The following is a 113,261-nucleotide window of genomic DNA, read 5'->3' as shown; positions in this document are numbered from 1 at the left end:
CCTTCATCCCGCTCCCCCGTTGTTCTGGCGCGCACCGGGCCCGTGACCCCACGAGCCGTCCACCGCCGCGTGCCCTCGCGGAAAGATCCGCCGAGGAGGCGGCGCGCGGTTCCCGGTTCCGGTACCCGCTGAAGTGCGGATTACCCACCGGGCGCCGCCCCCCCCGGGTGACTCCAGCTATACCCCCTGGGGTATAGTGCGGGCATAGAGAAGGGCCTGAGCCCTTCATGAAGGCTTACGCGAGAGCCAGGAACAACTTCTCCAGCTCGGCGACGCTCATCGGCGGCTGCTCACCACGCTCCTGCGCGGCCTGGCAGTGCCGCAGGCCGCTCGCGACGAGCTTGAAGCCGGCCCGGTCCAGCGCCTTGGAGACTGCGGCGAGCTGGGTGAGCACCTTCGTGCAGTCCTCGCCCGCCTCGATCATCGCGATCACTCCGGCGAGCTGGCCGTGTGCCCGCCGCAGGCGCGTCACCGCGTCGCCGACCATCGCTTCGTTCATCTCCATGCGGCCACCATACCCACGGGGGTATGAGCGGGCAAATTCATCGAAGGCCCCGAACAGTCCGCCCTCATCTGAGACGGGTCCTTCTCGGTCTCCGCGCCGTACGTGTCGTTGCCAAGGGGGCTCCTTGTCGTCGCTCCAGGAGGCCAACCGACCCAGCACTGTGCCGAAGACCTCGGCCTCGTGTGCCATGATCTCGCCCACCCGCGAGAGCCCCTCAGCCTCACGCTCCGTTCGCCCTCTTCTCGGCCTCCTCGGCGTGGCGCCGGATCAGCGCCCTCATGAACGGGCCGTCCATCCGGCTCTGCTCGTCGGCGAAGGCGCGCATCGCCGCGACGATCTCCGGGGGCAGCGTTCCCTCGGGCACGGGCTCGTCCACCATCTCCCACACGGGATGGGCGAGCGCCGAGTCCACCAAGACAATCGTGGCGAGAGAGGGGTCGGCGGGGATCCGGCCGCCTGGAGGGACGATGACTCCGGTGGAGCCGATGGCGACGAGAGCCGTCCCGTCGGCCTGTCTCGCGATTATCCTGGCCATGATCTCAGTAACTCCTGAGTGGAAAACGGTAGTCCCACGGAATCCCCGCGGCGTCGAGAACCTGTTGGACGTCTGGGGACGGCGTCTCCACAAACGTGACGTGCTCGATGTCCGCGACGGTCACGCCACCGTGGATCTGCGCCTCGACGTACGTCGACTCCACGAATCGGGAATCTGCGTAATCGCGCTCGATCCCTCGCAGCCACGGCCGCCTCATTTTATCGCCCGTATAACCGTTCGGAAACGCGCCGAACGACACAGGGCGAGGATTGAGCATTGGGCTGGGCATCGTTATCCCGCGCTCCTCAATGGAGTCACCCACGCAGATGGTCGTCCGTCTCCGCACCTCGGGCCGCAACGTGACCTGCGCGTCTCCGTACCGACTGACGCCAGCGGGAAGGGGTGAGTACCGACCGGCCCTGGAGCCGACCAAGGTAGCCAAGGTGTTGACGTATCCATAGATAGGCCGCAACCTGGCCGGAAGGTTCGGTGGATAGCCGAACAATGCCTCCTCGAGAGCCGACCGCTTTACGGGATCATAAGTGCCCCGCGATCGAGCGGTCTCGAACTGCGACTTGAATCGGCCATCTTCAAGTACTTTCAGCAGATTTTCTGTCCGTATGCACACGACCACTGGCTTGTCGCCCAGCAGTTCCACCAGCTCGGCCCGCATGATCTCGGTGACCGCGTCCACCGACAGCCCCTCTTCCTCCGCGAGGAGCTCGATGTTCTTCCGCACCTGCGCGTACTGCTCATAGAAAGCACGTTCTCCCGGATCGGGGACAAGCCTTTCCATCCGGTCGAGAAGGCCGTTGATCTGCGATGAAAGCGCGTCGGCCTCCTGCCGTCTGCCCGACCGGGCAAGCCGATCACGCTCGGCGCCCAGCTCAAGGATGGTCGCGAACCCGTCGGTGATCGCCTCATCCGGCCTCTCGCGCCGAAGCGGTCCCGCACGGCCCTCTCCAGGGTCGGCCCGCGGAAGGCCCACGTCAGAAGGCGGATGACCACTCCTCCCAGGAGGCTCATCCCCCGGAGGCCTCAGATCAGCGACCTCATCGCCATCACGGCGCCGCCCGGGAGGCCTCAAATCGGCAACCCAATCCTCAGCGTGCGTACGCCCCGGAGGCCTCAGATCGGCGACCTCATCACCACCCCCCGGACGTCGAGGGTCACCGCCTCGGCCACCAGCGCCGGCCCCCTCACCGTCAGAGGTCCGGCGAGCACCCTCCCCAGTACTGCGGACATCTGCGGTTTCCGAGCCGTCGGAGGTCCGTACGGACCGGTCCGGAGGCTCGGTCGGTGGTTTGTTCGCCGTGCCGCTCTCCGGAGCCCGTTCCCGCGTCGGGTCCGAGTGATTGATCAACTGGTCGATGTCCGGGCGCGTGCCGGTCGTCGGGGCCTCGTCCACCGGACCGGAAGACCGTGCGCCATCACCCTTCGACGGCCCGCCCTTCGCAGGCCCGCCCTCCGCGTCCGGCCGTACCGGATCGGGCGTGGCACGCGATGCCCTTCCCTCAGCGGCGCGTGGTTCACCGGCGGTACGCGAGCCTCCATCCGGCCTGGCCGCCGCCGCCCCCTCAGCGCGGCCCCCGTCCACCGGTCTGGGAGCCCCCCCGTCGGACCTCGCGGCCCTGCCCTCCGGCCTGGTCACCCCACCGTCCGGGCGGGCCGCCACCCCATCAGGTCGGGCGACCGCGCCCTCCGGCCGGGCCGCGTCGTGCCCGGGCCGGGCGTCGCCTCCGTCCGCGCGAGTCACGCCCTCCGGCCGCGCCGTACCGTCCGGCCGCGCCGTGCCGTCGTCCGGTACATAATGCGCCAGAGATGTGGTGTCAGTACCCTCGGTCGGCCGGCGCGTGGACGGATCGGACGTCCCCCCGGACGGCTCACCGGATCGCGGCCCTGCCGACGCATCGGACGATCCCGACAACCGGGACGGATCCGCCACCGGATCGCCCGCCATGTCCGACAGATCCCCAAAGGAACGAGACCCGGAAGAAGACGACGTCCGCCCGGAAGGATCCCAACTCGCCCAATGCGCGTCAGCGCCGCCCAGAAAACCCGACGTACCGCCCTTGAGAACCATCTCCCAGTCGAACTGACCCGACAAACCCAACGACACCGCCGTAGCCCCCGCATTCGCCACAGCGGACTGCCCCATCATCCCCCACATCGACGTACCAGACGCCGCCACAAACTTCTCAAACATCGACATCTCTGCAGGAGACATCCCCAACCGCAAAGCAGGAGTGGACAACCGCGAAAGTCCACCCGACAACGTCGTGAGGAACGCGCCCGTCAACGCGCCCGTCCCCGCCGACGCCAGCACCTGCTTCCAATCCACCTCGTCACGACGGGACTGGGTCACCTGCACCACCAGGTCCATCCCACCCACCAGCGCCCCGAACAAACTGACGTTGATCAGCAGCCGCCTCGCAAGATGGACGACCGTCATCCGCGTCATCACCACACGCGGGCCGATCAGCGCAAGCGAGATCCCACCCCATGGCCCCGTCGCAGCGGCGAGCAGCCACCCGATCTGAAAGATCAGGAACGCGACCGAAAACTTGATCATCCGCTTGGTGTACTGGATCTCCACACCGATCCGGTTGAACTCCAGCGCGACGCCCACCAGGCGCTTGACCAGCTCTGCCTCACGCCCCCCGTACACCCGCGCCACATGCTCGGCGAACGCCTTGAGCGCCTCACCGTCCCACTCCCGGCCCAGCCCCTCCGTGGCACCCCTCCTGACCCCACCCGCCGGACCACCCCTCACCACCAGCCGCGCCGCCGCCGCACACGCGTCCGCCAACCGGAAACACGCCGACTCATCCCCCTTGGGCCAGTCCATCCCCACGACCCAGCCCACCCAGGGTTTCGCCCAGTCCGGGACGAGGAGCCCATCAAGATCCATGTCAGGTTCGCTGCTCCGGGGCGTTCGCCTGCTCGGCCCGCTCGTAGTTCGCGGCGTTCTCCCTCAGACGCTGGCTCACACTCCCGACCTCGCCGACGTACGCGTCGAACGCATCGAAGATCCCAGTCTTCATCTCAGTCAGGTTCTTCTGGAACTGGGCGCCGTACTGGTCGTCTCCCAGCGGGTTGCCCTCGCGCTGGAACGCCTCGTTCAGCGCGGCGCGGACCTCGCCCAGGAAGTCGCGTTCCTCGTCGACGACCTGAGCCTGCCGCTGGAGTTCCACCCAGCGCACGTAGTAGCCGCCACCCCCAGGCGTCGTCACGCCTCACCTTTGATCGAATGCGACAGCTCGGACGGGGACAACTTTCGGTAGACCCGGGGATCGAGCTCGATGTTCCAGACCTGGCCACGCGGACCGACGGTCACGGTGACCACCCCGTCCTCCGAGTGGGAGGTCACGGTCAGCTCGCTCAGCCTGCCGTACATCTCACGGACCGGCCCGGCCCGCTTGTCGTACTCCTCGGTGAGGCTTTCGATCATCGCCCCGTACGCGTCACTCATCGGCGATCACCCTGGCACACCGTGAGGCGTGTATCGCGCCAGATTCATCGATCACGCAACAAACGGTGGCACCACTCCCGAACCCCCGTCAACGACGACAGGACCACTGAACACCCCCACCCTCGGGCGAAGACGCAAGCACACGATGTCCGGCAAGTCGATCGTCGGGTTCTCGGTCGCCACCCTGGGGCAGGCCGGAACGCTCGCTTCCATGACTCCCGAGGCCACCGTCGAACTCAGAAGGCGGGTCGCCCACCTCGTCGGCGAGCGCACCCCCGTGACCGACGAGCTGATCCTGCCGCGCTGATCGCGTTGCCGGTTTCTGTCGCTACGGTCGAATCGAGCCGTATGAGAGGAGACCATCGCTGTGACCGACAGCGCGACGACAGACACCGGAACGGACGACCCGGCCTTCGGGAGCAGGGTGCGCGGTTGCCTCATCGGCGGGGCGATCGGCGACGCTCTGGGCGCTCCCGTGGAGTTCGACTCGATCGCCGCCATCCGCCGCGTCCACGGCCGGGACGGGCTGACCGACCTCGTCCACGACCGGCGCGGCGCCGTCGGTCTGATCACCGACGACACCCAGATGACCTTGTTCACCGTGGAGGGGCTGATCCGCGCCCATCTGCGCGCCCGGAGCAGGGGCTTCGGGGGCGCAGAGGTGGCGGTCGTCCGCAACGCCTACCTGCGCTGGCTGGACACCCAGGACCATCGTGTGCCGCCGCCCGCCGACGGCCTCGTACGCACCGGCCGGCTTCGCGAGCAGGCGTGGCTGTACTCCCGCCGCGCGCCCGGGAACGCCTGCCTGTCCGGCCTGCGCACCGAACTCGGCCCGCTCGCCTCCCCCGGAGCGCCGGGGCCGGTCAACCCCGGCTCCAAGGGATGCGGCACCGTCATGCGCTCGGCCCCCTTCGGCCTGGCCGCCTCCGACGCGCGCCGCGCCTTCCGGCTCGCGGCCGACTGCGCCCAGATCACGCACGGGCACCCCACCGGCTACCTCGCCGCCGGAGCCTGCGCCGCGATCGTCTTCTTCCTCGTACGAGGCGCGCCGCTGGAACACGCCGTACAGGAGACCCTGGACCTGCTCGGCGGGCAGCCCGCGCACGAGGAGACCACCGCCGCGGTCCGCGCCGCGGTCGCGCTGGCGGCCGCCGGGAGGAGCCCGTCACCCGAGGCGGTGGAGTCACTCGGCGGCGCGTGGGTCGCCGAGGAGGCGCTCGCGATCGCCGTCTACTGCGCGCTGGTCGGCGGGGACGACGTGGAGCGGGCGCTGCTGCTCGCCGTCAACCACTCCGGTGACAGCGACTCCACCGGCGCGGTCTGCGGCAACATCCTCGGCGCGCGGTACGGCGAAGCCGCGCTCCCCCGGCGATGGTCGTCCAGGGTCGAAGGCGGAGACGCCATCATCCGGCTCGCCGACGACTTCACCACCGCGTTCACCGGCGGCCGCCTCCCCTCGGACGCCTATCCCGGCTGCTGATCCACCTCGCGGCGTGCCGGCAGCACGGCGAACACGCGATACGGCGGCCCTCGGGACGTTGTTCCGAGGGCCGCCGTTCTCGTCCCCGCCGGTACGGCTCCGCGCCGGCGGCGGGTCCTACTTGAAGCCGCGCAGCCGGAGGCTGTTGCTGACCACGAAGACCGAGGAGAACGCCATGGCGGCGCCCGCGATCATCGGGTTGAGCAGCCCGGCGGCGGCCAGCGGCAGGGCGGCCACGTTGTAGGCGAAGGCCCAGAACAGGTTGCCCTTGATGGTGCGCAGGGTCCGCCGCGACAACCGGATCGCGTCGCCCGCCACCCGCAGGTCACCGCGGACCAGGGTGAGATCGGACGCCTCGATCGCCGCGTCGGTGCCGGTGCCCATCGCCAGGCCGAGGTCGGCCTGCGCGAGCGCCGCCGCGTCGTTGACGCCGTCGCCCACCATGGCGACCGTACGGCCCTCGGACTGCAGGCGCTTGACCACATCCACCTTGTCGGCGGGCAGCACCTCGGCGATGACCTCGTCGATGCCGACCTCGGCGGCGACCGTACGCGCGACGGCCTCGTTGTCGCCGGTGAGCAGCACCGGGGTCAGCCCGAGCGCGCGCAGGTCGCGGATGGCGTCGGCCGAGGTGGCCTTGACCGTGTCGGCGACGACGAGCACGGCACGGGCCGCGCCGTCCCAGCCCACCGCGACGGCCGTACGGCCCGCGGCCTGGGCCGCGGCGAACGCCCGCTCCAGCTCGACCGGGAGGTGCTGCGACCACTCGGCCAGCAGCTTCGGCCGGCCGACCAGCACCGCGTGGCCGTCGACGATGCCCTGGACGCCGAGTCCCTCGACGTTGGCGAAGTCCTCGGGTGCGGGCAGCGTGCCCACCCGCTCGGCCGCGCCCCTAGCGACGGCCTGCGCGATCGGGTGCTCGGACGCGTGCTCCAGCGCTCCGGCGAGCCGCAGCACCTCGGCCTCGTCCTGGCCTTCGGCGGTGTGCACCTCGACCAGGGTCATCTTGCCCTCGGTGACCGTGCCGGTCTTGTCCAGCACGACCGTGTCGATCTTCCGGGTGGACTCCAGCACCTCGGGTCCCTTGATCAGGATGCCGAGCTGGGCTCCCCTGCCGGTCCCGACGAGCAGCGCGGTCGGGGTGGCCAGGCCGAGGGCGCAGGGGCAGGCGATGATCAGCACGGCGACCGCCGCGGTGAACGCCGCTCCCACACCGTCACCGGTGCCGAGCCAGAAGCCGAGCGTGCCCAGTGCCAGCGCGATCACGACCGGGACGAAGATCCCGGAGATCCGGTCGGCGAGCCGCTGGACCTGCGCCTTGCCGGTCTGGGCCTCCTCGACCAGCTTGGCCATCTGGGCGAGCTGGGTGTCGGACCCGACCCGGGTGGCCCGGACCACCAGGCGGCCGCCCGCGTTGACGGTCGCTCCGGTCACCGCCTCGCCTGGCCGCACCTCGACGGGAACGGACTCGCCGGTCAGCATCGAGGCGTCGACGGCGGAGGTGCCCTCCTCGATCACGCCGTCGGTGGCGATCTTTTCTCCCGGCCGGACCACGAACCGGTCCCCGACCGCGAGCTCATCGCTCGGGATGCGGACCTCGGCGCCGTTCCGCAGCACCGCCACGTCCTTGGCGCCGAGTTCGAGCAGGGCCCGCAGCGCGGCGCCGGCACGGCGCTTGGACCGCGCCTCGAAGTAGCGTCCGGCCAGGATGAACGCCGTCACACCCGCGGCGGCCTCCAAATAGATGTTGCCAGAGCCGTCGCTGCGCTGGATCGTGAAGTCGAACGGGTGCGTCATGCCGGGGGTGCCCGCGGTGCCGAAGAACAGCGCCCACAACGACCAGCCGAGCGCGGCGATCGTGCCGAGCGACACCAGCGTGTCCATGGTCGCCGCCCCGTGGCGCAGGTTGGTCCAGGCCGCCTTGTGGAACGGCCAGCCCGCGTACACCACGACCGGCGCGGCCAGCGTCAGCGACAACCACTGCCAGTTGGTGAACTGCAGCGGGGGGATCATCGCCATCGCGATCACGGGCACGGCGAGCACCAGTGCGGTGATCAACCGGTTGCGCAGCGGCCGCAGCTCGTCCTCCGGCTCCTCCGGCGCGCCGTCGCCCTCGGCCTCCCTACGGGGCGGGGCGGGCAGCGCCGCGGTGTAGCCGGCCTTCTCCACTTCGGCGATCAGGTCCTGCGGGACGATCCCGTCGGCGAAGGTGACCTTCGCCTTCTCGGTGGCGTAGTTGACCGTCGCGGTCACGCCGTCCATCTTGTTGAGTTTGCGCTCGATCCGGTTGGCGCAGGACGCGCAGGTCATGCCGCCGATCGAGAGCTCGACCGAGCCCTGGGGCCGGTCCTGGGTGATGGACGACTCGGTGATGGAGGTCATCGTCTCTCCTTTCTCGCGTCACGCCCGCGTCAGTGCGCGTGCTCGCCGTGCTCGCCGTGCCCACCGGACGGGGACGGGGTCGGGGACTCGTCGTGGCCACCGGACGCCGGGGCCTCGCCCGCGCGGACGGTGAAGTCGGCGGTACGCACCTCGCCCTTGTGCTGGAAGTCCAGGAAGAGCCGGTAGTCGCCGCGGCTGGGAACCTCCGCGTAGAAGACGATCTCCGGCCCCGGCCGGGTCCTGCCGTCGCCCGGCTCCCCGTCGGGGTGCACGTGCAGGTAGGCCAGGTCGCCGCCGCGCAGCGCCACCAGGTGACCGTACGCCCCGAGGTAGGGCTGGAGGTCGGTGACCGGCTCGCCGTCCTTGCTGATCTTCAGGGTGATCCGGCTCGCCCTGCCTGGGACGAGGTCCCCGTCGAGGGTGACCGTGTATCCGTCCACCGTCGCCGTACGGGCGGCGCTCGGAAGGGCCTTCGGCGCGTAGTCGCCGGCGGCGTACAGGTCCGCGCCGAGGGTCATGCCGCTGCCGCCGTCCGGGGCGAAGTCGGCGAACATCCGGTACGCGCCGGCCGAGGGAAGGGTCAGCGGCACCGACCACACGCCGCCTCCGGCCTCGACCGGGTGCAGGTGCCGGAACTGCGCGAGGTCCCTGGAGACCAGGATGAAGTGCAGCTTCTTGTCGTGCCGCACCTGGTATCCGGTGACCGGCCTGCCGTCGGGCCCGGTGACCGTGAACCTGAAGTCCGTGGTCTCCCCCGGCTCGACCGTCGTGGTCAGCGGGGTGAGGGTGTAGCCGTTCTGGGACACTTGGAGCCCTCCTGGGACGGACGCGGAACCGGCCGGGTTCGCCTGGGTGGAGCCCGTGGGCGCCTTGCCGGCATCACCGGCATCACCTGCGTCGCTGTGGTCGCCGTCGTTCGCCCCGTGGACGGCGTGCTCGTTCGCGACCGGCGGGGTGCCGACGCCGCCCACGGCGGCGCCCACTCCGAAGGTCGCGCCGAAGACCACAGCGAGTCCGAGGGCGTAGGCACCAAGCTTGGCGGGGGTGTTCATCACCGATTCACCACTTCGTATCCGGCCTCTTCGACCGCCGCGACGATCGCGGCCGCGTCGACGGGACCGTCACTGCCGACCGTCACCAGGCCGGTGGCCAGGTCCACCTCGACGTTCGTGACGCCGGCGACCTCTCCGACCTCCTCCTTGACCGAGCTGACGCAGTGGCCGCAGGTCATTCCGGTGACGGTGTACGTGGTGGTGGTCATAACGATCACTCCTGTGGTTCGAGATCTATCGGGGATCCATGGGGTCCATGGGGAAGGAGAAGCCGCGCGTCGCGGGGTTCAGGATCGGACGAGCCGGGCGATGGCCTGAGAGGCTTCCTTGATCTTGGCGTCCGCCTCCGCGCCGCCCTTCGCCGTGGCGTCGGCGACGCAGTGGGCCATGTGCTCGTCAAGCAGGGCCAGGGCGAAGGACTGCAGTGCCCGGCTGGCCGCCGACACCTGGGTGAGGATGTCGATGCAGTACTGGTCCTCTTCGACCATCCGCTGCAGGCCCCGGACCTGCCCCTCGATCCGGCGCAGCCGCCGGAGGTGCTCCTGCTTGGTGTCACTGTAACCGGCCATCTCTCCACCCCTCTCATTCACGCTCTGCCGACTATAACACCATACCCCCCTATGGTATTCCGGGAGGGAGCGACCCGCACTTCGCCGGCCGTACGCGCCGCGCCCCGGCGCGTACGGTCACGCCCCGATCGACGACGGCTCGGTACGGCCGCTCTCCTGGGTGGCGGCCTTCCTGCCGCGCATGAGCGGCAGGCTGAGCAGGGCGCCGAGCACGGCCACCGCGCCCGCCCCGACGAAGGCGGCCTGGAAGCCGTCGGTGAGCCTGGGCAGGTTCCCCAGCTCGGCCGCGCCCCGCGAGGTGGCGATCGCGGTCATGACGGCCAGACCGAGGGCCGAGCCCACCTGGTAGGTGGTGTTGACGATGCCCGAGGCGAGACCGCTCTCCTCCGGGCGCGCGCCGGACATGGCCGACATCATGGCCGGGATGTAGGCCAGCGACATGCCGACCGCCGCGACCAGCGACGCGGGCAGCACGTCGGACACGAAGGCGCCGTCGGACCGGACCAGCGACAGCCCCCCGACGCCCGCCGCCAGGACCAGGAGGCCGATCACGATGAGCGGCTTGGCCCCGAAGCGACCCAGCAGCCGCGCGGTGATGCCGATCATGAAGATCATGATCGCGACGGTCATCGGGACCAGGGCGGCGCCGCTGGGGAACGCGCCGTACCCCAGGACCTGCTGCAGGTAGAGGTTGAGGAAGTACCACATCGGGATCCACGCGGCGCCGAGCAGCGCCATCGCGAGGTTCGCGGTGGCCAGCCCGGGGGTGCGCCAGATCCGCAGCGGCATGAGCGGCTCACGGACCGCCCGCTGGACGGCCAGGAACAGCACCAGCAGTGCCGCGGCACCGGCGGCCTGGGCCACGGTGGCGCCGACGCCCTGCTCGGGAGCCCGGACGATCGCGAACACGGCGAGGGCGATGCCCGCGGTGACCGCGGCCGCGCCCAGGAGATCGACCGATCCGCGCCTGCCCCGGGTGGCGGGAAGCAGCCCGGGAACGGCGGCCAGGGTGGCCAGGCCGATCGGGATGTAGACGATGAACACCCACGGCCAGCTCAGGTACTCGGTGATGACGCCGCCGAGGAACACGCCCGCCGTGCCGCCCGCCGGGGCGGCCGCGCCGTACAGGGCCATGGCCTTGCCCAGCTCGCGCTGGTCGTGCCCGAAGAGCATCATCAGCAGCGTCATCGCGGCGGGCGCGATCAGCGCCCCACCGACGCCCTGCACCGCCCGGCCGGTGATCTCGATCGCGGGGCCGCTCGCCACCGCCGCGACGACCGACCCGGCGATCAGTACGGCCCAGCCCGCGGTGAACACCTTGCGTGCGCCGAGCAGGTCGGACAACCGCCCGCCGAGCAGCAGCAACCCGCCGAAGGCGATGACGTACGCGTTGAAGACCCACTGCAGGTCGCCCTGCGAGAAGCCGAGGTCGCGCTGCATGTCGGGCAGCGCGACTCCGATGATCGATGTGTCCATGATGACCATGAACTGCGCGGCGGCGAGCACGATCAGTGCCTGCCACCTGCGCGGATTGACGGCATTCATGCCTGTCTCCTGGTTCTTCGCACCATAGGATGCGAGACGGGGATTGGGTGTGATGACGAGTCGGACCGGCCCCAGGTGGGCGTGCACGGCAATGCACGCCCACCCCTTTCTCCCGGGAGGTCTCCCGGTGATCGTCCGGGTCGTCTCCGGACGCTCCGTGTGGTTCTTCTACGCCGACGTCTCGGCCAGCTCGTAGCCGGCCTCCTCCACCGCCGCGCGGATATCCTCGTCGGAGAATCCCGCCCCGCTGACGGTGACGGCTCCGGTCGGCAGATCGACGGCCACGCCGGTGACCCCGGCGACTTTGCCGATCTCGCCGGAGACCGACGAGACGCAGTGGCCGCAGGTCATGCCGCTGACCGCGTAGACGCGCGTGGCATCGTCGGCGATCGCCACGGTCGTGGCGGCGCCTTCTCCGCTACCGCATGAGCATGCCGTGCACATATGGTCCTCCTATTCCGGATACCCGCCGGGGGTATCTTTCCGGCGGTGAACGTAACATACCCCCTAGGGGTTTCTCAAGCCGTGTGGATCAGGGAGATGACCGCGCGGAGGACGCTCCCCGCGGGGATTCCGGGAACGTGTGATGTGGATCACGCCACGCTGGCGGTGGGTATCGTTGCGTGGCGCTTCCCGCGTCACTATCTTTCCCCTGGATCGTTACCCACCCGGGGTATGTGACGAAGGAGCGACATGAGCGTCAGCACGTACACCGTCACCGGCATGACCTGCGGCCACTGCGTGGGCACGGTGACGTCCGAGATCGGCAGGGTCGCCGGCGTCACCGCGGTCGACGTCCAGCTCGCGACCGGCACGGTGACCGTGACGAGCGACGGCCCCCTTGACGACGCCCTGGTACGGGACGCCGTCGAGGAAGCGGGCTACGAGCTCGCCGCGAGCTGAACGAACGGCGCGCTCGCGAAGGGCGCGTCCCACGGGCGGTTCCCCGGGCGGTTCACGGACGGTTCCACGGGCGGTTCCACGGGCGGTTCCATAGGGCGGCAAACTTTTACCAACGGAGCGCCCGTTTTCGTCAAAGGCACTGTCAAACACATGGCAACCTGGGGAAATGCTCAACGGGAAAGTTCGACTCTCCGTCTGCGCAACGCTCCTCACCTTCGCCGCCGGGCTCACCACGCCCGCGGTCGCGCAGGCCACTCCGACACGGATTCCGGTCACCGAGACCGCGCACAACGCTCCCGCGACCTATGGGCGCGCGACATATCTGATCGACGCCACGACCGGCAAGGTCGCGCTCAGCAAGCAGGGCACCGAGCGCATGCCCGTGGCCAGCCTGACCAAGGCGATGACGGCACTCGTCGTCCTCAAGGAGGCCAAGCTGACGGACACCGTCACGATCACCTCGGCCGACGTCCGGCACGCCGACGACAACGGCGGCACCAGCGCCGACCTGCGGCCCGGCGAGCGGGTCGCGGTCAAGGACCTGCTGTACGGCCTGATGCTTCCCTCCGGCGCCGACGCGGCGTACGCGCTGGCCCGCACGTACGGCCCCGGGCTCGACGGGTTCGTCGGCAAGATGAACGCCACCGCGCGCCAGCTCGGCATGAAGGACACCAAGTACGTCAACGCCGACGGGCTGCCCATGTCCGGCGGCGACGGCTACTCCACCGCGCGGGACCAGGCGCGGCTCGCTGAGGTGGCGCTGCGTGACGCGACCTTCAGGACCGTCACCTCCTCCCAGAGCCACTACGTCCCGCGCACCGCGGCGCACCGGTCCCACACCTGGACCAACACCAACAAGATGCTCGGCACGCCGGGCGCGCTCGGTGTCAAGACCGGTTTCACCCGGGCCGCGGGTTACTGCCTGACCTTCGCCGCCGACCGCGACGGGCACCGGCTGATCGGTGTCATCCTCGGCGAGTCCGCCTCCAACCGGCGGTTCGACACCGCCCAGAGCCTGATCGAATGGGCCAGAACGGCGTGACCTCGCCGCCCTACCGGGCCGCGTGATCCAAGAACGTCTTCGGGAGAGCGCCACCGAAGAGAGGGCGTCGTCCTCCGCCTTCCGCCCGCTGCCGACCGCGAGCGTTCAGGGGAGCGTTCAGGGGAGCCGGGCGACGCCCCCGAGCACGGTGGGCCTGCTCAGATCGACCACGGCGTCCCGCCCCCGGCCCGGACGCCAGGCGTCCACCGGCACGAGGCCGGGTTCGAGCAGCTCCATGCCGTCGAAGTACGCGGCGATCTCGGCGTGGTCCCTGGGCTTGACCGACCCCGTGGCGGTCGTGGTGTAGAGGTCGCGGACCTCCCGGTCGGTCCGGCCGCCGATCTCACCGGTGTATCCGTGGGAGAGGACCAGATAGCTCCCGGGCGCCATCGCGTCGCGGAACCGCGCGACGATCGCCGCCGCGCTCTCGTCGTCCGGGACGAAGTGCAGGATCGCCAGCATCAGCACGGCGACCGGCCGGGAGAAGTCGATCTTCTCCCTGACCGCGGGGTCGTCGAGGATCGCCTTGGGCTCGTTGACGTCGCCCTGCACGACGACGGTGTCCCGGTTGTTCGCGAGCAGCGCCCGCGCGTGGATCAGCACGATCGGGTCGTTGTCGACATAGACGACCCGGGCACCCGGCGCCGCCTCCCTTGCCACCTGGTGGACGTTCTGCTGCGTGGGCAGTCCGGTGCCGATGTCGAGGAACTGCCTGATACCCGATTCGGCCAGGAGCCGTACGGCATGGCCGAGGAACTCGCGGTTCGCCCGCGCGACCTCGCGGATGTTCGGGACCAAGGAGATCACCTTCTCGGCGGCCGCGCGGTCGGACGCGTAGTTGTCCTTGCCGCCGAGATAGTAGTCGTACATGCGTGCCACGCTGGGAACCGCCGGGTTGATCCCCGCCGGCGCCGTCTCGTCATGATCAGCCATGCCCTCGCCCTCCGTCTGAGCGGATCTTACGGGGACATATCGGCCTTGAGGATCTATGTACGGATTTTGTGATGATCCCTAGTCAAGACGGGCGAGGGCCGGGGAGAATGCCGTTCCCGGACACACACAGGGCTTCCCTCCCCGGCTCTCACTGCATGCTCACCTGGTGAGGATGGTCGTACGACCGGGGACAGATGAAGATCCAGAGGCTGTACCCCCGCCCGATCACGATCATCGTCGGCTCGTCCGCCCTCGGATAGCGCGGCTCCGTGCCCGTGGGCTCGTCCTCGACGGGCCGCCACGCGGCGTCGCCGTCCCATTCGGAGCTGGCCACCCTCAGCAGCAGCCGCATGTCCTCGCCGCAGTCACAGACCATCGGATAGGGATCGGTGAGGTGCCACCCACGGGGCGAGGGCGTGTCGTCCGGCCCATGCCGGCCCTCCTGATCATCGGTGATCATCGTTGCCAGATCCGCCGACCCTAGTGGCCGGTGCCGACAATCCGGCCGCTTCGGTCCTCGTCCGCCGGGAAGCCGACCGTTCCTCAACGGGCGTACCATACCGTATGGTATTTCCCGGGCAGGGCGACATGACGGGACGAGCGCATGGCGAGTAGGCAGGACTGGCTTGAGGCGGGGCTCAGGGTGCTGAGCGAGGAGGGGGCGCCCGCGCTGACCATCGAGCGCCTGTGTGGGCGGCTCGGTCTCACGAAGGGCTCCTTCTACCACCACTTCAAGGGCATGGCGGGGTTCAGGACCGGTCTCCTCGAACACTTCGCGGCGGAGTACACCACCCGCTACATCGACGAGGTGGAGCGCTCGGGCGGCTCTACCCTCGCCAGGCTGGACCGACTCCTCTCCCTCGTACTGGCCGAGGATGACGACCGCTCCCGCGTGGAGATCTCCGTACGGGCCTGGGCGGCGCAGGATGGCGAGGTCCGCGCGACGCAGGAGCGCGTCGACGCCCTGCGCCTCGACTACCTGCGATCGTTGTGGCGGGAGACCGGCGGCGCCGAGGCCGACGCCGTGCCGATGGCACGCCTGCTCTACCTCGTTCTGATCGGAGCGGGTCAGATGGCCCCGCCGATGACCGCGGGCGATCTGCGCGAGGTGTACCACCTGGCCATGCGCCTGACACCGGGGGCGCGCTCATGAGCGGGCTGCCCCGTGGCCAGTCACCGGCCCCGCTGCGGAGGTTCGGCCTGCCCAGATTCGCCGGGGTCCGCCCGGAGGTGCCCGCACGGCCGGTGTTGTCGGTGTCGGGCGTGGTGCGGCGGCCGGTCCAGATCGAACTCGCCGAGCTGCTCGCGCTGCCGGGCCGCCGGGAGCAGGTCGGCGACCTGCACTGCGTGACGACGTGGAGTGCGACCGATCTGCTCTGGGGCGGCGTCCCGTTCCGGGCGGCGCACGAGGTGCTCGCGGCACGGGTACGGCCGCATCCGGAGTGCGCCTGGGTGACCTTCACGGGACTGGACGGCTATCGGAGCTGCCTGCCGCTGGCCGACGCTCTCGCCGAGGACGTCCTGCTCGCCGACCGGCTCGACGGCGTGCCGCTGACCGGGGAACAGGGGGCTCCCGTGCGCCTGGTCGCCCCGGCGCACTACGGCTACAAGAACGTCCGGCACGTGTGCGCGGTGGAGTACCGGCTGAGCTACGACCCCGGCTCGGCCGGCCCACTGGCACACCGCAGGGGCCGGGTCGAGCGTGAGGAGCGCAGCCCGGTGCTCCCCGGATGGGTGTGGCGGCGGCTGTGGCGGAGCCTCCTCCCCCGGGTGCGCCGACGCTACGACCACGACGCGCGCGGAGAGACGCGCCTCACATGAGCCGGCGGCGTACGCGCTTGTCGACGGCGACGACGAGCGAGGCCAGCGCGCTGATGCCGATGATCCGCGACCAGACCGGGAGGCCGATCGGGGCGGTGTGGAAGAGGCGGTTCATGACCGGCAGGTAGGTGAGGGCGAGCTGGCCGGCCATCTGGACGGTCACCCCGCCGATGATCCAGTGGTTGCTGAACAGGCCGACGTGCCACATGGAGCGGGTGAGCGAGCGGCAGCTGAACAGGTAGAACAGCTCGACCATGACGAACAGGTTCACCGCCGCGGTACGCGCCACGGCCTCGTCGGCGCCGTTCGCGAGCTCCCATTGGAACAACCACCAGGATCCGCCGACGAGCAGCGTGGAGACCAGCAGGACGCGGGCGACGAGGGAGCCGGTGAGCAGCGGCCGCGCGGGGTCCCGCGGCGGGCGGCCCATGATCCCCTCCTCCTTCGGTTCGAAGGCGAGCATCAGGCCCAGCGCCACCGCGGTCGTCATGTTGATCCACAGGATCTGCGTGGGCAGGATCGGCAGCGCCGCGCCGAACAGGATGGCCACCAGGATCACCAGACCCTCGGCCATGTTCGTCGGCAACGTCCAGACGATGAACTTGGTGAGGTTGTCGAAGACGCCGCGTCCTTCCTCGACGGCCGCCTCGATGGTGGCGAAGTCGTCGTCGGTGAGCACCATGTCGGCGGCCTCCTTGGCGACCTCGGTGCCGTTCCTGCCCATGGCGACGCCGATGTTCGCCTGCCGCAGCGCGGGGGCGTCGTTGACGCCGTCGCCGGTCATCGCGACCACCTGGCCGCGGGACTGCAGCGCGTCGACCAGCCGGAGCTTCTGCTCGGGTGAGACCCGGGCGAAGACCCGGGCCCGCTCGACCGCGCCCGGGTACTCCTCCTCGGGCAGCCCGGCGAGCTGGGCCCCGGTCAGCACCTCATGGTCGCTGTGGTCGCCGAGCAGGCCGATCCCCCTCGCGACCGCCGTGGCCGTGGCCGCGTGATCCCCCGTGATCATTTTGACCTCGATGCCGGCGGCATGGCAGGCCCGCACGGCCCGGGCCGCGGCGGCGCGCGGCGGATCGAGCATGGCCTGCAGGCCGGTCAGCACCATCGTTCCCCGCAGGCCCCGCTCGTCGAGTTCCTCGGGTTCCCCGCGCCGAGCGGGCTCGGCGTCGAAGCGCACGGCGGTGGCGAGCACCCGGAGGCCACCGGCGGCCAGCTCGTCCGCGGCCCGGAGCACGGCGTCGCCGTCCAGCGGCCGGACGCCGCCGTCGGCGTCCATCCACGTGTCGCACAGGTCGAGCGCCCGTTCCACCGCCCCCTTGAGCAGGACGACGTGGTCGCCGCCGCGCGCCCGGTGAAGGGTCGCCATGTACTGCCGTTCCGAACTGAACGGGATGGCCGCCACACGCGGGTAGGCGTCCGTGAGCGCGTCACGGTCCAGGCCGGCCTTGGCGGCGGCCACCAGCATCGCGCCCTCCGTGGGATCGCCGGTGAGCGTCCACCGCCCGTCCTGCCGGGCGAGCGTCGCGTCGTTGCACGCCGCGCCAGCCAGCAGGCACCACCGCAACGCCCCGCTCGTGGGCGATGTGACCACGGCGCCGCCGGGCTCGCGTATCTCGCCCTCGGGGGCGTAGCCGGAACCGCTGACGTCGTAGCGATCGCCCTCGGGCGTCCACAGCGTGCGGACCGTCATCTGGTTCTCGGTCAGCGTGCCGGTCTTGTCGGAGCAGATGACCGTGGTGCCGCCCAGCGTCTCCACCGCGGGCAGCCGCCGGATGACCGCCCGCCTGCGCGCCATCCGGGCCACCCCGATGGCCAGCGTGATGGTGACGGCGGCGGGCAGCCCCTCGGGGATCGCGCCCACCGCGAGGGCGACCGCCGCGGTGAACATCGGGACCACGCCCTCGCCCCTGATCAGGCCGATGACGAAGGTCACCGCCGCCAGCGCCAGGATGGCCACGGTGAGCACCTTGCTGAACCGGGCGAGCTTCTCGGTCAGCGGCGTGGCCAGCAGCTCCGCCGAGCCGACCAGCCGATGGATCTCGCCGAGCTCGGTCCGCGCGCCGGTCGCCACCGCGACGCCCGCCCCGGTGCCGGCTGTGACCAGCGTCCCGGAGTAGACCATGTTCCGCCGGTCGGCCACGGGCGTCGCCGCGGACAGGACGACCTCGTCCTTGGCCACCGGGGCGGACTCTCCGGTGAGCGCGGACTCGTCGACCCGTAACTCCGACGACCGGACCAGCCGAAGGTCGGCGGGCGCCTTGTCCCCCGCCTCGACGAGGACGAGATCTCCGGGGACGAGTTCCTCCGAGGGCAGCGGCCGCACGTGCCCGCCGCGTACCGCCCTGGCCTCGGTACGGACCATCGACCGCAGGGCGTCGAGCGCGGCCTCCGCTCTGGATTCCTGGACGAAGCCCACGACGGCGTTGATCAGCACGACGCCGAAGATCACCGCGGAGTCGACGAACTCGCCCAGCACGGCCGTGATCACACCCGAGGCGAGCAGGATGTAGATCAGCGGGTGGTGGAACTGGCGCAGCATCCGCATCAGCGTGTTGTCGCGCGCCGAGGCGGGCAGCACGTTGGGGCCGAACCGCGCCAGCCGGCGTCGCGCCTCGTCGTCGTCCAGCCCGTGCACCGGGTCGGTGTCCATCATCAGGACGACCTCGTGGGCCGCGAGGCCGTGGGGCGCGGCGGCGGACGACGGCGAAGCGGCCCGCGACGGCGGCGGCGGCGTCCGCGATACGGATGACCTCATGGTCCAACCCCACTTCGTCCGGCTGCTGCCGACCAGGGCCATGCGGCCCTACCTTCGACCACTACCCGCGCCCGCGGCCTTCCGCTACGCGCCCGCTCCGGCGCGGAGGCCGCGGCGCAGGCAGACGGCCCGGTCCAGGTAGTCCCTGGCCAGGCCGGTACGCCCCGCGGATCGGTGCAACTCGCCGAGCATCTGGGTGCTGGCGGCGGCGCCGCTCAGGTCGCCGAGTTGCTGGAAGATCGTCAACGAGCGTTCGAGCTGGACGAAGGCGGGCCGGAGGTCGCCGCGCGCCGCCTGGAGGCCGCCGATCCCCTGCATCGCGTAGGCCCCGCAGTGCCGGTCGCCGAGGCTCTCGAAGATGTCCAGCGCCCGCCCCTGGAAACGCATCGCCGCCTCGGTGTCCGCGGCCAGGTCGTGCAGGCGTCCGACCTGCATGGAGACGCATCCCTCGCGGTGGGCGTCGCCCATGTCCCTGGCCAGCCGCAGCGCGCCGTCCAGCCATTCCGCCGCCTGCGCGAGGTCGCCCGACTTCAGCCAGACGCGGCCGATCGCCTGCCGGGCGTACGCCTCGCCCTGCCGGTCCTCCAGCCCGAGAAACATCGCGAGGGCCTGCCGGAAATAGCGGAACGCGGTGGCGTGATCGTCGCGGAACTGGGTCACCGCGCCCAGCCCGCAGATGGAGATCGCCTCGCCTCTGGTGTCACCCACCTGCCGGAACATGGCGCGGGAGCGCCGGAACATCTCCCCCGACTCGCGGTAGCGGTCCTGGTAGAGGCACACCTGCGCGAGGCCGCGGAGCATGGCCGCCTCGCCGTGCCGGTCTCCGGCCGCGCGGGCGGCGTCGAGGGCCGCGTGGTGTGTGCGCTGCCACATGCCGAGGTGGCAGCGCAGGTCGAAGAACGGCACAAGGGCCGCCGCGAGTCCCCAGGCCGAGCCGGCCAGCCCGGCTCCGGCCGCCGACTCCACCGCCCGCGCGAGGGTGTCCCGTTCCTGGTCGAACCAGGAGAGCGGGTTCTCCGCGAGCCGCCCGAGCGTGTCGACGGCCGGCGTCCAGCGCGTCGCCGCCGTGGACGTGACGCTGAAGACGGTGGTGGGCAGCCCCGCGGTGGCCTGTTCCGCCGCCACCAGCCAGGCGCCGACGACGCGGGCAAGGGCGTGGGGATCGGGATCACGTGCCGCGCGTTCCCTGGCGTCGCAGCGGACGAGGTCGTGCAGCCGGTATCGGGGCTGTCCGAGCGTGTCGGTGCCGACCTGTCGCAGCAGGTTCTCGTCGATGAGGACGTCCATCACATCGTCCGCGCGGTGCCGGTCGAGCACCGCGTCCACCACCCACGCGGGGAGCGGGTGCGAGCCGAGCGTCCCGAGCGCCCGGAGCACCCGTGCGGCGTCGGCGGGCAGCAGGCGGTAGCTCCGTCCGAGGCTCTCCCGTACCTCCAGGTCGCCCGCCCGCAGCTCGCCAAGGCGGGTGGACTCGTCCGCCAGCCGCTCTTCGAGGACGCGCAGCGTCCATCCCGGCCGCCCCACCAGCCGTGCTCCGGCGATTCTGATGGCCAGGGGCAGGTACCCGCAGGCCCGTGCGATGGCGGCGGCCGATTCCGGTTCGGCGCCGACCCGGTCGGCGCCGGCGATCCTGCCGAGCAGCTCCACCGCTTCGGGTCGCGGCAGCGGGTCCAGCTCCACCAGAGCCGCGCCGGGAATCTCGGTGATCCGCCGCCTGCTCGTCACGAGTACGGCCGAGCCGCTGCCGGGCAGCAGGTGCCGGAGCTGGGCACCACCGGCGGCGTCGTCGAGCAGCACGAGCATGGGACGCTCGGCCAGCAACGACCGGTAGAGCGCCGCCCGCTCGTGCACGCCGTACGGCAGGGCGGCTCCGGCGATCCCGAGCGCCCGCAGCGCCTCGGCGAGCAGGTCGGCGGGTTCGGCGGGGGCGCCGGACACCCCGCCGAGGCACAGGTAGAGCTGCCCGTGCGGGAACCGATCCCGTACGGCCTGCGCGCAGTGGACCGCGAGCGCCGACTTGCCCACGCCTGGAGGCCCGACGATCACGGCGATCACCGGAGGCCCGCTCGGGAGCCTCGACGGTGGCCCAGTCAGGGACCCGGGTGCGGGCACGGCCGACGGCGGGGTTGGGCGCGCGGACGGAGTCGGGGCCGCGAGCGCCAGCACGTCCAGGAGCGCGGCGACGGCTTCCGCGCGACCGGTGAAGTCCGGAACGTCCGGGGGAAGCTGGCGCGGCGCGGGAACGGCATGCCGAACGGCTACGGGCGTCTTCCTCGTCTCGGTACCCGCCTCCCCTGGCGAGGCGACCACGCTCCCGGGCAGTGCGGTGGCGCTCCCGGGCAGTGCGGTGGCGTCTCCGGACAGGATGGCGAGGTGGATCCGCCGCAGTTCCGGGCCCGGTTCGACGCCGAGCTCGGCGACGAGTCGCCGCCGGATCTCTCCGTAGCAACGCAGCGCCTCGGCCTGCCTGCCGCTCCAGTGCAGCGCGAGCATGAGCCGCTGCCAGAGGTCCTCCCGGAACGGGTGCTCCGCGAGCAGGCCGCGTAACTCGGCGATCGCGGCCGGGTACTCCCGCGCGGCCAGGCGCACCGCGACCAGTTCCTCCGCGGCGCCGAGCCGTACCCCGGAGATCCGCTCGATGCGGCGGTCCCACAGCGGGCTGCCGGGCAGGTCGGAAAGGGGGGCGCCGCGCCACAGCGCGAGCGCGCGGCGCAGGTGGGAACCCGCGCCCGCCGGGTCCCGCCCGGCTCGCTCGACCAGCTCTTCGAAGATCAGGACGTCGAGGTCGTCCGGTGCCACCTCGATGGCGTAGCCACCGGGCCTGGTCTGGATGCCCGTGCCGGCCGGGCCGAGTGCGGTGCGGAGCGCGCTCGCGTAGGTGCGCAGGTTCGCGACGGCAGAACGGGGGCGGGTCCTCGGCCACAACACCTCGACGAGCAGCTCCGTGCTGACCGTCCGGTTGGCGTCGAGCAGCAACGTGGCGAGCAGCATCCGCGGTTTCGGACCACCGATCCGGAGGGGCCGCCCCGATATTCGGACGTCCAGCGAGCCGAGGACTCTGTGCGTGGGCTGATCAACCGTCATGACCGCCTGCTCCTCTTACAGAGGCACTGCCACCATTTATCGCCTTATGTCATGCCTTCGCCAGCCCTTTGTATGGATTTTGGATGTTCCATGTGCGGTCAATCCGGACCCTTGGCTCCCATCAGCACCTTTCGACGGGCTGTCACAGTCAGTTCGCGGCTTTCGTCAGGAGAATCCGGCGGTCGGCCGCGAGGAAGGATCGGCATGAGACTCACGTCCATCGTCAAGGCGGGGCTGGCATTGCTGCTCGGCGTCACCGCGGGCGCCTCCACCGGCGCCGCCGCCTCCGCCGCCACCGCCACCAGCCTCACCACCAGCGCCACCGCTGTCGCCGCCGCCTCGGCGGCCATGGCGGAGCCTGCCTTCCAGCTCCCCTTCCCCTGCGGCCAGTCCTGGACCGGCAACTCCAACGCGAGCAGCGCCCACCAGTCGTGGGAGATCGACTTCAACCGGGGCAGCACGGCCGACGCCGATCTGGGTGACACCGTGGTCGCCGCCGCCTCCGGCACGGTCGTGATCTCCGCGCACCAGGGTTCGACGAACGGCTTCGGCAACCTGGTCAAGATCGACCACGGCGGCGGCTGGTACACGTACTACGCCCACCTGCTGGTCCGCTCCGTGAGCGCGGGCGCCACGGTCAGCCAGGGCCAGAAGATCGGCGAGGTCGGCAACACCAGCAAGCCGGGCAACAACATCTCGCCGCACCTGCACTACGAGGTACGCACCGACGCCACCTCCTACCCGGCGAACATCCAGAAGGCCAAGTTCAACGGCGTCACATTCGGCTATCCGGTCCAGACCGTGACGTCCAACAACTGCGGCGGAAGCAGCAGCAACCCGTACACGCCGGAGCAGGTGTGCGGCAGCGGCTACAGCGTGATCGACTCGGCCGCCCTCGGCTCCGCCGGAACCGTCTACCTCCTCTACAACACCTCCAACGGCTACAACTGCGTCGCCACCTTCAAACGCACCTCCCTCGGCAGCAAGACCGCCACCAGTGCCTACCTCGAGGTCCAGGGCAAGACCCGCGCCACCGACTCGGGCGACTACGGCTACTACGCCGGCCCCGTACGCGCCTCGGCCGCCGGCACCTGCGTCAAGTGGGGCGGCGCCACGGGCGGAAGCAGCTACAACAGCCCCTTCGAACACTGCGGGTGACAGGTGTCCCACCGGAGCCACGGGCCGGAACGGGTCGGGTAGGCATCCCGTACTATCGACGGCGCAGGACCGGAGCCGTCGCGCCCGGTACCCAGTTCCGAGACTCTGCGGGGGACCATGTTCCGCACGATGATGAAGTCCAAGATCCACCGCGCCACCGTCACTCAGGCGGACCTGCACTACGTGGGATCCGTGACGATCAGCGGCGAGCTGATGGCCGCGGCGAACCTGGTGGAGGGTGAGAAGGTCGACATCGTCGACATCGACAACGGCAACCGCCTCTCCACGTACGTCATCGAGGGTCCGGCGGACTCCGGGGTGATCGGGATCAACGGCGCGGCCGCCCGGCTGATCGACGTCGGCGATCTCGTGATCATCATCGCGTACGCGCTGGTGGCGGAGGAGAGGATCGGCGAGCTGCGGCCGAGCGTCGTCTTCGTCGACCAGGACAACAAGGTGGTCCAGACCGGCGACGACCCGGCCGGGGTCCCCGACGGCGTCGGCCTCGTCCGCGGGGATCTCGCCGCCTCCGCCGGCTGAACCCTCAGCTGAACGCGGGCGGAACGCGGGTGCCGGACCGTACGCGCGCGAGGGGCCCGCTCCCAGCGGGGAGCGGGCCCCTTGGCGTCCGCCGCGCCGTACGGAGCGGCTATTTGATGGACCCGGCGGTGAGACCGGAGACGACCTTCCGCTCGATCAGCGCGAACAGGATGATGACCGGGATGGTGGCGATCACCGAGCCGGCGAACAGGTTCTGCCAGTCGACCTGGTACTGCCCGATGAAGGAGTTGAGCCGCACGGTCAGCGGCTGCTGCTCGGGCGAGGTGGTCAGGGTCAGGGCGACCACGAACTCGTTCCAGGCCGCGATGAACGTGAAGATCAGCGCGGTGACCACGCCGGGCGCGGCCAGCGGCAGCGTGATCCGGAACAGCGCCCCGAACCGGCCCGTCCCGTCGATGAACGCCGCCTCCTCCAGCTCGCGCGGGATCGAGGAGAAGTACGCGTTGAGGATCCACACCGCGAAGGCCAGGTTGAAACCGCCGTTGACCAGGATCAGCGACCAGATCGAGTCGACCAGGCCGAGCTGGGAGAACTCCCGGTAGATCCCGACCAGCATCGCGGTCGGCTGGAACATCTGGGTGACCAGCACCAGGATCAGGAACGCCATGCGGCCCCGGAAGCGGTGCCTGGCGGTGTAGTACGCCGCGGGCAGGGCGACCAGCAGCACGAGGATCGTCGATCCGGTCGCGACCTGCAACGTGATCAGCAGGTTCCCGGACAGCCCGCCCGACCAGAAGTTGGCGAAGTTCTCCCACGCGAAGACCGTCGGCAGGTAGGCGCGCTCGCGCAGCTCCGCCTGCGGCCGCAGCGCGGTCAGGATCATCACCAGGTACGGGAAGAGGAAGACGAACGCGATCAGGTACGCGCTCGCGGCGACGACCACCGTCCTGATCCGCGGCATCCGCCGCCCGGGAACGGCGGCCGAGGCGGCGCCCGTGGCCGCGGCGACCGGAGGGGTCTCGGTGGCGGTCATCACGACACCTCGTTCTTCCACTTGCTGACCTTGAGGAAGATCGCCACCAGGACGATCACCATGCCGAAGTTCACGACCGACATCGCGGCGGACTCGCCGATGTCGGAGCCCTTGAGGATGAACATGAAGATCGTGGATGTGGCGGTCGAGTAGCCGGGCTGGCCGTGCGTCATCACCCAGATGATCGGGAAGTTGTTGAAGACGTTCATCACGTTGATGAGCGTCGCCACGGTCAGCGCGGGCCGCAGCAGCGGCAGCGTGATCGACCAGTACGTGCGCAGCCGGGAGGCCCCGTCCGTCTTGGCCGCCTCGTAGACCTCCGCGGGGATCGTCGACAACCCGGCGAGCAGCGCGTACGTCGTGAAGGGCAGCGAGACGAACACCGCGACGGCGATCAGCCACGGCATGGCCGTGGACGCCTGGCCGAGCGGGTCGGCGTCCGCGGTGCCGAGCGCGTCGAGCAGGCCGAGGTCGTGCCGCAGCATGTTGAGGAGGCCGACCTCGGGGTCGAGCATCCACTTGAAGATGATCGCCGTCATCAGCACCGACGCGGCCCACGGCGCGATCATCGCCCAGCGGGCGAGGCGGCGGCCGGGGAAACGCTGGTTGAAGAGCTGGGCGAGGCCGAGCGAGAGCAGGACCGTGATGGCGACCACGGCCACGACCCAGATCACGCTGCGTGCCATCACCCCGCCGAAGTCGGGCTCTTCGAACAGCTTGGCGTAGTTGTCCGTGCCGTTGGAGCCCTGGACCACGCCGAACCGGCTGATCTTCAGGAAGGACGACTGGATCATCGCGACGACGGGCCACACGACCACGACGCCGATCAGCACCACGGCGGGGCCGATCCACGCGAGGGGCGCCAGCGTGTGCGCCGCCCGCTTCAGGGGGGAGGTCTGCTGCATAACTCCTGCTTCCTGCGAAGAGGTACGGCCCGCGCCGCCGGGGCGCGGGCCGTACCACCGGATCAGCCGGCCGCGGCGACCTTCTGGATCGCCCCGAGGACCTTCGCGGGATCACCGGTGACGGCGCCGCCGATGGTCTGCTTGATCTGGGAGTTCACCTCAGACCACTTCGGGTCGGTGAAGGGGTAGAAGGTGGCGTTGGGCAGGGCGTCGAGGAACGGCTTGAGCTTCTCGTCGGTGGAGAGCTTCTCGATGCCCGACTTGGTCACCGGCAGCAGCTTGTAGGTGTCGCTGATCTTCTGGACGGCGGACGAGGAGTAGAAGAAGTCGAAGAACTTCTTGATCTCCTCCTGGTGGCCGTTCTTGTTGAAGGCCATGATCCAGTCCTCGACGCCGAGCGTGGTGTCGAGCGGGCCAGACTTGCCGGGGATCGGCGCGACGCCGTAGTTGGTCAGGCCGCCCTTCTCGAAGATCGGCATCGACATGGGGCCACCGTTGGCCATGCCGACCTTGCCGGCCGCGAAGTCCTCCCAGACCGTCTTGCGGTCCTTGGTGCCGGGGTTCGGCGTGGTGAGGCCGGCCGCGTGCAGGTCCTTGAGGAACGTGAACGTCTCGACGTTCTGCGCCGAGTCGATCGCCCACGCGCCGGAGGCGTCCTTGTAGCCGCCGCCGTTGCCCATGAACCACAGGAACGACTCGCCCTGGGCCTCCTCCTGCCCGAGCGGCAGGCCGAACGGCTGGGACACCCCGGCCTTCTTCAGCTTCTCCGCGTCGGCCTTCAGCTCGTCCCAGGTCTTCGGCGGCTCGCTGATCCCGGCCTTGGCGAACAGGTCCTTGTTGTAGAACAGCGCGCGGGCGGAGGAGACGAACGGGATGCCGTACGCCGTGCCGTCCACCTTGCCGAACTCGGCGAACTTCTCCAGCAGGTCGGACTGGGTGTTCGGCGAGAGCACCTCGTCGACCTTGTGCAGCAGCCCGTCCTTGACGAACCCGGAGTAGTCGCCGGTCTGCAGGATGTCGGGCATCTGCCCGTTCTGCACCATGGTGGCGACCTGGGTGTCGATGTCGTTCCAGTTGATGACCTGGACGTCGACCTTGATGGTCGGGTTGGCGGCCTGGAACTCGTCGACGACGCCCTTCCAGAACTTGTCGCCGCTGTTGTCCGCGGTCGGGCCGTCGCCGTAGTCGGCGGCGACGAGCTTCAGCGTCACCGAGCCGCCGGCGGCCTTGTCGGCGCCACCGCCGTCACCGCCGCTCGACTCGCCGCAGGCGGACAGGGCCAGCGCGGCGGCCACGCCGAGGGTGACCACCCCGGCAATCCTCTTGCTCATCTCGACTACCACCTTGATTTAGGGATGACTGGTCTGTACCGGTTGAGAGCCGAACAGGGGGTAGGCCGCTTTTGTGCGGCTTGGGAGCCAAGGTTAAACAGGTCGCAAAGCGCCGGTCCATACCGCGAAATATCGGATTTGCAACGAAGGTGCATCACCGGAGCGATGCCGGTCTATACCAGGCGGCCATCAGGAGGAGGCGCGGCACCCGGCGGACACCCGGCGGCATGACCGGAGGCCCTGACCGGCCGGGCACTCGCGCTGCGCAATGTTGCGCATATTAGCGCCTTTCCGCTCGCATGCGAGCTACCGGTACCAGCCCAAAGAACACGAATCGCCAAATATCACGAAGTGAGATGGAGCATGGACGGTACGTAGCCGAGGAGGGGCGCCCTCAGGAGGCGCGGCAGCCCGACGATCAGGGCCCGGGCGCAAGGATGAGCAGGGGGCGGCCCGGCCCGGCCGCCGCTCAGATGAGCATCAGGCCTGGACCACGTCGACGCCGGCGTCCCGGAACCTCTGGACCGTCTCGGCGGGGGCGTCGCGATCGGTGACCAGAGTGTCGATGGCGGAGCAGGGACAGATCCGCGCGAACGCGCGGCCGCCGAGCTTCGAGGAGTCGGCCACGACGATCACCCGGCCGGCCCGGGAGGCCATGAGCCGGTTGATGCCCGCCTCGCCCTCGTGATGGGCGAAGGCGCCGCCCTCCGGGTTGAGCGCGTCCACGCCGAGGACCGCGAAGTCGAGCGAGATCTCCCGCAGCACGCCGTCCGCCAGCGGGCCGATCAGCTCGTACGACTCGGGCAGCGCGACGCCTCCGATCACCACGATCTTGACGTGCCTGCGGACGACGAGTTCGTTGGCGATGTTCAGCGCGTTCGTCACCACCGTGACGCTCGGCTCGCCGCCCTGCCGGTCGAGGTCCGCGCGACTGGCGAGGGATCGGGCGACCTCGGTGGTCGTGGTCCCCCCGTTCAGCCCGACGATCGCTCCGGGCGGGAGCAGGGCCGCCGCGGCCGTGGCGATGCGGTGCTTCTCGGGCGCGTGCCGCGCCGCCTTGTACTGCAGCGGCAGGTCGTAGGAGATCGCTCCGGCTACGGCGCCGCCGCGCGTCCGGGTCAACATCTGCTGACGGCTCAGGTGGTCCAGGTCGCGCCGGATGGTGGCGGCCGACACGCCGAGCTCGGCGGCCACGGCGTCCACTTCGACCTTGCCGTCCCTGGCCAGGATCGCGAGCAGCTCGTTCCACCGTTCGTGGCTCGACATGGGCCCCTCCTCGCCGCTTCCACCCGTTCTCGGTTCCGCGAAGCGTAAGCGTATCCAACCTCCGGCTTGCGCATATTTGATTGTTAATGACATATTGTGCACAGAAATACGCATCAGGAGGTCGGGTCGCGACATGATCCTCACCGTCACCCTCAACGCCGCCCTGGACGTGACGTACGAGGTGGACGGGCTGGTGCCGAACTCCAGCCACCGCGTCACCGCGGTCCACCAGCGGGCCGGAGGAAAGGGCGTCAACGTCGCCCGCGTGCTCGCCTCCCTCGGCGCCGACGTCCGCGTCACCGGTCTGGCCGGCGGCCGCACCGGAGCGGAGATCGCGGGCGACCTCTCCCGGGCCGGGATCCCGGCCCGCTTCGGGACGATCGAGGGCGACTCCCGGCGCACCGTCACGGTGGTGTCCGGCGACGCCACCGTGTTCAACGAGCCCGGCCCCTCGGTCACGGAGCCGGAGTGGCGGCGGTTCCGCGCCCTGTTCGTGGAGCTGTGCCGGGACGCCCGGGTCGTCGTGCTGTCGGGAAGCGTGCCACCCGGGGTCGGTCAGGACGCCTACGCCCAGCTCATCGCCGACGCCAGACGCCACGACGTGCGCGTCCTGCTCGACGCCGACCACGAGCCGCTCCGGCTCGGACTGGCGGCGCGACCCGACGTCGCCAAGCCGAACGCCGCCGAGCTGGCCAGGGTCGCCGGGCCGGGACCCGTCGAGGAGGCCGCGCGGCAACTGCTCGCCGCCGGACCCGCCGCGGTGGTCGTCTCGCGGGGCGCCGACGGCCTCCTGGGGGTCACGCCCGGCGGGAGCTGGACCGTCCGCCCGCCCAGGCGGCTGTCGGGCAATCCCACCGGAGCCGGGGACGCCGTGGCCGCCGCGCTGGCCAGGGCCCTGCTCTCCCCCGGGCCGGTCGACTGGCCCCGCGCCCTCGCGGACGCGGCCGCGATGTCGGCCGCCGCCGTCCTCTCCCCCGTCGCGGGGGACATCGACCTGACCGCCTACCGCGAATTCCTGCAGGAGATCACATGCCGCTCGCCACGACCGCCTCGATAGTCGGGACCGCACCCGGCGGAGTGTGCGCGTTCAACATCATCACTCTCGAGCACGCCGAGGCCGTCGCGGCGGCGGCCGAGCGGGTCGGTACGCCGGTGATCCTCCAGGTCAGCGAGAATGCCGTACGGTTCCGGCTCGGGAGGCTGGCGCCCCTCGCCGCCGCCGCGACCGCCATCGCCGCCGCCGCCACGGTGCCGGTCGCCCTCCACCTCGACCACGTGACCGACGACGCGCTGATGTACCAGGCCGCCGACGCCGGGTTCAGCTCCGTGATGTACGACGCGTCGCTGGATCCGTACGAGATGAACGTGGCCAGGACGAGGGCCGCCGCCGAGTGGGCGCACGAGAACGGCCTGTGGCTGGAGGCCGAGCTCGGCGAGGTCGGCGGGAAGGACGGCGCGCACGCGCCGGGTGTGCGCACGGATCCCGGCGAGGCCGCCGCGTTCGTCTCCGCCACCGGCGTGGACGCCCTCGCGGTGGCGGTGGGCAGTTCGCACGCGATGACCGCGCGCGTCGCGCGGCTCGACCACGCGTTGATCGCGGCGCTGCGCGCGGCGCTGCCGGTGCCGCTGGTCCTGCACGGCTCCTCGGGGGTGCCCGACGACGAGCTGCGCCGGGCCGTCGAGGCCGGCATGAAGAAGATCAACATCGGTACGGCGCTGAACGTCGCGTTCACCGAGGCGATCAGCAGGTCGATCGCGCAGAACCCGTCCGGCGCGGACCCCCGGCCGCGTCTCACCGCCGCCAGGGACGGCATGATCGACGCGACCGCCCACCTGCTCCGTACGGTCGCTCAGCGCAGCCAGGTGTAGCGGCGCTCCGGCCGGCCGGCGGCGCCGTACCGCAGGGACACCTCGGCGCGGCCGGTCTCGCAGAAGTATTCGAGGTAGCGGCGCGCGCTGACCCGCGAGATGCCGACCAGGACCGCGCATTCGGCGGCGGACAGCGTCCCGTCCTCGCCGCGCAGGGCACGCGCGACCAGGTCCGCGGTCTCGGCGCTCATGCCCTTCGGCGGCGGGGCCGCCACCGCCGCGGCGCCGCCCCGGGCCAGCACCCGGTCCACCTCGCTCTGGCCCAGGAGCGCCTCCGTGGGCACGTCCTTGCGCTGGGCGGCGTACTGCTCCAGCCGGACGCGCAGGTCCTCGATGTCGAACGGCTTCAGCAGGTAGTTGACCACGCCCTGGCGTACGGCGCCGCGGACGGCGTCGATCTCCCGCGCGGCACTGATCACCAGGACGTCGCAGTCGTGGCCGGCGGCCCGCAGCCGCGTGATGACGTCCAGGCCGAAGATGTCGGGCAGGTAGAGGTCGAGCAGGACGAGGTCGGGACGCAGTTCGGCGACGGCCGTGAGCGTCTGCTCGCCGGTGTTCGCCGTGCCCACGACGCGGAACCCGTCGACCCGGTCGACGAACCCGCGGTTGATCCGGGCCACCATGAAGTCGTCGTCGACGACCAGGACGTCGATCATCGGCGCCCCTCCGCCATCTTGGCGGCCGGGTGGCCGACGGACAGCGAGGCCGTGAACATGGCTCCCTCGGGGGTGTTGGCGACCGCGACCTCGCCGCCGCGGCGCTCGCAGACCAGCCGGGTGAGCGCCAGGCCCATGCCGCGCTCGCCGCCCTGGGCGGCCTTCGTGGTGAACCCCCGGGTGAACACCTCGTGGGCCAGTTCGGGCGCGATCCCCGGCCCGGAGTCGCGCACCACGATCTCCACGCTGGACGCGTCCTGGCGCAGCTCGACCTCCACCCACGCCTCCTTGTCCGCGTCGCCGCCCGCGTCCACCGCGGCTCCCGTGTCCGCCGCGCCCGCCGCGTCCACGGCGTTGTCGACGAGGTTGCCGACCACCGTGGCGACGTCGGCGGAGTCCGCCGGCTCCAGCCGTTCCAGCGCCGTACGCTGCGAGACCCGCAGGTGGACCTTGCGCTCCGCGGCCAGGGACGACTTCGCCATCAGCAGCGCGGCGACGGCCGTGTCCCGGACCTGGCTGGTCAGGGTCAGGTCGAGCGACTCGCGGTGGCGGCGCAGCGCGCGTACGTATCGCACCACTTCGTCATGCTCCTCGATCTGGATCAGCCCCGAGATGATGTGCAGTTGGTTGGAGAACTCGTGCGCCTGGGCGCGGAGCAGTTCGGTGGAACTGCGGAACGAGCCGAGCTCGCGTTCGAGCTGGGCCAGCTCGGTCCGGTCCCGCAGCGTCGTCACGGATCCGAGCCTGCGCCCGTCCTTGGTGACGTTCATCCGGTTCATGACCAGCACCCGGCCGCGCCGTACGACGACCTCGTCCCGGGCCTCGGTCTCGTCGCCGGTGCCGGCCAGCACGTCGTGCAGCCGGCCCTCGATCCGCAGGTCGGCCAGGCTCATCCCGACACAGTGGTCCGGGAGGTCGAGCAGCCTGCGGCCAACCTCGTTGACCAGGGTGAGCCGCAGCTGCGGGTCGAGCGCGATCACCCCCTCGGCGATGCCGTACAGCATGGCCTCCCGGTGCTCGGCGAGGCCGGCGATCTCGCGCGGCTCCAGGCCGAGGGTCTGGTGCTTGATCCGGCGGGCCAGCAGCCATGACCCGATCAGCCCGAGCGCGCTCGCGATGCCGAGATAGGTGAGCAGGTACGAGGACGCGCCGACCAGCCGCTCCCAGACCGTCGGCGACGCCCGGCCGATCATCACGGTGCCGAGGTGATGGCCGAGGTTGTCGGGACCGGCCCCGAGCACGGGGACCTGGGCCACCAGCTCACGGGTGGACCCCACGCCGAGCTCCCCGGACCAGCCGCGCGCGTGGGCGACGCCGGGGTCTCCGTACGGCAGCCGCGTTCCCACCAGCCGGGGGTTCGACGAGCTGATGATCTTGCCGTCGAGGTTCGCCACCGTCACCGAGGTGACGCCGGACTGGGTGAGCGTGGTCTGGACCAGTGGTGCGAGCATCTCTCCGGGCGCCGGCCGGTCGATCTGGATGCGCACCAGCGGGGTGCTGGCCATCTGCTCGGCCAGCGCGGTCACCCGCCGTCCCTCGACGCGGTCGAACGTCGCCTTCGACTGGGCCACGGAGACGGCGCCGACCGCGACCAGGACGACCACGATGATGGCGAGTTGGAGCGCCAATAGCTCGCCCGCCAGGGTGTGCCGGCGGAATATCACGACCACAATGAACTCAATCTTCGCTGGTGACACAAGGCAGACGGGATGCGGCCAGGTCGCCACAATCATGGCGCTGGGATGCCTCAAAACGAAAGAGACGGACCTGTGAGAACTCGATTCACCGCACTTCTCAGCGCCGTGACCGGCGTCGTGATGCTCGCGGCGACCGCCTGTGGCGCCACCGCGCAGAAGGACGAGACCACCGCCGCGGGCGCGGCCGGGGCACCCGTCGCCGGCCTGCGCCTCATGGTGCCCAACACCCCCGGCGGAGGGTACGACACCACGGCCAGGACCGTGGCGAAGGTGATGGAGGACGCCAAGATCGCCTCCGGTGTGCAGGTGTTCAACCTGCCCGGCGCGGGCGGCACGGTCGGCCTCCAGCGCACGGTGAACGAGAAGGGCAACGGCAAGCTCGCCATGCAGATGGGGCTCGGCGTGGTCGGCGCCTCCTACACCTCGAAGTCGCAGGCGACCCTGACCCAGACGACCCCGATCGCCAAGCTGATCGAGGAGGCCGGCGCCATCGTGGTGCCCAAGGACTCCCCGTACCAGACGATCAACGATCTCGTCACCGCGTGGAAGAAGAACCCCAAGGGCCTGGCGGTCGGCGGCGGCTCGCTGCCCGGCGGCCCGGACCACCTCCTGCCGATGCAACTCGCCAAGCAGGTCGGCATCGACCCCAAGGAGGTCAACTTCATCTCCTACGACGGCGGTGGAGAGCTGCTGCCGGCGATCCTCGGCAACAAGATCGCGTTCGGCGCCAGCGGGTACAGCGAGTTCCTGGACCAGGTCCAGGCCGGCCAGATCCGGGTGCTCGCGGTGACCAGCGAGGAGCCGGTCGAGGTGATCAAGGACGTCCCGACGATGAAGTCCGCCGGCATCGACTTCGTCTTCACGAACTGGCGCGGCATCGTCGCGCCGCCCGGCATCAGCGACGCGGACAAGAAGGTGTGGATCGACGCGCTGACCACGATGCACGGCTCTGACCTCTGGAAGGGCGAGCTGGTCAAGCGCGGCTGGACCGACGCCTTCGTCACCGGCGACCAGTTCACCGCCTTCCTCGCGGAGCAGGACAAGCTGGTCGCGGAGATCCTGACGCAGCTCGGGCTGGCATGAGCGTAAGGACAGACGAGCGGAACGGCGACGTGGACGCTCAGCCGTCAGGGGCCGGGGATCGCGCGCAGTACGGCGTGTGCGCGTTCCTCGCCCTGACGGGCGCCCTGGTGATCGTCGACGCGACCGGCATCGCGCACCTGACGAGCAGCAACGATCCCATCGGACCCCGCCCGGTGCCGATGATCCTGGGCGTGCTGCTCCTCGTGGTCGCCGTGATCTACGCGATCGACGTCGCGCGTGGTGGCCGCGGCGAGCCCGAGGGCGGCGAGGACGTCGACCTGTCCAGCCGGATCGACTGGCGTACGGTGCTGCTGCTGATCGGCGCCTTCGCCGTGAACGCGGTGCTGATCGACTGGCTCGGCTGGGTGATCAGCGGGACCCTCCTGTTCTGGGGGTCGGCGTTCGCCCTGGGCAACCGGCACTACCTCCGCAATCTGGCGATCGCGCTGACGCTGTCGCTGGTCACCTTCTACGGGTTCGCCATCGGGCTCGGGGTCAACCTCCCGGCCGGCGTCCTGCAAGGAATCCTCTGATGGACAACCTGTTCCACCTGCTTGAGGGGTTCGCGAACGTCGTCACCCCGATGAACCTGCTGCTCTCCCTGGTCGGCGTCACCGTCGGCACGGCGGTCGGCGTGCTGCCGGGCATCGGCCCGGCGATGACCGTGGCGCTGCTGCTGCCCGTGACGTACGGGATGAACCCGACACAGGCGTTCATCCTGTTCGCCGGCATCTTCTACGGCGGCATGTACGGCGGGTCCACCACCTCGATCCTGCTGAACACCCCGGGCGAGTCGTCCTCGGTCGTCACCGCCGTCGAGGGCAACAAGATGGCGAAGGCCGGGCGGGCGGCGCAGGCGCTCGCGACCGCGGCGATCGGCTCGTTCGTGGCGGGGACGATCGGCACCCTGCTCCTCGTGTTCGTCACCCCCGTGGTGGTGACGTTCGCGATCGACCTCGGCGCGCCGGACTACTTCGCGATCATGATCCTGGCCTTCATCGCGGTCACCGCGGTGCTCGGCACCTCGCGCGTGCGCGGTTTCGCCTCGCTGCTGATCGGCCTGGTGATCGGCCTGGTCGGCATCGACGCGGTGAGCGGGCAGCAGCGGCTCACGTTCGGCCTCCCGCAGCTCGCCGACGGCATCGACGTGGTCATCGTGGCCGTCGGGATCTTCGCCGTCGGCGAGGCCCTGTGGGTGGCCGCGCACCTTCGCGGGAGGCCGGGAGAGGTGATCCCGGTCGGCCGGCCGTGGATGGGCCGCGACGACTGGAAACGGTCGTGGAAGCCGTGGCTGCGCGGCACCGCGTACGGGTTCCCGTTCGGGGCGCTTCCCGCGGGCGGCGCGGAGATCCCCACCTTCCTGTCGTACGCGACGGAGCGGAAGCTGACCAGGCACCCGGAGCAGTTCGGCAAGGGGGCGATCGAGGGCGTCGCGGGCCCGGAGGCGGCGAACAACGCGTCCGCGGCGGGCACGCTCGTGCCGATGCTGGCCATCGGCCTGCCGACGAACGCGACCGCCGCGGTCATGCTGGCGGCGTTCCAGTCGTACGGCATCCAGCCGGGGCCGCTGCTGTTCGAGCGCGAGTCCACGCTGGTCTGGACGCTGATCGCCAGCCTGTTCATCGGCAACCTGCTGCTGCTCGTCCTGAATCTGCCGCTCGCCCCCGCCTGGGCGAGGCTGCTGCGGATCCCTCGGCCCTACCTGTACGCGGGGATCCTGTTCTTCGCGACGATGGGCGCCTACGCGGTGAACGCCCAGCCGCTCGACCTGCTGCTGCTCCTGTTGCTCGGACTGCTCGGGTTCGGCATGCGCAGGTTCGGCCTGCCGGTGCTTCCGCTCATCGTCGGGGTCATCCTCGGCCCGCGCGCCGAGCTCCAGGGCAGGCGCTCGCTCCAGCTCTCGGGAGGCGACCTGTCCGGGCTGCTGGGCGGGCCCGTCTCCTATGTGATCTACACCGTCATTGTGATCCTGCTGGCCTGGCCGCTGATCCAGCGGTACGCGCCGCACCTGAGGAGGACGCGATCGTGACCGTTCTGGTCGGATACATCCCTTCGCCCGAGGGCGAGGCCGCACTGCACGCGGCGACCGACGAGGCCCGCAGGCGCGGGGAGCCGCTGCTGGTCGTGAACGCGTCACGGGGCGACGCCTACGTCGACCCGAGGTTCGCGCAGCTGGACGACCTGGACCGGGTTCGCCGCGACCTGACCGAGGCGGGGGTCATCTTCGGCGTGCACCAGGTGGTCGGCGAGCGCGACGCCACCGAGGAGATCATCGATCTGGCCGCGTCGGAGGGGGTGTCCCTGCTCGTGATCGGGCTCCGGCATCGCAACCCCCTGGGGAAACTGATCATGGGCTCGGCGGCGCAGCGGATCCTCCTGGAAGCGGCCTGCCCGATACTGGCGGTGAAGGCCGCCTGAATCCCTGGAATCCCGGTACGCCATCATCGGATGGTCCGGCCCGGACACCGGCAGGACGCTCATGACGCACACGGAACGGCGAGCACCCACGCGATCAGATGGAACATGAATCCCGACGACGGCGGCACCGTACGGCCGTTCTGCTGGCCCACGCCCTGGGCACGCAGATCGTCACCTTCGTGCTGCGCCCGACCATGTCCTATCGCGCGATCGAACTCGACGTCCCGGCGGTCTGGCTCGGCGTCCTGAGCGCGAGTTTCGCCATCGCCCCGCTGGTGCTGGCCATCCCGGCGGGGCACGCGGCCGACCGGGTCGGTGAACGCCGGGTGGCCCTGGCGGGCGCCGTCCTGCTCGTGTGCTCAAGCCTGGTGTTCCTGCTGCTCGGCCACAACGTCGCGGGCCTGGTCTTCGGGGGCGTGCTGCTCGGGACCGGCCACCTCGGCTGCGTCGTCGGGCAGCAGGCCTTGGTGGCCAACACCACGGAGAGCGGCCGTTTCGACACCGCCTTCGGGCACTACACGTTCGCGGCGTCGCTGGGGCAGGCGGCCGGGCCGGTCCTGATCACGGCCTTCGGCGGCTCCCGGGCGATCCCCGACACCGGGGCCATCTTCCTGGTGGTCCTGTTCCTCACCGCCGGCCTCGCGGGGTTGTCGGCGTTCCTGACCGGCAGCCCCCGAGCCGCGGCCCGCGAGGACGCCGGGGAGGCCGGGATCCGCTCGCTGATCCGCCTGCCCGGCCTCGTCAACGCGCTCGCGACCAGCTGCGTCGTCCTGGCCGCCGTCGACATCACCCTCGTCTACCTGCCCGCGCTGGGCGCGGAGCGGGGTCTCGCGTCGAGCACGGTCGGCCTGCTGCTGACCGTACGCGGCGTGGCGTCGATGGGCTCCCGCCTGTTCCTCGGCCGCCTGTCCCAGGCGTTCGGGCGCCGCAGGCTCCTGGTCACCAGCACCATCGCGGCGGCGCTGGCGCTGGTCGCCACCCCGCTGCCCGTGCCGGTCTGGGCGCTCGCCGGGCTCCTCGTCGCCGCCGGTTTCGGGCTGGGCGTCGGGCAACCGCTGACCATGTCCTGGCTGGCCGAGTCCGCTCCCCCGGGGCTGAGAGGGCGGGCGATGTCCCTGCGCCTGGTCGGCAACCGTACCGGCCAGGTGCTGATCCCCAGCGCGGCCGGGCTGGTGGCGGCCGGGCTCGGCGCGGGCGGGGTGCTGTGGATCACCGCGCTCAGCCTCGGCTGGGCCGGAGTGGCGGCGCGACGTCTCCCCGTGGACCGCCGACAGTGAGGACACGGGCGAGCGGCGCCCTCACAGCGTCAGCTGCCGCTGCGCCTGGGTACGCCACTCGAGCAGCACCACGGTGGCGTCGTCCTGGAGCTGCCCGTCCTGGTGGCTCAGGATCGACTGGATCAACCGGCGCAGGGTCTCCGGGGGCGTCAGCCCGCTCGACTCATGGCGGATGACGAAGTCGGTGAAGTGCCGCAGGCCGAACAGCTCCCCCTCGGGGCTCTGGGCCTCGATGATGCCGTCGGTGTAGAGCAGCAGCCGGTCACCGGGTTCGAGGTGGTAGGTGGCGACATTCGCGGCCTGGCCCAGCCCGAGGCCCATCGGCGGCGACGGCGGGGTGTCGAGGCTGATGGTCGTGCGGTTGTCACGGATGACCAGCGGCGGGTGGTGGCCCCGGTTGATCCAGGTGAGCCGGCCGGTGGTCGTGTCCAGTGCGGCCAGGACGCCCGTGGCGAAGCGGGACCGGGCGAACTGCTCGTCGATCGCCTGGTCGATCGCCTCGCTCACCCCGAGCAGGTCCGCGCCCTCGCGGCGGCGGTTGCGGTAGCAGCCGATGGCGATGGTGGCGGTCAGCCCGGCGGCGGTGTCATGGCCCATGGCGTCGAAGATCGACACGTGCATGGTGTCGCCGTTAAGCGCGTAGTCGAAGGCGTCCCCGCCCATCTCGTACGCCGGTTCCAGCACCGCGCTGACCACCACCCTCTCGTTCGCGAAGGTCCTGGCCGGCATCAGGTTCCAGAGCACTTCGGCGGAGAGGTTCATCGGCCTGGTCCGGGCCAGGATCGCGTACGAGTCGCTGGCGCCCTTCTTTCCCTCCACCAGGAAGGCGACCAGCGACGCCAGGTAACGGGCCCGCCAGCTGGTCGTCACGGTGAGCTCGGGCACGGTGACCGCCATCACGCCGAGCCGCTCCGTGCCGTCGAGCAACGGCAGCCACAACCGCTGCGGACGGTCCTCCGCCGAAGGCTCCACGGGTTCGGCGGCGGACGGGTGCGTGGCCGGTCTGACCCTGACGACCTCCACGTTGCGGAAGGCCCGACCGGCCATGGTGGCGTCGATGCGGATGCGTTCGAGCGGGTCGCCGGCCTCATCGCGCTGGCCGGGGAGCGGCACGAGGAACTGCTGCTGCAGATCGACCACGTAGATCATCGTCTGGGAGAGGTCCCAGACGGCCGCGTGCACGGCGACCAGCGCCGACAGGTCCTCTATCGAGGTCAGATGGGCGGCGTGGACCAGCCCGCCCAGCATCTCCTCATCCTTGGTCAGCACGCGCACGCTCCCTGGGTGTCCATCGTCCCCCTCCCCCTACCCCGTGGTGCTGGTTCCTAGTTTGACCTGGGGAAACGAGGGCAGCGGCGGCATGACGGAGAGCGGGCCGGACAGGAGGAAGGCGATGACGAACATCTGGACACCGGGAAGCCGGTACCCGCGCGGTGGCGATCTGGACTGGCTGCCCCCACTGGCCCAGTCCCCGGACGCCGAGGGCGATCCCGAGGACGGCCCCTGGAAGGGCTGGTACGTGCCGGGCGCCGACTCGTCCGACGACGTGGAGGAGCCCTCCGAGGAATAGGCCGCCACGCGGGCACCCCTGCTCAGGCGGTCAGGGTGTGGCCCGGTTCGCCAGGTCGAGCGCGATGTCCACGATCATGTCCTCCTGGCCGCCGACCATCCGGCGGCGGCCCACCTCGGTGAGGATCGCGCGGGTGTCCACGCCGTAGCGGGCCGAGGCCGCCTCGGCGTGCCGCAGGAAGCTGGAGTACACCCCGGCGTACCCGAGCGTCAGCGTCTCCCTGTCCACCCGTACCGGACGGTCCTGAAGCGGCCTGACGAGATCGTCGGCGGCGTCCATCAGCGCGTACAGGTCACAGCCGTGCTCCCAGCCCATCAGGTCGGCGACGGCCACGAACACCTCCAGCGGCGCGTTGCCCGCGCCCGCCCCCATCCCCGCCAGCGAGGCGTCGACACGGTGGCAGCCGTTCTCCACCGCGACGACCGAGTTGGCCACACCCAGGCTCAGGTTGTGGTGGGCGTGGACACCGATCTCGGTTTCCGGTCGCAGCGCGTCACGGTAGGCCCGGATACGGTCGCGCATGCCGTCCATGGTCAAGCCGCCGCCCGAGTCGGTGACATAGACGCAGTTCGCGCCATATGACTCCATCAGCCTGGCCTGCCCGGCCAGCACATCGGGATCGGCCATGTGGGACATCATCAGGAAGCCCGCCACGTCCATCCCCAGCTCGCGGGCGGTGGCGATGTGCTGGGCCGCGATGTCGGCCTCGGTGCAGTGCGTCGCGATCCGCACGGAGGTGACGCCGAGGGCGTGCGCCCGGCGGAGGTCCTTGACCGTCCCGATGCCGGGCAGCAGCAGCGTGGTCAGCTTCGCGTGCCGTACGGCTCCCGCCACGGCCTCGATCCACTCCTCGTCCGTGTGCGCGCCCGGGCCGTAGTTGAAGCTGCCTCCGGCGAGGCCGTCGCCGTGCGACACCTCGATGGCGGCCACTCCGGCGGCGTCGAGCGCCCTGGCGATCTCCACGGCCTGGTCGAGGGTGTAGCGGTGCCGGATGGCGTGCATGCCGTCCCGCAACGTCACGTCCTGCACGTAGATCCTGGTCATGCGGCCACTCCCGTCCCCAGTTCGGCGAGCCGCTCCGCCGTACGCAGGGCGGCCGAGGTCATGATGTCGAGGTTTCCCGCGTACGCGGGGAGATAGTGGGCGGCGCCCTCCACCTCGAGGAACACGGTCACCTTCGTACCGCCCCTGCTTCCCGGCGCCAGCGTCCACACCGGCTCGTCCCGGCCGATCGAGCTGAACTGGACCTTCTGCTTGAGCCGGTATCCGGGGACGTACTCGCGCACGCGCGCGACCATGTCCTCCACGGCTCCCGCCACCGCCGCCTCGTCGCAGTCGTCGACCAGGCAGTAGACGGTGTCCCGCATGATCAGGGGCGGCTCGGCGGGATTGAGGACGATGACCGCCTTGCCGCGCTCCGCGCCGCCGACCTGCTCGATGGCGGCCGCGGTGGTCTCGGTGAACTCGTCGATGTTCGCCCTGGTCCCCGGCCCCGCCGACTTCGAGGCGATGGAGGCGACGATCTCGGCATAGCGGACCGGCGTCCGCGAGGACACCGCCGCCACGATGGGGATCGTGGCCTGCCCGCCGCAGGTCACCATGTTCAGGTTGGGCGCCGCCAGGTGCTGGTCGAGGTTGACCGACGGCACCACGTAGGGGCCGATGGCCGCGGGGGTCAGGTCGATGACCCGCTTGCCGTGCCCCTGGACGACGGCGGCGTTGTGCCGGTGCGCCCCGGCCGAGGTGGCGTCGAGGACGATGTCCACGTCGTCGAACTCCGGCAGCCGCACCAGCCCGGCGACACCCTCGGCGGTGACGGCGAGCCCGCGCCTGCGCGCCCTGGCCAGGCCGTCGGACGCGGGGTCGATGCCGGCCATGGCCACGACCTCGATCTTCTTCGACAACAACGCCTTGAACATGAGGTCGGTCCCGATGTTGCCCGACCCGATGATCGCGATCTTCACTGCTTTCCTCTCATTCCTGCTTCATGATCCGAAGACCGCGGTCACAGAGCCGACGCCCTCGATGCGCGCCTCGAACACGTCCGCTCGCTCGACGGGCACCACCGGCCCGAGCGCGCCGGTCAGCACGATGTCACCGGCCCGCAGCGGGAAGTCCGTACGGCCGAGGGTGTCGGCGAGCCAGACCGCCGCGTTGAGAGGGTGGCCCAGGCAGGCGGCTCCCGAGCCGGTGGAGACCTCCTGGCCGTTCCTGGTCATGCTCATCGCCGCCGTCTTCAGGTCCAGTCCCGTGAGAGCCACGGGGGTGTTCCCGAGGACGAAGCCTCCGCTGGAGGCGTTGTCCGCGATCGTGTCGGCCAGGGTGATGTCCCAGTCCGCGATCCTGGAGTCCACGATCTCGATGGCCGGGAGCACGAACTCGACCGCCCGCATCACGTCGGCCACCGTGAACGGGCCACCGCGGAGGTCCGCGTCGATCACCAGCGCGATCTCCGCCTCCGCGCGGGGCTGGAGGAAACGGCCGTACGGGATGGGCAGCCCGTCGGGGTGCCACATGTCGGCGAACAGCACGCCGAAGTCGGGCTGGTCGATGCCGAACTGCCGCTGCACCGCCGGGTTCGTGATGCCGATCTTCCGGCCGACCAGACGGCGTCCGTCGGCCAGCGCCCGCCGCGTGTTGATCTCCTGTACGGCGTAGCCGTCGGCGGCCGTGCTGATCAGATCCCGGACGGGAGCGCACGGCCTGCCCGATGCCGCGGCCGAAAGGAGCCGGTCGGCCGCCTGGCCGTGGACCGGATCGGCATCAGACCTTTCATCGTTCATCGGTTGCTCCTGCTTGGTCGTGTGATGTCGGCTCGACAGAGCCCGGTTCCGTATGCCGGAACCCGTGAGTAGCGGGTGCGGTCACGCTCCGGCGATAGCCTCACCGGCCGGATCTCGGATCGCAGCTCAATGCTCCTGCCACTGGTCATATGGGTACCGGTTCACGACAACCATGGGCAACAATGGTTCCGTGACACGGAACCAGGATCGACTCTCGATGCTGGAGAAGACGTGGCTGGTTCTGGACGCGTTCCGCCCCACGGGAGGCCCGCTCCGCCTGATCGACGTCGCCCAGCGCTGCCATCTGGCCAAGTCCACGGCCTTCCGGCTGCTCGCCGACCTGACCGAACTCGGGGTCGTCACGCGCAGGGACGACCGCTACTACCTCGGCCGGCGGCTGTTCGAGCTGGGCAGCATCGTCCCTCTCGAACGCGACCTGCGGCACGCCGCGCTGCCGTTCATGCACGACCTCTACGAGGCCACCCGGGAGACGATCCACCTCGGCGTACGCGACGGGCTGGACGTGGTGTACGTCGAGAAGATCCGCGGCCACGAGTCGCTCTCCCTGCCCTCCGCCGTCGGCGGGCGATTGCCGCTCACCTGCACCGGTGTGGGAAAGGCGCTGCTGGCCTACTCCGGCCAGGACCTTCTCGACGAGGTGCTCTCCCGGCCGCTGCGCAGGCTCACCCCGCGCTCGATCGTGGACCCGGAGCGTCTCGACGAGGAGATCGGGCAGATCCATATCCAGGGGCTGGCCCACGAACGCGAGGAGTCGCAGATCGGGAGCGCGTGCATCGCGGCGCCGATCTTCAAGGACGCCGCGGTCGTGGCCGCGTTGTCGGTCTCGGTCCCGGTGGCCCGCTTCCACCCCGCCAGGCTGGCCCCGGCCGTGAAGACCGCCGCGCTGGGCGTCTCACGGGCACTGACCCGGTCCCTCTGAGACCGGCACCCGCCCTCCGGGAACGCTGTCGACGGCTCCGCACCGGCTGTCATCCTGGCGGCCTCGTTCCCATGGTGTGCCACATACCGCGACCTGGGGTAATCGTAAAAACACTCTGGGTAGTCGAGGTGAGGAAAGGTGACTCTGGCACCATTGAGGAGGAAGCATGTCCGAACGAGCGACACCGCGACATGGAAGTGTGAGCAACCCGCGGTCCAGGGCCGATATCCACCTCTCAGCCTGGCAGGCCGCCGCGCTGGAGGCGGGGAAGTTCTTCCCGGCTCTGCAGGCCGGCCTGCATGACCCCTACGCCGCCGACGACGTCGCCAACAACACACCTCCCGTCGACGGCAGGATCGCGAGCGCCGGTCTCGACTTCGCCTCCTCACTCGACGAGCCACGGACGGACTGGGCCAAGCACGCGGCGCGCGCCGGCCAGGAACTCGAGATCACCTGGCACATGCACGCGCCGCACAAGACCCGCCGGTGGAACTACTTCCTCACGACCAGCAGCTGGGATCCGAAGAAGCCCCTGGCGCGGGCGCAGTTCGACCCCACTCCGATCGCGACGATCCAGAACGCGGCTCAGCCGTACTGGGCGCACGACGACCTCATCCCGAGCAACCCGACCGTCCACCGCGTCCGCCTGCCCGAGGAGCACAGGGGCTACCACGTGCTCCTGGCGGTATGGGAGATCGCCGACACCGGCAACGCCTTCTACCAGGTCATCGACCTCGACCTCAGCTAGCCCACTCCGGGGCCCCGATCGGCGCACGCTCCCGGCGGGACACGACAGCCGGTAGAGCGCCTCGCCCTCCCACGAGACCACCGTCGGTGTCCCGGGAGTTCGGAGGTCCCCATCACGACGCGAAGGGCGCCCGGTGGCCGGGCGCCCTTCGCTCGCAGAGGGTCAGACCGCGGCGTGCGCGCCGCCGGGCTGCTCCTCTCCGTCGATCTCGCGCAGCGCGGTCGTCGCCGCCACGTAGGCGGTTCCGGTACCGGGCCGCAGGACCGTACGGCGCAGCGCGACGTAGATCGCGGGGGTGAGGACGAGGGCGACGAGGAAGCCGAGCTGGAAGATGTCGGCGGCGAACAGGTAGTACGAGACGCCGAAGCCGACCACCAGGGCGATGATGCCCGCCCAGTTGAACCGCTCGACCTGGGTGCCGGACCGCCTGCCCCGGGTCAGCCGGTAGTCGGTGATGAGCAGCGCGCACAGCGAGCAGGTCGCGATACCCAGGCCGCCGAGCAGTTGGCCGAGGAAGCCCAGCACGCCGGCCCAGACCGCGCACAGCGCGAGCGCGTTCGCCACGAGCACCATCACGATGCGGCTGGGCGTACGGCCGATCAGCGCGTCGACCAGGTTGGTCAGCGAGAGCGAACTGGTGTAGGCGTTGATGACCTGGGCCTTGACCTGGGCCGCGTACATGACCAGGAAGCCGAGCAGGCCGGCCAGGACGACGAAGTAGGCGCCCGCGTTGGAGTGGGCCAGGGCCTGGACCTTCTCCGCGGTGCCCGCCCCCGGCTGGGCGGCGGCCACCGCCGCGTTGGCCGGGTTCTCCAGGTAGGCCGCCACCACGGCGTCACCGGCCTGATAGAGCAGCGCGCCGAGCACGACGACGCCGAAGTTGACGATGATGGCGCCGCCGATGGACATGATCTTCACGTCGCGGGAGGTCCTGGCGTAGCGGGAGAAGTCCGCGGCGGTCAGGGCGAGCGCGCCCGCCATGCCCATCATGCTGGCCAGCGTGCCCATGATCTGGGCGCCGCCGACCTCGGCCGGCCGGAACGCGAGCACGTCGCCGGGCGACAGGGACGACTTGCCGAACGCGACCACGGTCACGGTGATCATCAGCACCGCGGCGATGACCGTGAGCAGGAACGACGTGCGCTGCACGAGCTGGACCCCGAAGAGGGCGAGCCCGATCCAGACGACGGTGAAGATGCCGTAGATGACGATGGCGTTCGCGGTGCTCGGCGACCACCCGAGCATGAACAGCGTGCCGTGGTACAGCAGCGCGTTCTCCAGCGCGAGGAAACAGATGATCATCGCGGCGAACATCAGCGACGCCAGGGCTGAGCCTGACGCCCCCAGCCCGTGGAATCGGCTGGTCACCGTGGACGAGGTGCCCGTGCTCTGGCTGACCTTGCAGGTGAGCGTGCCCATCACCGCGCCGAAGATCGCGGAGACGGCGGCCATCCCGATCGTCCACCAGACGCCGACGAGGTAGCTGGCCCCGCCACCGATCAGCAGCATGGCGAGGGTCGTGCCCACGCCCGCCGTGTTCGGCAGGAGGGCCCAGCCACCGCGTCGTTCGTCGTCGGCGACCGGGTTGAGGACGTTGTCCTCCATTGTTTCGCGAAGGTGTGAAGGCGCACCTTGACCGTGGGGAGAATGCATGACGAATCCCTTTGACGCCGTCCCGCTGTCATGGAGGCGGGCTCGTGATGCGGACACACAACCACAGGGGTGTGAGACACACCTCGTACGTTGTCCCGCTGGTCCGGACACCTGTTGGCGGGAGTTCTCGCGGGTTTTCCGAAGAGTTCCCGGAGAGTTCCCGGAGAGTTCCCGGAGAGTTCCCGGGGCGGCGCACGGTCGGAGGGGATGTGTACGAGCCTCGGGCTACGGCGCCCAGTGCACGACCGCGCCCCCGGTTCCCCACAGCGGGCCGTACGCGCGCACATCGGCCGGGCGGTTCACCTGGCCGGTGCCTTCGAGGAAGGCGAGCGCGCGAAGCTGGCTGTCTGCCTGGGCCTCGCGGGCGTACTGCTCGCGCAGTTCCATCACCTCGCCGAACCTGCCCTCGGCCAGCAGGCCGAGAACGCGCCGATCCCACTCCTCGTTCCTGGCGCTCTCCACGTGGTCCTCCCCCGGCGTGATCCACTGCTGGATCAGGCCGCTGGACAGGCCGGAGACGGCGACGACGGCCACCCGTCTGCCGACCGCGGAGGCGGCGTCCATCACGGCACGGCCGAGCGTGGAGATGGCCTCCACTCCGGCGTACAGGTTGCAGGAGACCTGGACCACGGGCAGCGTGTCGGCGGGGTCGAGCAGGCCCGTGGCCACGATCATGCCGGTGTCGATCGGGAAGTGCTCGTAGTGGGTGCGCCGCGCTTCGAGCCCGGTGCGCTCGATCTCCTTCGCCCACTGCTCGGCCAGCTCGACGTCCGTCCGGAGGTCGTACGGCATGGTGCCGTAGTCGAAGTCGTACCAGTTCTCGTCGACGCGGACGCCGCGCAGGCGCGGGTCCAGCTGCACCTGGTGCCCGAGCACGGTGAACCACTGCGTCGAGAGCACCACGAGGGTCTCCGCGCCCGCGTCCCGCAGCAGGGTTCCGACGTGCTTCGACTCGGCGGTCAGCTCGGCCCAGACCGGCGCCGGGTCGGCCGCGAGCAACTGCGGCATTCCGGGCATCAGCACCGCGCCGGCGAAGTGGCCGTGGGTTCCGGTCGTCGCGCCCTCGTTCATCGTGTCCGTCACTGCCGCCCCCGCATGTCCCACAGACACACCGCGTTGCCCGTGCCGATCACCGTTCCGTACGTGAGCACCTCGCCGACGTCCTCCGGCCAGCCGAGCGCCGACAACATCCAGGAGAGGCTGCCCGCCTTGGTCTCCGACTCGGTCTGCTGGATGTGCTCGGGGATCATCTCCCGCAGCTCACGGGTGCGTCCCGCCCGGATCAGGTCAAGGAGGCGCATGTCCCACCGGTACTGGTGGTGGTTGTAGGCGTGCTCGTAGGTCATGTCCTCGGGCAGCCCCAGCTCGCGCTCCCAGTGCAGGTGCGACAGCGAGTTCGACCCGGCCACGATGGCGCGGCGGCCGAGCCCCTCGATCGCCTTACGCGCCGATTCCCCCAGGATCTCCATCTGGTCCAGCGAGGACGTCGAGTAGAAGTACGGGTTGTTGTTGGCGGAGAGCGACACCACCGGGATGTCCCAGTCGGGGTTCAGCAGGTGCAGTGCGGTGATCGTCGCGTAGTCGACGCGCACCCCCTCGTTGCGCATCTTCCTGGTGACCAGGCCGTCGTCGCTCGCCTGATCCGCGATGGCCTCGGCCAGTTCCACGTCGGTACGGAAGTCGTACCGGTAGCGCAGCAGGTGCGGGAAGATCGGCTCGACGGAGAACCCCTTGGGGTTCGGCACACAGTTGACGTGGTGGCCCACCATGGTGATCCAGTGCGGCGCGTGCAGCACGATCACGTCGGGCTCCATCTCGCGGATGCGGCGGCGCAGGTCCTCGTACGCCCAGCGCAGGACCTCCCAGCCGCCCTCCGAGGTGGGTTCGTTCTGCGACGGGTTCTCCGCGTACAGCAGCTGCGGCGGATGGGGGGCCAGTATCCCCGCGATGATCCCGGGACCGCGGCAATCCCGTACGGGTTCGTCCGCGGCGGGGGTGGGATGCCCGGGTGAACCGCCGGTCCGCCGCTGCCACGTACGGTCGCCGACCGGGACTTTGAACACACTCGACATGGCCCGCACGCTAATGACGGGAAACGCGCGGCTCATCGCGCTTGTCCGGCAGCACCGGACAAGGATCGGCCGATCTCCCGTGCGTCCGGCCGAGCCGGACAGCGGTCAGGCGCGGATGCCTCGGGTCGCCAGGCGCTGGGAGATCTCCTGGGCCGCCGCGCGTACGGCGTTGCCCAGGGCCAGGGTGCGGCGTTCGTTCATCACGGACCTGCGCTGCGCCACCGACACCGCGCCCACCGCGTTGCCCTCGGCGTCGAGGATGGACGCCGCGACGGACCTGATCTGGGGCTGGGAGCTGTCGGAGACGGCGAAACCCCGCTCCCGTGTGAGGGTGAGGTCACGCAGCAGCGGGTCCAGGTCGACGCCGGGATGCCTGGTCATGATGTCGGCCACTTCCAGCTGGTCGAACCGGGACATCGCCGCGCGCCCGCAGGCGTTGCGGAACGCGGGCACCCGGGCGCCGACCCGGTGGTGGACCAGGCCGCCGTCGTGCTCGACGTGGTGCAGGTAGACGATCCAGCCCTTGGCGACGTACTGCCCGAGCTGCACGTCGCCGCCGAAGTGCTTGGCCAGGTTCTCCATCGTGCGGGTCGCGGCCTCGGCCAGGCCGATCCGCTCGAAGACCTGCGCGCCGAGCCAGGCGACCGCGGGGCCGAGCCGGTAGCCGCCCTCGTGCATGGCCTCGAGCATGCGCGCCTCGACCAGGGTGACGCACAGGGCGTGGCAGGTGCTGCGCGGGATGCCGGTGCGGGCCGAGATCTCCCTGACGGTCATGATCCGATGCTGCGGGTCGAACGCCCGCAGCACCTTGGCCGCCTTGAGTACCGCCTCGACCCGCTCCGCCATTCCATCACCTGCTTCGCCACGCTCTGAACTGGTGTTTCGTCGCTGGTCGCAGCCTATGAGACGCCGCGGTCAGGAAGTGACGGCCCTCTCAGGAGACCGGGACCGCCCCGGTCATGATGCGCGGGCGCAGTTCCCCGGCCCGCGACCGCAGATACATCACGAACGAACCGGCGGCGTCCACGACGACGTCGTACTCGTCGAGCACGACGATGGTGGTGGTGCCCAGCTCGATCACGGCGGGACCGGACACCTCGTCGCCCGGCGCCATCCGCAGCCCGGCGTAGATGTTCGACTCCACCATCGCGCGCTGCGCGGGCGACCAGATCGGCCGGCGGCCGACCACCGCGCCGCCGGTGTCCCCCGCCGCCGTGGGCCGGGCGAACTCCGGCTTCGGTGTCGAACCGAGGGCGGTCAGCCTGACGTTGATCACTTCCACCGGCATCTCGTCGGACCGGTAGCCGAACAGCTCGTCGTGCATGGTGTGGAACGCCTCGGCGATGGCGGCGGCGTCGCAGCCGTCCACCGCGTCCGCGGGCAGCGGCACGTTGATCTCGAACCACTGGCCGGCGTAGCGCATGTCCAGCGACGGCTGGAAGGTCACCGCGTCGTCGCTGAGTCCCTCGCCGCGCAACGTGTCCCGGCCCTCGTCGGCCATCTCGCGCCAGATCCCGCTGAGCCCCACCTCGTCCAACTCCGCGAGCCGCAGCTTGAAGCTCTTCACATAGTCGTGCTTGAAGTCGCAGACCAGCATGCCGGCGGCGCAGAAGATCGACGACTCCCTGGGCACGACCAGGATCGGGATCTCCAGCTCCCTGGCGATGGCGGCGGCGTGCACCGGACCGGCACCACCGGCCACGACGATCGGGAAGTCGCGGGGGTCGAGCCCGCGGCGAACCGTGATCTCCCGTACGCCGGTGGCCATGCTGACGTTGACGAGGTCGTAGATGCCCGCGGCCGCCGTGGTGACGTCGATGCCGAGGGGCCCGGCCACGTCGCGCTCGATCGCCCGCCTGGCCGCCTCGACGTCCAGGCCGACCCCGCCGTCGGCGAAGCCCACCGGGTCCAGGTAGCCGAGCACCACGTCGGCGTCGGTGGTCGTCGGCCGGTCCCCGCCCCGCCCGTAGCAGGCGGGACCGGGGACGGCGCCGGCGCTCTGCGGGCCGACCCGCAGGATGCCGCCCTCGTCGACCTGGGCGATGCTGCCGCCGCCCGCGCCGATGGTGTGGATGTCGACCATCGGCAGGGCGATCCGCCAGCGGTCGATCAGGCCGTCGGTCATCACCAGCGGCCTGCCGTCCTTGACCACCGCGGCGTCGAAGCTGGTGCCGCCCATGTCCACGGTGAGGCAGCTGTCCCAGCCGTGTGGGGCCACCTCCAGCAGCCCCGCCGTGGGGCCGGAGGCCGGGCCGGACAGCAACGAGAGCGCGGCGCGGCGGCGCAGCTCCTGCGGCGTGGCGACGCCTCCGTTGGACTGCATGATCAGCAGCACTCCGGCGAAGCCGACCTCGTTCAGCGTTTCGGTCAGCACCCGCAGGTAGTCGCTGATGATCGGTCCCGCGTACGAGTTGAGCACCGCGGTGCTGGTGCGGTCGTAGTACCGCGCCTGGGAGAGCAGCTCGCTCGATGTGGTCACGTACGCCTCGGGCAGTTCGGCCGCGACCACCTCGGCGGCCCGGCGCTCGTGGTCGCCGTTGGCGTGCGCGTGCATGAAGCAGACGGCGACCGACTGCACGCCGTCCGCGCGCATCTCCGCGGCGGCACGCTTGACGTCGTCGAGGTCGAGCGGCGTCAGCTCCTTGCCGGTGTGGTCCAGCCGGCCCTTGACCGGCAGCCGCAGGTAGCGCGGCACCAGCGGGACCGGGTGGGCGAGCCGGTTGTCGTAGGCGTCCTCCCGGGTGCCGTCCCGCATCGCGAGGACGTCGCGGAAGCCGTCGGTCGTCAGCAGGCCGGTCTTGGCGCCGTTGCGGGTGAGCAGCGCGTTGGTGGTGACGGTCGTGCCGTGCACGATCGTGCGCACCTGGCGGAGGAACTCGTCGAGTGACTCGCCGCGCCGCTCGGCGACCTCACGCAGCCCCTTGGTGACGGCCCGCGCGGGGTCCGAGGGGATGGAGCTGGTCTTGTGGATCAGCCGTGACCCGTCGCCGTCCACGACCAGGAAGTCGGTGAACGTGCCGCCCACGTCCACGCCCACGCGGATGCTCATGAAACCGTCTCCTTCACCGCGTTCCCACGAAGGGCGGCCGTGCGCTCTTCGTCAACTCGCCACTGCTCGGTGTCCACGACGACGCCGTAGTCCTCCCTGGCCCGCTCCGGCGAGAGCAGCCCGTCGCGGACCTCGGCCACGACCAGTTCGGCCGGGCGCTGGAACGGGTCGCCGTATCCGGCCCCGCCCCAGCTCTGCGCCCGTACCAGGGCACCGGGTGGGAGCTGGACCATGTCCTTGGATCCCCACACCCGCACGGAGCCGTCGGGCAGTTCGACCGACATCCGGTTCAGCCCGGCGTCGTGTCCGCCGAACAGTCCGCGTGCGGGGACGGCGCCCTCCTCCTCGACGCCCTCGCCGTTGGTCACGCCGACCTCGTGCTCGCCGTAGCAGCGCCACGCCGAGCGGGTGCCGAGACCGCCGCGCCACCGCCCGGCGCCGGCCGAGTCGGGGAGGTACTCGTGGTACTCGAAGAAGTGGGGCGAGGTCAGCTCGAACATCTCCGGGTCGGGCGAGCGCATCTGGCCGGCCGTGCCGGTGAAGCCGAAGGCGTCCCAGCCGTCGTGGCCGAGCATCGCGCCCGGCCCGTTCCGCTGGAAGACCGTCAGGGTGACGAACGGGTCGCCGGTGCGCGGGTCCTCTCCGTGCAGGATCGCGGAGATGAACTTCGTCCAGCCGGCCGTGACCCTGTCGGGCAGCGCCTCGGCCAGCGCGGTCATGACGCACTCGACGATCTCGTCGCACATCTGGTTGCCGAAGACGGTCGCCGCGGGGAAGCGCGGGTTGAACAGCGATCCCTCGCGGAACACGGTGCGCACCGGGGCGAACAGCCCCTGGTTGGTCGGCACCACGACACCGCCCGCGGCGATCAGCATGAGGAACGCGATGCGGACCGCGCCCGCGGCCGACGCCGGGGGCATGTTGGTGAAGCCGGGAGCCTGGTCGTCGGTGTCGGAGAAGTCGAAGGTGATCTCGTCGCCCTCGATCCGGATCTCGCACGCGACGCGGTAGCGGCGCGTGGTGTCGATGCCGTCGGAGACCATCTCGCTCTCGCCGCGGTAGACGCCGTCGGGCCACCGTTCGATCTCGGCGCGCACCTGGCGCTCCGACCCCCGCAGGATGTACTCCATGTGCCGGTCGAACACGTCGTCGCCGTAGCGGTCGAGCACCTCGAGCAGGCGGCGCTTGCCGACCGTGCAGGCGCCGTACATGGACTTGACGTCCTCCATGACGAAGCCCAGCCGGATGTTGGCGGCGATGAGGTCCCAGACGTCCTTGCGCAGGCGGCCCGCCTCGTAGATCTTCACCGGCGGGATGCGCAGCGCCTCCTGCCAGACCTCGCGGGCGGCGGGGTCGTAGCCGCCCGCGGTCATGCCGCCGATGTCGGCCAGGTGTCCCTTGGCCGCGGCCCAGGCCACCAGCCTGCCGTCATGGAAGATCGGGACGTACACGCCGGTGTCGGCGTTCTGGTTGCCGCCGGTGTAGACGTCGTTGTGCATGATGACGTCACCCTCGGCGATGTCGTCGCCGAAGTACTCGATGATGTACTCCAGCGGCGGCTGGGCGCCGAACGCGATGATCGCCGCGAACTCCGCCTGGGCCAGTGCCCGGCCCTTGGCGTCGAAGAGCACCGTCACCAGGTCACCGATCTCATTGAAGATCGGTGAGCGGGACGAGCGCATCAGCAGCGTGGCCATCTCCTTTGCGATGGCGTCGACGCGGCGCTGCAGGACGGACGCGAGAATCGGGTCCACTCCGGTGCCTTGAGTCATGATCCACTCCCTTGAGCACGCGTTAGACGCGGTAAAGCTGGACGGGGTGCTTGGAAAGGGCCCGGCATGAACCGTCCGAGACTACGTAAGTATCGGACATATAGCCCATAGTGGCCGTTTCTTCATCCCAAAGGGTCGGGTGGATCGCGAGCGCCATCCCGTCCGCGGTCTCGGTCACCGCGCCGGCGTTCCCGCTGTCCTGAACCACGTCCAGGCCGACCCAGGGCTCCTCCAGGACGTCCAGGCCCACACCGTGCCCGGACCAGTAGGACGACTTCACGCCCTCCGCCTCGACGGCGGCGATCAGGTCGCGCTGCACGTCGCCCATCGCGACGCCGGGACGCAGCGCCCGGCAGGCCGCTCCCATGCCGGCGCCGACCGCCCGCGCGAGCCGGCTCACCGGCTCCGACGGCTCGGCGAACGTGATCATCCGGGCGAACTCCACCCAGTACCCGGCCGGACCGACCAGCTCGTAGGAGAAGGTCAGCACGTCGTTGACCCGCAGCTCGCGGTACCTCGGCGCGCCGAACGTCGGAACCGGACCGGCCGGCTCGGCGTCGACGTACATCGTGAGGAACAGCGGGTCCTCGCCGCCCATCGCGGCGGCCGTACGGTACATCTCGGCCGCGATGGACCGCTCGGTCATGCCCGGCCGCGCGATCTCCAGCAGCCGGTCGAAGCAGCGGTCCAGGATGTAGGCGCTCTCCCGCACCGCCCGCAGCTCGGCCGGGCTCTTGATCGCCCGTACCCGGTCGAACAGCACGCTCGCGTCCTCGATCCGCGCGGCCGGCAGGGCCCGCGTCACCGCGAGATAGTCCTCGACCTTCATGACCTGGCCGAGACCGACGACGCCGACCCGGGGAGAACGGCCGCGGGCGGCCAGCACCTCGGCCAGCCCCTCGCCCAGGTTGTACGGGTACCGGTAGTCGGACACCCAACCGGTGTGCGGGCGGCGTCCGGACGAGAGGTTCTGCGGGAGCACCATGACGGGCTCCTCGCCGGGGAACATCACCGCGTACCCGTACCTGTGGGCCAGGTTGTAGTCCGCGATGTAGCGCAGACTGCCCTTGTGGCCCCGGTAGTCGGCCCCGGCGAACAGCAGGACGTCATAGCCCTCGGCCGCCATGGCCCGGTGCAGCGCCGCCCAGCGGCGGTCCCGCTCGGCCAGCGAGCCGGTGCCGCTCATCTGCCGTGCCTCAGCGGCCTGCGGGTGCGGCAGCACACACTTGCAGTCCCGCGTGCCCGCCTGCCCCGCGGATCCCGCCTGCCCCGAGGGCGCCTCGGCCGTCGGCGCCTGGGTCGCCGGCGCGGGCGCCGCCGGCCTCCGCGGCGGAGGTTGGGTGCGCGGGCCGGTTGCCGGGCCCGGCGCGGCCACCCCGGGGTGGATCACTCGCTCGTTTCCGAGTGGCACCCGGAAGACGCTCGCCATGCGTTCTCTCCCTATGTCTGGCGCCGGCTACCGCGCGCCGCCGGTACGGCGGTGCGCGACCGCCTGGATCTCCAGCAGGAGGTGGGGATGCGGGAGCTGATGGACGGCGACGGTCGTACGCGTCGGCCCCGTCTCGTCGAAATACTCCGCGTACACCTCGTTGTAGCCGCCGAAATCGTTCATGTTGACCAGGTAGGTGGTGACCTGCACGAGATCGCCGAGGTCGGCGCCGACCGATCGCAGGATGCGCCGGATCGTCTCGATCACCGCACGCGTCTGTGCCTTGATGTCCAGGGACCTGGTGCCCATCTCGTCGACGCTCGCGCCGACGATGCTGTTGTCCGCGGCCCGGCTGCTGGTGCCCGACACGAAGATCAGGTCACCGGCCACCTTGACGTGCGGGAACGTTCCACGCGGGACGGCCAGGCCCGGGACCACCCGGGATTCAGCCATCGACGCCGCCCCCTCGCGCCCCGCCCACGACTCGTACGCCGACCTCGCCGAGCCCGGCCACCCGCGCCGTGACCACACCCGTCGTCGGCATCGGGACGGCGGCGGTGGCGGCCCCGGCCAGGATCACGGAACCGGCCCGGAGCCGGTGCCCGTACCGCTCGGCCATCCGGCGCAGCTCGCGCAGCGCCTCCAGGGGGTGCCCCAGGATCGCCGACGTCGATCCGGACGCGGCGGCGGTGCCGTCGACCTCCAGGACCACGTCGAGATCCCCGAGGTCCGCGGGGAGCGGCGCCCACGGCCCGACCGCGAAGCGGGCGGCCGAGGTGTTGTCGGCGATCACGGCGGGCAGGCTGAACCGGAAGTCCCGGTAGCGGGAGTCGATGATCTCCAGCGCCGGGGCGACCGCGTCGACCGCGGACACCAGGTCGTCGGCCGGGTCGGTGGTGTCGACGTCGCGGGCCAGCCGGAAGGCCACCTCGGGCTCGACCCGGGGGTGGATCAGCCCGGCGAGGGAGAGGTCTCCCCCGTCCCCGACGTGGTGGGCGTCGGTGAGGAAACCGACGATGACGTCGTCGATCCCCATCTGCGCCATCTTGGCGCGGCTGGTGAAGCCGAGCTTCACGCCGACCTGGCGCTCACCCCTGGCCTCCCGCCCGCGCAGCGATCTCGTCTGTACGGCGTATGCCTCGTCGATCGACAGCGGGACCTCGGGCTGCCGCACCGCGATCCCGTCACGCTCCGCGCCCGCGAGGAGCTCGGCGACGGCGTCCACCCGATCGGTGATCATGACCGCTCCTTTCCCAGGGTGTCCACGGCGCCCTCCCCGGAGTCCGCGAGGTCGTTCAGGCTGACGCAGACGTTCGTCGGCGAGGTGTAGAAGTGCAGTGAGTGCTCCCCTCCCTCACGCCCGACGCCGGACAGGCCGACACCGCCGAACGGGGAGCGCAGATCGCGCAGGTACCAGGTGTTGACCCAGGCCATGCCGACGTTCATCCGCTGCGCGACCCGGTGACCGCGGTCGATGTCCTGCGTCCAGACCGCCGCGGCCAGGCCGTACCTGGTGTCGTTGGCCAGCCGGACGGCCTCCGCCTCGCTGTCGAACGGGACCAGCCCGGCGACCGGGCCGAAGATCTCCTCGCGCATGACGGCGGTGGCGTTGTCCAGGCCGGTCCACAGGGTCGGCTGGATCCACGCGCCGCCGGCCAGCTCGTCCGGGATCTCCGGCACGCCGCCGCCGACCAGGCACTCCGCGCCCTGCTGGGCGGCCAGCGACAGGTAGGACAGCACCTTGGCGCGGTGCTTCTGGGAGATCAGCGGCCCGATGTCCGTACCGGGCGCCTCCGGCCGGCCGGGGTTCAGCGTCCTCGCCAGCTCGGCGAGCCGTCCGGCCACCTCGTCGAACACGCCACGCTGGATGTACACCCGTTCGGTGCACAGACAGACCTGGCCCGTGTTCGTGAAGATCGACCGGCCGAGCCCCGCGACCGTGCGGTCGAGATCGGCGTCGTCGAACACGATGGCGGCGTTCTTGCCGCCCAGTTCGAAGGAGACCGGGCGCACCCACGGCGCCACCGCCTTCATGATCGACGAGCCCGTCCTGGACTCACCGGTGAACGTCACGCCGTCGATGTCCTGATGGGTGGTCAGCAGCTCACCCGCGGAACCCGAGCCGAAGCCGTGCACCACGTTGTAGACGCCGTCGGGTACGCCCGCCTCCGCCATGATCTCCGCCAGCAGGGTCGCCGAGGACGGCGTCTCCTCCGAGGGCTTGACCACGACCGCGTTCCCGCAGGCGAGCGCCGGAGCGACCTTCCAGGTGAGCAGCAGCAGCGGAAGGTTCCACGGCACGATGACCGCGACCACGCCCAGCGGCTTGCGCACCGCGTAGTTCAGCGCGCGGCGCCCGTCGGCCGTCTCGGTGAGGTAGGAGTCGAGCCCCTTCGAGACGATCATGTCGGCGGCCGCGCGGAAGTTCGCCGCCGCCCTGGCGATGTCCAGCTCCCTGGCCAGCGGCACCGGCTTGCCGGTGTCGGCGACCTCGGCGGCGAGCAGGTCGTCGAACCGCTCCTCGATGCGGTCCGCGACGCGGCGCATCAGCGCCGCCCGCCAGGCGACCGTGCTGCGGCCCCACGCGCCGTTCAGCGCCGTCCTGGCCGCGGCGACCGCGGCGTCCACGATGACCGCGTCGGCCTCGTGGACCGTCGCGACGGCGCCGCCGTCGACCGGGCTGACCTTCTCGAACGTGGCGGTGCCGTCGACGAACTCGCCGCCCACGTAGTTCCGCAGAACCCGTGTCACCGATCCCCCTCTCCACGCATGACGGGCGTCCCCGCTCACCTGGCTTCGCCGCTGTCCACGGCGACCGCGTCGGCTCCCGCCACCAGGCTGACGACCGCGAGGTCGACACCTGAGACGTCGCCGCCCACGGCCGCCTGTGCCGCCTCGTCGGCGGCGAGCAGGACGAGGCTCGGCGGGGCCACATGGATGAGATCGACCGCGACGAGGGTCGTGTCCTCACCGATCGGCCGTACCGTCACGAGGCGCCGCTGCTCCAGACCGGAGACCGCGCGCTCGTTCCAGAGACGGCCGGTGACCTGCGCCAGTATCACGACGCCTCAGCCCTCTGCCCGCCGGCCAGCAGGTCACGGGTGCCGTTGTCGAGGAGCCCGACCGAGATCGCGTCCGGGCGGGGGTAGAGCTGCGCCGAACGCAACTCGCCGTACTGCTTGACCGCGGCGGAGCCGGAGTCGAGCGCCTGGCGCACGGCGGCGATGCTGCCCTTGATGGCGGCCGAGAAGTAACCGGAGCCGATCCGCTCGACGTTGATCGTCTGCACCTCGGCGGTCTTCATCATCGCCTCGATGCCAGCGACCAGGGAGACGATCCCACGGGTCTCGATCAGACCGATCGCGTTCTGTGAACCTGACATCACGTTCTCCTAGCCGTCGATGAGGGAGGGGTTGGTCGCGAGCGCGGTGACGGGAACGCTCGGGTACGCGAAGATCACGGAACTGACCTTGCCCCGAGAGATCGACTTGGCGGTGGCCACGCCGATCTCGGTGGCCTCCTCGACCGTGGCCAGGTCGCCGCTCAGCGAGACCGCCACGATGCCACCGCCGAGGCGCATGGTGCCCTCGACCGTGACCTCGGTGGCCTTCACCATGGCGTCGACGGCATCGAAGATGGCCACCATGCCGTCGGCCTCAATGAACGCAACTGCCTTACTCATCCCCTGTGCCTTCCTGACGGCCGGGCGGTCCTGAACACCCGCCGTCCATCGGTGGTGTCAGGGAACCTAGGGCACCTCCCCTGGCGCCACAGCACCGTTGTCCGGCCCTGCCGGACAAGCTCACCACTCGCTCTGAGCGGGCCCCCAGATGTGCGCGAGTGCCTCCGGGGCGAGCACCGCGCCGGGGGGACCTTCCGCGACGAGCCGGCCTTCCTTGAGCAGCAGGCAGTGGTCCGCCCGCTTCGCGGCGGCGAGATCGTGCGTCGCGTGGACCACCGTGACGCCGTGCGCCTTCGCGCCGTCGAGCACCTCGGAGACGCACCGTCGCGCTTCGAGATCGAGCCCCGTCGCCGGCTCGTCGAGCAGGAGCAGATCGGGCTCCTGAGCGAGGCCCTGGGCGATGAGGGCACGCTGTCGCTGGCCTCCCGACAGGGCGCCCAACCGGCGCGAGGCCAGGTCGAGGACTCCGAGGCGCGCCATGCGGTCGTCGACGACCGACCTGTCCCGCTCCGACAGCCGCCGCCACGGGCCGCGGTGAGCCCATCGCCCCATCTGGACGACCTCCCTGACCGTGATCGGCAGGTTGTCGGAGACCGCGCTGCGCTGCGCGACGAACCCCGGGCGGCGCGTGCTCGCGCGTTCGACGGAGCCGGACATCGGCCGGACGACACCGGCGAGCACACCCAGGAGGGTGGACTTCCCGGAGCCGTTCGGGCCGACGACCGCGGTCACGCGGGCACGCGGGAACCGCGCCGTGAGGTCGCGCAGGGCGGCCCGCCGCGCGTAGCCCGCGGTGAGGCCCTGAACCACGACCGCCGTCTCTTCCTCGTTCCGCACGACGACACCTCCATTTGAAAATGGTTACCGTTTTCATTATATGGTGTTGACCATGCAATGGTTGTTCGGCCCCTTCGAGGTGGCGTTCGTACGGCAGGCGCTGTGGGGCGGGATCCTCGTCTCCCTGATCTGCGCCCTGGCCGGGACCTGGGTCGTCCTGCGCGGCCTGGCCTTCCTCGGCGACGCGATGTCACACGGGATGCTTCCCGGCGTGGCCCTCGCATCGCTTCTCGGCGGCGACATCCTGCTCGGCGCCGCGCTCAGCGCGGGGGCGATGGCCCTCGGCGTGACCGCGCTCGGCAGGTCACCCCGGTTGTCGCAGGACACGAGCATCGGCCTGCTCTTCGCCGGGATGCTCTCCCTGGGAGTGATCGTCGTGTCGCACTCCCAGTCGTTCGCGGTCGATCTGACCGGGTTCCTCTTCGGCGACGTCCTCGCGGTCCGCCCGGCGGACCTGATCTGGCTCGCCGCCGCGCTGGTCGTCGCCGCCGTGGTCTCGGTGCTCGGCCACCGGTCCTTCGTCGCCCTCGCCTTCGACCCGCGCAAGGCGCACACCCTCGGGTTACGGCCGGGTGCGGCTCACGCCGTGTTGCTGGGGCTCGTCACCCTCGCCATCGTCGCGTCCTTCCACGTCGTCGGGACACTCCTCGTCTTCGCCCTTCTCATCGCCCCGCCGGCGGCCGCGGCGCTGTGGGCCCGGCGCATCCCGACGATCATGCTGGGGGCGGCCCTCCTCGGCGTCGGCTCGACGGCGACCGGCCTGATCCTGTCGTGGCATCTGGGCACGGCCGCGGGCGCGACGATCGCCGCCGTCTCCGTGTCCCTGTTCTTCGTGTCGGCGGCCTGCGTGCCGGTGTTCACGTCAGCGCCGGCGGGTCTCCCGCGGCGCCGCCGTACCCGCTCGGACCCGTCCTCCGCCCTCACCGGCCCCCGCACGGAAGTCGAGCACCCATCGTGACCTGGAACAGCACGGCCGCCGCGGCGCTCACCGCGACCGCGGCGGTGGGAATGCTGCTGGCCGGATGCGCCTCGGCCGGTGTGACCTCGGCGGGAGAGCCCGGGCGGCGCCAGGAGGTCGTCCCCCACGGACACGTCGAGGGCGCCGAGGAGACCGCCGAGCCGCAGCCCCGGCTGATCATCGCCGACGGCGACACCGGGACGGCGCACGTCCTCGATCTGACCACCGGAAAGGTCTCCGCCGTGGGCGGCTCCGGGAGCGATGTCGGGAGCGGCATCGACGGGGCCCTCAGCGGCGACGGCCGGTTCGCCTATCTGACCGCACCCGGCGGTACGGCGACGCGGGTCATCGACGGCGGCGCCTGGACCGTCGACCACGGTGATCACTCCCACTACTACCGCGCCGAGGCGCGCGAGATCGGGACCGTGGCGGGTGGGCGTCCGGAGAACGCCTTCGGAGACGCGGGCGTCACCGCCGTGACCTTCACCGGCGGCTCGGCGAGGGTCCTCGACCGCGCCGCGCTGGACAGGGGGGACATCGTCGAGACCACCGCGATCGGCGGCGGCGGGCGCCACGGCACCGTCGTGCCGTACGGAGGACACCTGCTCGTGCCGGCCGTGGGGCCCGGCGGGAAGGCGACGGGCGGCGTGGAGGTGCGCGCCAGGGACGGCGGGCCGATCTCCGGGATCGGCGAGCCGTGCCCGGAACCGCGCGGCGCGGCCGTGACGCGACGGGGCGCCGTGCTCGGCTGCGCCGACGGCGCGCTGCTGGTCACCGAGGAGGGCGGCGCGTTCTCGGGCGCGAAGATCCGCTATCCCGGGAAGACCTCGGAGGGCGACCGAGTCCGGGAGTTCGCCCACCGTCCGGGAAGCACGACTCTGGCGGCACGCGCCGGTGACACGGGGATCTGGCTGCTCGACGTCTCCGCCAGGAAGTGGACGCTCCTGCGGACCGGCCCCGCGGTGGCCGTGACCGCCGCCGGCGACGGAGCGCCGGTCCTCGCCCTGACCGCGGACGGCGTGCTGCACGCGTACGACCCCGGAACCGGTGAGGAGACCGCGACGGCCGAGCTGCTCGCCGCCCCCTTGCCCGGCTCCGGCGATCTGCCGACGCCGGCCATCCAGGTCGACGCCGCCCGGGCCTATGTCAACGACCCGGCCGCGAAGGCGATCTACGAGATCGACTACGACGACGACCTGCGGCGCGCCCGCACCTTCGAACTCGGGTTCACGCCCGCGTCGATGGTGGAGACGGGACGGTGACCACGATGACGGCTCGACATCGGGACGCGTCGCGGCGCGTCCTCTCCCTCCTCGTGGCGGTCGTCCTTTGGGCGTGCGTCTCCCTGACCGGATGCGCGGGCGCCGGCGAGCGGCGTCCGGCCGTGGTCGTCACCACGAACATCCTCGGCGACATCGTCCGCCGCGTCGTCGGCGACGAGGCCGAGGTGACCGTGCTGATGAAGCCGGACTCCGATCCGCACTCGTTCGCGGTCTCGGCCCGGCAGGCGGCCGTGATGGAGACGGCCGCACTGGTCGTGTACAACGGCCTCGGCCTGGAGGAGGGCGTCCTGCGCCATGTGCAGGCCGCGCGGGAAGCCGGGGTTCCGGCCCTGGCCGTCGGCGAGGGGATCGACCCGATCCGATACGCCGGGAACGGCACCGGGACCGGCGGGACCGGCACCGGGAACGCCGGAAACGACATGTCGGGGCGGCACGACCCGCATTTCTGGACCGATCCGCGCCGGATGGCCAGGGCCGTCGACCTGATCGCCGAACGGGTCGTCACCGAGGTGGACGGAGTCGACGCCGCGGCGGTCCGGGCGAACGCCGCACGCTGTCGCGGGGAGGTCGAGGAGCTCGACACGTGGATGGAGACGCGGTTCTCCGCCGTCCCGCCCGGCAGGCGCGACCTCGTGACCAACCACCACGTCTTCGGCTACCTGGCGGAGCGGTACGGCTTCAGGGTCGTCGGCGCGGTGATCCCCAGCGGCACGACGCTCGCCTCCCCCAGCGCGTCCGACCTGAAATCACTGGCCGACGCCGTACGCGCGGCCGGGGTGCCGGCGATCTTCGCAGATTCCTCCCAGCCGGAGCGGCTGGCCCGGGTCCTCGCCTCGGAGGCCGGGCTGGAGGTACGGGTCATCGCGCTGTTCTCCGAATCCCTGAGCGCGACGCGGAAGGGCGCCTCCAACTACGTGGAGATGATGCGCTCCAACACCGAGGCCATCGTCGACGGCCTGAGCGAGCGATGACACCCGACACGGGACCGACCGGAAACACCGGAAACACCGAACACCGGAAACAGAGAAAGGTGCACGACACATGAATGCCTGGCCGCGTACCCGAGTGGCGGCGCTCCCCGCGCTGCTCGTCGCGGGACTCCTCCTCAGCGCCTGCGCGTCGCGGCAGTCCGCGACACCACAGGCGGCCGGAACGGCGCACTCGGCCGCACCCACGCGGGCCCCCGAACCGGCGCGCGTCGCGACCCCCGTCACCGACCCCCTCGTCACGACGTACGACGGCGGGCTGTACGTCCTCGATGGGGAGACCCTCCAGATCGCCGCGGACATCCCACTCGCCGGGTTCAACCGGGTCAACCCCGCCGGAGACGACCGCCACGTGCTGGTCTCCACCTCGACCGGGTTCCGCGTGCTCGACGCCGTCTCCTCCACGCTGAAGGCCGACGAGTTCACGGGGGCCAAGCCCGGCCACGTCGTACGGCACGCGGGAAAGACCGTGCTCTTCTCCGACGGGACGGGCGTGGTCACCGTCTTCGACCCCAAGGATCTCGGCGGCGGCCTGCCCGAGGCCGAGACCTACACGGCCGCCGCGCCCCACCACGGTGTCGCAATCGAGCTGGCGAACGGCGAGCTGGTGACCACGCTCGGCACCGAGGAGAAGCGGCTCGGCATCCTGGTCCTCGACAAGGCCCGCAAGGAGATCGCCCGTAGCGAGAAGTGCCCGGGCGTCCACGGCGAGGCCGCCGCCAAGGACGAGGCCGTCGTGATCGGGTGCGAGGACGGCGTCCTGCTCTACAAGGACGGCGCGATCAGCAAGATCGACAGCCCGGACGCGTACGGGAGGATCGGCAACCAGGCCGGCTCCGAGGCGTCGGCGATCGTCCTCGGCGACTACAAGAACGACCCCGACGCCGAACTCGAACGCCCCCAGCGGATCTCGCTCATCGACACCGCGTCCGGTTCCATGCGGCTGGTGGACCTCGGCACGAGCTACACCTTCCGGTCCCTCGCGCGTGGACCGCACGGCGAGGCTCTCGTACTGGGAACCGACGGCCGGCTCCACGTGATCGATCCCGAGAGCGGGAAGGTCGTGGACAGCGTCGAGATCATGGCCGAGTGGCGCGAACCGCTGGAGTGGCAGCAGCCGCGCCCGGCGATCTTCGTCCGCGGCCGCACGGCCTACGTGACCGATCCGAGCAGGAAGGAACTGCACGCGATCGACATCGACGCGAGGAAGAAGCTGAGGACCGTGACGCTGCCCCAGGCCCCCAACGAACTCAGCGGGGTCAGCGGCTGACCCGGAGACCGTACACCGTGAGGAGCAGGCGGTCAGCGGGGGCGCAGGAAGTCACCGATGGCCGCCTGGGCCTCGGGCGAGGCGATCACGTCGACCTGGTTGGCGATCTCCGCCTCCAGCGCCTCCGCCAGGTCGCTGTCCCAGGCGGCGCCGAGCAACTTCTTGGACCCGGCCAGCGCCTTCGGCGAGAACCCGCGCAGCCGGTCGGTGAGCGCCGTGACCTCCGCGTCCAGCCGCTCCGGCGGGACGACCGTGTTGATCATCCCCCACACCAGTGCGGTCGCCGCGTCGAGGGAGTCGCCGAGGAGCGCCAGCCGGCGTGCTCTCCTGTCTCCCACCAGCCTGGGCAGCAGCCAGCTGGCCCCGCTGTCCAGCGACAGCCCGCGCCGTACGAACAGCTGGAGGAAGCGGGACCGGTCGCTGGCCACCACGAAGTCGCACGCCAGCGCGAGGTTCGCGCCCGAGCCAGCCGCGACCCCGTCGACCATCGCCACGGTGGGGAACGGCGCCTCGTGCACGGCCAGGACGCACCGGTTCGAGACCCGCATCCTGTCGGGCAGCGCGTCGAGGTCGTCCACGAGGCCGCCGACGTCCGATCCTCCGCAGAACGCGCCGCCCGCCCCGGCGATCACCACCACGCGCGTCTCCGGATCCGCCGACAGCTCGGCCAGCGTCGCGTCCAGGGCGCTCCACATCGCGTCGGTCATGGCGTTGAGCTTGTCCGGACGGTTCAGGGTGATCGTCACGACGCCGTCCCGCGTTTCGCGGTCGACGCGGCCGTCCCGACCGTCCCGGTCGGCGCGGTCGACGCTCATCCGCGGTCACCCCGCGCCGGGGAGTCGATGGACCTTCCGATGATCTCCTTCATGATCTCGTTGGTGCCGGCGTAGATGGTCTGCACCCGCGCGTCCAGGAACGCCCGGGCGACGGGGTACTCCTGCATGAACCCGTAACCGCCGTGCAGTTGCAGGCAGCGGTTGACCACGTCCTGCTGCAGTTCGGTGGTCCACCACTTGGCCTTGGCCGCGTCCTCGGCCTCGACCTCGCCGGCCAGGTGCCGGCGGACGAGGTGGTCCACGTACACCTGGGCGACCTCGGTGGCCGTGGTCAGCTCCGCGAGGACGAACTTGGTGTTCTGGAAGGAGGAGAGCCGGCTGCCGAAGGCCGTGCGCTCACGGCAGTAGGCGATCGTCCAGTCGAGGACGGCGCGCGCGCCGCTGATCGCCGAGACCGACAGCGCCAGCCGCTCCTGCGCCAGGTTCCTCATCAGCGTGGTGAAGCCGGTCCCCGGCTCGCCGAGCAGGTTCGCCGCGGGCACGCGCGCGTCGTCGAAGAACAGCTCCGCCGTGTCCTGGCTGTGCAGGCCGATCTTGCGCAGGCGGCGCCCCCGGGTGAAGCCGGGCGTGCCCTCCTCCACCACGAGCAGGCTGATCCCCCGGTGGCGCTGCTCGGGGTCGGTCTTGACGGCCACCACGACGAGGTCGGAGTTCAGACCGTTGGTGACGAACGTCTTCGACCCGTTGACCACGTAGTGACCGTCGTCGAGCGTCGCGGTCGTGCGGATGGACGCCAGATCCGACCCCGCACCGGGCTCGGTCATGGAGATCGCGCCCATCGTCTCGCCGGTGACCATGCCCGGCAGCCAGCGGGCCCGCTGCTCGTGCGTGGTCGCCGTGAGCAGGTACGGCAGCACGATGTCGTTGTGCAGCGTGATGCACATGCCCGAGCCGATGACGTTGGCCCGTTGCAGCTCCTCCGAGATGATCACGTTGTAGCGGAAGTCCGGCTCGCCCATGCCGCCGTACTCCTCCGGCACCGCCATGCCGAGGAAGCCCTTCTCCCCGGCGGCGCGGAACATCGCCTTGTCGACCCGGCCCTCGGCCTCCCACTTCTCGTGGTACGGCTCGATCTCCGCCCGCACGAACGCCCGGAAACTGCCGCGGAACGCCTCGTGGGTCTCGTCGAACAGGTCACGACGCACGGCCATCACTCCTCTTTCTCATCGCCCGTTCACCGTGTCTGATTCACCGTGTCTGATTCACCGTGGGATTCACCGTGCGGTCCAGCCGCCGTCCACGGCGATGGTCTGCCCGGTGATGAAGGCCCCGCCGGGACCGGCGAGCAGCAACAACACGCCGTCGAGCTCCTCCGGACGGCCCGGACGGCCCATCGGGGTGTTGCGCCTGATCCACCGGCTCGCGCTCTCGTCGGCCAGCATCCGCTCGGTCAGCTCGCTGGGGAACCAGCCCGGCGCGATCGCGTTGACCCGGACCCCGTCGCGGGCCCATTCGCAGGCCAGATGCCGGGTGAGGCTGATCACGGCGCCCTTGGCCGCGCCGTACGCCGCCTGGGTGACGGGCGCCGACCCGACCAGGCCGAGGATCGACGCGATGTTGACGACGGATCCGCCGCCGCGCGCCGACATCGACCTTCCCGCGAGCGCGCTGAGCCGGAACAGCGCGGTCAGGTCGATGTCGAGCGTCTCGCGGAACGACTCCACCGGATGCTCGTACGCGGGCAGCGGATCGGCCCATCCGGCGTTGTTGACCAGGATGTCCACCCCGCCGAGCTCGTCGGCGCGGGCGATCAGCGCCGCGCGGTCGTCCTCGCCGGTGACGTCGCACCGGTGCGGCACGATCCCTTCCTGCCCGGCGGCGAGGTCGTCGAGCCGGTCCACCCGCCGTGCGGCGGCCACCACGGTCGCCCCGGCGCGGGCCAGGACCAGGGCGAACCGGCGCCCCAGCCCGCTCGACGCGCCGGTGACGACCGCGACCTTGCCGCTCAGGTCGATGACGTGGGCGGCCCCGGTCACGACACCCTCTCGATGATCGTGGCGTTGGCCATGCCGCCGCCCTCGCACATCGTCTGCAGGCCGTACCGGCCGCCGGTGCGCTCGAGCTCGTGCAGCAGCGTGGTCATCAGCCGGGTGCCGGAGGCGCCGAGCGGGTGCCCGAGGGCGATGGCGCCGCCGTTGACGTTGACCCTGGCGGGGTCGGCGCCCACCTCCCGCTGCCAGGCGAGCACGACCGAGGCGAATGCCTCGTTGACCTCGAAGAGGTCGATGTCGCCGACGCTCATCCCGGCCCGGTCGAGGATCCGCCGGGTCGCCGGGATCGGGCCGGTCAGCATCTCGACCGGGTCGGAGCCGACGACGGTCATGTGCCGGATCACCGCGCGCGGGCGCAGGCCGAGGGCGCGCGCCTTCTCCGCGCTCATGACGAGGACGGCGGACGCCCCGTCGGCGATCTGCGACGAGTTGCCGGCCGTGATCCTGCCCTCGGGGTGGAAGGCGGGCTTGAGCCCGGCCAGCGCCTCGGCCGAGGTCTCCCGGAGGCACTCGTCGGCGGTCAGGGTGCCGCCCGGCTCGGTCACCTCGCCGGTCTCGCGGTCGCGCAGCCTGCGCGGCACGGGGACGATCTCCCGGTCGAACCGGCCCTCGGCCCGCGCCGCCGCCGCGCGCCGCTGGCTGAGCAGGCCGTAGGCGTCGAGCTCCTCCCTGCCGATGTCCCACCGCTCCGCCACCAGGTCGGACGCGAGGCCCTGCGGCACGAGCCCGCAGGTGCCGTACACCTCGCGGTCCGCGTAGCGGGCACGCGCCACCTCGCCGTACACGGCGAGGATGTCGCCGTCGGGGGCGTTGGAGAACATCGGGACGGTCGACATGCACTCGATGCCGGCGGCGACCACCACGTCACACGATCCGGCCATGATCGCCTGGGCGGCGAAGTGGATCGCCTGCTGCGAGGAACCGCACTGGCGGTCGATGGTGGTGCCGGGGACCGTCTCCGGCCAGCCGGCCGCGAGGACGGTGGTGCGGGCGATGTTCGTGCTCTGCAGGCCGTTCTGGGTGACGCACCCCATGATCACGTCGTCGACGACGGTGGGATCGAGGCCGGTCCTCTCCTGGAGCGCGGAGAGCGTCCTGGCGGCGAGTTCGGCCGGGTGCCAGCCGGACAGCGACCCGTGCCGCCTGCCCGTGGCCGTGCGCACCGCCTCGACGATGACTGCTTCCGACATGGGAATCCTCTCTGGTCGCGTCCGGGGCGGGCCGCGACAGGTCGATCGGGAGAATCGGGGGTCAGATCCGCGCGGCGAATCCGCGTTCGGCCAGCCACCCGGAGATCACTCCGATGGCCTCGCCGAGCATCGGCCGCTGGTCCGGCCCCGCGTAGTAGTGCGTGGCTCCCTTGACCACGTGCAGCGTCCGGTCCGGGTGCCCGACCGCCTCGAAGAGGCGCCGGGTGTGGCTCGGGGTGCACGCGTCGTCGGCGCTGTTGCCGATCACCAGCGCGGGGACGCGCAGGTCCTCGGCGCACCGGACGCCGTCGCCGTTGGCGTCGTCGTAGCTCCACTGCGACAGCCAGCTCCGCAGCGTGCAGAAACGCGCCAGCCCGACCGGGCCGTTGTTGACCAGGCGCGGGTCGCCCAGATAGCACCGGCCGGGGACCCGGTCGTTGGGATCGATCGCGGGGTCGAGCCAGCGCGGGTCGGCCATCGTCCCGTGCACGACGAACGCGCGCTCCTCGAACTCGCGGCCGGAGGCGCGCAGGTCGTCGAGCCGCTGCCTGACCCACGCGGTGATCGTGCGGTTGCGGGCGATCTGCGCCGCGCGGTACCGCTCGACGAACTCCGCGGTGTACGGGGGCCGGTTCGGGTTCTGCGGGTCGTAGAGGTCGAGCTCCGGATCGCGGACGTCCGGGTCGGACTCGTCCAGGATCGACGCGTCCAGCCATTCGGTCATGGTCCCGTGCCGGCTGACGTGCGCGGCGAGCAGCATGATCCCGTCGGCGGGGATCAGGCCGGACCTGGTGAGGTCCAGCGGGTCGCCCGCGGGGGTGGCCGTGATGGTCGGGTGCTGCGCCTGCTGCTGGTAGAACAGCGACAGCGCGCCGCCGCCGCTCCATCCGGCCAGCACGACCTTGGCGTAGCCGAGCCGCTCGCGGGCGTCGCGGACGCAGGCCCCGAGGTCCTGGACCACCTTCTCCATGATCAGCGCGCTGTCGACGCCCCGGTAACGGCTGCCGCAGTAGATGACGTGGTGTCCGGCGCGGGCCAGGCCGTTCATCATCGGCAGGTAGGCCCCGCCCCCGATGGGGTGCATGAACACGATGACGGTGTCCGACTCCACGCCGCGCGGCCGCAGCAGGTAGCTCTCCAGGGCGACGATCTCGCTCGGCCCGCCGTACGTGTCCCGGTAGGGGGACTCGTCGTCGAACACCACGAGGTACGGGATGCGGTCGTAGCCGAACGTCGTGTCCGTGGTCATGCCTCCACCTCCGGTTCCGCGGCGGCCGCCGCGAGCACGGCCTCGCTGGGCACCAGCCGCCGCCGCGTGTCGACCGCGATGATCTTCCATTCGACCCGGGTGTCCCGGTCGAAGCGGCGCCGGGACCGCTCACGGGCCTTCTCGGGCGCGCCGTGGTGCACGCCCTGCGGCGCGTGCGAGATGAGGCCGGGCGGCATGTCGATCCCGAAGACGCTTCCCCCGTGGTAGAAGGCGATCTCGTCGTAGTCGACGTTGCGGTGGTACCAGGGGAACCGTTCGGTGCCCGGGACGCTCTCTGCCGCCCGCGGCAGGAAGTTCATGACGTACACCCCGGTGGCCTGCATGAACAGGTGGACGGTGGGCGGTAGGTGCACGCTCTCCGAGGTGAGCACGTCGTAGTCGTCGATGTTGAAGGTGAACGGGAAGTTGTCTCCCCGCCAGCCCTCCGCGTCGCACGGGTCGTGCGGGTAGTAGATCGAGGTGTGCTGCCCGGAGTGGTACAGCCGGACCTCGTACTCGTCGCGCCCGTCGTCCTCCACGACGGCGGCCTCGGGGATCACGACGAGCCCGCCGTCGAAGGGGAAGTGCCGGCCGAGGACGCCGGCCTCCGGGACGCGGAACTCCTCCACCGCCTCGACGACCAGCACCCGGGATCCGCCGTCGTCAGGGATCTGCCGGTACGTGGTCGCCTTGGGGATGTAGACGTAGTCGCCCGGCCGGTACGCGAGCGTGCCGAACTCGGTGACGAAGCTCCCCGTACCGCTGTGCACGAAGTGCAGCTCGTCACCGTCCACGTTGCGCACGTAGAACGGCGGCGCCTCGGTCCGCGCGCTCAGCGAGATCCGGCAGTCGGCGTTGCTGAAGAGGAGCAGCGGCTCGCCGGCGGGGTCGTCCCTGTCCGTGGGCGTCAGCGCGTCCACGCTGACGTCTACGGGGGCCAGCGGCCCTTCGCTGCGGTACCGGGTCGGGTCGTGCCGCCGGTAGAGATGCGCGGTTCGACCGGTGAATCCGGCGCGTCCCAGCTCGTCGTCCTTGAGGCCGTCGAGGTCGGCGTGGATCCTCCGAGGTGTGGTCCCTCTGCGGAACGGGACGAATGACTCCATTGCCTTCTTCTCCTGTCTCCGTCCGATGGTGGTCCGGCGACGGTCGCGTCAGCGCGACGCGGTCGCCGCCAGCCGTTCGTTGAGCGGACCGGGATCGACGTACTCCTCGATCCGGTGGATGTGCCGGTCGTCGCAGAAGACGCGCAGCATCGCGGGCATGCGCAGCCCGGCGCACCCGCCGCCGAGCTCGACGACGTGCTGCTGCACGAATCCGTCGTCGAGCAGGATCCGGCGCACGTCCACGTACCGCAGCGGACCGGCCTTCCTGTCCAGCCAGGAGAGCAGCCGCATACTCTGCTCGCGCGTCTGCTCGATGTCGTCGTAGTTGTGCCAGATGACGGCGTCCGGGCTGTAGAGGGACGCGAGCACCGCCGTGTCCCCGCGCGAGACGGCGTCGAAGAACCGGTCCGCGGTCTGGGCGATCCCGCTCACTTCTTCCCGCCCGCGAAGTTGAGCGCGAGGCCCGGCCTCGGCCACTCGACCTTCAGCAGCTTTCCGGTGCTGGACGCGGTGATGTACGCGGTCCGCATGCCGGGGCCACCCCAGCAGATGTTGGTGATGCCCGGGTCGCCGTCGGTGTCGATCTCGACGAAGTCCACCAGGTCGCCCTTGGGGCTCACCACGGAGATCCCGGCGTGGATCATCGACGCCACGCAGACGTTGCCGCCCGCCTCGACGCCGAGCGAGTCGAAGTTGGTGTAGTCGGCCGCCGTGTAGAGGAAGTTGCCGCCGCCGGAGCCGCCGAGCGACTTTCCGCCCGTGATCCGCCCCGGCCCGGTCACGTCCCACCACCAGACCCGCGCCGTGTACGTCTCGCTGACGTAGAGGCGCTTTCCGTCGGGCGAGAGACCGATGCCGTTGGGGCCTTCCATGCCGCCGGCGATCTGCTTGATCGACTTTCCGTCGGGGGTGGCGTAGAACAGCCGTCCCTTGTCGCCGGTGGCGCCGTCGCTCTTGCCGTGGTCGGTGAAGTAGAACCCGCCCGCGGAGTCGAAGACCAGGTCGTTCGGGCCGCGCAGGTCATGGCCGTCTGCCGCGGTGTAGAGGGTCTCCACCGCGCCGGTCTTCAGGTCGACCGCCTGGATGCTGCCGGACGTGTAGTCGGCCGGGATGCCGCCGGCGAAGACGAAGCCGCCGACGTCGAAGGCGTACATGCCGCCGTTGTTGGCGACGTAGACGCGCCCGTCGGGGCCGAGCGCCGCGCCGTTGGGCCCGCCGCCCAGCTCGGCCACCACCGAGGTCGTGCCGTCCGGAGTGATCCGGGTCAGCGTCTTGCGGTGGATCTCGACGACGAGCACGTCACCGTTGGGGAGCGCGACCGGGCCCTCGGGGAACTTCAGTCCGGTGGCGAGCGTGGTGATCTTCACTTTCTTTCCCTTCCCGGGGTTCTTTCCCTTGTCCTGACGGCCGCCGTCCTCACGGCCGCCGGGGAGGGCCGCCGCGGCGGCGGTGCCGCCGGCCGAGCCCAGCACCGCGGCGCCCGCGGCCGCCACTCCCACCCCGCGGATCAGCCATCGGCGGGAGAGCCGCGGCCGCGGCTGTTCATGACTCTCAGGCACGGATGCGCCGGTACTCATGTCTGTCATCTCCTGTGTCCGGACCTCACTTCGCGGTGCCGTACCGCTCGCGGAGGTCGTTCTTGCGGATCTTTCCGCTGACCGTCTTCGGCAGGGAGTCCACGAAGATCACTTCCCGCGGCCGCTTGTAGGAGGCGAGCCTGCTCGTGCACTGGCCCACGACGTCGTCCGCCGACACCTCGTGGCCCTCCCTGCGGACCACGACGACGGCGACCTTCTCGCCCCAGACCGGATCGGGCAGGCCGATGACCGCCGCCTCGGCGACGCCCGGGTGCTCGTAGACGGCGTTCTCGACCTCGCTGGAGTAGACGTTCTCGCCACCGGAGATGATCATGTCCTTGGCGCGGTCGACGATGTAGAGGAACCCCTCCTCGTCGCGCCTGGCGAGGTCGCCGGTGTGGAACCAGCCGCCGGCGAACGCCTGCTCGGTCGCCTCCGGATTCCCGAAGTAGCCGACCGTGACCTGGTCGCCCTGGACCACGATCTCCCCGACCTCTCCGTCGGCGCAGTCCTCGCCGGCCGAGTTCACCACGCGTACGTCGACGAGCGACATGGGCTTCCCGACCGCGTCGAGCAGGTGCTCCTCGCCGTTCGCGGCGCGGATGTGCGCCTCCTTGTCGAGGGTCAGGATGTTCCCGCCGAGCTCGGTCATCCCCATCCCGGCGTAGACGACCGACCCGAACCTCTCGATGGTCCGGCGCAGCACGTCGGCCGGGATCTTGGAGGCGCCGTAGCCCATCCATTCGAGGCTGTCGAGGTCGTAGTCCCAGATCTTCGGGTGCGCCAGCAGCATCGACATCATGGTCGGCGCGAACCCGCCGCTGGTGACCCGGTGCTCCTGGACCAGCCGCATCCACAGTTCCGGGTCCCAGCCGGACATCATCAGCACCGACCCGCCGTAGAACTGGTGCGTCGGCGTGAGATATCCGGCGACGTGGCACAGCGGCATGGCGTTGAGGAACCGGGTCCGCGGCGTCGGGTCGTACTCCAGGACCGACTGGATCATCGCGGTGGTGAGGTTGCGGTGAGTGAGCTGCGCCCCCTTCGGGAAGCCGGTCGTCCCGCTGGTGTAGAGCAGCCAGGCGACGTCGTCGGCGCCGACGGGCACCTCGGGTACGGCGGCGGAGGCGGCGCCGACCAGGTCGTCGTACGTCCGGAAGCCCGGCGCGGGGTCCCCGATGACGATGACGTGCTCCAGCGCCTCGATCTCGCCCAGGTGGTCGGCGATCGCCTCAAGGTAGGGCCGCGCGACGAGCAGGACGCGGGCGCCGGAGTCGTTGAGGATCCACACCCATTCCTTCGGGTGCAGACGGTAGTTGAGCATGGTCAGCGCCATCCCCGCGGAGGGGACGCCGTAGTAGGCCTCGACGTACTCGGGGCTGTTCTCGGACAGGATCGCCACGCGGTCACCGGGCGCGGCGACGCCCAGCAGCGCGTTGGCGAGGCGCGTCGCGCGCTCGTACAGCTCGGCGTAGGTCCGCGCCCCCGAGCCGTCGACCATGAGCAGGGCGTTTCTGTCGGGAGTGCGCCGCGCGTTGCGGCGCAACACATCACTGACGAGCATGTCGTTCTCCTTCGGCGGGGGGGTCGGGTCTCGACGGGCGATCGGACGGCTAGGGGAAGACCCCGGCGTTCGCGACACCGGAGCGGGGCGTCGTGCCCAGGTGCTCGCACGCCTGCGCGCCGGCCGCGACGATCGCGGAGATGTCCAGGCCGGTGTCGTATCCGCCGCGCCGCAGGGCCCAGGCGAGGTCCTCGGTCGCGACGTTGCCCGCGGCCCCCGGCGCGAACGGGCACCCTCCGAGCCCGGCCGCGCTCGCGTCCAGCGCGGTCACCCCCGCGGCGATCGCGGCCTGCGCGTTCGCGATGGCCGTACGCCGGGTGTCGTGGAAGTGGGCGCGCAGCCGCACGTCCGAGATCTCGCGGACCGCGGTGAACCGCTCGAACACCTCGTGCGGCACCCCCGACCCGATCGTGTCCGCGAGCGCGAGTTCACGTACGGAGGACGTGCCGAGCACGAGCCGCGCGACCTCGACGACCCGCTCGGTCGGCACCTCTCCCTGGTACGGGCAGCCGAAGGCGACGGCGACGGTGGCCGAGAGCGGGATTCCCGCCCGCTCGGCGAGCACGCCGATGTCCTCGAGCTGCTTCAGCGCCTCGTCGGTCGTCACCCCCTGGTTCCGCGTCCCGAACGCGTCGGTGGCGGGCACGACGTAGTTCAGCTCGTGGATGCCGGCGCGGATCGCCCGCTCGGCGCCCCTGCGGTTGAGCACCAGGCCGACGAAGGTGACGCCGGGGCGGCTCTCCAGGCTCGCCATCAGCGCGTCGGCGTCGGCCATCTGCGGTACGCGGTCCGGGCGGACGAAGCTCGTCACCTCGATGCGGCGCACACCCGCGGCGACCAGGTCCTCCACGAGCCGCTTCTTGTGCTCGGTGCCGACCGTGACGGCCTCGTTCTGGAGGCCGTCACGGGGGCTGACCTCGACGATCTCGACGTGCACGCCGGGAACGGCCGCGGCGAAGGGGTGGGTGGGGGTTCCGGAGGTCATTCTGAAGTGCTCCTGATCGCTCGTCGTCGCGTCGCTCTTCGGCGGGGAGTGGCCTGGGAGGGGGCCGTCTCAGGACAGCCCGAACTCCCATCCGCCGCCCCCGGCGTAGCGCCGCAGGATGCGCCGCGCGACGGTGTGGACGTGCACCTCGTCGGGCCCGTCGTAGATGCGCGCGAGCCGCGCGTTGCGGTACATGAGGCTCAGCGGGGTGTCGTCGGTGACGCCCATGGCGCCGTACGCCTGGATCGCCCGGTCGATGACGTTGTGCAGCATCCGGGCGCCGACCACCTTGATCGCGCCGATCTCCACGCGGGCCTGGTCACCCTGGTCGATCTTGTGCGCGGCGTGCAGGGTCAGCAGGCGGCACGCCTGGATCTCGGCGTACGACTCGAACACGTGCTGCTGCATGAGCTGCTTGCGTGCCAGCGGCTCTCCGAAGGCCACCCGGTCGTTCAGCCGGGCGCACATCAGGTCGTAGGCGCGCTGGGCCTGGCCCAGCCATCGCATGGCGTGGAAGATGCGGCCCGGCCCGAGCCGTTCCTGCGCGATCGTGAACCCCCGGCCCCTGCCGCCGAGCAGGTTGGCGGCGGGCACGCGCACGTCGTCGTACCTGACCTCGTAGTGCCCGCCGCTGACGCCCAGCGTCGGGGTCTCGCGGACGACCTGGTAGCCCGGCGTGCCGGTCGGCACGATGATCATGCTGAACGCGTCGTGCGGGGCCGCGTCCGGTTCTGTCCGGCACATCACGGTCGTGTAGCTCGCCTGCGCCGCCCCGGTGGTGAACCACTTGTGCCCGTTGATCACCCATTCGTCGCCGTCGAGCACGGCGGTCGTCGCCAGCTGCGTGGGATCCGAGCTCGCGACCTCCGGCTCGGTCATCGCGAAGCTCGGGGTGATCTCACCGCGCACCAGCGGCCCCAGGTACGTGGCGCGCAGCGCGGGATCCGCGTGGCGGTCGAGCATGATCGAGTCCTGCAGGCTCAGCGTGCCGAGGGCCACCTGCCCGTAGTGGCTGCGTCCCTGGACCTCGTTGACGTACACGTAGTCGAGGAACGGGAGGCCGCCGCCGCCGATCTCCGCCGGGTGTCCCAGCGCCCACAACCCTTCGGCCTTGGCGTCGGCCCGCAGGGCGCGCAGCGCCTCGGCCGCGTCCGGGCCCCCGCGGTCGAGCACCTCCTCGGCGGGCTCGACCCGCTCGGTCATGAACGCGTACACCGCGTCCCGGATCGGCCGCACGTGCGCTGGAATCTCGAAACTCATCTGATCCTCGTCCTCCGTCGGCACGGGCGGTGCCGGATGGTCTCTTCGACGCGGGGAGCCGGTACCCGGCGAGGCCGCTCAGCCGCCGGCGACGACCCCCGACGACAGCAGCCGGTCCCATTCGCCCGGCCCGACGCCGGCGAGGTCGGCCAGGGCCGCGCGCGTGTGCGCGCCGAGCGCGGGCCCCGGGGCGGACGCACTCCCGGGCGTGCGCGAGAACTTCGGCACCACGCCCGCCGCGGGCACCTCGACGCCCGCGGCGTTGGTCAGCCGTACGACCATCTCGCGCGCGGCGTAGTGCGGGTCGGCGAGCATGTCGGCCGCCGTGAACGTGCGCCCGGCCGGGATGCGGTGCTCTCCGAGGATCTCCAGCAGCTCCGCCGCGTTCAGCGTGGCCGTCCACCGCGCGATCAGGCCGTCCAGCTCGGTCATGCTGCGGCCCCGCGCCTCGTGGGTGGCGTACCGCTCGTCGGTGATCAGCTCGGGCGTGCCCATCGCCTTGCAGAGGCGCCCGAAGATGGTGTCCGCGTTCGCCGCGATCAGTACCTCGCCGCCGTCGCGGGTGGGATACACGTTCGACGGCGCGACACCGGGAAGGACCGATCCGGTACGGCCGCGCGTGACTCCGGCGAGCTCGTGGTCGGCCATCGTGGACTCCATCAGCGCGGCGACGGCCTCGTAGATGGCCACGTCCACCTCCTGGCCGCGGCCGCTCCGTGACCGCTCGGACAGGGCGGCAAGTGTTCCGATCACGGCGAACAGCGAGGCCAGCGAATCGCCGAGGCTGATGCCCGCCCGCGACGACGGCCGGTCCGGATTGCCCGTGGTGTGCCGGATCCCGCCCATCGCCTCGCCGATGCTGCCGAACCCGGCGTCACCGGCCCGGGGGCCGCTCTGCCCGAACCCGGAGACGTGCACCATGATCAGGCCGGGGTGGTCCGCGGCGAGCGTGGCGTAGTCGAGGCCCCACCCGGCGAGCGTGCCGGGCCGGAAGTTCTCCAGGACCACGTCGACCTCGCGCGCCATGCGGCGCACCAGGTCGCGTCCCTCCGGCCGGCGCAGGTCGATCGCGGCGGATCTCTTGTTGCGGGCGATGCTCGGCCACCAGAGGCTCTCGCCGTCGCGTACGACGCCCCAGCGGCGCATCACGTCACCTTCACCGAGCGGCTCGACCTTGATGACGTCCGCGCCGTAGTCGCCGAGCAGCTGGCCGGCGAAGGGGCCGGCGATGAAGCTGCCGAGTTCCAGTACACGAACGCCGGCGAGGGGGCCGCCGGAAGACGCTGAGCTCTCCATGGCGGATAGATTGCACGCAATCTGGGGCAAAAATCTACCCCTGAGGGCCAGAAAACCGTATTTTGGTATGCAACTACCGCGTCAGTAACGCCTGAGACGTCTTTGCGACCCAGAGCCGACGCCGACCAGAGGGACAGCCGATGACCCCGAATCCGGGTACGGAACACGAGAGCCTGCGCGCCGCGGTCGAGACGCTCGCGCGCACCGCGTACGGCGAGGGCGGCGGGGTCGCCGCGCTCACCCGGCTGTCCGGCGGAGCGTCACGCTCCACCTGGCAGGTCGATCTCACCGGCGGGAGCCCCGGCCTGATCCTGCAGCGGCAACGCGCGGGCGGCGTGCCCGGCCAGATCGGCCAGCACGCCGAGGCGGCGGTCCTGCGGGCAGCCGCGGCGGCCGGGGTACCCGTGCCCCGGGTGATCGCCGCGAGCGGCGACCCCGTGTCCAGGGAAGCCACGTCCGGGGAAGCCGCGTCCGGGGAAGCCGCGTCCCCGGACGTCGCCGCACTCGGGGAGTTCGTCCTGACCGAGAGGGTGCCCGGCGAGTCCAGCCCGGCGGAGCTGCTCCGCGCGCCCGGCTTCCAGCGGGCCCGTGAACGGTTCGCCGCGCAGGCCGGTACGGCGCTCGCCGCTCTGCATGCCATCGACCCCGGCACGGTGCCCGAGCTTCCGGCGCGCGATCCGCTCGCGTTCTACCGCGACGTGCTCGACGACCTCGGCGAGCCGCATCCGGCGTTGGAGATCGGGTTCGCGTGGCTGGAGACCCACCGACCGCCGCCCGCCGAACCCGCCGTCGTGCACGGCGACTTCCGGTTGGGCAACCTGCTCCTCGACGGCGACCGCCTGCGCGCCGTACTGGACTGGGAGCTCGCCCACGTCGGCGACCCGGCCGAGGATCTGGGCTGGCTGTGCGTCCGGTCCTGGCGTTTCGGCGGGCCGGGGCGGGCCGGCGGCGTGGCCGCGATCGAGGACGTGCTCGCGGCCTATCACGCCGCGGGCGGCAGCCGGGCCGTGACGCCCGAGGCCGTGCGCTGGTGGGAGGTGCTCGGAAACGTCAAATGGGGCGTCATCTGCGTGTTGCAGGCGCACGCCCACCGCAGCGGCGCCGAACGCTCGGTCGAACTGGCCGCGATCGGGCGCCGCACCGCGACCGTCGAACGCGATCTGCTCGACCTGCTCGGCGTCCCCGCCCCTCCGGTGCCCGGCGACATGACGGACGGGGCCTCCGCCTCGCGCCCGCCGCATGACGCGCCCGGCGCCGCCGAACTCGTGTCCGCCGTACGCGAGTTCCTGCTCGGCGAGGTGCTCACGGCCGTCGAGGGGAGGACCGCCTACCTGACCAGGGTCGCGGCCAACTCCCTGGCGATCGCGGCGCGGGAGATCACGATGGGCGCCGACCTCGCCGCCGGGCACCGCCGGCGGCTCGACGCCCTCGGCGTGGCCGACGACCGGGAGCTCGCCCGGCGCATCCGGGACGGCTCCCTGCGCGGCGAGAAGGTCGCGACCGCCGTGGCGGAGGCCGTACGCGACAAGCTGCTGGTGGCGGCCCCGCGCCGGGTGCACGGACCCACGACCTGATCACCACGAATTGCGTACAATCCAGCGAGAAGCGGGACCAGGCCGGAGCAGAGCGCAGCGGGGGACGAGTTGACCGAGGCCAAGGGCAACACGCGCACCGCCTACGAGCAGATCCGCCAGGCGATCGTCGAGGGCAGATACCTGCCGGGGCAACGGCTGATCGAGCAGCGCATCGCCAAGGAGTTCGAGCTGTCCCGCACGCCGGTGCGCGAGTCGCTGCGCATGCTGGAGGCCGAGGGGCTCGTCCACAGCGAACCCAACCGGGGCGCGGTCGTGCGCTCCGTCTCGGTGGAGGAGCTGGCCGACCTCTACGCGCTGCGCGCGCTCCTTGAGTCGTTCGCCGCGGAGCTGGCGGCCGCCCGGATCACCGACGAGGACCTCGCCCGCATCGACGAGGGCATCGCCCTCTTCGAGGAGTCGATCGGGATCGCCGCCGGCGGAACCCTCGAAGGCGTGCGGGCTCTCAGCGAGGCGAACCGGCTCATCCACGGCGCGATCATCCACGCGGCCCGGCACGAGCGGCTCGCCCAGCTCCTCGCCCGTACGGTCGACGTCCCCCTGGTGTTCCAGGCGTTCCGCCAGTTCGACAGGAGCGAGATGGAGCGCTCGCACCTGTTCCACCGGCTGATCCGCGACGCCATCGCCGCGCACGAGGGCGCCCGCGCCGCGCGGCTGATGAGCGAGCACGTGCTCCAGGGCCGCGACGTGCTGATCGCGCGCATCCAGGCGCATCCGCAGGGCGCCGAGCACCTCTTCGCCTCCCGCCCGACCTGAGCGCCGCGGCCGGGCGCCCCGCTCAGGGAGCGTCGAGGATCGGGATCAGCTGCTCTTCCTCGTAGTCGAGGTGCTTTTCGACCTCCTCTGCGAGCCGCTCGACTTCGGCGAGCACCACCAGGGGATCCACGCCGTCACGAGAGATGACCTCCCGCAGGGAGGCGAGGAGGTCCGCGACCTTCTGGTGTTCCCGGCGCAGCCGGTCCAGCGTCGGGGCGAGTTCCGGATGGCGCCCGGCGAGGGGCCGGAAGATCCCCGCGTCCTCACCGGTGTGGTGGTTGTGCAGCCCCTGACACAGGGTCAGGCAGTTCACCCGGAGCTGGGCGCCCAGCCCGGGACCCGACTCCGCGATCTCCTTGCGGATCAGGGCGAGCTCCCGCCGGAACGCGTCGTGGACCAGCTTGAGAGCCGCACCCCACGACGCCGCGTTCGGCGGTCCGCCCGCGACCGCCTCAAGGGCGACCACGGGGATGACGCGCGTCGTCCTTGCCTGGTAGTCGGCCCACCCGGCATCGGCCTCGACCGCGCGGGCGAAGACGCGGTCGCGTTCGGCCCCCTCCAGTACGACGGCCCGCGCCTCATAGGTGAAGACGCCGTCCTCGACCGTGACCAGAGGGTTGGCCACCAGGTTGTGGAACCAGGCCGGGTGGTTCGGCGCGCCACCGGCCGAGGCGATGACCAGGATTCGTTCGCCGCCGTCGGGAAGGTAGCCGACCGGGGTCGTGTGCGACGCGCCGGACCGCGCTCCCGTGGTGGTCAACAGGAGCAACCGGGCTCCCTCGAAAGGACCGCCGACCTGGCCTCCATTGGCGCGGAACTCCTCGATGATCTGTCGGTTGAAATCGTTCGGCATTCTCTGTTTCTTCTCCGGATCGGTGCTGCCGCGGACGTTCGCGGGCATGGCGAATAACCGCCTGACAGGGCGGCAGGAAATCACCACGGACGACCACGACCGTGGTGTGGGAATTATGGGAAGGCGCGCCGGATATCCCACCGATCGGCGATTCAGCGGCCGGATCGGTTCATGGACGAACGCGCGAAACGCGCGGAGAAAAGAAGACGCGCGGAGAAAAGAAACGGCGGGCCTCTCGCCCGCCCGGCCCTCACGCCGTGGCCGGGTGCCTCACTCGCTTATGGCCCATGGCCGACCCGGCAGTCACAATGACACCCTAATGCCACGCCCATGTCGAGACAAAATCGATTTCCCGGCCGACATGATGAGAATGTCGTACGCCGCCGCGATTCCGCGATCGCCGGTGCACGCCCACGCCGATGCGGGGCGCCGGGTGAGTGTCCGCCCCCGGCGCCCCGCATCGCCCGGGCCGCCCGCCGTTACGCGACCTCGACGCTGTCGAGCACGCCGATCGCGTCGGGAACGAGAACGGCCGCCGAATAGTAGGCACTGACGAGATAGGAGGCGATGGCTTTCTCGTCGATGCCCGTGCACCGGACAGAAACGCCCGGCTGGTACTCGTCCGGCAGCCCGGTGCGGTGCAGTCCGATCACCCCCTGGTCCTCCTCCCCCACCCGCATGACGATGATCGAACTGAGCCCCCGGCGGCTGATCGGGATCTTGTCGCAGGGCAGGATCGGCACCCCGCGCCAGGCCGTCACCATGGATTCCCCGGCCTGGACGGAATCGGGGTAGACGCCCCTGCTGTTGCACTGCCGGGCGAAGGCGGCGATGGCCTGGGGGTGGGCCACGAAGCAGTGCGACTTCCTCCGCCGGCAGAGCAGTTCGTCGAGGTCGTCGGGGGTGGGCGGGCCGGTCCTGGTGTGGATGCGCTGCCCCAGATCCGCGTTGTACAACAACCCGAACTCCCGGTTGTTGACCAGCTCGTACTCCTGCCGCTCCCGCAACGCCTCGATCGTCAACCGCAACTGCTGCTCGGTCTGGTTCATCGGCTCGTTGTACAGATCCGCCACCCGCGTGTGAATCCGCAGGATCGTCTGCGCCACACTCAACTCGTACTCCCGAGGCTCCGCCTCGTAGTCCACGAACGTCCCCGGCAGCGCCGCCTCTCCCACATGACCCGCGGCCAGCTCGATCTCCGCCTCGCCGTGCTTGGTCTGCCGGGCTCGGGAGCGGGCCGCGAACCGCCCCAGGTGATCCCGGAGCGGCTCGGAACGGTCGAGCAGCTCCTGGAACGCGTCCAGGGGCAGACTCAGCACGGTGCAGGCGGTGCCCGCCGTCGCCGTGAACCCCCAGTTCATCGCCGCGCCGGACAGCGCCTGCGCGCCGAGGTGGTCGCCGTCGGCCAGCACGCCGAGCAGCCGGGAGCGCCCGTGCTCGCCGACGGCCGCCACGTCCACCCGGCCGTACGCGATGAGGATCATCCGATCCACCGGGTCCCCCGCGGAGACGAGAACCTGGCCGGGTGCCAGATCCCGCTGGACGAAGCGGTCGGCCAGCGCGTCCAGGATCGTGAGGTCCGCGAACCCACGCAGCGCGGGCAGCTCCCCCAGTGTCACCGGGACGATCCTGGTCAGCGCGTCCGCCGAGGTGAACATGACGCGTCCCGCGCCCGGCCTGTGGGTCAGTCGCCGGTTGAGCCGGTACGTGCCGCCTTTCACCTGCACCCAGGGAAGCACCCGGAGCAGGTGCCGCGAGGTGATCTCCCGCATCTGCGGCGCCGACTTGGTCGTCGTCGCCAGGTTCCGCGCGGCGGCGGTACCGAGGCTCAGCCGCGGCTGGTCGTCGGAGGTCATCGGCTCACACCACCGATCCCCGCGCCGCGCCCAGCAGGGTGAGGACCCGCGCGGCCGCGGTGCCGAGTCCCGTCGGGCCAATGGGCAGTGCCCCGGTGGCGACCCCGGCGGGGCCGTCGAGCAGGGCGCCTCTCACTCTCGGGTACGCCAGCTCGGACTCCTCATAGCGCCGGGTCCCCTCATGCCAGACCTGGATCGCGGACATCCAGTCCGAAAGGCCCGCCACGTACGCGGTGAGCGCCTTCCTCGCCCCCTCGTCCAGGTCGTAGTCGTCGAACAGGACGGGCAGCTCGACCGCGACGAGATGCTCGAACTGCCGCAGCCGCGAGGCGATCAGGTCGGTGACGACGCCGAGTGCCCGGCGCGCGTCGCAGTCGAAGAAGTCCTGCACGACCAGGACGCAGTTGTGCAGTTCCCCCTCGTACTGGATCTCCTTCTGGTAGGAGTAGACGTCGTTGATCAGGCAGCCGACGTCGGCGGTCGCGTTCTCCAGCCCGAGCATGGTGCGGCTCTGATAGATCTCAGGGGGCACCCGCAGCTCGCTGACCGGCCGGTTCAGCGCCCTGGTGAGGTCCGACCCGAAGGTCCTGCGCCGCATCTCCATGTAGTCGACCGGATCCGGGATCCGGTTCTGCATGTGGTTCGCCAGCTCCCACAACCAGCTCTCCGTCATGCTCTCCACCGCCGTGCGGAACATCCGCCGGGCGGTCATGGACATGGCGGCCGCCGTACGGGCCCACAGGTCGCCCAGGGCGAGTTCCACCGGATTCGCCGGCGCGGGGACGACGCCGAGATCCAGCGGCATGAACGCGGACAGCCGCTCGTTGAACGTCCGCGCGCCCGTCATGTCACCGGTGGGGCCGAAGACCACGGGGAAGTAGTCGTCGGCGTAGGTCCCCCAGGTGAGCCACTCCGCCGACAACGTCAGCTCGGGCGCGGAGATATCGGGATCGATCCTGGCCGAGCAGAGGGCGAAGTCGAAGCCCTTGTTCTGCCTGGCGGTCCACAACCCGGGGCCGGGAACGTTCGGGAGCGGGTCGTGGAAGCCCATGCGCGCCGCCCATGCCACGCTCTCCCTACGCGCGGTGTCGAGGTGCGGGTTGAGCAGCACGGGGTACGGCAGGTCGATGCCGTCCCTCGGCAGCGGCTCGACCCGCTGGTACGGGACATGGGTGAAGCTCCTGGCCCCGCCCGGCCCGCGTAGGCCGGCGGCGAGCCTGATCTGCGCGGACGCGGTGCCGAGCCCGGTGGGCCCGCCGAGCACCGGACCACCGGGCACCGGACCGGCGGCCGGGGCGGACCCGGCACCCCCGGCGGACCCGTTCATGTAGCGACTGGAGCGCATGTGCCACTCGTGCCCGCCGGACTGCCAGTCCTGCAGACCCTTGACGTACGCGAGGACGGCCAGCCGCTCCGCCGGGTCGAGGGCGTACTCCTCGAAGAGCGGGGGCAGCTCCGTGAACGCCGTGTTCTCGAACTGGTGCAACCGGGAGGTCAGCAGGTCGTTGACGGCGTCCGCCGCCTCCTGGGTCCCGTAGCCGAAGAACTTCTCGAACACCAGGATCCCGTTGCTGAGCTCGCCCTCCTCCTCGACCTCCCGCTGGTAGGAGAAGATGTCGTTGCGCAGGTGCACCGCGTCGGAGAACGTGTCCCTGAGCACGTGCATCGGCCGGGTGCGGGAGACGCGCGCGGGGATCTCGGCGCCCACCGCGTGCTCCACCAGGTTCGCCGACCAGGGCGCGCCGCCGACCCTGCGCCGCATCTCGATGTACTCCATCGGGTTGGCGACCCGGCCCGCGTCGATGTTGGACAGCTCCCACAACGACTCGTTCAGCAGGTTCCTCGTGCTCTCCACGAACCTGTCCCGCCAGTCCATGGACATCCCGGGCACCGTACGGCGCCACAGGTCGGCGAGGCCGCGTTCCACGGGGTTGACCGGCTCGGGCATGTCCGCCGTGTCGTGCACCGGCATGAAGGCCGGCAACCGGTCGAGGTACTCCTTGGCGCCGTCCGTGTCCCGGCCGCGCTTGTAGACCTCCAGGAAGTGGTCGTCGAAGAAGAACACCCACACGTACCAGTCCGTGATGAGGTCCAGTTCGGCGGCGTCGGCGTCGGGATGGGTGTAGGCGCACATCAGCCCGTAGTCCATGGAGTCGAGCAGCCGCTCGTCCCAGACTCCGAGCCCGGGATCGAGCATGCCCATGTCCTGGGCCCATTCCTTCGTGTGCGTGCGCGCGCCGTCCAGATGCGGGTTCAGTCTGGCCGGGTACGGCACGTAGAAGTCGGGAAGCTCAAAGGGTTGCATCGTCCGCCTTCTTCGCTAGCCGATCTCGACGCTCTCGAGAACGCCGAGAGCGTCCGGGACCAGGACCGCGGCGGAGTAGTAGAGGGTGACCAGGTACGAGATGATCGCCTTGTCGTTGATCCCCATGAACCGGACAGAAACGCCCGGCTGGTACTCGTCCGGCAGCCCGGTGCGGTGCAGGCCGATGACGCCCTGGTTGGCCTCGCCCGTCCGCATCGCCAGGATCGAACTCACCCCGCGATCGCTGACGGGGATCTTGTTACAGGGCAGGATCGGCACCCCGCGCCAGGCCGGGACCTTGTTCCCATTCAGCTCGGTGCTCTGCGGGTAGATGCCGCGGCTGTTGCACTCACGCGCGAAGGCGGCGATGGCCCGCGGGTGCGCCAGGATGTACCCCGGCTCCTTCCAGACCTTGGCGAGCAGCGCGTCCATGTCGTCGGGGGTCGGCGGGCCGGAGCGGGTGTGGATGCGCTGCCCCAGATCCGCGTTGTACAACAACCCGAACTCCCGGTTGTTGACCAGCTCGTACTCCTGCCGCTCCCGCAACGCCTCGATCGTCAACCGCAACTGCTGCTCGGTCTGGTTCATCGGCTCGTTGTACAGATCCGCCACCCGCGTGTGAATCCGCAGGATCGTCTGCGCCACACTCAACTCGTACTCCCGAGGCTCCGCCTCGTAGTCCACGAACGTCCCCGGCAGCGCCACCTCCCCCACATGACCCGCCGCCAGCTCGATCTCCGCCTCGCCGTGGGCGTTGACGGCCCTGGTCTCGCCCGTCTCCCGGTTCTCCAGGTACGACCGCAGCTCCGGCGACAGGGCGGCGACCTCCTGGAACGATCCACGCGACAGGATCAGCGCCGTACACGGTGTGATGGCCTTCGCGGTGAAGTCCCACACGGCCCCGTCCTCGGTCAGGGTCCGGTCGCCGAAGTGGTCGCCGTCGGCCAGGACCTCGGCGACCATCTCGCTTCCGTACGCACCGGTCGCGAGCTTGTTCACCTTGCCGTGCGCGATCAGGACCACCCGGTCCGCCGGTGTGCCCGCACTGACGATCACCTCGCCGGGCTCGAACTCCCGCTGGGTGAACCGCCCGGCGAGGGCCTCCAGTACGTCGCCGTCGTCGAACCGGCGCAGCGTGGGCAGCTCGCACAGCTCGGCCGGGATGACACGGATGTCCGCGCCGGTGGAGACGAACGTGATCCGCCCGTCACCCACCGCGTAGCTGAGCCGCCGGTTGACCCGGTACGCGCCCCCGATCACCTGCACCCAGGGAAGGACCCGGAGCAGGTGCCGCGAGGTGATCTCCTGCATCTGCGGCGCCGACTTGGTCGTCGTCGCCAGGTTCCGCGCGGCGGCGGTGCCGAGGCTCAGCTGCGGCTGCTCGTTCGAGGAAACGGTTTCCGTCATGACGTGAACCACCTGTTCTCTGTCGGGTTTCCTGGGCATGCTCGCGAAACGCGCGGCGAGGAGACATCGGGATCTCCCCGGCGCGGCGAGGGATTTCGCGTCGGGTGTGGTCGCGGGCGGCGCGCCACCGCACCGGATCACCGCGCCGGATCACCGCACGGCGTGGCCGGGGCGGTCCGTACACGGGCCGGGAGACGAGGGCGCTACCGGGTCCGGTGGATGAGGCCGTCGGCCAGCATGGCCAGCCCGGCCTTGGCTTCGGCGTCGATCGCCGCGGAGCGCAGGACGTGGAGCGCCTCGCGGGCGCGCTCGTCGATCATGATCTCGACGTGCGCCAGCGCCCCGGTGTCGATCACGATCTGCCGCAGCGCGGCGGCCTGTTCCTCGGTCAGCTCCGCGTTGCCGTGCCAGGTTCTCAGGTGGAGCGCCTGGCTCGGCGAGGCGTGCTGGAGGGCGTGCGCGATGAGGATCGTGTGCTTCCCTTCCCTGAGGTCGTCGAGCACCGGTTTGCCGGTCTCCGCCGGATCGCCGAACATGCCCAGCACGTCGTCGCGGAGCTGGAACGCCTCCCCCAGCGGGATGCCGAACCGGGAGTAGACGTCGAGCAGGGAGGGGTCCGCGCCGGCCAGCGCCCCGCCGATCTGCAGGGGACGCTCCACGGTGTACTTGGCCGTCTTGTAGCGCACCACCGTGAGCGCCTGCTCCACCGTCGGCAGGTCGCGGACCTGGGCGAGGATATCGAGGTACTGGCCGGCGATCACCTCGGTGCGCAACCGGTCGAAGAGGACCCGGGCGGCCTTGAGACGGGACGGCTCGACCCCGCTGCCGGACAGCAGTTCGTCGGACCAGGCGAGCGTGAGGGTGCCGAGCAGGATGGCCGCGGCCTGCCCGAACGAGCGGGCCGCCATCCCCGGGTGCAGGCCGGCGAGGCTGCGGTGCATGGTGGGGCGGCCCCTCCGCAGATCGCTGCTGTCCATGATGTCGTCGTGGATGAGCAGGCCCGCATGGCAGAGTTCGAGTGCCGATCCCGCCGAGATGATCTGTTCGCAGTCCTCGCCGCCGGCTCCCCGCCATCCCCAGTAGCACAGGAGGGGCCTGACCCGTTTGCCGCCGCCGAGAATGAAGCGGCGGAGCAGCCGGTAGGCCGTCGCCACCTCGGGATCCGCGACGGGAGCGGCGTGCTCGTCGAGGAATCCTGCGAGCCGGCGGTCGATCAGGGCTCTTATCCGCTGAGCGGTCTCCTCGGCCGTCTCTCCGGCTGTCCGCCCGATCGACGCCTGGTCGCTCTCCACCGTCATCGTCCGTCCCCCTCAAGGAAGCTCCGATGCACAGGAAGCTATTGATCGGCTACAGACTGCGGAAGGTGCCATTCCGGAGAGCGGAACGCGCCGGGCCGGCCTCGGGCCGCCGTCCCCGCCCCGACATGCGGATCCTGGCGATCGGCATCCCGATCCATAACATCTTTGATACGCAGTGTGGTGATCCATTGCCATGGGTAATCATGGTCTTGCGAATCCCGTAGCCGCATCATGCCCTCACATCGCGCGTTAGGTGCACACCGAAAGAATGCCGCAGACCATCGCTCATCAGAGTTCGTCCCTGCCGCGACAGCCGCCTGCTGCCCAACCGCCGAGCAGCTTGGAGAAAGCGATCACGATCCTCACGTCACTGAGCGCGGCGGTCCAGCCGATGAGCCTCGCCGAGTTGTCCAGGAGGACCGGCCTGCCCAAGACGACGACGTACCGCCTGCTCGGCGTCCTGTGCGCCAAGGGGTTGACCCAGCGGATCGGCATCGACTACGCCATCGGTGACCAGCTGGTCACCCTGGCCGGCCCGGGACCGAGGATGATCCCCGGCACCCGCCCCATCGTCCTGCCGCACATGATCCGCCTCTATGAGCAGACCCGGCAGACGGTCAACCTCGCCGTCGCCCGAGGGTTGGAGATCGCCTACGTCGAACGCGTCTACGGGCACAGCCGGGTGAGCTCGCCGTCCGACGAGGTGGACCGCGCGCCCCTGCACTGCACCGCGAGCGGCAAGGTGCTGCTCGCGTTCGATCACGAGCTGAACGTGGCCTTCCACGACCGCGGCACCCTGCGGCGGATGACCCGCCGCACCATCGCCGGGCACGCCGCGCTCGACCGGGAGCTCCGCGTGGTCCGCCGCACCGGTGTCGCCTACTCGCGGGAGGAGTTCGCCGAGGGCGTCGTCTGCGCGGCCGCCCCCGTGTTCGACGCCGAGGGCAGGATCCGCATGGCGGTGAGCGTGGCGGGCTCCTCGCCGTCCGCCGTGTCGGGAGAGGTCGCCGCGATGGTGAAGCGGACCGCGCACGCGATCTCCGTCACCATCGTCAAGGCACTCTCCGCGACGGCGCCCCGGCCTCGCGCCGACGGTCCGCCCGCGTCCTTCCTCTGACGTCTCTGAGTTTCCTCTGCGTGCTCTGGCGCGGGCTTCAGGAGAACTGGTGACATCACCTTTCGACGCCGTGTTGTGCGATTTCGACGGCGTGCTCAGGTTCCACGATCCGAAGGTCCAGTCGCGGATCGACCAGGCGTACGGCCTGGCGCCCGGCACCGTCCTGAAGACCGCGCTGAGCCCGGCGTTGATGGGGCCGGCCTCTCGCGGGGGCGGCCCCTGAACGATGCCTGTTCGTGGACGACCGGGCGGAGAACGTCGCCGCCGCCATGGCGCTCGGCATGACCGGCGTCGTGTACCGCGAGTTCGCGGATCTGCGGACGGCACTGCCCCCTTCGCCGAACGGCTCCCGGCGGTCCGGCTGATCGTTTCCGCCCTGAGGAAGAGCCCCGGGGCGTTCCCTTCATGGCCGGTCACCCGCGCGGCGGGGGCCGATTGGATCGTTCCATGTGCGAGCATGATCGCCGGGGGGCTCCAGAGTGTTCGGGAGAGAAATGCTTCGCAGGTTCGTTGTGGCGGCGGCCATCGCCGCCGGGCTGTCCATGTCGGCGGCGGCACCTTCCTGGGCGGCCGTCGGCACCGCGTCGACCGGGTCGTCCGTGTCGAGCGCGTCCGCGGCGTGCGCCCCGGGCTCGCCGTGCGCGGCCGCGCTGTGCCCGCCGGGCACCGTCTGCGTCCCGGCGCCCAAGCAGTGCTTCACCACGCCGTGCCCGCAGTTCGACTGCGTCCCGGTGACCCGGGTGCCGCGAGTGAACCCGCTGCTCCACGTGCTCCTGTACCTGGACCTGCGGCTGCTGTAGGACGGCGGTGACCCAGGCCGGGATCCGTTTGGGTTGAAGTGATCGCGGCCCATCTGACCAGGCTGTTCACGCCGGTCAGGTGGGCCGCCGCGACGAGCGGTTCGCCGTACCCGTTCAGAGGCGCCGTACCCGTTCAGAGGCGCCGTACCCGTTCAGGAGTGCAGGCGGACCGGCAGCCGGGCCAGACGCCAGGAGCCGGGCAGGAGCTGGCGTTCCAGATCGTCGGCCGCCACGGCCAGTTCGAGACCGGGGAAGCGCCGGACCAGCGCCCCGAACGCCACCTCGCCCTCCTGGCGGGCCAGTGCGGCGCCGAGGCAGTAGTGCAGTCCGTGCCCGAACCCTACGTGGACCTCGCGGCGCCCGTCGGGCTCGCGGGTGATGTCAAGGTGTTCGGGGTCGTCGAACCGGCGCGGGTCGTAGTTGGCCGAGACGAGCATGGCCATCACCGGCTCGCCGCGCCTGATCCGCGTTCCCTCGATCTCCACGTCCTCGGCCGCGTACCGGATGCGGGTGCCGTGCACGGGCCCGCACCACCGCATCAGCTCGTGGACGGCCCGGGGCGCCGATCCCGGATCGCTCCGGAGCAGGGCGAGCTGGTCGGGATGGGTCAGCAGCGCCACCGTGCCGTTGCCGATCAGGTGGGCGGTGGTCTCGTGTCCGGCGAGGACCAGGGTGAGCACCATCGTGATCATCTCGGTGTCGCTGAACCGGTCGCCGTCCTCGTCGTGGGCCCGGATCAGCCCGGTGAGCAGGTCGTCGCCCGGCCGGGCCCGGCGGCGTCCGATCAGGTCCTGGATGTAGGTCACCATCGCGCGCAGCGGCTCGGCCACCGCTCCGGGACGCATGTCGACGAGCGACTTGCCCCAGTCGTGCCACCGCGGGCGGTCCTCCTCCGGGATGCCGACCAGCTCGCAGATGACCGTGATCGGCAGTGGGTAGGCGAACCCCTCGATGAGATCGACGACGCCGTCCTCGGCCAGATCCGGGAGCCGGTCGAGGAGGTCCTCGGTGATCTGCTCGACACGTGGTCGCAGCTCCGATACCCGCCGCGCGGTGAAGGCGCGGGAGACCAGCCTGCGTAAGCGGATGTGATCGTCGCCGTCGGCGTCGAGAACGCTGTCGAGCACGTACTGGGCGTACTCGCGCGGGATGCCGCGAGCCGTGATGAGCTCGTCGCGAAGGTTGGGCGCGTCCGTCCCCGGCACGTTGGCCGGGTTGTTGACGAAGCGGTGGTCGCTCAGCACGGTCTTGACGTCCTCGAACCGGGTGACCAGCCAGATCGGGGTGTTCGAACCCGCGAACACGGCACGTGCGACCGGCGACTGCTCCCGGATCCGCGAGTATCCCCGGAACGGATCGCTCAGCAGCGTGGGGTCCATCATGTCGACGGGACCGACTGTGCTGGGAGTGCTCATCATTCCCTCCTCGGGTGTGTCAGGTGCGTTTCTGCCTGCTGATCTCCTCGTTCAGCCGGTCGAGCAGGCTCTGGTAGAGATCGACCACTCGGGGCGCCGCCGCCGCCGTGGCCTCCGGGTCGTCGGAGATCTCGAAGGCCGAGCGGACGACATGGGCGACCATGCCGGCGTTGTCCTCGACGCTCGGGACGCCGGACGGCCGCATCGGCTCGATCAGGAAAAACCCGGTCATGACCGCCACGTACGCGTGACGCTGCACCGCCGGAGACGGCTCGGCGCTGATCAGGCCGTGCTCGCGCAGCAGCCGCAAGTAGGCCTCGAGCGTGCGCTCGCGCGCCTCCACCACGTCGCCGATGGTGTCGGCGGCGCTTCTGCTCAGCGTGCCCAGGGTCTCGATGTCACCGGTGAACATCACGCGGACGATCGGGTCCTCGTGCACCCACAGGTAAACGGAAGCACTGATGCGGCTGAGCAGGGCGGCGGCCGGATCCGCCCGGAGGTCCCGGACGAAGCGCTCGATCATCCGGCGCTGGGCCCGCATCAGCACGGTGAGGAACAGCACCTCCTTGGTGGTGAAGTGCAGGTAGACGGTGCCCTTGCCGATGCCTGCGCGGCGGGCGACGTCTCCGACGGTGATACGGGGATACCCCCAGGCGACCAGCAACTCGCCGGCGGCGTCGAGGATCCGCTCCGCCCGCCGGTCACGCTCCCCTTCGGCCGGACTCATCGCCCCGAGACCCGCGTACGTCACGATCCTCGCTGTCCTTCCTCACCGCTCGTGCTTCTCGCCGTGCCTCCGGCACGGCCGGCTCAGGGGCGCCCGCCGCGTTTCCCCTTGTGTGCCATGACCGAGATGTGTGCCATGACCGAGATGAGGAATCCGGTCATCGAGTCAAACGTACGCCGCAGGGGGCCGTCGGGCAATGCCCGTCCTCTGGCGGGATGCCGCCGCGGCCCCGGCGTTCCTACGCCATGACTGCGACGAACCGCCAGTCGAGGACGACCCTCGGCTCGCCGTCCCCCAGACCAGTGCCGGATGCGCCAGGGACGCTTTCCCTGTGACCTCCTCGCAGAGGTGCGCGTCCAGTGGCAACCGCAGCCGATCGCCCACGACCGCCTGATGGACCGCCGCGTGCCCGGGGGTGAGCGCGCGCACCATTCCGGGCGCCCTGAACCGGACGGGCCGAGTGGTGGACTGAGCCGGTAGCCCTCGCGGCCCGCAATCAGGAACGAACCCGTCCTAATTGCCGTCTACTGTCGGAGACACGGAAGCCGCCAGGGCGCATCCACCGCCCCGGACCTGCGTACGGCCGGAAGGAAACGCCACCACCGGCCAGACGGCGTCCGTACACCACGACCGCTCCACCCGCCTGCGCTCGCAGGCCCTTCCCCCGAGAGCTTGGAGAACCCGAATGACCGAGAACATGACGAGTTGGGCCGTGCTGAACGAGGCGCACGAGGCGCTGCGCACGACCGTGCGCGCCGTCGCCGAGGAGGACTGGACCCGCCCGACTCCCTGCTCGGAATGGAATGCCACCCAGGTGCTCCAGCACGCCGCGGGCGACCAGATCGGCTTCGCCGGGTTCATCACGGGCGGGCCCATGCCGTCGGAGGACCCGTTCGCGCCTTCCGGCACGCTGGCCGCCGCCCCGCAGACCGTGGCGGAGGAGGCGATGAAGGCCTCCGCCGACGCCTGGTCGACGATCGCCGAGGACACCGAGGACGTGCCGGTCCCGGTGCCGCCCGGCACGATGTCCGCCTCGCTCGGGGTCGGCGCCTGCGCCCTCGACGCCGCGGTGCACGCCTGGGACATCGCCGTCGCCACCGGGCAGCCGTCCCCGCTCACCCCGAAGCTCGCCCGGGAACTGATGGCGGTCGCCGAGCAGATCGTCCCGCCGCTCCGGGCGTACGGCGCGTACGCGGCGGCGCTGGAGGCGCAGGACGGGGACGACGACGTCGCGGCACTGCTGCGCTACCTCGGCCGCGACCCGGGTTGGACCGCCCGCTGACCCTCCGCACGGCGTTCTCGCCATCTCGGCTAGGGACGGGCTCCGACCAGCGCGTTCGCCAGATCGCGCAGGGCCGCACCGACCCGCTCCGCGTCGTGCTCGTGCAGTACGGCGGTCGCGTGCTCGGCCCCCAGCGGCGCGAGAAGCGCGTGTGCGACGAGATCGGCGTCACAGCCCGGGCGGGCCTCGGCGAGCAGGATCGCCAGGTGGAGGTGCCAGAACCGGTACGCGCCGATCCGGTACCGGGCACCGGGACTGGCGGTCTCCGAGACGCGGAGCAGGTCGAGGTTCTCGAAGAGATACGCGGCGTAGGCGTCGACGAACGCCACGACACGTTCGGCGGCGGGCGCTCCCGGGCCGAGCGGCGGCGGACCGGAAATGATCCTTCCCTGGAGCAGGCGTTCCTGGTCGTCGAGCAGCGCGGCCACCAGCCCGGACTTGTCGCCGAATCTCCGGAAGAGGGTGCCCTTGCCGACGCCGGCCTCCGCGGCGATCGCGTCCATCGAGACGGCCTCGACCCCTTCCTCCCGGAACAGCTTGGCCGCCGCGGCCAGCACCTTCTGCCGGTTGCGCGCGGCGTCCGCCCGCTCCTTCGGCGGCTCCTCCCTGAGTAGGTGAAGCAGTTGCCTTGACGAACCGGACTGTGGTCCGGTAGTTTCCGACGCGTTCACAAAACTGGACTGTAGTCCACTTCTTCTGGAGGACGCAATGACCGCACTCATCTCCCGCGACGAGCTCAAGGCCGCCATCGACGCCGGCGACGTCATCGTCGTCGACGCCCTCGGGGGCGACTACTACGCCCAGCAGCACCTGCCGGGCGCGGTCGCCCTCGTGGAGGCCGAGGTCGCCGAGCGGGCCGCCGCCCTGCTGCCCGACAAGGACGCCGCGATCGTGACCTACTGCTCGAACGTCGCGTGCCCGAACAGCCAGGCGGTCGCGAACCGGCTCAGCGCCCTCGGCTACACGAACGTCCGCAAGTACCGGGAGGGCATCCAGGACTGGGTCGAGGCCGGCCTGCCCGTGGAGTCCCTCACCACGACGTCCTGAAGATTCCCGCGACGCGCGTCTTCCGTGGGGCGATGACCCCCCGGGGATGCGAAGACGGTAATTTTCACTCGACCATCCGTCCCTGGCGAAAAGTTACGATCTCGACGAGATTTGCGTAGCACTCTGGCGCGAGACGGCGGCGCGCTATGTGATTACCCCGGCCTGAACCCCCCCACAGGCATTTCGAGAAGGGGTCACATAGGTGAGATCTTCACTCCGGAGCGCCGCCGTCGCGGGCGCGGCCGCGGCGATGCTGCTGTCGGTCACGCCGGCCGCGGTGGGCTCCGCCTCCGAACAGGTATCCGGCACTCGGGTGTCCTGTACGGCGACGCTGTCCGCGCCCACGCGGGACGCGGCGTTCTCCGAGGCGGCCCGGGCCACGGGCGTGCCCGAGTCCCTGCTGAAGGCCGTGTCGTACATGTTGTCCCGCTGGAACGATCATCAGGGTCGGCCCAGCGACGACGGCGGCTACGGCGTGTTCGACCTGAGCGACCAGGCACCCGAAGCCTGGGACGGAGCGGACAAGGGCCGCACGGCCACGCCGAAGAGCCAGATCACCGCGGCGGCCGAGCTGACCGGCCTCCCGGTCACCGCGCTCCGTCAGGAGCCGAACGCCAACATCTGCGGCGGCGCGGCGCTGCTGGCGTCCTACCACGAGGGCGGCGACGACCTGACCGCCTGGCAGGGCGCGGTGGCGCGCTTCGGCTCCAAGAACGACTTCGTTCGGCAGGTGTACCAGACCCTCCAGAAGGGCGAGAGCCGCGTCACCGACGACGGCCAGCGGGTGACGCTCGCCGCCGACAGTTCGGTCGTGCTTCCGCGCGCGCAGAAGATCGCCGCCCCGATCACCGACTGCCCGGCCGGACTCGACTGCGAGTGGCTCGAGGCGCCGTACGCCAAGGGCTCCCCCACCGAGCCGGACGGCACCACCGACTACGGCAACCACGACCTCGCCGACCGCGCGGGGCCGGGAGGACCGAAGCTCGACTACATCGTCATCCACGACACCGAGGGGTACTTCGGCCCCTCCGTGAGGCTCGCCCAGGACCCCACCTACCTCGCGTGGAACTACACGATCCGCTCGTCCGACGGCCACATCGCCCAGCACCTCGACGCCAAGGACGTCGGCTGGCACGCCGGCAACTGGTACATGAACATGCACGCGATCGGCATCGAGCACGAGGGCTTCGCCGGGACCGCCGGGTGGTACACCGAGTCGATGTACCAGAGTTCCGCCGCCCTGGTGAAGCACCTCGCCGGGAAGTACGACATCCCGCTCGACCGGGCGCACATCATCGGCCACGACCAGGTGCCGGGGACGATCCTCGGTAACACCAAGACCATGCACTGGGACCCGGGACCGTACTGGGACTGGGACCACTACTTCGAACTGCTCGGCGCTCCCATCGGCGGCACGCGGAAGACCACGTCCGATGTCGCGGCGGGAGACGTCGTGGAGGTGCGGACCGGCTACCACGACAACCCGCAGCCGCTGACCGGCTGCGCGGCGGCGTCGCCGCCCTCACCGGACTGCGTCGCCGGCGCGGGCACCAACTTCGTCCCGCTCCACCAGTCGCCCTCCGCGAGCGCCCCGCTCGCCAAGGACCCGGGATGGAAGCCGACCGGCGTCGCGGGCACGACCTACGTGAGCGACATCAGCGCGCGTGCCGTCTCGGGCCAGAAGCTCGTCGTCGCCGAGGTGCAGGGCGACTGGCTGGGCGTGTGGTGGGCGGGCTCGCTCGCCTGGCTGCACAACCCCGCCACCAAGCCCGTCGTCGTCCGGACGTCCGCCAAGACGGTCACCGTGAGGTCCACGACCACACCGGCCGCGGTCTATGGCCGGGCCTATCCCGAGGCATCCGCGTACGCCGGCACCACCGTCCCCGTGCAGGGGCTCTCGCCGCTGGAGTACAAGGTCCCGGTCGGACAGACGTACGCGGTCAGCGACGAGGACGTGGTCACGGACTACTACCACGCGAAGACGTTCGACGGGTCGGGCCCGGGCGACCGGACCGACCTCAAGGGCCAGGACAGGTACTACCAGCTGTGGTACGCCCACCGGCAGGTGTTCGTCCGCGCGGCCGAGGTGGACCTGCACGACAGCCAGAGGTCCGCGGTGGTCAACACCGCGCTGCCCGCCATCGGCGGCACCGCCGAGGTGGGAGCGGATCTCACCGCCTCCACCGGTTCGTGGTCACGGCAGGTGGAGGGCTTCACCTACCAGTGGCACCTGGACGGCACCGCGGTCCCCGGCGCGACCGCCGCGACGTTCCGGCCGGGCGTCGCTGACCTCGGCAAGGCCGTGACCGTGACGGTGACCGTCGACGACCCGTACTTCACCGCCACGTCGGCGCGCTCCGAGGCCACCGTGCCCGTCGGGCCCGGCACGTTCTCGTCCGTCGAGAAGCCGAAGGTGACCGGCGTTCCGAAGATCGGGTGGTCGCTGAAGGCGTCACCAGGCACGTGGGCACCGGCGGCGGAGAAGGTCTCCTACCAGTGGCTGCGCGACGGCCTCCCGATCGCGGATGCCACCGCGGAGACCTACCACATCAAGGGTCACGACCGCGGCGCGCACCTGTCCGTACGGGTGACGGCGTCGGCGACCGGCTACAAGGAGGGCGACGCGACGTCGGAGGCCACCGCGGCGGTGACCTCCGCTCCTCCGTCCGGGGAGGACGACGCGAGCTGATTCGGAGGCGGACGACCGTCCACGGCGCGAGAAACGCCTGATCACGCCGCAAGGGACTCGCCCGGACCCGTTCCGGGCGAGTCCTTCGCCGGTCTCGCCGCCGTAGCCACCGCCGGTCTCGCCGCCGTGATCGCCGCCGGTCTCGGGACCGGCCGTCACTCCGATCCGGTGTCGGTGTCTCTCAGGCGTCGGGAGTGAGACCGACGTCGAACTCCACGCCGACCTCGTCGCTGAGCCTGAGTGTGCCGAAGAGCGCCGAGTAGGGGCGGATTCCCCACCGGCTCTGCACGATGGTCGTCGACCCGCGCACCCGCCCCTCGACCACCCGGCCTTCCACGGTGACGGTCCGGGTGGCCCCGGCGAGGGTGAGGTCGCCCTCGACGTGGAACGACTCGGCGGTGCCGTCGACCCGTGACGACCGGAACGTGATCGTCGGGTGTTCCCTCGTGTTCAGCACCTTGTCCCGGAGGTTCCGTACGATATCCCTGCGGTCGGAGTCGCTGAGCGGCTTGATGCCACCGGTTCCCTCCTTGACCTCGATCGACTCGACGTCGACCTCCACAGCGACCGAGGAACCGGCCGGATCGGCCACCGTGGCCTCGCCGCGCCAGCGCGTGGGCTCAAGGGTGAGATCGTGACCGGCCTTCGCGCCGAGTCCGGCGCGGGTGGTCCGAATGAGGAGCCGCCCGGATTCGGGACCCATCGTGTACGTGCCAGGCTGGATGCCCATGTCTCCAGGCTAGTTCACAGCTATCCAGGCTAGTTCACAGCTAATGGTGGAACCCCATTCTGACCTGCGGTCCAGCGTCCTGGCGGAGGGCCGGTCATGTAGTCAGGATGCCTGGACCCTTTGTCAGGCGGCGGCGCGCTCGTCGACCGGCCGCCGCCGGTGCGATCCGCGGCGATGTCGAACCCATGGAACTCCTGCACGCGGTGTCCAACCTGTGCTTGCCGGCCGTGGTGGATCACACCCGTGCCGGGCGCATGGTCGCCCTGCTCATCGACGGACTGCGCTACGGAGCCAAGCCATGGCGTCAGCCGCCGCCGGTCTCCTCCGCGCGGGAGGACACGTAGGCCCCCTGGTCGGCGAGGATGTAGACGAGACCCTCGTCGCTGAGTTCCTGGATCGCCCGGCGTACGTCCTCGGGCAGCACGCCGTACCGCTGCCGGAGGTCCGCCTCCGAGGGAAGCGCGCAATCGGGCTCGATGTGGCCGCTCAGGATCTGGTCGCGGAGGATGTCCGCGAGTTGCCGGTGCACCGGCACGGGGCCGTCGTGCTCGATCGTCGTGGCCACGCCCCATAGATGTCCGCCTCGGACGCGTTCCCACGTCCGAGGCGGCAAATATCCGGCAATATTCCGATCAACGAGCGTCGGCGGAACCGTTGCCCTTCCCGTTCCCGTTCCCGTTGCCGTTGCCGTTGCCGTTGCCGTTGCCGTTGCCCTTCTTGCCGTTTTTGATCTTGATGACGACCCTCTGCGTGGCAGCCGGACCGACCTCGTTCGCGGCGGTCACGGTGAACGCGGCCCGTCCCGGCTTCGTCGGCGTACCCGAGAGCACCCCGGACACGCTGTCAAGCGCGAGCCCCTTGGGCAGCGTGCCCGCGGTCACCTCGAATCTCGCCTTCGGGAACGCCGAGGCGGTGAAGGTGTGGGCGTAAGCCTCGCCGACCTCACCACCGGCCGGCGCACGCGAGGTGATGACCGGCGCGCGGTGGAGTTCGCTCTCGCCGTTCACCGATGCGAACGGCGCGTCGTTGTCGCCGGTCCACCGGTAGAGCGTGATGTCGGCGGTCTGCTGCCCGTTCTGGGTGCCGTTGCGTGCGAGGTAGAACAGTCCGTCGCCGAGCGATTCCATCCCCACGTCCGCCTTCTGGACCCAGCCGCGGACGCCGGTGGCCTCGTGGACGCGCCCGTCCGCCGCCGGCGCGATCAGGAGGCCCCGGTCTCCCCCGGTGCCGGCGAGTTCGCCGAGCACGGGCCGGGTCGCGGCGTCCACCGCGAAGAGCGTGTAGTTCGGGAAGGCCGGCTTGGCTCCCGCGTACACACCCATGAACCAGCGCCGCAGGAAGCCGTCGTACTCCAGGTTCTGCACACCGTAGGTGGTGTTGCCGGTACGGACGAAGTACTTGCCCGACACGCTCTCCGGGCCGCTGTGATGAGGAGCCGCCTCGACCAGCGGCTTCTCATAGCGGGCCCAATCACTGATGTCGTACTGCAACAGCACCTGGTGGTCGTTGTCCGTACGGGCGAGGTTGGAGTAGATGCCGTAGGCCACCGTCAGGTACTGTTCACCTTCGGTCTCGCCGAACTTCGGGCCGAAGCTGACGCCGTCGATGCCGCTGCTGCCGTAGCGGTGGTCCGGGGTGTTCGCCGTGTCCCCGTCGAAGACGCCGTTGCCGTCCATGTCGGCCGTGAAGTCGGCGACCACCTCGTCGAGGTACACGGTCCGCATGATGTCCGAGTTCTGCGCCCGCATCCCGATCTCGTCGATGGCGTCGACGTCGATGATGGCGATGTAGAAGGCCTTCTGCGCCTTGTACTCGAGCGAGCCGTAGACGCGGCCGTCGGCCGTGTTGAAGTCGAGGTCGCCGAGATGCCCCGTGAACCCGCCCATGGTTCCGATCACGTTGCCCTCAAGATCGGTCTTCACGAGCAGGGTGGTGAACGAGTAGTAGATGTAGCCGTTCGCCTCGTCGACCGCGATGCCCTGCACGTGGCCGGCGCTCCACGCGCCACCGCTGAGCGTCTTGGTGAAGCCCTTGATCTTGGGGACTCCCAGTGACGCCTTGGCGCTCGCGGGCTCGCCCTTCCTGCCCTCGCTGCTCACGGCGCGCACCCACAGCGCGTACGCGCCGGGAGCCAGGCCGGTGAACGTGTGGGATGTCCCGGTCGCCGGAGACCACGTCAGGCCGTCGGCGCCGGCGTCTGCGGCCCCGATCGCGACCTCGTATCCGGTCACGGTCGCGGCCGCCCCGCCAGGGGTCGTGCCCGCGTCGGCGGGTTCGGACCAGGCGAGCGTGGCCTGGCCGTCCTTCTGTGAGACGCGCAGGCCCGTCGGCGCGCCCGGCGCCGTCGCCTCTGCGGCGAGCCGAGTGACCTTCACGTCGTCGAAGGCGACGGTCGCGTTGTTGACGACGAGGCCGAGCGTTCCGTTCGTACGGAGCAGGTCGTTCGTCGACAGGTACGCGACGCCGTCGATCGAGAGTGTGGCACGGGTGCCGCGTACGTCGAGCGACAGCGCGTGCGTCTCGTTCGTGTTGAGCGCGACGTTCGCGGCGGCGGTGACAGGCGACGTGTAAGATCCGCCGGCCGTCTTGTTCACCGCGTATTCGAGGCCGTTGCTCAGCTTCGTGTTGCTGCGGACCACGAACACCGAACCGTAGTCCTCGGCACCGTGGAAGTCCGCGGCCAGGTTGAGCCAGCGGGAGTCGTTCGCCACCTGTAGGAAGTTCGCCGTGGCCTCGATCCGGTAGTTCTCGTAGCTCGTGCCGAACGTGACGCGAGCACGCTGGCCGTTCACAGACGTGCCTTCGAGGCGGCCGTCCTTGACCTGCCAGGAGCCGAGGTGGCTGGTCCACCCGACGGGGAGTTCCCCTGACGAGAAGTCTTCGGTGAGAACCACCGTGTCGGCCTGGTCGCCGTCGGCCGCCAGGACGGGGGCGACACCGAGCCCCAGCGTCGAGGCGATGACGATCGACGTCACCACGCCTCTCCCGCGACGGCGCGTCGTCGTGTTACCGCGCACGCGTTACTCCTTCGGAACCTCGCCCGGGCCGTGGCCGGGGCGCTCGGCCACCGTGGCCGCGAAGCGGTTGATCATCCGCGAAGGGGTTGATCAACCGCCAGCGACACAGTGCCGGGGTCGGCTGAACGCGGGCCGTCGCGGCGGCGACAGGCTGCCGACAAAGCCGACAAAAAAGGATGTAATGCGTGATCCGTCGGTCACGACGAGCCGACGACTCCGGTCAGGAGGGGCGTGCCGCACCGACCCGATGGCCGTGATCCGGTCACGTACGGCACGAGCCCGGGGGATGTATGCCTCATAGGTGCCGTCCAGTGCCCGCGCTTCGCGGCTGTCGACGCCCATGCGCCGCTGGATGCTCGCGGAGCGCTGGAAAGAGACCAGGGAATCGGCAGGGCGACCCTCGGCCGGGAACCGGTCCCCGATGTCCCGCCGCAGTGCGAGGGCCATGGCGTGGTGTTCGGCGCCTCGGCCTGAAACCATCGAAGCGCCTCCGAATAGCCGGAGACGTTCACCGCCGCGACAGGTGGGGTGGTGTCGCCCAACCCGATCGGCCGATCAAGGGGAGCCAGCTTCTCTTGAGCGTGCGCCGCGCTACGCAGATACCACGTGATCACCTGCCGCACGACGGCGTGGCGGCTCTCCTCGCTCTCCTCGGCGGCCGCCTGGTCGAGGGCATACGCGCGCGATCCCGACCATCGCCGCCACGGCTGGAACCCCGAATTCGGGGCCGGGGTGCAACCCCAGTAATCGGAACAGCCTGGCTACGGGCTCGGGCAGCGCCCGGTAGGACCCGGCGAAGACCGTCCGTACGGCGTCCGCCTCGTCACCGCTCTCCGCACCCGGCAGCAGGGGCCGCACCTGAGCGGCGCTCTGCATCCGGCCTGCCGACGACGGATGGTCCGAAGTGGATGCCCCCTTATGGCATTCCACCGGAATACCGATAAGGGGGCGTCGGGAGGAGTGTCTCTATTTGAGTGGGCTACCGTCCCTGCGGCTGCGGCCGTGTCCTCTGCCACTGAACAGAGGCATCGCCATCACGGCCGCCTCCACCTGTTGGTGAGCCGCTGGGCTACGGGAGCTGGTCGAGGATCCAGGAGCAAAGTTCCTTGGTGATCGTGGTGTGGCCCTCGTTCTTGGACGCGAGCTTGAAGTCGTCCAGTTCGCTGTCGTCGGGAGAGAGGCTGCCGATGTTGGCGTACAGATCGTCGTGGGTGGCGATGTCGCGGATGGCGACGGCGCTGACCGCCGGGACGAAGCAGTGTGAGCGGGTCGGGTTGTCGACGGCCATGCCGAGGTGGGTGAGCTTGTTGAGCTCGTCGGCGAGAATGCCGAAGCCCTCCAGCATGCCGCCGGGGGCGCCGTCGATGTCGGGCATGCCCGTGGCGTGGATCTCCGGCCGCTGCGCGGTCACGACCCGGAGGGTGGCGACCAGCGAGTCGGTGCCGGTCGCCTGGGTGCGCAGGTCGGTGCCGGTGATGGCCAGGCCGGTGCCGCGCACGGCGGTGACGCCGGGTTTGATGCCGTTGCCCTTGCCCGAGGCGACGCCGTTGGCGACGCCGATCAGCCGGGGGATCCGCGGCCAGCCGCCGACGCGCTCCAGCGCGGCGAGGAACTCGGTCCGCTCCTTGGCGGTGGCCGGCGCATCCTTCCACTCAGCGATGTGCTGCCACAGCAGCTGGCGCGAGGCCGGGCTGTTCATCTGGTCGGAGAACCGGCTGTCGAGCCTGCGGATGTAGTGCGCGAACGCCTGCAGGGCGATGGGGATCCACGCGCCGCGGTGCGGGCTGTCGTAGGAGAAGTACAGCTGCGTCTGGTGGTTCATCCTTTCGGTCTCCAGCTTGGCCAGGGCGTACCGGGTGACCAGGCCGCCCATGCTGAAGCCGCCGACCGTGAGCGGGTGGCTGCCAATCCGCCGCGCGATCGCTTCGTGGATCGCCGCGATGGCGGTGTTCGCGTTGTCCAGGATGGACGCGCTGCGTTCGGTGAAGCCGAGAAGGACGACGTCCTTGCCGCGCTTCCGGAGTTCGCCGATGAAGGGGTATCCGCTGAACTGCAGGACGTTCCAGGAGAACTCGGGGGTGCTGGGCCCGGTATTGAAGCCGTCCGCCATGATCACGGGAGCGACCAGGTCGCCGTTGCCCTCCCCGTGGTACACCCAGGCGGTGCCGCCGGGCAGGTCCCATACGTCGTTGGGCGGCGGTGGTAGTTGAGTGGGGCGCTCCTTGGGGCCGGGAGCCAGGATGATCGGCGGTGCGGCCTTGAGCGCTTCCGCGATCTGCTGTTCGTTCTGTCCGCTCATGCTGATCCCTTCGATGTCGACAGCGGCATGTATTTCCACTGCTACGCTCCGTAATCACTGCAGGGTGTCGCGGTTGCCGGCACTCGACTCCGGGCGGTCATGCCGACGGCCCGCGATGATGAGCAGGAGGTGGGCCCGTGACCGGGGCAACCGGCAGGGTGGCATTGGTGACAGGGGCCAGCAGTGGAATCGGTGCGGCCACCGCGCGCCTTCTGGCCGCACGAGGGATGCGCGTGGTGGTCAACTACCTCCGCAGTCGCACGGCGGCCGAGGAGGTCGTGGCCGACATCGAGGCCACAGGAGGCCGGGCCATGGCCGTGCAGGCCGACGTGCGCGAGGCAGCGGCGGTCGACAGCATGATCGAGCAGGTCCGGGCGGCATGGGGCGGCGTCGACGTGCTCGTGCACAACGCGCTCACCCCGTATGTGATCAAGTCGTTCCAGGACATGACGTGGGAAGAACTGGGCGGCAAACTCGACGACGAGATGCGTGCGGCGTTCGCGGTCACCAAAGCCGTCCTGCCCGCCATGACCGAACAGGGCTGGGGACGCATCGTCTATCTCGGTACCGGCCTCAGCCGCCGGCCCCGGGAGGGCATGATCGCACTGGGTACGGCCAAGGCCGCGCTGGCGCAGTTCGCCCGATACCTCGCCCAGGAACTGGGCCCGCGGGGCATCACGGTCAACGTCGTCGAGCCCGGCCCGGTGGAGGACACCCGCATGGCGGATGTGCTCGACGAGGAGCACAAGCAGCGGCAGGTGGCCGCCACCCCTCTGGGCCGCCTGGCACACCCGGGCGACGTCGCCCAGGCCGTCGCCTTCTACGCCGGCGAGGACAACGCCTTCATGACCGGCACCACGGCCGCGGTCAACGGCGGGATGTCCATGTACTGACGCGGTGACACGATCAAGGAAAAGCGTTCATGTACACGATCGATCTCGCCTACGTCGGGCGGGGCCTGCACGAGGAACTGGTCGCCTACATCGCCGACCAGCAGGGCTACTACGCCGACGAGAACGTCCACGTCGCGCTGCGCGACGGCTGCTCCTGGGACGAGGAGCGGCTGCGCCACGGAGCCACCATCGGGCTCGGCCGGGCGCTGGTGTCCCGACTGGCCCAAGGCATCCCGTGGGTCGCGCTCAATGTCAACACCCACCGCCCGCTGTTCTGGTTCCTCGCCCGGCCCGGCCTGACCTCGCTGGCCGACCTGGCCGGCCGACGGCTGGCGGTGCACGCCCCCCACACCGCACCCGGGTGCTTCGCCCGGATCGTGCTGCGCCAGGTCGGCCTCGACCCGGACCGCGACATCCACACCATCGTCCGCCCGCCCGGCGACTACGGCATGGACCTGCGCTGGCTGCACGAGGGCAGGATCGACGCCGCCCTGGTCGGCAGCACCATGGCGCCGGAGGCGATAGCCGCCGAGCACGGCTGGCAGGTGCTGGCCTGGGTCGGCGACCACTTCCAGATCCCCACCGTAGGCGTGGCCGTCGACCCCACCTACATCCACCAGGACGACCCCGCGGTCCAGGCCGTCGTACGAGCCCACCGGCGCGCCCTGCAGGTGATCCACAACGAACCCGACACCACGGTTCGGCATATCCGGACGTTCCTCGGCCGACACACCGCAGACGAAGCCCGCGTCCACTACGAGACGTTCATCGCGCCGTATTTCGCCACCGACGGCCAGGCCGACCTCGCCGTCGGCGCCACCGCGATCACCGTGGTCGCCGCCGAACTCGGCGTCCCCGCCACCGTCACCGCGGCCGAGTTCTACCGCACCGCGACGTGAACGACACACTGCTTGATCTGGTGCCCGGTGATCGAGTTGGCTGGTCCCCTTGATGAGCGTGCTGAAGTGGCCCTGGCCGCGCTCCCCGACCATCGCCGGCCAACCGGCTGACCTCGCCCGCTCCGCCGCCCGGCGGCGCCGGGCGGGGACCGCCACCGTCACACGGATGTCCTGCGGTGTCGCGGGCCGTGCGGGTCGGAACAGTGCCGTTGCGGTTCGGCGTGCGTCGCGGCGGCGTCGCCCGGACCGTGATCGACCTGGAGGGTGGTGTGGTCGATGTGGAATCGCTCGTCGAGCAACCCCGCCAGTGCGGTGCGCACCTGATGGCAGTCCGACCCGGGCTCGACGATCACGTGGGCCGACAGCGTGGGGTAACCGCTGGTGACCGCCCACACATGCAGGTCGTGCACTTCCAGTACGGCCGGCTGCCGGGCGAGGAGGGCACCGATCTCGTCGGGATCCAGGTCCGCGGGTGCCGCCTGGAGCAGGATGCGGCCGGAGTCGCGCAGCAGCCCGAAGCCTGCCTTCGCCATCAGCGCGGCCACGACGAGGGCGGCGATGGCGTCGGCCTGCCGGAAGCCCGTCACCCACACCACCAGACCGGCGACCGCCGTCGCGATGAAGGCGTACATGTCGTTGAGGATGTGCTGGTACGCGCCCTCGATGTTGAGGCTGGCGCGGTTGGCCTTGGCCAGCAGCCAGGTCGCGGCGGCGTTGACCGCGATCCCGATCAGGGCGGTCACCAGCACGAGGGGGCCGGCGACGTCGGCCGGTTCGATCAGGCGATGCACACCCTCGTAGGTGAAGTAGGCGACCAGCACCAGCAGCGTGACGCCGTTGATCTGCGCGGAGAGGATCTCGGCGCGCTTCCAGCCGAAGGTGTACGCGCCCCGGGGAGGGCGCGCGGCCATGCGCATCGCGATCAGTGCCAGCACGATCGCGCTGGCGTCGGTCAGCATGTGCCCCGCGTCGGAGATGAGGGCCAGCGAGTTCGCCACCAGGCCGACGACCACCTCGCCCGCCATGAAGGTGACGATCAGGCCGAGCGCCCCCAGGAGATAGCGCCGGTCGGCGTCGACCCCGATCGCATGCCCGTGCCCGTGACCGTGACCGTGACCGTGGCCGTTCCCATCTCCGCGCGGATTCTCATGTCCGTGCTCGTGTCCATGTTCAGGTCCGGGCCCATGTGCGTGGTCATGGCCGTGTGACTGTCCGTGATCGCCGTCGTGATCACGGCCGATGTGGTCAGGCGTGTCCGGCACGACGCTCCTCCCGGTCGCCGGTGGTTCCGTGGCGCAGGTGTTCCCGGCTCAGATCGAGCAGCATGCGCACATGAGCGTCGGCGAGCCGGTAGTAGATCATGCGTCCGGCGCGGCGGCTCGCCACGATCCTCGCCGCCCGCAGCAGGCGCAGCGCGTGGGACACGGCGGTGTCGCTCACCTCGACCACCGTGGCCAGGTCGCACACGCACAACTCCCCCGCTTCGAGCAGGGCGTACAGGATCTGGGCCCGGGTCGGGTCACCGAGCAGGCGGAACTGGTCGGCGAGACGGGAAGCCTCGTCCGGCGTGACAAGGTGCTCGCGCGTCGCCGCGACCCGTGCGTCATCCGGCTCGCGGGTGGTGCAGGCGTCCAGCCCCGTAACGGCGTCCATAGCAGTAACTCCTGAATAGATGCTCAAGTGTGCATCAGCATCGTAACAGGAGGATTTCCTGGCATCAGGCCCGTCGGCGGGGGGCCTTTCGCTGTGCGCGCGGACCGCGGAGAGCGCACCGCTTCTCACTGGGAACTGGGAAGTCAATGAAGACGACGATCCTTCCTGGGTCGGCCGGGCACCTGTACGGCTGCCGCCCGGCGGGCCGGACCGGCCGTGGAAGGGCCGGTCCGGCGGCGGTGGCTCAGAGACCTGCGGGGTCGTACGGCGCCGGGGTCTGGTACCAGTGGACGACGTCGTAGAAGTTGCCGATGGTGCCGTTCTCCAGTTGCCCCTCGGCGAGGTGGCACCCTCCCCACGGCCACACATCAGTGGGGCGCCTGACTCAGTAGGACGCCTGACCCGCGATCTCGTCCGCCGTCTCGCCGCCCCTGCCGAGATCGTCGAGAGCGTCGGCCTGCCGGGCGTGCAGGCGGGCGTACGCACCGTCCACCGCGAGCAGTTCTCGGTGAGTGCCGTGCTCGACGAGGCGCCCGCGGTCCATCACCAGGATCCGGTCGGCGCCGGTCACCGTGGAGATGCGGTGGGCGATGACCAGGAGGGTGCGTCCACCCGCGAGATCGTCGATCTGCCGCTGGATCTCGGCCTCGGTGTGGACGTCGAGCTGCGAGGTGGCCTCGTCCAGGATGAGGATCGGGGCGTCCTTGAGCAGCGCGCGGGCGATCGAGAGCCGCTGCCGCTGGCCGCCGGACAGGCGCTCGCCCATCTCGCCGACCACGGTGTCGTATCCGTCGGGCATCGCGGTGATGGTGTCGTGCAGGGCGGCGCGGCGGCAGGCGATCTCCAGTTCGGCCTGGGTGGCGTCGGGCTTGGCGACCCGCAGGTTGGCCGCTACGGAGTCGTTGAACAGGTACGTCCGCTGCCCGACCACGGCGACGAGATCGCGCAGGTCGGCAAGCCTCATCCGGTCGACGGGCGTCCCGCCGACGCTGATCGACCCGGCGTCGGGGTCCCAGAACCGGAGCAGGAGCGAGGTGAGCGTGGTCTTGCCCGAGCCGGACGTGCCCACCACCGCGTACCGCTTCCCCGCCGGGACGGTGAAGGAGACTCCCGCGACCGCCGGGGGTGTCAGGCCGGGAACCTCGGCGGGATAGCCGAAGGTCACGTCGTGGAAGGAGATCGACGTCTCCACCGGCGCGGGGACCGGGTCGGCGGGGTCGGCCACCGCGGGCGGCCGGTCGGTGATCTCCCAGATGCGGCGGGCTCCGGCGAACGCCTGTTCCAGGTCGGCGATGAACTCCTCGACACCCAGCACCGGCCCGAACGTGGCCAGGCCGATCGCCACGGTGATCGCCACATCCTGCCAGGACAGTCCTTCCGCGGCGCCGGTGAACAGGACGGCGGTCACCCCGGCGGCGACGAGGAGTTCGTTCAGGCCGCGGCGCATCGAGATGAGCGCGCCGAGCCTGCCGACGGCGTGCGTCCCGGCGTGACCCAGGGCGGCGAGTTCGTCCAGCCGCCGCCTGCCGTACCCGAAGGCGAGCACCTCGCGGACGCCCTGGACACCGTCGGTCATGTGCTGGGAGACATCACCGCGGACCCGCCGCAGGTCGGCGGCCGCCGTCGCGGCGACCCGGTGGCTCAGCCAGGGCACGACGGCGCCGACACCGATCAAGAACGGCAGGAGCACCGCGGCGACCACCGGGCTGAAGCCGACGGCCAGCACCGACAGGGAGATGATCGGCACGATCGTGGCGGCGATGGCCGGGCCGATGGTGTGCGCGTAGAACACCTCGATCCGGTCGATGTCCTTCATCACGCGGGCGAGCAGGTCACCGGTGCGCCGCCCCTCGATGCCGGCGGGTGCCTGCGGCTCGACCCCGGCATAGAAGTCCCCGCGCAGCATGGCCAGGAGCTTGAACGCGACGAAGTGCCCGAAGTACTGCTCGACGTAGCGGAACAGTGCCTTGACGAACGCGATGGCGATCATCGCGACGGCGACGGGCGTGATCACTCCGAGGTCTCCGGACGCCACCCGGGCCGCGCCCCACATGCCCACGCCGTACAGCGCGATGCCCAGGCACATCTGCGCCACCCGGAAGATGACCGAGGTGGCCAACGGCGCCCGCAACCGGCGGCCGAAGCCGAGCAGGCGCCGGGTGATCTCGGCGCGGGTCATCTCCCGCGCCGTCTCTCGGGTGGTCTCGGCGGGGGTCGTCTCCGCTGACCTCATGAGCTCGCCTCCGCCTCTGCCCGCCGTACGGCGCGGGCGTAGTGTCCGGCGCCGGACCTCAGTTCCTCGTGCGTACCCTGCTCGGTTACCCGGCCGTCCTCCAGCACCACGATCCGGTCGGCGTCCCGTACCGTCGACAGCCGGTGAGCGATCATGAGCACGGTCCGGCCGACCGTGAGCCGGTCGAGGGCGGCCAGGATGGCGGCCTCCGACTCCAGATCGACGTTCGATGTGGGCTCGTCGAGGATCAGGATCGGCGAGTCCTTGAGCACCGCCCGCGCGATCGACACCCGCTGGGCCTGTCCGCCCGAGAGCATCAGGCCACGCTCGCCGGTCGGGGTGTCCAGACCGGCGGGCAGGCTCCTGACGAACGCGTCCAGGTTGGCGACGCGCAGCGCCTGCCACAGCCGTTCGTCGTCGGCGTCGGGGGCCGCCACCTTGAGGTTGTCGCGCAGCGTGCCGGTGAACAGGTAGGTCGTCTGCGCCACCACGGTGATCTGCTCGCGCGTCCAGGCTCCCGGCACGGCCGCGACATCGTGGCCGCCGACGCGGATCACGCCCCGGCCGGGGGCGAGGTCGCGCTGCAGCAGCGCGGCGACAGTGGACTTGCCGGAGCCTGACGGGCCGACCAGGGCGAGCTTCTCCCCCGGTGCGATCCGCAGGTTCACGCCCGTGAGCACCGGAGAGCCGGGCAGGTAGGCGAAGCTCACGTCCTCGAACTCGACCCCGGCGTCCGTGGTGGCGGGGGCCGGACCGTCCGTGTCGGGTACGGCCGGCCGCTCGGCCAGCAGCGCCTTGATCTCCTTGACCCCGGCCATGCCGCCCATGCCGACGTAGAAGAACTGGCCGACCTTGTCCAGCGGCTCGACGAGTTGGGTGGCCAGCAGCACCAGCGCGACCGCCTCGCCGACGCCGATCGCGCCCTCGCGCATCCGCACCATCGCCAGCACGGCGGCGGCCGTGATCATCCCCAGCGAGAAGACCGCGTCGACCACGAACAAGATCACCTGGTTCCCGGCGAGCAATCGCATGATCGCCTGGCGCAGGTCCTCCGACGCCTTCGCCAGCACCCGTCCGTGAGCGCCGCCCTGGTTGAACAGCTTGAGCGTGGACAGGCCCTGCAAGGCGTCAAGGAAACGGGAGGCCAGCCGGTTGGCGGTGTCCCGGTAGCCCGCGCTCACCTTGGCGAAGGCCCGCTCGAACACGCCCACCGTGAGCGGGATCGCCGGCACGGCCGCCGCCAGGATCAGCGCCGTCCATGGGTCGATGAACAGCGCGATCGCGGCGAGCACCCAGACGGGCACCGTCATCGACGCCATGATCGGGCCGAGGAAGGTCGCGTAGTAGGTGGCCACCAGCTCGACCGCCTCGGTCGAGGTGGAGACCAGATGGCCGGTCTGCTCACGGGAGCGCAGTGGGGCGCCCAGCCGCAGCAGGTGCTGGTAGATCCGCTCCCGCAGCCGCACCTCCAGGCGTCCGCCCGCCCGGATGGTGACGGCGGGAACCGCCGCGGCGAACACCGCACGCAGAACCCCGGCGGCCACGAGGCCCGCCGCCAGTCCCCCATCCGGCATCCGCCCTGCCGCGATCTCTCCGATCGCGCCGCCCAGGAGCAGCAGGAGCGCCGTCGTGGCCAGCGCCTGAAGCCAGGTGCCAACGACGGAGACCAGCACGCGGCCCCGGATCGCACTCATCAGCGACTCCGGCTTCGGCGAGCCGGGTCCCGGGGCCTCGGATTCGGGTGGTCCCGGCTCGGGCGGTCCAGGCTCGGGCGGTCCGGACTCAGGTGGTCCGGACGATGCGCCGCCGACCGCCGGAAGCTCATCCATATGGGGTTCCTCCAAGCCTTGTTTCCCTCATGGCAACGGTGTTTCACTATGAAGTCATCTGAACGGCTGCTCAGTCAAGAGGTCTGAGCAATTGGGGAGACCGTATGCGCGACACCGAGTCCCAGCCTCTTGAGATCGAGATGAGCGTCTACGCCGGTCGCCCTCCGCGCCGGATCCGGCTGGGGCGGGCCGCCCCTCTCGGCTGGTGGCCCGCGGTGGTCATCGCGCTGGTCTCCCTCATCGACAAGATCGAGTCCTCTCTGGTGGCGGGCGCCCTCCCACTGATCCAGGAGGAGTTCGGCTTCGGCGACACGTGGGCCGGGGCGATCTCGACCGCGGCTCTCGCGGCCAGCGCGATCCTGCTCCTGCCCGCCGGCTATCTCGCGGACACCGGACGGCGGACCGGGCTCATGGCCGCCGTCGTCGGATCATGGGCGCTGCTCACCCTGGGCTCCGGTCTGGCCCCGACTTTCGCCATCTTCTTCGGGGTGCGCGTCCTGCTCGGCGGGGCGAGCCAGCTCTACAGCCCGCCCGCCGCCAGCCTGATCGCGGACTACTATCCGTCGGCATCACGCGCCCGGGCCTTCGGGTTCGAGCGCATGGCCTACTTCGCCGGGACGCCCATCGGCGTCGCGCTCGGCGGGGCCGTCGGGGCCGCGTACGGCTGGCGGAACGCCTTCTTGTTCATCGTGGTCCCCGGGCTGCTCGTGGCCATCGTCTGTCTGACGCTCCGGGAGCCGGTCCGCGGCCTGGGCGACCGCTTCGGCCGCCTCCAGAACCCCACGGCCGAGGAGGAGCCCACGGTGAGCGCACCCGTCATGAAGCCGCGCATGCGCGACGTCCTCCCCCAGATGAGGCAGATCATCACCATCAGGTCCGTGCGGCTCATCTTCGTCGGCATGGGACTTCTGTTCTTTGGCATCAGCGGATTGATGTGGTGGCTGACCACCTTCATGCAGCGCTTCAGCGGCCTTGAGGCGGGTACGGCCGCGGGTCTCGCGGGAGGGGTGGGACTGCTCGGCATCATCGTCGGCACCCTGGCCGGCAGCCGGATCGGTGACAGGGGGCAGGCGCGCCGCCCGGCGTGGCGCGTCACGCTGAGCGGTGTCAGCCTGCTGGCGGGAGCGGCATCCTTCGGGTTGGCGATCGGAGTTCCGGTGCTCGGGGTGCGGATCGGGATGTTCCTGTTCACCAACGCGTTCTTCTGCGCGGCGATGGCCAACCTGACCGCCGCGCTCGCCGACGTGCTGGCGCCGGAACGGCGCGGCGTCGGCTTCGCCGTACTCCAGTTCACGCTCGCGCTCAGCGGCGCGGTCGGGCCGTTGCTGGTGGGGGCGGTGTCCGATCTGTTCGGGTCACTGCTCTACGCCTTCGCCGTACTGCTGGTGCCCACAGCCGCCAGCGGGCTGGCCGTGCTGCGGGCCCGATCCAGCTACGAGGCGGAGGTCGTCCGGGCGTGACCTCCGCCCTGACGGGCATGCACCCGGACCAGCCGCCAGACCGCCGTGGCGAAGGACGTCCAGATCAGCGTGTTGAGCGACTCCTCCAGCCACTGCAACGTGATGGTCTGCTCCGGGCGGCTGGCCAGCATCCCCATGGAATAGGTGCCGATGATGGTGAAGCCGAGGAGGAACGACCCCACCGTCTCGCCCGCCCGCCGGGCCATAAGGAGCAGCCGTACGGCGAGTACGGTCGACGACACCGTGGTGACCAGGAGCAGCGGCCAGGTGGCCCGGACGGCGAACGCGGCGGCGAGGCCGACCATGGCGAAGCCCGCGAAGGCCCACAGGGGCGGCGTGCCCGCGGGCCGTCCGGCCCCGTTCTCCTCACCACCGCTTCCCTCACCACCGCTTCCCTCGACGCCGTTCTCCTCACCACCGTTTCCCTCGACGCCGCTTCCCTCGACCCCGTGCCTTTCGGCCCGGCCGGTCAGCGGGTCGGCTCCTTCGGTGACTCCTCCGTACGTTCCTCCGCTCGGGTGAACCGCGAGCACCGCCCAGGCGAGCAGCGTGAAGCCCGGTCCGAGCAAGGGGAACTGGGCCGCCGCCAGCCAGGTGATGTCGGGCCCGCCGAAGGCCACGATGGTCTTCCAGATGGCCTTGAGCGCGCCGCCGGTCACGACGAGGACCGCTCCGGCCTGCGCGACGCGCGTTACCAGGGGCGCGGCGATCCTGCTGACGTGGGGAACCAGCAGGACCATGCCGGTGGCCATGGCGAATACAGGTAAGAAATCCATGAGCGCCAGAGATGGGGGGTATTCCACAGCACTACCATCCGATTTCGCAGGGGGACAGACCCGGCGACCCGGCCGGAGATCCCGGCCGGTCGCCACGCCGTACGGGGTACCGGTCAGCGCAACTCGACCGTGACGTTGGGGTCGGACGCGTCGCCCGTGGAATGGACGTAGTCGTGGGCGGCGGTGTCGCCGAGGCTCGCGAGGAACCACATGGCGGTCCAACGGGCCGCCGTCTCCGCCGATACCTCCTGCGAGAGGGTGGGAGCGCTGGAGTCGGGATCCGCGCCGTTGGGGTTGTTCTCGTCGGCGAGGCCGTAGTGGTTGGCCCCGAGCAGCGAGACGTACGCGGCCGAGGGCGTCCCGGAGACCTTGGTGAACGTCTCGTGCGCCTCGTCGGGGGTGGAGACGCCGTCCTGGGAGCCGTTCACGAACATGACGGGGATGCCGTCCACGGCCACCGCGTCGACCGCCCCGTTGTTCGTGGTGTTGGTGCCGTGCAGGACCACGGCCTTCAGCTCGCGCGGATGCTGGAAGAGCAGGGTGAAGCAGAACGGGATCTGGCATCTGTTCGCGGCTGCGTAGAGCGTGGCCGCGCCGCCGAAGGAGTGGCCGGAGACGACCATCTTCTCCGGGTCGACGATGTCACGTACCGGCGAGGAGCCGTCATTGAGCTGGTCGTGCGCCCAGTCGTCGATGTTCCAGAGGACGGACTCACTCGGATAGATCCCGTACGACGTGAACACCAGGCGGTAGTGGTCGGGGATCACCACGACGAACCCGTAGCCGGCCAGCGTCTGGGCGAAACGCTCGTAATGGTCGCGCTTGACCTTACCGCCGGTCATGATCAGCGCGACCGGCAGCCTGCGGCCGGGGTTCGCCGGGTACCACACGGTGCTCGCGTCGCCGTGGATCTCCTCCCGGTAGTTGAGGATCTGCGTGCTCGCCGAGGCGGCGGGAGCCGTCAGTGCGGCCGCCACCAGCAGGACGAGCACGGCGGTCAGCCGTACGGACATGCGTAAGAGCAGCTTGAGGGGGTTCACGAGCGCTCCGTTCCTCCTAAGGAAACAGTGTTTCCCTGCATGATGGACCACAGGGGGCGCCCCGCATACGTGACCTACGTCACACGAACAGCACGGATCGGGACCCCGATCGCGCATGGCCGCTCCGAGTCGCCATGCGTCGCACACCTCCCGAAGTGAGCGGAATCGTCCATGCCAAGACCGTCCACACCTGCGGCGCCGCTCGTATGATTCGGAAACGATGTTTCTCGTATCGAAACGAAAGGATCGGCATGGGACCGCACCCACACGGCTGGTGGATCGTCCTTCACCTGACGCTGTTCGTGTTCTGGCTGGGCGGCGATCTGGGCGTCTTCTACTCAAGCCGGTTCGTGCTCAAGCCTTCACTGACTCCGCAGGCTCGGGCGACGGCGCTCGCCGTCATGAGCGGACTGGACCTGGGGCCGAAGGTGTGCCTCGTACTGTTCCTGCCGAGTGGGGTCACGCTGATGGCGCTCGACCCGCACGGTGCCAGCGCGTTCGGCATCCCACTGTTCCCATGGTGGTTCGTGGCGGCGACCTGGGTCTTCGCCCTGGCATGGCTGGCCGTGGCCGTGGCCGAGCACCGCACGCACGGCCGCTTCCCGATGGTACGGATGACAGACTGGGCGATCAGGATCGGCGTGATCGCCGCGATGGCCTGCTCCGCGATCTACACGATGGCGGCGGCCGAACCGTTCGGCGTCACGACCAACCCCAGGTGGCTCGGCGGGAAGATCCTTCTCTACACGCTGGCGATCACCGCCGGGCTTGGCATCCGGCGTACACTCCGCCCATTCGGCCCCGCCTTCGGGACTCTGATGGCCACCGGCTCGACTCCCGAGGTGGAGCGCACGCTCAAGAAGTCAGTCGACGGCTGCTTGCCGTACGTCTGGGTGATCTGGGCGAGCGTGCTCGCGGCGGCGGCGCTCGGCTTACTCAAGCCCGGCGCCGTCCTCTGAGGCACTCGCCCACACTCGTCGCCACTGTCGTGGCCGGATCCATGCGATGGATCCGGGCCGCTGGATCTCTGCGTCACGGCTCCCCGTAGCCAATGCGCACCCGTGACAGGAATCCAGACCGCTGCCTTCTTCACCGCAGCCGCGTCAGGGTCCAGCCCCGATCCCCCCGCCCAGCGCGACCCCCGGACCCAGCCCCGCGGACGTGACCGCGACCAGCCCCGCGGACGTGACCACGACCCGGCCCCGCGGACGTGACCACGACCAGCCCCGCGGACGTGACCGCGGCCCCAGCCCGCGGGACGTGACCACGACCCAGCCCTGCGCGAGACCGCGAATGGGCCGGTGGACATCGGGGCACCGCGGTCGAGCAGCGGGCTCCCGTCACCTATTCGACAGAATCACCGACCGGCGCCCCAGGCTCTTCACCGAAACCTGTCCCAGGAGCCATCCCAAACCCTGTCCCGCGACCCGCAGGGTGGTCCTCCACCGATTCGCCGCAACCACCGCCCCTGTCCGTCGACCCCGGACCTCTGCTTCCTCCGCCGCAGCCGCGCCCTCGCAGCAGCCCCACCGCCTCGCCCAACCCACCCCCGACCCGGCCCCGCGACCCCGTCACCTTTCGGAAGAATCACGCGCATGCGCGCCCAGAAAATCTGGACTTCCGACACCTCTCGCCCAAAAAGCATTTATGCCTGTGCGGAGGCAACAACAAGCGGAACACTTGCGTCGACCGGCCCGCGTCCGTGGTGGCCGTGGCGCCCGACGGACATCTCAAGAAGCGAATTGTGATTCCAGATAAACGCTCCACGGATTTCTGCGCAGGCCATCGTGGGTGCGTTTTTGTCGGTGGCGGTTGTTAGCGTTGCGATGTGAATATCAAACGGCAGCCGATCCCCGACGGCCTGGGCGACATGCCCCCGGGCGTGGGATTGGCCGCCGTGCTGGACCGGATCGATATCGCCAGGCTGGACGGC

Annotated in this window: 106 protein-coding genes (1 of these 106 running past the window's edge); 35 read left to right on the top strand and 71 right to left on the bottom strand. The window is 70.6% G+C overall.

Features of this window, described 5'->3' with window-relative positions:
• The 6 genes from AB0I59_RS28600 to AB0I59_RS28575 all read right to left on the bottom strand — a co-directional run.
• Window positions 1-7 carry the 5' portion of an alcohol dehydrogenase catalytic domain-containing protein gene (locus tag AB0I59_RS28600; RefSeq protein WP_061257849.1) on the bottom strand. Its footprint begins 1,061 nt before the window's first position, so only the first 7 of its 1,068 coding nucleotides appear in the window; the start codon lies at window positions 5-7; the stop codon falls past the left edge of the window.
• 228 nt (window positions 8-235) lie between these two features.
• Window positions 236-505, bottom strand: coding sequence for a metal-sensitive transcriptional regulator (locus tag AB0I59_RS28595; RefSeq protein ID WP_061257848.1), 270 nt, complete (start codon window positions 503-505; stop codon window positions 236-238).
• 220 nt (window positions 506-725) lie between these two features.
• On the bottom strand, window positions 726-1,040 hold the full coding sequence (locus AB0I59_RS28590; protein WP_061257847.1) for a hypothetical protein: 315 nt from the start codon (window positions 1,038-1,040) through the stop codon (window positions 726-728).
• 4 nt (window positions 1,041-1,044) lie between these two features.
• Window positions 1,045-3,951, bottom strand: coding sequence for a WXG100-like domain-containing protein (locus AB0I59_RS28585; RefSeq protein WP_358137812.1), 2,907 nt, complete (start codon window positions 3,949-3,951; stop codon window positions 1,045-1,047).
• 1 nt (window position 3,952) lies between these two features.
• Complete coding sequence (locus AB0I59_RS28580) at window positions 3,953-4,273, bottom strand: hypothetical protein (RefSeq protein ID WP_061257845.1); 321 nt, start codon at window positions 4,271-4,273, stop codon at window positions 3,953-3,955.
• Window positions 4,270-4,512 carry a YbaB/EbfC family nucleoid-associated protein gene (locus AB0I59_RS28575; protein WP_061257844.1) on the bottom strand — a complete coding sequence of 81 codons (243 nt, stop codon included), beginning with the start codon at window positions 4,510-4,512 and terminating at the stop codon, window positions 4,270-4,272. The genes AB0I59_RS28580 and AB0I59_RS28575 overlap by 4 nt, the downstream gene beginning before the upstream one ends.
• 145 nt (window positions 4,513-4,657) lie before the next feature.
• Between AB0I59_RS28575 and AB0I59_RS28570 the strand changes: the two genes are divergently transcribed.
• Together AB0I59_RS28570 and AB0I59_RS28565 are read left to right on the top strand one after the other, a co-directional pair.
• The gene (locus tag AB0I59_RS28570) at window positions 4,658-4,819 is read left to right on the top strand and encodes a hypothetical protein (RefSeq protein WP_358137809.1); all 162 of its coding nucleotides are present in this window, start codon (window positions 4,658-4,660) and stop codon (window positions 4,817-4,819) included.
• A gap of 60 nt (window positions 4,820-4,879) precedes the next feature.
• Window positions 4,880-5,992 (top strand): ADP-ribosylglycohydrolase family protein, encoded by a 1,113-nt coding sequence (locus AB0I59_RS28565; protein ID WP_358137806.1) that lies wholly within the window; start codon window positions 4,880-4,882, stop codon window positions 5,990-5,992.
• 117 nt (window positions 5,993-6,109) lie between these two features.
• On the opposite strand, the gene AB0I59_RS28560 is transcribed toward AB0I59_RS28565, so the two are convergent.
• The 6 genes from AB0I59_RS28560 to AB0I59_RS28535 form a co-directional block, all read right to left on the bottom strand.
• Window positions 6,110-8,374: a heavy metal translocating P-type ATPase gene (locus AB0I59_RS28560; RefSeq protein WP_358137803.1), complete on the bottom strand. Its 2,265-nt coding sequence runs from the start codon at window positions 8,372-8,374 to the stop codon at window positions 6,110-6,112.
• A gap of 29 nt (window positions 8,375-8,403) precedes the next feature.
• On the bottom strand, window positions 8,404-9,426 hold the full coding sequence (locus AB0I59_RS28555; protein ID WP_358137977.1) for a DUF8832 domain-containing protein: 1,023 nt from the start codon (window positions 9,424-9,426) through the stop codon (window positions 8,404-8,406).
• Window positions 9,426-9,635 carry a heavy-metal-associated domain-containing protein gene (locus AB0I59_RS28550; RefSeq protein ID WP_061257841.1) on the bottom strand — a complete coding sequence of 70 codons (210 nt, stop codon included), beginning with the start codon at window positions 9,633-9,635 and terminating at the stop codon, window positions 9,426-9,428. Before AB0I59_RS28550 ends, AB0I59_RS28555 begins: the two co-directional genes overlap by 1 nt.
• 78 nt (window positions 9,636-9,713) lie before the next feature.
• On the bottom strand, window positions 9,714-9,995 hold the full coding sequence (locus tag AB0I59_RS28545) for a metal-sensitive transcriptional regulator (protein ID WP_061257840.1): 282 nt from the start codon (window positions 9,993-9,995) through the stop codon (window positions 9,714-9,716).
• A 117-nt stretch (window positions 9,996-10,112) separates the two neighbouring features.
• A complete protein-coding gene (locus AB0I59_RS28540; protein WP_061257839.1) occupies window positions 10,113-11,540 on the bottom strand; it encodes an MFS transporter in 1,428 nt (475 codons plus the stop codon).
• A 168-nt stretch (window positions 11,541-11,708) separates the two neighbouring features.
• Window positions 11,709-11,936: a heavy-metal-associated domain-containing protein gene (locus tag AB0I59_RS28535; RefSeq protein WP_358137800.1), complete on the bottom strand. Its 228-nt coding sequence runs from the start codon at window positions 11,934-11,936 to the stop codon at window positions 11,709-11,711.
• Between the two features lie 297 nt (window positions 11,937-12,233).
• Between AB0I59_RS28535 and AB0I59_RS28530 the strand changes: the two genes are divergently transcribed.
• Both AB0I59_RS28530 and AB0I59_RS28525 read left to right on the top strand, forming a co-directional pair.
• On the top strand, window positions 12,234-12,443 hold the full coding sequence (locus tag AB0I59_RS28530) for a heavy-metal-associated domain-containing protein (protein ID WP_061257837.1): 210 nt from the start codon (window positions 12,234-12,236) through the stop codon (window positions 12,441-12,443).
• 166 nt (window positions 12,444-12,609) lie between these two features.
• Window positions 12,610-13,485, top strand: a complete 876-nt coding sequence (locus AB0I59_RS28525; RefSeq protein ID WP_061257836.1) for a D-alanyl-D-alanine carboxypeptidase family protein — start codon at window positions 12,610-12,612, stop codon at window positions 13,483-13,485.
• A 117-nt stretch (window positions 13,486-13,602) separates the two neighbouring features.
• Here the strand turns inward: AB0I59_RS28525 and AB0I59_RS28520 are convergent, their stop codons facing one another.
• Both AB0I59_RS28520 and AB0I59_RS28515 read right to left on the bottom strand, forming a co-directional pair.
• Window positions 13,603-14,418, bottom strand: coding sequence for an SAM-dependent methyltransferase (locus AB0I59_RS28520; protein ID WP_358137796.1), 816 nt, complete (start codon window positions 14,416-14,418; stop codon window positions 13,603-13,605).
• 148 nt (window positions 14,419-14,566) lie between these two features.
• Window positions 14,567-14,878 carry a hypothetical protein gene (locus tag AB0I59_RS28515; protein WP_358137793.1) on the bottom strand — a complete coding sequence of 104 codons (312 nt, stop codon included), beginning with the start codon at window positions 14,876-14,878 and terminating at the stop codon, window positions 14,567-14,569.
• A 144-nt stretch (window positions 14,879-15,022) separates the two neighbouring features.
• Between AB0I59_RS28515 and AB0I59_RS28510 the strand changes: the two genes are divergently transcribed.
• Together AB0I59_RS28510 and AB0I59_RS28505 are read left to right on the top strand one after the other, a co-directional pair.
• A complete protein-coding gene (locus AB0I59_RS28510; protein WP_358137790.1) occupies window positions 15,023-15,571 on the top strand; it encodes a TetR/AcrR family transcriptional regulator in 549 nt (182 codons plus the stop codon).
• A complete protein-coding gene (locus tag AB0I59_RS28505) occupies window positions 15,568-16,239 on the top strand; it encodes a molybdopterin-dependent oxidoreductase (protein ID WP_358137787.1) in 672 nt (223 codons plus the stop codon). Before AB0I59_RS28510 ends, AB0I59_RS28505 begins: the two co-directional genes overlap by 4 nt.
• On the opposite strand, the gene AB0I59_RS28500 is transcribed toward AB0I59_RS28505, so the two are convergent.
• Together AB0I59_RS28500 and AB0I59_RS28495 are read right to left on the bottom strand one after the other, a co-directional pair.
• Complete coding sequence (locus AB0I59_RS28500) at window positions 16,232-18,994, bottom strand: cation-transporting P-type ATPase (RefSeq protein WP_082777143.1); 2,763 nt, start codon at window positions 18,992-18,994, stop codon at window positions 16,232-16,234. The two genes, AB0I59_RS28505 and AB0I59_RS28500, sit on opposite strands and share 8 nt — an antisense overlap.
• A gap of 84 nt (window positions 18,995-19,078) precedes the next feature.
• Window positions 19,079-22,078, bottom strand: a complete 3,000-nt coding sequence (locus tag AB0I59_RS28495; RefSeq protein WP_358137784.1) for an AfsR/SARP family transcriptional regulator — start codon at window positions 22,076-22,078, stop codon at window positions 19,079-19,081.
• A gap of 204 nt (window positions 22,079-22,282) precedes the next feature.
• Here AB0I59_RS28495 and AB0I59_RS28490 point away from each other — a divergent pair, with 204 nt between their 5' ends.
• Window positions 22,283-23,236: a M23 family metallopeptidase gene (locus AB0I59_RS28490; RefSeq protein ID WP_358137782.1), complete on the top strand. Its 954-nt coding sequence runs from the start codon at window positions 22,283-22,285 to the stop codon at window positions 23,234-23,236.
• A gap of 117 nt (window positions 23,237-23,353) precedes the next feature.
• Window positions 23,354-23,776, top strand: a complete 423-nt coding sequence (gene panD / locus AB0I59_RS28485; protein WP_061257829.1) for an aspartate 1-decarboxylase — start codon at window positions 23,354-23,356, stop codon at window positions 23,774-23,776.
• Window positions 23,777-23,885: 109 nt separating this feature from the next.
• Here the strand turns inward: panD and AB0I59_RS28480 are convergent, their stop codons facing one another.
• The 4 genes from AB0I59_RS28480 to AB0I59_RS28465 form a co-directional block, all read right to left on the bottom strand.
• A complete protein-coding gene (locus tag AB0I59_RS28480) occupies window positions 23,886-24,770 on the bottom strand; it encodes a carbohydrate ABC transporter permease (protein ID WP_358137779.1) in 885 nt (294 codons plus the stop codon).
• Window positions 24,770-25,675, bottom strand: coding sequence for a carbohydrate ABC transporter permease (locus tag AB0I59_RS28475; protein ID WP_358137777.1), 906 nt, complete (start codon window positions 25,673-25,675; stop codon window positions 24,770-24,772). The genes AB0I59_RS28480 and AB0I59_RS28475 overlap by 1 nt, the downstream gene beginning before the upstream one ends.
• Before the next feature lie 62 nt (window positions 25,676-25,737).
• Window positions 25,738-27,006 (bottom strand): extracellular solute-binding protein, encoded by a 1,269-nt coding sequence (locus AB0I59_RS28470; protein WP_061257827.1) that lies wholly within the window; start codon window positions 27,004-27,006, stop codon window positions 25,738-25,740.
• 480 nt (window positions 27,007-27,486) lie between these two features.
• A complete protein-coding gene (locus tag AB0I59_RS28465; RefSeq protein ID WP_358137774.1) occupies window positions 27,487-28,272 on the bottom strand; it encodes a DeoR/GlpR family DNA-binding transcription regulator in 786 nt (261 codons plus the stop codon).
• 133 nt (window positions 28,273-28,405) lie between these two features.
• On the opposite strand from AB0I59_RS28465, the gene AB0I59_RS28460 reads away from it, so the two are divergent.
• Both AB0I59_RS28460 and AB0I59_RS28455 read left to right on the top strand, forming a co-directional pair.
• Window positions 28,406-29,329: a 1-phosphofructokinase family hexose kinase gene (locus AB0I59_RS28460; protein ID WP_061257825.1), complete on the top strand. Its 924-nt coding sequence runs from the start codon at window positions 28,406-28,408 to the stop codon at window positions 29,327-29,329.
• A complete protein-coding gene (locus AB0I59_RS28455; protein ID WP_358137771.1) occupies window positions 29,302-30,141 on the top strand; it encodes a class II fructose-bisphosphate aldolase in 840 nt (279 codons plus the stop codon). Before AB0I59_RS28460 ends, AB0I59_RS28455 begins: the two co-directional genes overlap by 28 nt.
• On the opposite strand, the gene AB0I59_RS28450 is transcribed toward AB0I59_RS28455, so the two are convergent.
• A complete protein-coding gene (locus tag AB0I59_RS28450; protein ID WP_061257823.1) occupies window positions 30,123-30,797 on the bottom strand; it encodes a response regulator in 675 nt (224 codons plus the stop codon). The two genes, AB0I59_RS28455 and AB0I59_RS28450, sit on opposite strands and share 19 nt — an antisense overlap.
• Complete coding sequence (locus AB0I59_RS28445) at window positions 30,794-32,467, bottom strand: sensor histidine kinase (RefSeq protein WP_358137768.1); 1,674 nt, start codon at window positions 32,465-32,467, stop codon at window positions 30,794-30,796. Before AB0I59_RS28445 ends, AB0I59_RS28450 begins: the two co-directional genes overlap by 4 nt.
• 99 nt (window positions 32,468-32,566) lie before the next feature.
• On the opposite strand from AB0I59_RS28445, the gene AB0I59_RS28440 reads away from it, so the two are divergent.
• From AB0I59_RS28440 to AB0I59_RS28420, 5 genes are all read left to right on the top strand, one after another.
• Window positions 32,567-33,577: a Bug family tripartite tricarboxylate transporter substrate binding protein gene (locus AB0I59_RS28440; protein WP_228644054.1), complete on the top strand. Its 1,011-nt coding sequence runs from the start codon at window positions 32,567-32,569 to the stop codon at window positions 33,575-33,577.
• Complete coding sequence (locus tag AB0I59_RS28435; protein ID WP_061257820.1) at window positions 33,574-34,110, top strand: tripartite tricarboxylate transporter TctB family protein; 537 nt, start codon at window positions 33,574-33,576, stop codon at window positions 34,108-34,110. The genes AB0I59_RS28440 and AB0I59_RS28435 overlap by 4 nt, the downstream gene beginning before the upstream one ends.
• Window positions 34,110-35,606: a tripartite tricarboxylate transporter permease gene (locus AB0I59_RS28430; protein WP_061257819.1), complete on the top strand. Its 1,497-nt coding sequence runs from the start codon at window positions 34,110-34,112 to the stop codon at window positions 35,604-35,606. The genes AB0I59_RS28435 and AB0I59_RS28430 overlap by 1 nt, the downstream gene beginning before the upstream one ends.
• A complete protein-coding gene (locus AB0I59_RS28425; protein WP_061257818.1) occupies window positions 35,603-35,995 on the top strand; it encodes a universal stress protein in 393 nt (130 codons plus the stop codon). The genes AB0I59_RS28430 and AB0I59_RS28425 overlap by 4 nt, the downstream gene beginning before the upstream one ends.
• Before the next feature lie 98 nt (window positions 35,996-36,093).
• Window positions 36,094-37,272: an MFS transporter gene (locus AB0I59_RS28420; protein ID WP_061257817.1), complete on the top strand. Its 1,179-nt coding sequence runs from the start codon at window positions 36,094-36,096 to the stop codon at window positions 37,270-37,272.
• A gap of 21 nt (window positions 37,273-37,293) precedes the next feature.
• Here AB0I59_RS28420 and AB0I59_RS28415 read toward each other — a convergent pair whose 3' ends face one another.
• Window positions 37,294-38,541, bottom strand: coding sequence for a PP2C family protein-serine/threonine phosphatase (locus tag AB0I59_RS28415; protein ID WP_358137763.1), 1,248 nt, complete (start codon window positions 38,539-38,541; stop codon window positions 37,294-37,296).
• A gap of 124 nt (window positions 38,542-38,665) precedes the next feature.
• Between AB0I59_RS28415 and AB0I59_RS28410 the strand changes: the two genes are divergently transcribed.
• Complete coding sequence (locus tag AB0I59_RS28410) at window positions 38,666-38,842, top strand: hypothetical protein (RefSeq protein ID WP_228644064.1); 177 nt, start codon at window positions 38,666-38,668, stop codon at window positions 38,840-38,842.
• Between the two features lie 30 nt (window positions 38,843-38,872).
• On the opposite strand, the gene dmpG is transcribed toward AB0I59_RS28410, so the two are convergent.
• From dmpG to AB0I59_RS28395, 3 genes are read right to left on the bottom strand one after another with little or no spacing between them, the layout of a single operon-like run.
• Window positions 38,873-39,886 carry a 4-hydroxy-2-oxovalerate aldolase gene (gene dmpG, locus AB0I59_RS28405; RefSeq protein WP_061257816.1) on the bottom strand — a complete coding sequence of 338 codons (1,014 nt, stop codon included), beginning with the start codon at window positions 39,884-39,886 and terminating at the stop codon, window positions 38,873-38,875.
• Complete coding sequence (locus tag AB0I59_RS28400) at window positions 39,883-40,806, bottom strand: acetaldehyde dehydrogenase (acetylating) (RefSeq protein ID WP_082777122.1); 924 nt, start codon at window positions 40,804-40,806, stop codon at window positions 39,883-39,885. The genes dmpG and AB0I59_RS28400 overlap by 4 nt, the downstream gene beginning before the upstream one ends.
• Window positions 40,807-40,827: 21 nt before the next feature.
• Window positions 40,828-41,625 (bottom strand): 2-keto-4-pentenoate hydratase, encoded by a 798-nt coding sequence (locus tag AB0I59_RS28395; RefSeq protein ID WP_358137759.1) that lies wholly within the window; start codon window positions 41,623-41,625, stop codon window positions 40,828-40,830.
• Window positions 41,626-41,815: 190 nt separating this feature from the next.
• On the opposite strand from AB0I59_RS28395, the gene AB0I59_RS28390 reads away from it, so the two are divergent.
• Both AB0I59_RS28390 and AB0I59_RS28385 read left to right on the top strand, forming a co-directional pair.
• Entirely contained in the window at window positions 41,816-42,565 is a 750-nt protein-coding gene (locus AB0I59_RS28390) for an IclR family transcriptional regulator (RefSeq protein ID WP_358137756.1), read from the top strand.
• A 199-nt stretch (window positions 42,566-42,764) separates the two neighbouring features.
• Window positions 42,765-43,313 (top strand): lytic polysaccharide monooxygenase auxiliary activity family 9 protein, encoded by a 549-nt coding sequence (locus AB0I59_RS28385; RefSeq protein ID WP_358137754.1) that lies wholly within the window; start codon window positions 42,765-42,767, stop codon window positions 43,311-43,313.
• 162 nt (window positions 43,314-43,475) lie between these two features.
• Here the strand turns inward: AB0I59_RS28385 and AB0I59_RS28380 are convergent, their stop codons facing one another.
• The 14 genes from AB0I59_RS28380 to aztA form a co-directional block, all read right to left on the bottom strand.
• Entirely contained in the window at window positions 43,476-44,918 is a 1,443-nt protein-coding gene (locus tag AB0I59_RS28380; RefSeq protein WP_358137751.1) for a purine-cytosine permease family protein, read from the bottom strand.
• A 273-nt stretch (window positions 44,919-45,191) separates the two neighbouring features.
• A complete protein-coding gene (locus AB0I59_RS28375; protein ID WP_358137748.1) occupies window positions 45,192-46,049 on the bottom strand; it encodes a DODA-type extradiol aromatic ring-opening family dioxygenase in 858 nt (285 codons plus the stop codon).
• Window positions 46,046-47,038 (bottom strand): DODA-type extradiol aromatic ring-opening family dioxygenase, encoded by a 993-nt coding sequence (locus AB0I59_RS28370; protein WP_358137745.1) that lies wholly within the window; start codon window positions 47,036-47,038, stop codon window positions 46,046-46,048. Before AB0I59_RS28370 ends, AB0I59_RS28375 begins: the two co-directional genes overlap by 4 nt.
• A 105-nt stretch (window positions 47,039-47,143) precedes the next feature.
• A complete protein-coding gene (locus tag AB0I59_RS28365; RefSeq protein WP_061257811.1) occupies window positions 47,144-47,884 on the bottom strand; it encodes an IclR family transcriptional regulator in 741 nt (246 codons plus the stop codon).
• Between the two features lie 88 nt (window positions 47,885-47,972).
• The gene (locus AB0I59_RS28360; protein WP_061257810.1) at window positions 47,973-50,087 is read right to left on the bottom strand and encodes a hydantoinase/oxoprolinase family protein; all 2,115 of its coding nucleotides are present in this window, start codon (window positions 50,085-50,087) and stop codon (window positions 47,973-47,975) included.
• Complete coding sequence (locus AB0I59_RS28355; protein WP_063818834.1) at window positions 50,084-51,859, bottom strand: hydantoinase B/oxoprolinase family protein; 1,776 nt, start codon at window positions 51,857-51,859, stop codon at window positions 50,084-50,086. Before AB0I59_RS28355 ends, AB0I59_RS28360 begins: the two co-directional genes overlap by 4 nt.
• 22 nt (window positions 51,860-51,881) lie before the next feature.
• A complete protein-coding gene (locus AB0I59_RS28350; RefSeq protein WP_061257808.1) occupies window positions 51,882-53,288 on the bottom strand; it encodes a M24 family metallopeptidase in 1,407 nt (468 codons plus the stop codon).
• Between the two features lie 27 nt (window positions 53,289-53,315).
• Window positions 53,316-53,741: a RidA family protein gene (locus AB0I59_RS28345; RefSeq protein ID WP_061257807.1), complete on the bottom strand. Its 426-nt coding sequence runs from the start codon at window positions 53,739-53,741 to the stop codon at window positions 53,316-53,318.
• Entirely contained in the window at window positions 53,734-54,528 is a 795-nt protein-coding gene (locus AB0I59_RS28340) for a 2-keto-4-pentenoate hydratase (protein ID WP_061257806.1), read from the bottom strand. The genes AB0I59_RS28345 and AB0I59_RS28340 overlap by 8 nt, the downstream gene beginning before the upstream one ends.
• Window positions 54,525-56,039, bottom strand: coding sequence for a 2-hydroxymuconic semialdehyde dehydrogenase (locus AB0I59_RS28335; protein ID WP_358137739.1), 1,515 nt, complete (start codon window positions 56,037-56,039; stop codon window positions 54,525-54,527). The genes AB0I59_RS28340 and AB0I59_RS28335 overlap by 4 nt, the downstream gene beginning before the upstream one ends.
• A 35-nt stretch (window positions 56,040-56,074) precedes the next feature.
• The gene (locus AB0I59_RS28330) at window positions 56,075-56,350 is read right to left on the bottom strand and encodes a EutN/CcmL family microcompartment protein (RefSeq protein WP_061257804.1); all 276 of its coding nucleotides are present in this window, start codon (window positions 56,348-56,350) and stop codon (window positions 56,075-56,077) included.
• Window positions 56,347-56,670 (bottom strand): BMC domain-containing protein, encoded by a 324-nt coding sequence (locus tag AB0I59_RS28325; RefSeq protein ID WP_061257803.1) that lies wholly within the window; start codon window positions 56,668-56,670, stop codon window positions 56,347-56,349. Before AB0I59_RS28325 ends, AB0I59_RS28330 begins: the two co-directional genes overlap by 4 nt.
• 9 nt (window positions 56,671-56,679) lie before the next feature.
• A complete protein-coding gene (locus tag AB0I59_RS28320; RefSeq protein WP_061257802.1) occupies window positions 56,680-56,970 on the bottom strand; it encodes a BMC domain-containing protein in 291 nt (96 codons plus the stop codon).
• Between the two features lie 120 nt (window positions 56,971-57,090).
• A complete protein-coding gene (gene aztA / locus AB0I59_RS28315; RefSeq protein WP_358137735.1) occupies window positions 57,091-57,807 on the bottom strand; it encodes a zinc ABC transporter ATP-binding protein AztA in 717 nt (238 codons plus the stop codon).
• A 52-nt stretch (window positions 57,808-57,859) separates the two neighbouring features.
• Here aztA and aztB point away from each other — a divergent pair, with 52 nt between their 5' ends.
• The 4 genes from aztB to aztD all read left to right on the top strand — a co-directional run bounded on the left by aztB (window position 57,860) and on the right by aztD (window position 62,304).
• A complete protein-coding gene (gene aztB / locus AB0I59_RS28310; protein WP_082777141.1) occupies window positions 57,860-58,765 on the top strand; it encodes a zinc ABC transporter permease AztB in 906 nt (301 codons plus the stop codon).
• Window positions 58,762-60,027 carry a hypothetical protein gene (locus AB0I59_RS28305; protein ID WP_358137732.1) on the top strand — a complete coding sequence of 422 codons (1,266 nt, stop codon included), beginning with the start codon at window positions 58,762-58,764 and terminating at the stop codon, window positions 60,025-60,027. The genes aztB and AB0I59_RS28305 overlap by 4 nt, the downstream gene beginning before the upstream one ends.
• Window positions 60,028-60,032: 5 nt before the next feature.
• Window positions 60,033-61,019, top strand: a complete 987-nt coding sequence (gene aztC, locus AB0I59_RS28300; protein ID WP_061257943.1) for a zinc ABC transporter substrate-binding protein AztC — start codon at window positions 60,033-60,035, stop codon at window positions 61,017-61,019.
• Between the two features lie 70 nt (window positions 61,020-61,089).
• The gene (gene aztD / locus AB0I59_RS28295; RefSeq protein ID WP_358137728.1) at window positions 61,090-62,304 is read left to right on the top strand and encodes a zinc metallochaperone AztD; all 1,215 of its coding nucleotides are present in this window, start codon (window positions 61,090-61,092) and stop codon (window positions 62,302-62,304) included.
• A gap of 32 nt (window positions 62,305-62,336) precedes the next feature.
• On the opposite strand, the gene AB0I59_RS28290 is transcribed toward aztD, so the two are convergent.
• The 12 genes from AB0I59_RS28290 to AB0I59_RS28235 form a co-directional block, all read right to left on the bottom strand.
• The gene (locus AB0I59_RS28290; RefSeq protein ID WP_358137725.1) at window positions 62,337-63,119 is read right to left on the bottom strand and encodes an enoyl-CoA hydratase/isomerase family protein; all 783 of its coding nucleotides are present in this window, start codon (window positions 63,117-63,119) and stop codon (window positions 62,337-62,339) included.
• Window positions 63,116-64,285 carry an acyl-CoA dehydrogenase family protein gene (locus tag AB0I59_RS28285; protein WP_358137974.1) on the bottom strand — a complete coding sequence of 390 codons (1,170 nt, stop codon included), beginning with the start codon at window positions 64,283-64,285 and terminating at the stop codon, window positions 63,116-63,118. The genes AB0I59_RS28290 and AB0I59_RS28285 overlap by 4 nt, the downstream gene beginning before the upstream one ends.
• A 69-nt stretch (window positions 64,286-64,354) precedes the next feature.
• Window positions 64,355-65,116: an SDR family NAD(P)-dependent oxidoreductase gene (locus tag AB0I59_RS28280; RefSeq protein WP_358137722.1), complete on the bottom strand. Its 762-nt coding sequence runs from the start codon at window positions 65,114-65,116 to the stop codon at window positions 64,355-64,357.
• On the bottom strand, window positions 65,113-66,321 hold the full coding sequence (locus AB0I59_RS28275) for a thiolase family protein (RefSeq protein ID WP_358137719.1): 1,209 nt from the start codon (window positions 66,319-66,321) through the stop codon (window positions 65,113-65,115). The genes AB0I59_RS28280 and AB0I59_RS28275 overlap by 4 nt, the downstream gene beginning before the upstream one ends.
• Before the next feature lie 61 nt (window positions 66,322-66,382).
• Window positions 66,383-67,570, bottom strand: a complete 1,188-nt coding sequence (locus tag AB0I59_RS28270) for an alpha/beta hydrolase (RefSeq protein ID WP_061257797.1) — start codon at window positions 67,568-67,570, stop codon at window positions 66,383-66,385.
• Window positions 67,567-68,673 (bottom strand): homogentisate 1,2-dioxygenase, encoded by a 1,107-nt coding sequence (locus AB0I59_RS28265; protein WP_061257796.1) that lies wholly within the window; start codon window positions 68,671-68,673, stop codon window positions 67,567-67,569. The genes AB0I59_RS28270 and AB0I59_RS28265 overlap by 4 nt, the downstream gene beginning before the upstream one ends.
• 48 nt (window positions 68,674-68,721) lie before the next feature.
• Entirely contained in the window at window positions 68,722-69,105 is a 384-nt protein-coding gene (locus AB0I59_RS28260; RefSeq protein ID WP_358137714.1) for a nuclear transport factor 2 family protein, read from the bottom strand.
• Window positions 69,102-70,232 carry an SMP-30/gluconolactonase/LRE family protein gene (locus AB0I59_RS28255; protein WP_358137712.1) on the bottom strand — a complete coding sequence of 377 codons (1,131 nt, stop codon included), beginning with the start codon at window positions 70,230-70,232 and terminating at the stop codon, window positions 69,102-69,104. Before AB0I59_RS28255 ends, AB0I59_RS28260 begins: the two co-directional genes overlap by 4 nt.
• A 43-nt stretch (window positions 70,233-70,275) precedes the next feature.
• Window positions 70,276-71,814, bottom strand: a complete 1,539-nt coding sequence (locus AB0I59_RS28250; protein WP_061257795.1) for a class I adenylate-forming enzyme family protein — start codon at window positions 71,812-71,814, stop codon at window positions 70,276-70,278.
• Window positions 71,815-71,863: 49 nt separating this feature from the next.
• On the bottom strand, window positions 71,864-72,799 hold the full coding sequence (locus tag AB0I59_RS28245; RefSeq protein WP_358137709.1) for a hydroxymethylglutaryl-CoA lyase: 936 nt from the start codon (window positions 72,797-72,799) through the stop codon (window positions 71,864-71,866).
• 69 nt (window positions 72,800-72,868) lie between these two features.
• Window positions 72,869-74,059 carry an acyl-CoA dehydrogenase family protein gene (locus AB0I59_RS28240; protein ID WP_061257938.1) on the bottom strand — a complete coding sequence of 397 codons (1,191 nt, stop codon included), beginning with the start codon at window positions 74,057-74,059 and terminating at the stop codon, window positions 72,869-72,871.
• A 78-nt stretch (window positions 74,060-74,137) separates the two neighbouring features.
• A complete protein-coding gene (locus AB0I59_RS28235; RefSeq protein WP_061257793.1) occupies window positions 74,138-75,355 on the bottom strand; it encodes a CaiB/BaiF CoA transferase family protein in 1,218 nt (405 codons plus the stop codon).
• 140 nt (window positions 75,356-75,495) lie between these two features.
• On the opposite strand from AB0I59_RS28235, the gene AB0I59_RS28230 reads away from it, so the two are divergent.
• On the top strand, window positions 75,496-76,929 hold the full coding sequence (locus AB0I59_RS28230; protein WP_358137705.1) for a phosphotransferase family protein: 1,434 nt from the start codon (window positions 75,496-75,498) through the stop codon (window positions 76,927-76,929).
• A gap of 69 nt (window positions 76,930-76,998) precedes the next feature.
• Window positions 76,999-77,703, top strand: a complete 705-nt coding sequence (locus AB0I59_RS28225) for a GntR family transcriptional regulator (protein ID WP_061257791.1) — start codon at window positions 76,999-77,001, stop codon at window positions 77,701-77,703.
• 22 nt (window positions 77,704-77,725) lie between these two features.
• Here AB0I59_RS28225 and AB0I59_RS28220 read toward each other — a convergent pair whose 3' ends face one another.
• The 5 genes from AB0I59_RS28220 to AB0I59_RS28200 form a co-directional block, all read right to left on the bottom strand.
• Window positions 77,726-78,556, bottom strand: coding sequence for a nitroreductase/quinone reductase family protein (locus tag AB0I59_RS28220; RefSeq protein WP_358137701.1), 831 nt, complete (start codon window positions 78,554-78,556; stop codon window positions 77,726-77,728).
• A gap of 479 nt (window positions 78,557-79,035) precedes the next feature.
• A complete protein-coding gene (locus AB0I59_RS28215; protein WP_061257790.1) occupies window positions 79,036-80,412 on the bottom strand; it encodes a family 2B encapsulin nanocompartment shell protein in 1,377 nt (458 codons plus the stop codon).
• 4 nt (window positions 80,413-80,416) lie between these two features.
• Window positions 80,417-82,717 (bottom strand): terpene synthase family protein, encoded by a 2,301-nt coding sequence (locus AB0I59_RS28210; protein ID WP_358137698.1) that lies wholly within the window; start codon window positions 82,715-82,717, stop codon window positions 80,417-80,419.
• A gap of 15 nt (window positions 82,718-82,732) precedes the next feature.
• Window positions 82,733-84,028 (bottom strand): family 2B encapsulin nanocompartment shell protein, encoded by a 1,296-nt coding sequence (locus tag AB0I59_RS28205; protein WP_435831106.1) that lies wholly within the window; start codon window positions 84,026-84,028, stop codon window positions 82,733-82,735.
• A gap of 299 nt (window positions 84,029-84,327) precedes the next feature.
• On the bottom strand, window positions 84,328-85,422 hold the full coding sequence (locus AB0I59_RS28200) for a polyprenyl synthetase family protein (protein ID WP_358137695.1): 1,095 nt from the start codon (window positions 85,420-85,422) through the stop codon (window positions 84,328-84,330).
• Window positions 85,423-85,762: 340 nt separating this feature from the next.
• Here AB0I59_RS28200 and AB0I59_RS28195 point away from each other — a divergent pair, with 340 nt between their 5' ends.
• From AB0I59_RS28195 to AB0I59_RS28180, 4 genes are all read left to right on the top strand, one after another.
• Window positions 85,763-86,539 carry an IclR family transcriptional regulator gene (locus AB0I59_RS28195; protein ID WP_358137692.1) on the top strand — a complete coding sequence of 259 codons (777 nt, stop codon included), beginning with the start codon at window positions 85,763-85,765 and terminating at the stop codon, window positions 86,537-86,539.
• Between the two features lie 49 nt (window positions 86,540-86,588).
• Entirely contained in the window at window positions 86,589-86,762 is a 174-nt protein-coding gene (locus AB0I59_RS28190; RefSeq protein WP_358137689.1) for a hypothetical protein, read from the top strand.
• Between the two features lie 13 nt (window positions 86,763-86,775).
• Window positions 86,776-86,904, top strand: coding sequence for a hypothetical protein (locus tag AB0I59_RS28185; protein ID WP_358137686.1), 129 nt, complete (start codon window positions 86,776-86,778; stop codon window positions 86,902-86,904).
• 129 nt (window positions 86,905-87,033) lie between these two features.
• Entirely contained in the window at window positions 87,034-87,339 is a 306-nt protein-coding gene (locus tag AB0I59_RS28180; RefSeq protein ID WP_061257787.1) for a hypothetical protein, read from the top strand.
• A 152-nt stretch (window positions 87,340-87,491) separates the two neighbouring features.
• On the opposite strand, the gene AB0I59_RS28175 is transcribed toward AB0I59_RS28180, so the two are convergent.
• Window positions 87,492-88,754: a cytochrome P450 family protein gene (locus tag AB0I59_RS28175; RefSeq protein WP_061257934.1), complete on the bottom strand. Its 1,263-nt coding sequence runs from the start codon at window positions 88,752-88,754 to the stop codon at window positions 87,492-87,494.
• 19 nt (window positions 88,755-88,773) lie between these two features.
• Window positions 88,774-89,505 carry a TetR/AcrR family transcriptional regulator gene (locus AB0I59_RS28170; protein WP_358137683.1) on the bottom strand — a complete coding sequence of 244 codons (732 nt, stop codon included), beginning with the start codon at window positions 89,503-89,505 and terminating at the stop codon, window positions 88,774-88,776.
• 661 nt (window positions 89,506-90,166) lie between these two features.
• Here AB0I59_RS28170 and AB0I59_RS28165 point away from each other — a divergent pair.
• Entirely contained in the window at window positions 90,167-90,763 is a 597-nt protein-coding gene (locus tag AB0I59_RS28165; protein ID WP_358137681.1) for a TIGR03086 family metal-binding protein, read from the top strand.
• Between the two features lie 29 nt (window positions 90,764-90,792).
• Here AB0I59_RS28165 and AB0I59_RS28160 read toward each other — a convergent pair whose 3' ends face one another.
• A complete protein-coding gene (locus AB0I59_RS28160; protein ID WP_358137678.1) occupies window positions 90,793-91,434 on the bottom strand; it encodes a TetR/AcrR family transcriptional regulator in 642 nt (213 codons plus the stop codon).
• Between the two features lie 37 nt (window positions 91,435-91,471).
• Between AB0I59_RS28160 and AB0I59_RS28155 the strand changes: the two genes are divergently transcribed.
• Window positions 91,472-91,810: a rhodanese-like domain-containing protein gene (locus tag AB0I59_RS28155; protein ID WP_358137675.1), complete on the top strand. Its 339-nt coding sequence runs from the start codon at window positions 91,472-91,474 to the stop codon at window positions 91,808-91,810.
• Between the two features lie 202 nt (window positions 91,811-92,012).
• The gene (locus AB0I59_RS28150) at window positions 92,013-94,499 is read left to right on the top strand and encodes an N-acetylmuramoyl-L-alanine amidase (protein WP_358137672.1); all 2,487 of its coding nucleotides are present in this window, start codon (window positions 92,013-92,015) and stop codon (window positions 94,497-94,499) included.
• Window positions 94,500-94,680: 181 nt separating this feature from the next.
• Here the strand turns inward: AB0I59_RS28150 and AB0I59_RS28145 are convergent, their stop codons facing one another.
• From AB0I59_RS28145 to AB0I59_RS28130, 4 genes are all read right to left on the bottom strand, one after another.
• The gene (locus tag AB0I59_RS28145) at window positions 94,681-95,229 is read right to left on the bottom strand and encodes a YceI family protein (protein ID WP_061257782.1); all 549 of its coding nucleotides are present in this window, start codon (window positions 95,227-95,229) and stop codon (window positions 94,681-94,683) included.
• A gap of 304 nt (window positions 95,230-95,533) precedes the next feature.
• On the bottom strand, window positions 95,534-95,794 hold the full coding sequence (locus AB0I59_RS28140) for a winged helix-turn-helix domain-containing protein (RefSeq protein ID WP_061257781.1): 261 nt from the start codon (window positions 95,792-95,794) through the stop codon (window positions 95,534-95,536).
• A 67-nt stretch (window positions 95,795-95,861) separates the two neighbouring features.
• Window positions 95,862-98,246, bottom strand: coding sequence for a putative Ig domain-containing protein (locus AB0I59_RS28135; protein WP_358137668.1), 2,385 nt, complete (start codon window positions 98,244-98,246; stop codon window positions 95,862-95,864).
• A 1,069-nt stretch (window positions 98,247-99,315) separates the two neighbouring features.
• Entirely contained in the window at window positions 99,316-100,545 is a 1,230-nt protein-coding gene (locus AB0I59_RS28130; RefSeq protein WP_061257780.1) for a lipase family protein, read from the bottom strand.
• Between the two features lie 137 nt (window positions 100,546-100,682).
• Here AB0I59_RS28130 and AB0I59_RS28125 point away from each other — a divergent pair, with 137 nt between their 5' ends.
• Together AB0I59_RS28125 and AB0I59_RS28120 are read left to right on the top strand one after the other, a co-directional pair.
• On the top strand, window positions 100,683-101,438 hold the full coding sequence (locus AB0I59_RS28125; RefSeq protein ID WP_358137665.1) for an SDR family NAD(P)-dependent oxidoreductase: 756 nt from the start codon (window positions 100,683-100,685) through the stop codon (window positions 101,436-101,438).
• 29 nt (window positions 101,439-101,467) lie between these two features.
• Entirely contained in the window at window positions 101,468-102,337 is an 870-nt protein-coding gene (locus AB0I59_RS28120; RefSeq protein ID WP_358137662.1) for an ABC transporter substrate-binding protein, read from the top strand.
• 158 nt (window positions 102,338-102,495) lie between these two features.
• Here AB0I59_RS28120 and AB0I59_RS28115 read toward each other — a convergent pair whose 3' ends face one another.
• The 5 genes from AB0I59_RS28115 to AB0I59_RS28095 form a co-directional block, all read right to left on the bottom strand.
• Window positions 102,496-103,422 (bottom strand): cation diffusion facilitator family transporter, encoded by a 927-nt coding sequence (locus AB0I59_RS28115; protein WP_358137971.1) that lies wholly within the window; start codon window positions 103,420-103,422, stop codon window positions 102,496-102,498.
• Window positions 103,423-103,582: 160 nt separating this feature from the next.
• Window positions 103,583-103,990: an ArsR/SmtB family transcription factor gene (locus tag AB0I59_RS28110; RefSeq protein ID WP_061257777.1), complete on the bottom strand. Its 408-nt coding sequence runs from the start codon at window positions 103,988-103,990 to the stop codon at window positions 103,583-103,585.
• A gap of 244 nt (window positions 103,991-104,234) precedes the next feature.
• Window positions 104,235-104,357: a hypothetical protein gene (locus tag AB0I59_RS28105; protein WP_358137659.1), complete on the bottom strand. Its 123-nt coding sequence runs from the start codon at window positions 104,355-104,357 to the stop codon at window positions 104,235-104,237.
• Window positions 104,358-104,375: 18 nt separating this feature from the next.
• Window positions 104,376-106,223 carry a thiol reductant ABC exporter subunit CydC gene (gene cydC / locus AB0I59_RS28100; RefSeq protein ID WP_358137656.1) on the bottom strand — a complete coding sequence of 616 codons (1,848 nt, stop codon included), beginning with the start codon at window positions 106,221-106,223 and terminating at the stop codon, window positions 104,376-104,378.
• Window positions 106,220-107,917 (bottom strand): ABC transporter ATP-binding protein/permease, encoded by a 1,698-nt coding sequence (locus AB0I59_RS28095; protein WP_358137654.1) that lies wholly within the window; start codon window positions 107,915-107,917, stop codon window positions 106,220-106,222. Before AB0I59_RS28095 ends, cydC begins: the two co-directional genes overlap by 4 nt.
• A gap of 239 nt (window positions 107,918-108,156) precedes the next feature.
• Between AB0I59_RS28095 and AB0I59_RS28090 the strand changes: the two genes are divergently transcribed.
• The gene (locus tag AB0I59_RS28090) at window positions 108,157-109,512 is read left to right on the top strand and encodes an MFS transporter (RefSeq protein ID WP_358137652.1); all 1,356 of its coding nucleotides are present in this window, start codon (window positions 108,157-108,159) and stop codon (window positions 109,510-109,512) included.
• On the opposite strand, the gene AB0I59_RS28085 is transcribed toward AB0I59_RS28090, so the two are convergent.
• Entirely contained in the window at window positions 109,485-110,288 is an 804-nt protein-coding gene (locus AB0I59_RS28085; RefSeq protein WP_358137649.1) for a hypothetical protein, read from the bottom strand. The genes AB0I59_RS28090 and AB0I59_RS28085 overlap by 28 nt on opposite strands.
• A 113-nt stretch (window positions 110,289-110,401) precedes the next feature.
• Complete coding sequence (locus tag AB0I59_RS28080) at window positions 110,402-111,328, bottom strand: alpha/beta hydrolase family protein (RefSeq protein ID WP_061257773.1); 927 nt, start codon at window positions 111,326-111,328, stop codon at window positions 110,402-110,404.
• A gap of 251 nt (window positions 111,329-111,579) precedes the next feature.
• Between AB0I59_RS28080 and AB0I59_RS28075 the strand changes: the two genes are divergently transcribed.
• Window positions 111,580-112,287 (top strand): hypothetical protein, encoded by a 708-nt coding sequence (locus AB0I59_RS28075; protein ID WP_358137646.1) that lies wholly within the window; start codon window positions 111,580-111,582, stop codon window positions 112,285-112,287.
• Window positions 112,288-113,261 lie beyond the last annotated feature (974 nt).

Source organism: Microtetraspora glauca, assembly GCF_040656155.1.
GTDB lineage: Bacteria > Actinomycetota > Actinomycetes > Streptosporangiales > Streptosporangiaceae > Microtetraspora > Microtetraspora glauca.
Note: the sequence above shows the minus strand (reverse complement) of the source record. Positions and strands in the feature narration are given on the sequence as shown.

Excerpts from the sequence above, each read along its gene's own strand:
- AB0I59_RS28340 (WP_061257806.1), bottom strand. The coding sequence starts at position 54,528 with ATGATCACCGATCGGGTGGACGCCGTCGCCGAGCTCCTCGCGGGCGCG.
- AB0I59_RS28570 (WP_358137809.1), top strand. The coding sequence starts at position 4,658 with ATGTCCGGCAAGTCGATCGTCGGGTTCTCGGTCGCCACCCTGGGGCAG.
- AB0I59_RS28585 (WP_358137812.1), bottom strand. The coding sequence starts at position 3,951 with ATGGATCTTGATGGGCTCCTCGTCCCGGACTGGGCGAAACCCTGGGTG.
- AB0I59_RS28420 (WP_061257817.1), top strand. The coding sequence starts at position 36,094 with ATGGAACATGAATCCCGACGACGGCGGCACCGTACGGCCGTTCTGCTG.
- AB0I59_RS28540 (WP_061257839.1), bottom strand. The coding sequence starts at position 11,540 with ATGAATGCCGTCAATCCGCGCAGGTGGCAGGCACTGATCGTGCTCGCC.
- AB0I59_RS28520 (WP_358137796.1), bottom strand. The coding sequence starts at position 14,418 with ATGGCTGATCATGACGAGACGGCGCCGGCGGGGATCAACCCGGCGGTT.
- AB0I59_RS28510 (WP_358137790.1), top strand. The coding sequence starts at position 15,023 with ATGGCGAGTAGGCAGGACTGGCTTGAGGCGGGGCTCAGGGTGCTGAGC.
- AB0I59_RS28515 (WP_358137793.1), bottom strand. The coding sequence starts at position 14,878 with ATGATCACCGATGATCAGGAGGGCCGGCATGGGCCGGACGACACGCCC.
- AB0I59_RS28235 (WP_061257793.1), bottom strand. The coding sequence starts at position 75,355 with ATGGAGAGCTCAGCGTCTTCCGGCGGCCCCCTCGCCGGCGTTCGTGTA.
- AB0I59_RS28460 (WP_061257825.1), top strand. The coding sequence starts at position 28,406 with ATGATCCTCACCGTCACCCTCAACGCCGCCCTGGACGTGACGTACGAG.
- AB0I59_RS28500 (WP_082777143.1), bottom strand. The coding sequence starts at position 18,994 with ATGAGGTCATCCGTATCGCGGACGCCGCCGCCGCCGTCGCGGGCCGCT.
- AB0I59_RS28180 (WP_061257787.1), top strand. The coding sequence starts at position 87,034 with ATGCTTCGCAGGTTCGTTGTGGCGGCGGCCATCGCCGCCGGGCTGTCC.
- AB0I59_RS28475 (WP_358137777.1), bottom strand. The coding sequence starts at position 25,675 with ATGCAGCAGACCTCCCCCCTGAAGCGGGCGGCGCACACGCTGGCGCCC.
- AB0I59_RS28095 (WP_358137654.1), bottom strand. The coding sequence starts at position 107,917 with ATGAGTGCGATCCGGGGCCGCGTGCTGGTCTCCGTCGTTGGCACCTGG.
- aztB (WP_082777141.1), top strand. The coding sequence starts at position 57,860 with ATGCAATGGTTGTTCGGCCCCTTCGAGGTGGCGTTCGTACGGCAGGCG.
- AB0I59_RS28200 (WP_358137695.1), bottom strand. The coding sequence starts at position 85,422 with ATGACGGTGGAGAGCGACCAGGCGTCGATCGGGCGGACAGCCGGAGAG.
- AB0I59_RS28590 (WP_061257847.1), bottom strand. The coding sequence starts at position 1,040 with ATGGCCAGGATAATCGCGAGACAGGCCGACGGGACGGCTCTCGTCGCC.
- AB0I59_RS28490 (WP_358137782.1), top strand. The coding sequence starts at position 22,283 with ATGAGACTCACGTCCATCGTCAAGGCGGGGCTGGCATTGCTGCTCGGC.
- AB0I59_RS28265 (WP_061257796.1), bottom strand. The coding sequence starts at position 68,673 with ATGGAGTCATTCGTCCCGTTCCGCAGAGGGACCACACCTCGGAGGATC.
- AB0I59_RS28355 (WP_063818834.1), bottom strand. The coding sequence starts at position 51,859 with ATGACTCAAGGCACCGGAGTGGACCCGATTCTCGCGTCCGTCCTGCAG.
- aztD (WP_358137728.1), top strand. The coding sequence starts at position 61,090 with ATGAATGCCTGGCCGCGTACCCGAGTGGCGGCGCTCCCCGCGCTGCTC.
- cydC (WP_358137656.1), bottom strand. The coding sequence starts at position 106,223 with ATGAGGTCAGCGGAGACGACCCCCGCCGAGACCACCCGAGAGACGGCG.
- AB0I59_RS28250 (WP_061257795.1), bottom strand. The coding sequence starts at position 71,814 with ATGCTCGTCAGTGATGTGTTGCGCCGCAACGCGCGGCGCACTCCCGAC.
- AB0I59_RS28530 (WP_061257837.1), top strand. The coding sequence starts at position 12,234 with ATGAGCGTCAGCACGTACACCGTCACCGGCATGACCTGCGGCCACTGC.
- AB0I59_RS28215 (WP_061257790.1), bottom strand. The coding sequence starts at position 80,412 with ATGACCTCCGACGACCAGCCGCGGCTGAGCCTCGGTACCGCCGCCGCG.
- AB0I59_RS28165 (WP_358137681.1), top strand. The coding sequence starts at position 90,167 with ATGACCGAGAACATGACGAGTTGGGCCGTGCTGAACGAGGCGCACGAG.
- AB0I59_RS28595 (WP_061257848.1), bottom strand. The coding sequence starts at position 505 with ATGGAGATGAACGAAGCGATGGTCGGCGACGCGGTGACGCGCCTGCGG.
- AB0I59_RS28240 (WP_061257938.1), bottom strand. The coding sequence starts at position 74,059 with ATGAGTTTCGAGATTCCAGCGCACGTGCGGCCGATCCGGGACGCGGTG.
- AB0I59_RS28270 (WP_061257797.1), bottom strand. The coding sequence starts at position 67,570 with ATGACCACGGACACGACGTTCGGCTACGACCGCATCCCGTACCTCGTG.
- aztC (WP_061257943.1), top strand. The coding sequence starts at position 60,033 with ATGACGGCTCGACATCGGGACGCGTCGCGGCGCGTCCTCTCCCTCCTC.
- AB0I59_RS28455 (WP_358137771.1), top strand. The coding sequence starts at position 29,302 with ATGCCGCTCGCCACGACCGCCTCGATAGTCGGGACCGCACCCGGCGGA.
- AB0I59_RS28145 (WP_061257782.1), bottom strand. The coding sequence starts at position 95,229 with ATGGGCATCCAGCCTGGCACGTACACGATGGGTCCCGAATCCGGGCGG.
- AB0I59_RS28480 (WP_358137779.1), bottom strand. The coding sequence starts at position 24,770 with ATGACCGCCACCGAGACCCCTCCGGTCGCCGCGGCCACGGGCGCCGCC.
- AB0I59_RS28465 (WP_358137774.1), bottom strand. The coding sequence starts at position 28,272 with ATGTCGAGCCACGAACGGTGGAACGAGCTGCTCGCGATCCTGGCCAGG.
- panD (WP_061257829.1), top strand. The coding sequence starts at position 23,354 with ATGTTCCGCACGATGATGAAGTCCAAGATCCACCGCGCCACCGTCACT.
- AB0I59_RS28120 (WP_358137662.1), top strand. The coding sequence starts at position 101,468 with ATGTACACGATCGATCTCGCCTACGTCGGGCGGGGCCTGCACGAGGAA.
- AB0I59_RS28555 (WP_358137977.1), bottom strand. The coding sequence starts at position 9,426 with ATGAACACCCCCGCCAAGCTTGGTGCCTACGCCCTCGGACTCGCTGTG.
- AB0I59_RS28230 (WP_358137705.1), top strand. The coding sequence starts at position 75,496 with ATGACCCCGAATCCGGGTACGGAACACGAGAGCCTGCGCGCCGCGGTC.
- AB0I59_RS28210 (WP_358137698.1), bottom strand. The coding sequence starts at position 82,717 with ATGCAACCCTTTGAGCTTCCCGACTTCTACGTGCCGTACCCGGCCAGA.
- AB0I59_RS28220 (WP_358137701.1), bottom strand. The coding sequence starts at position 78,556 with ATGCCGAACGATTTCAACCGACAGATCATCGAGGAGTTCCGCGCCAAT.
- AB0I59_RS28560 (WP_358137803.1), bottom strand. The coding sequence starts at position 8,374 with ATGACCTCCATCACCGAGTCGTCCATCACCCAGGACCGGCCCCAGGGC.
- AB0I59_RS28155 (WP_358137675.1), top strand. The coding sequence starts at position 91,472 with ATGACCGCACTCATCTCCCGCGACGAGCTCAAGGCCGCCATCGACGCC.
- AB0I59_RS28325 (WP_061257803.1), bottom strand. The coding sequence starts at position 56,670 with ATGTCAGGTTCACAGAACGCGATCGGTCTGATCGAGACCCGTGGGATC.
- AB0I59_RS28085 (WP_358137649.1), bottom strand. The coding sequence starts at position 110,288 with ATGGATTTCTTACCTGTATTCGCCATGGCCACCGGCATGGTCCTGCTG.
- AB0I59_RS28090 (WP_358137652.1), top strand. The coding sequence starts at position 108,157 with ATGCGCGACACCGAGTCCCAGCCTCTTGAGATCGAGATGAGCGTCTAC.
- dmpG (WP_061257816.1), bottom strand. The coding sequence starts at position 39,886 with ATGACCAGGATCTACGTGCAGGACGTGACGTTGCGGGACGGCATGCAC.
- AB0I59_RS28380 (WP_358137751.1), bottom strand. The coding sequence starts at position 44,918 with ATGGAGGACAACGTCCTCAACCCGGTCGCCGACGACGAACGACGCGGT.
- AB0I59_RS28575 (WP_061257844.1), bottom strand. The coding sequence starts at position 4,512 with ATGAGTGACGCGTACGGGGCGATGATCGAAAGCCTCACCGAGGAGTAC.
- AB0I59_RS28205 (WP_435831106.1), bottom strand. The coding sequence starts at position 84,028 with ATGCAGGAGATCACCTCGCGGCACCTGCTCCGGGTCCTTCCCTGGGTG.
- AB0I59_RS28550 (WP_061257841.1), bottom strand. The coding sequence starts at position 9,635 with ATGACCACCACCACGTACACCGTCACCGGAATGACCTGCGGCCACTGC.
- AB0I59_RS28395 (WP_358137759.1), bottom strand. The coding sequence starts at position 41,625 with ATGAACGATGAAAGGTCTGATGCCGATCCGGTCCACGGCCAGGCGGCC.
- AB0I59_RS28175 (WP_061257934.1), bottom strand. The coding sequence starts at position 88,754 with ATGAGCACTCCCAGCACAGTCGGTCCCGTCGACATGATGGACCCCACG.
- AB0I59_RS28545 (WP_061257840.1), bottom strand. The coding sequence starts at position 9,995 with ATGGCCGGTTACAGTGACACCAAGCAGGAGCACCTCCGGCGGCTGCGC.
- AB0I59_RS28320 (WP_061257802.1), bottom strand. The coding sequence starts at position 56,970 with ATGAGTAAGGCAGTTGCGTTCATTGAGGCCGACGGCATGGTGGCCATC.
- AB0I59_RS28450 (WP_061257823.1), bottom strand. The coding sequence starts at position 30,797 with ATGATCGACGTCCTGGTCGTCGACGACGACTTCATGGTGGCCCGGATC.
- AB0I59_RS28130 (WP_061257780.1), bottom strand. The coding sequence starts at position 100,545 with ATGAGCGGACAGAACGAACAGCAGATCGCGGAAGCGCTCAAGGCCGCA.
- AB0I59_RS28360 (WP_061257810.1), bottom strand. The coding sequence starts at position 50,087 with ATGAGCATCCGCGTGGGCGTGGACGTGGGCGGCACGTTCACCGACTTC.
- AB0I59_RS28495 (WP_358137784.1), bottom strand. The coding sequence starts at position 22,078 with ATGACGGTTGATCAGCCCACGCACAGAGTCCTCGGCTCGCTGGACGTC.
- AB0I59_RS28110 (WP_061257777.1), bottom strand. The coding sequence starts at position 103,990 with ATGGACGCCGTTACGGGGCTGGACGCCTGCACCACCCGCGAGCCGGAT.
- AB0I59_RS28430 (WP_061257819.1), top strand. The coding sequence starts at position 34,110 with ATGGACAACCTGTTCCACCTGCTTGAGGGGTTCGCGAACGTCGTCACC.
- AB0I59_RS28370 (WP_358137745.1), bottom strand. The coding sequence starts at position 47,038 with ATGTCGAGTGTGTTCAAAGTCCCGGTCGGCGACCGTACGTGGCAGCGG.
- AB0I59_RS28350 (WP_061257808.1), bottom strand. The coding sequence starts at position 53,288 with ATGGCGAGCGTCTTCCGGGTGCCACTCGGAAACGAGCGAGTGATCCAC.
- AB0I59_RS28365 (WP_061257811.1), bottom strand. The coding sequence starts at position 47,884 with ATGGCGGAGCGGGTCGAGGCGGTACTCAAGGCGGCCAAGGTGCTGCGG.
- AB0I59_RS28525 (WP_061257836.1), top strand. The coding sequence starts at position 12,610 with ATGCTCAACGGGAAAGTTCGACTCTCCGTCTGCGCAACGCTCCTCACC.
- AB0I59_RS28075 (WP_358137646.1), top strand. The coding sequence starts at position 111,580 with ATGGGACCGCACCCACACGGCTGGTGGATCGTCCTTCACCTGACGCTG.
- AB0I59_RS28245 (WP_358137709.1), bottom strand. The coding sequence starts at position 72,799 with ATGACCTCCGGAACCCCCACCCACCCCTTCGCCGCGGCCGTTCCCGGC.
- AB0I59_RS28275 (WP_358137719.1), bottom strand. The coding sequence starts at position 66,321 with ATGTCGGAAGCAGTCATCGTCGAGGCGGTGCGCACGGCCACGGGCAGG.
- AB0I59_RS28345 (WP_061257807.1), bottom strand. The coding sequence starts at position 53,741 with ATGGCTGAATCCCGGGTGGTCCCGGGCCTGGCCGTCCCGCGTGGAACG.
- AB0I59_RS28290 (WP_358137725.1), bottom strand. The coding sequence starts at position 63,119 with ATGAGCGTCGACCGCGCCGACCGGGACGGTCGGGACGGCCGCGTCGAC.
- AB0I59_RS28470 (WP_061257827.1), bottom strand. The coding sequence starts at position 27,006 with ATGAGCAAGAGGATTGCCGGGGTGGTCACCCTCGGCGTGGCCGCCGCG.
- AB0I59_RS28410 (WP_228644064.1), top strand. The coding sequence starts at position 38,666 with ATGACGAACATCTGGACACCGGGAAGCCGGTACCCGCGCGGTGGCGAT.
- AB0I59_RS28505 (WP_358137787.1), top strand. The coding sequence starts at position 15,568 with ATGAGCGGGCTGCCCCGTGGCCAGTCACCGGCCCCGCTGCGGAGGTTC.
- AB0I59_RS28435 (WP_061257820.1), top strand. The coding sequence starts at position 33,574 with ATGAGCGTAAGGACAGACGAGCGGAACGGCGACGTGGACGCTCAGCCG.